At 32.5% G+C, this 89,943-nt stretch carries 81 protein-coding genes (1 of these 81 cut by a window edge); 40 read left to right on the top strand and 41 right to left on the bottom strand.

The genetic code is table 11. The features are described 5' to 3' along the window. Window positions 1-127 precede the first annotated feature (127 nt). From DFR66_RS09625 to DFR66_RS13970, 8 genes are all read right to left on the bottom strand, one after another. On the bottom strand, window positions 128-2,278 hold the full coding sequence (locus DFR66_RS09625) for a peptidase domain-containing ABC transporter (protein WP_114754622.1): 2,151 nt from the start codon (window positions 2,276-2,278) through the stop codon (window positions 128-130). Window positions 2,279-2,362: 84 nt separating this feature from the next. Next, window positions 2,363-3,499 carry an HlyD family secretion protein gene (locus tag DFR66_RS09620; protein ID WP_167400509.1) on the bottom strand — a complete coding sequence of 379 codons (1,137 nt, stop codon included), beginning with the start codon at window positions 3,497-3,499 and terminating at the stop codon, window positions 2,363-2,365. Between the two features lie 965 nt (window positions 3,500-4,464). Next, complete coding sequence (locus DFR66_RS09615) at window positions 4,465-4,644, bottom strand: bacteriocin (RefSeq protein WP_158634647.1); 180 nt, start codon at window positions 4,642-4,644, stop codon at window positions 4,465-4,467. Between the two features lie 28 nt (window positions 4,645-4,672). Beyond that, window positions 4,673-4,855 (bottom strand): bacteriocin, encoded by a 183-nt coding sequence (locus DFR66_RS09610; RefSeq protein WP_114754620.1) that lies wholly within the window; start codon window positions 4,853-4,855, stop codon window positions 4,673-4,675. Between the two features lie 650 nt (window positions 4,856-5,505). Next, window positions 5,506-5,922 (bottom strand): HlyD family secretion protein, encoded by a 417-nt coding sequence (locus tag DFR66_RS14030; RefSeq protein ID WP_242008658.1) that lies wholly within the window; start codon window positions 5,920-5,922, stop codon window positions 5,506-5,508. Between the two features lie 165 nt (window positions 5,923-6,087). Then, window positions 6,088-6,741, bottom strand: coding sequence for a CPBP family glutamic-type intramembrane protease (locus tag DFR66_RS09600; RefSeq protein ID WP_114754619.1), 654 nt, complete (start codon window positions 6,739-6,741; stop codon window positions 6,088-6,090). A gap of 118 nt (window positions 6,742-6,859) precedes the next feature. Further along, window positions 6,860-7,015 (bottom strand): hypothetical protein, encoded by a 156-nt coding sequence (locus tag DFR66_RS13915; RefSeq protein ID WP_158634646.1) that lies wholly within the window; start codon window positions 7,013-7,015, stop codon window positions 6,860-6,862. Window positions 7,016-7,034: 19 nt separating this feature from the next. Further along, window positions 7,035-7,211: a hypothetical protein gene (locus tag DFR66_RS13970; protein ID WP_199755507.1), complete on the bottom strand. Its 177-nt coding sequence runs from the start codon at window positions 7,209-7,211 to the stop codon at window positions 7,035-7,037. A gap of 495 nt (window positions 7,212-7,706) precedes the next feature. On the opposite strand from DFR66_RS13970, the gene DFR66_RS09590 reads away from it, so the two are divergent. The 5 genes from DFR66_RS09590 to DFR66_RS09570 all read left to right on the top strand — a co-directional run bounded on the left by DFR66_RS09590 (window position 7,707) and on the right by DFR66_RS09570 (window position 14,563). Beyond that, window positions 7,707-9,428: a helix-turn-helix domain-containing protein gene (locus DFR66_RS09590; RefSeq protein ID WP_114754618.1), complete on the top strand. Its 1,722-nt coding sequence runs from the start codon at window positions 7,707-7,709 to the stop codon at window positions 9,426-9,428. Between the two features lie 145 nt (window positions 9,429-9,573). Continuing rightward, window positions 9,574-9,756: a hypothetical protein gene (locus DFR66_RS09585; RefSeq protein WP_114754617.1), complete on the top strand. Its 183-nt coding sequence runs from the start codon at window positions 9,574-9,576 to the stop codon at window positions 9,754-9,756. A 42-nt stretch (window positions 9,757-9,798) separates the two neighbouring features. Continuing rightward, on the top strand, window positions 9,799-11,499 hold the full coding sequence (locus DFR66_RS09580) for a S8 family peptidase (protein WP_114754616.1): 1,701 nt from the start codon (window positions 9,799-9,801) through the stop codon (window positions 11,497-11,499). Continuing rightward, complete coding sequence (locus DFR66_RS09575; RefSeq protein ID WP_114754615.1) at window positions 11,499-13,712, top strand: lantibiotic dehydratase family protein; 2,214 nt, start codon at window positions 11,499-11,501, stop codon at window positions 13,710-13,712. Before DFR66_RS09580 ends, DFR66_RS09575 begins: the two co-directional genes overlap by 1 nt. Further along, window positions 13,709-14,563 (top strand): thiopeptide-type bacteriocin biosynthesis protein, encoded by an 855-nt coding sequence (locus DFR66_RS09570; RefSeq protein ID WP_114754614.1) that lies wholly within the window; start codon window positions 13,709-13,711, stop codon window positions 14,561-14,563. The genes DFR66_RS09575 and DFR66_RS09570 overlap by 4 nt, the downstream gene beginning before the upstream one ends. A gap of 66 nt (window positions 14,564-14,629) precedes the next feature. Here DFR66_RS09570 and DFR66_RS09565 read toward each other — a convergent pair whose 3' ends face one another. From DFR66_RS09565 to DFR66_RS09515, 11 genes are all read right to left on the bottom strand, one after another. Then, the gene (locus DFR66_RS09565; RefSeq protein WP_146841154.1) at window positions 14,630-15,607 is read right to left on the bottom strand and encodes a hypothetical protein; all 978 of its coding nucleotides are present in this window, start codon (window positions 15,605-15,607) and stop codon (window positions 14,630-14,632) included. Continuing rightward, entirely contained in the window at window positions 15,601-17,244 is a 1,644-nt protein-coding gene (locus tag DFR66_RS09560; protein ID WP_114754612.1) for a hypothetical protein, read from the bottom strand. The genes DFR66_RS09565 and DFR66_RS09560 overlap by 7 nt, the downstream gene beginning before the upstream one ends. Before the next feature lie 923 nt (window positions 17,245-18,167). Further along, window positions 18,168-19,592 carry an FAD-dependent oxidoreductase gene (locus DFR66_RS09555; RefSeq protein ID WP_114754634.1) on the bottom strand — a complete coding sequence of 475 codons (1,425 nt, stop codon included), beginning with the start codon at window positions 19,590-19,592 and terminating at the stop codon, window positions 18,168-18,170. A gap of 516 nt (window positions 19,593-20,108) precedes the next feature. Further along, on the bottom strand, window positions 20,109-21,296 hold the full coding sequence (locus tag DFR66_RS09550) for a PAS domain-containing sensor histidine kinase (protein ID WP_114754611.1): 1,188 nt from the start codon (window positions 21,294-21,296) through the stop codon (window positions 20,109-20,111). 429 nt (window positions 21,297-21,725) lie between these two features. Continuing rightward, window positions 21,726-22,016 (bottom strand): hypothetical protein, encoded by a 291-nt coding sequence (locus DFR66_RS09545; protein ID WP_114754610.1) that lies wholly within the window; start codon window positions 22,014-22,016, stop codon window positions 21,726-21,728. 328 nt (window positions 22,017-22,344) lie between these two features. Next, window positions 22,345-23,277, bottom strand: a complete 933-nt coding sequence (locus DFR66_RS09540; RefSeq protein ID WP_114754609.1) for a transglutaminase — start codon at window positions 23,275-23,277, stop codon at window positions 22,345-22,347. A gap of 21 nt (window positions 23,278-23,298) precedes the next feature. Further along, window positions 23,299-24,150 (bottom strand): substrate-binding domain-containing protein, encoded by an 852-nt coding sequence (locus tag DFR66_RS09535; protein ID WP_114754633.1) that lies wholly within the window; start codon window positions 24,148-24,150, stop codon window positions 23,299-23,301. Continuing rightward, on the bottom strand, window positions 24,150-24,677 hold the full coding sequence (locus tag DFR66_RS09530; RefSeq protein WP_114754608.1) for a GNAT family N-acetyltransferase: 528 nt from the start codon (window positions 24,675-24,677) through the stop codon (window positions 24,150-24,152). The genes DFR66_RS09535 and DFR66_RS09530 overlap by 1 nt, the downstream gene beginning before the upstream one ends. 127 nt (window positions 24,678-24,804) lie before the next feature. Then, on the bottom strand, window positions 24,805-25,674 hold the full coding sequence (locus DFR66_RS09525) for a nucleoside phosphorylase (RefSeq protein WP_114754607.1): 870 nt from the start codon (window positions 25,672-25,674) through the stop codon (window positions 24,805-24,807). 68 nt (window positions 25,675-25,742) lie between these two features. Further along, window positions 25,743-26,072 (bottom strand): translation initiation factor, encoded by a 330-nt coding sequence (locus DFR66_RS09520; protein WP_114754632.1) that lies wholly within the window; start codon window positions 26,070-26,072, stop codon window positions 25,743-25,745. Window positions 26,073-26,176: 104 nt separating this feature from the next. Continuing rightward, window positions 26,177-27,127, bottom strand: coding sequence for an isopenicillin N synthase family dioxygenase (locus tag DFR66_RS09515; RefSeq protein WP_114754606.1), 951 nt, complete (start codon window positions 27,125-27,127; stop codon window positions 26,177-26,179). Window positions 27,128-27,298: 171 nt separating this feature from the next. Between DFR66_RS09515 and DFR66_RS09510 the strand changes: the two genes are divergently transcribed. After that, window positions 27,299-29,275: an alpha-ketoacid dehydrogenase subunit alpha/beta gene (locus tag DFR66_RS09510; protein WP_114754605.1), complete on the top strand. Its 1,977-nt coding sequence runs from the start codon at window positions 27,299-27,301 to the stop codon at window positions 29,273-29,275. A 321-nt stretch (window positions 29,276-29,596) separates the two neighbouring features. Here the strand turns inward: DFR66_RS09510 and DFR66_RS09505 are convergent, their stop codons facing one another. Then, window positions 29,597-31,141, bottom strand: a complete 1,545-nt coding sequence (locus DFR66_RS09505; protein ID WP_114754604.1) for a hypothetical protein — start codon at window positions 31,139-31,141, stop codon at window positions 29,597-29,599. Between the two features lie 154 nt (window positions 31,142-31,295). On the opposite strand from DFR66_RS09505, the gene DFR66_RS09500 reads away from it, so the two are divergent. The 7 genes from DFR66_RS09500 to acs all read left to right on the top strand — a co-directional run bounded on the left by DFR66_RS09500 (window position 31,296) and on the right by acs (window position 41,705). Beyond that, window positions 31,296-32,471, top strand: coding sequence for a 2-isopropylmalate synthase (locus DFR66_RS09500; protein WP_114754631.1), 1,176 nt, complete (start codon window positions 31,296-31,298; stop codon window positions 32,469-32,471). 38 nt (window positions 32,472-32,509) lie between these two features. Beyond that, window positions 32,510-33,625, top strand: a complete 1,116-nt coding sequence (leuB, locus tag DFR66_RS09495; RefSeq protein ID WP_114754603.1) for a 3-isopropylmalate dehydrogenase — start codon at window positions 32,510-32,512, stop codon at window positions 33,623-33,625. A 61-nt stretch (window positions 33,626-33,686) separates the two neighbouring features. Continuing rightward, window positions 33,687-35,360 (top strand): dihydroxy-acid dehydratase, encoded by a 1,674-nt coding sequence (gene ilvD, locus DFR66_RS09490; protein ID WP_114754602.1) that lies wholly within the window; start codon window positions 33,687-33,689, stop codon window positions 35,358-35,360. A gap of 105 nt (window positions 35,361-35,465) precedes the next feature. Further along, window positions 35,466-37,151 (top strand): biosynthetic-type acetolactate synthase large subunit, encoded by a 1,686-nt coding sequence (gene ilvB / locus DFR66_RS09485; RefSeq protein ID WP_114754630.1) that lies wholly within the window; start codon window positions 35,466-35,468, stop codon window positions 37,149-37,151. A 4-nt stretch (window positions 37,152-37,155) separates the two neighbouring features. Beyond that, a complete protein-coding gene (gene ilvN, locus DFR66_RS09480; protein ID WP_114754601.1) occupies window positions 37,156-37,680 on the top strand; it encodes an acetolactate synthase small subunit in 525 nt (174 codons plus the stop codon). A 116-nt stretch (window positions 37,681-37,796) separates the two neighbouring features. Continuing rightward, entirely contained in the window at window positions 37,797-39,266 is a 1,470-nt protein-coding gene (ilvC, locus tag DFR66_RS09475) for a ketol-acid reductoisomerase (protein ID WP_114754600.1), read from the top strand. A 531-nt stretch (window positions 39,267-39,797) separates the two neighbouring features. Beyond that, window positions 39,798-41,705 (top strand): acetate--CoA ligase, encoded by a 1,908-nt coding sequence (acs, locus tag DFR66_RS09470; protein ID WP_114754599.1) that lies wholly within the window; start codon window positions 39,798-39,800, stop codon window positions 41,703-41,705. On the opposite strand, the gene DFR66_RS09465 is transcribed toward acs, so the two are convergent. Next, window positions 41,706-42,404 (bottom strand): hypothetical protein, encoded by a 699-nt coding sequence (locus tag DFR66_RS09465; RefSeq protein WP_146841152.1) that lies wholly within the window; start codon window positions 42,402-42,404, stop codon window positions 41,706-41,708. Window positions 42,405-42,534: 130 nt separating this feature from the next. On the opposite strand from DFR66_RS09465, the gene DFR66_RS09460 reads away from it, so the two are divergent. The 7 genes from DFR66_RS09460 (at window position 42,535) to DFR66_RS09430 (ending at window position 48,079) form a co-directional block, all read left to right on the top strand. Next, window positions 42,535-43,662: an NAD(P)/FAD-dependent oxidoreductase gene (locus DFR66_RS09460; protein WP_114754597.1), complete on the top strand. Its 1,128-nt coding sequence runs from the start codon at window positions 42,535-42,537 to the stop codon at window positions 43,660-43,662. Then, the gene (locus DFR66_RS09455; protein ID WP_114754596.1) at window positions 43,663-44,373 is read left to right on the top strand and encodes a methyltransferase domain-containing protein; all 711 of its coding nucleotides are present in this window, start codon (window positions 43,663-43,665) and stop codon (window positions 44,371-44,373) included. Next, window positions 44,370-45,422, top strand: a complete 1,053-nt coding sequence (locus DFR66_RS09450) for a type III polyketide synthase (RefSeq protein ID WP_114754629.1) — start codon at window positions 44,370-44,372, stop codon at window positions 45,420-45,422. The genes DFR66_RS09455 and DFR66_RS09450 overlap by 4 nt, the downstream gene beginning before the upstream one ends. A 16-nt stretch (window positions 45,423-45,438) precedes the next feature. Next, on the top strand, window positions 45,439-45,876 hold the full coding sequence (locus tag DFR66_RS09445; protein ID WP_114754595.1) for a 3-hydroxyacyl-ACP dehydratase FabZ family protein: 438 nt from the start codon (window positions 45,439-45,441) through the stop codon (window positions 45,874-45,876). Between the two features lie 48 nt (window positions 45,877-45,924). Next, the gene (locus DFR66_RS09440) at window positions 45,925-47,244 is read left to right on the top strand and encodes a beta-ketoacyl-[acyl-carrier-protein] synthase family protein (RefSeq protein ID WP_114754594.1); all 1,320 of its coding nucleotides are present in this window, start codon (window positions 45,925-45,927) and stop codon (window positions 47,242-47,244) included. A 69-nt stretch (window positions 47,245-47,313) separates the two neighbouring features. Beyond that, the gene (locus tag DFR66_RS09435) at window positions 47,314-47,571 is read left to right on the top strand and encodes an acyl carrier protein (protein WP_114754593.1); all 258 of its coding nucleotides are present in this window, start codon (window positions 47,314-47,316) and stop codon (window positions 47,569-47,571) included. Window positions 47,572-47,587: 16 nt separating this feature from the next. Further along, complete coding sequence (locus DFR66_RS09430) at window positions 47,588-48,079, top strand: 4'-phosphopantetheinyl transferase family protein (protein WP_114754592.1); 492 nt, start codon at window positions 47,588-47,590, stop codon at window positions 48,077-48,079. Window positions 48,080-48,087: 8 nt separating this feature from the next. Here DFR66_RS09430 and DFR66_RS09425 read toward each other — a convergent pair whose 3' ends face one another. Both DFR66_RS09425 and DFR66_RS09420 read right to left on the bottom strand, forming a co-directional pair. Next, window positions 48,088-48,684 carry a 3'-5' exonuclease gene (locus tag DFR66_RS09425; protein ID WP_114754591.1) on the bottom strand — a complete coding sequence of 199 codons (597 nt, stop codon included), beginning with the start codon at window positions 48,682-48,684 and terminating at the stop codon, window positions 48,088-48,090. A gap of 2 nt (window positions 48,685-48,686) precedes the next feature. Next, a complete protein-coding gene (locus tag DFR66_RS09420; RefSeq protein WP_114754590.1) occupies window positions 48,687-50,603 on the bottom strand; it encodes a DUF294 nucleotidyltransferase-like domain-containing protein in 1,917 nt (638 codons plus the stop codon). Window positions 50,604-50,787: 184 nt separating this feature from the next. Here DFR66_RS09420 and DFR66_RS09415 point away from each other — a divergent pair, with 184 nt between their 5' ends. Next, window positions 50,788-51,294: a DUF2911 domain-containing protein gene (locus DFR66_RS09415; RefSeq protein ID WP_114754589.1), complete on the top strand. Its 507-nt coding sequence runs from the start codon at window positions 50,788-50,790 to the stop codon at window positions 51,292-51,294. Between the two features lie 276 nt (window positions 51,295-51,570). Continuing rightward, window positions 51,571-52,800: a multidrug effflux MFS transporter gene (locus DFR66_RS09410; protein ID WP_114754628.1), complete on the top strand. Its 1,230-nt coding sequence runs from the start codon at window positions 51,571-51,573 to the stop codon at window positions 52,798-52,800. Window positions 52,801-52,814: 14 nt separating this feature from the next. On the opposite strand, the gene DFR66_RS09405 is transcribed toward DFR66_RS09410, so the two are convergent. From DFR66_RS09405 to DFR66_RS09390, 4 genes are all read right to left on the bottom strand, one after another. Then, the gene (locus tag DFR66_RS09405) at window positions 52,815-54,095 is read right to left on the bottom strand and encodes an NAD(P)/FAD-dependent oxidoreductase (protein ID WP_114754588.1); all 1,281 of its coding nucleotides are present in this window, start codon (window positions 54,093-54,095) and stop codon (window positions 52,815-52,817) included. Window positions 54,096-54,208: 113 nt separating this feature from the next. Continuing rightward, a complete protein-coding gene (locus DFR66_RS09400) occupies window positions 54,209-55,531 on the bottom strand; it encodes a DEAD/DEAH box helicase (protein WP_114754587.1) in 1,323 nt (440 codons plus the stop codon). Between the two features lie 145 nt (window positions 55,532-55,676). Next, the gene (locus tag DFR66_RS09395; RefSeq protein ID WP_114754586.1) at window positions 55,677-57,221 is read right to left on the bottom strand and encodes a DEAD/DEAH box helicase; all 1,545 of its coding nucleotides are present in this window, start codon (window positions 57,219-57,221) and stop codon (window positions 55,677-55,679) included. A gap of 106 nt (window positions 57,222-57,327) precedes the next feature. Next, on the bottom strand, window positions 57,328-57,855 hold the full coding sequence (locus DFR66_RS09390; protein WP_114754585.1) for a DUF6155 family protein: 528 nt from the start codon (window positions 57,853-57,855) through the stop codon (window positions 57,328-57,330). Between the two features lie 146 nt (window positions 57,856-58,001). On the opposite strand from DFR66_RS09390, the gene DFR66_RS09385 reads away from it, so the two are divergent. The 18 genes from DFR66_RS09385 (at window position 58,002) to DFR66_RS09300 (ending at window position 76,112) form a co-directional block, all read left to right on the top strand. Continuing rightward, a complete protein-coding gene (locus DFR66_RS09385) occupies window positions 58,002-58,286 on the top strand; it encodes a DUF3817 domain-containing protein (RefSeq protein ID WP_114754584.1) in 285 nt (94 codons plus the stop codon). Further along, window positions 58,279-59,535: a mechanosensitive ion channel family protein gene (locus DFR66_RS09380; protein WP_114754583.1), complete on the top strand. Its 1,257-nt coding sequence runs from the start codon at window positions 58,279-58,281 to the stop codon at window positions 59,533-59,535. Before DFR66_RS09385 ends, DFR66_RS09380 begins: the two co-directional genes overlap by 8 nt. Before the next feature lie 119 nt (window positions 59,536-59,654). Beyond that, complete coding sequence (locus DFR66_RS09375) at window positions 59,655-60,050, top strand: glyoxalase (RefSeq protein WP_114754582.1); 396 nt, start codon at window positions 59,655-59,657, stop codon at window positions 60,048-60,050. Between the two features lie 299 nt (window positions 60,051-60,349). Continuing rightward, window positions 60,350-61,063, top strand: a complete 714-nt coding sequence (locus DFR66_RS09370) for an esterase family protein (protein WP_114754627.1) — start codon at window positions 60,350-60,352, stop codon at window positions 61,061-61,063. A gap of 18 nt (window positions 61,064-61,081) precedes the next feature. Further along, window positions 61,082-62,023, top strand: a complete 942-nt coding sequence (locus DFR66_RS09365) for an ATP-grasp domain-containing protein (protein WP_114754581.1) — start codon at window positions 61,082-61,084, stop codon at window positions 62,021-62,023. Window positions 62,024-62,091: 68 nt separating this feature from the next. Beyond that, window positions 62,092-63,201: a carboxylate-amine ligase gene (locus DFR66_RS09360; protein WP_114754580.1), complete on the top strand. Its 1,110-nt coding sequence runs from the start codon at window positions 62,092-62,094 to the stop codon at window positions 63,199-63,201. 39 nt (window positions 63,202-63,240) lie between these two features. Then, window positions 63,241-64,071 (top strand): type 1 glutamine amidotransferase, encoded by an 831-nt coding sequence (locus tag DFR66_RS09355; protein WP_114754579.1) that lies wholly within the window; start codon window positions 63,241-63,243, stop codon window positions 64,069-64,071. Window positions 64,072-64,086: 15 nt separating this feature from the next. Then, window positions 64,087-65,292 carry an ATP-grasp domain-containing protein gene (locus DFR66_RS09350; protein ID WP_114754578.1) on the top strand — a complete coding sequence of 402 codons (1,206 nt, stop codon included), beginning with the start codon at window positions 64,087-64,089 and terminating at the stop codon, window positions 65,290-65,292. A 439-nt stretch (window positions 65,293-65,731) separates the two neighbouring features. Beyond that, window positions 65,732-66,295 carry a gluconate 2-dehydrogenase subunit 3 family protein gene (locus tag DFR66_RS09345; RefSeq protein WP_114754577.1) on the top strand — a complete coding sequence of 188 codons (564 nt, stop codon included), beginning with the start codon at window positions 65,732-65,734 and terminating at the stop codon, window positions 66,293-66,295. A 52-nt stretch (window positions 66,296-66,347) separates the two neighbouring features. Continuing rightward, window positions 66,348-68,051, top strand: a complete 1,704-nt coding sequence (locus DFR66_RS09340) for a GMC oxidoreductase (RefSeq protein WP_199755505.1) — start codon at window positions 66,348-66,350, stop codon at window positions 68,049-68,051. Between the two features lie 10 nt (window positions 68,052-68,061). Next, complete coding sequence (locus tag DFR66_RS09335; RefSeq protein ID WP_242008657.1) at window positions 68,062-69,222, top strand: Gfo/Idh/MocA family protein; 1,161 nt, start codon at window positions 68,062-68,064, stop codon at window positions 69,220-69,222. A 38-nt stretch (window positions 69,223-69,260) separates the two neighbouring features. Then, window positions 69,261-70,313: a sugar phosphate isomerase/epimerase family protein gene (locus DFR66_RS09330; protein ID WP_114754575.1), complete on the top strand. Its 1,053-nt coding sequence runs from the start codon at window positions 69,261-69,263 to the stop codon at window positions 70,311-70,313. 18 nt (window positions 70,314-70,331) lie between these two features. Next, window positions 70,332-70,706: a c-type cytochrome gene (locus tag DFR66_RS09325; RefSeq protein WP_114754574.1), complete on the top strand. Its 375-nt coding sequence runs from the start codon at window positions 70,332-70,334 to the stop codon at window positions 70,704-70,706. Between the two features lie 99 nt (window positions 70,707-70,805). Then, complete coding sequence (locus tag DFR66_RS09320; RefSeq protein WP_114754573.1) at window positions 70,806-72,263, top strand: Gfo/Idh/MocA family protein; 1,458 nt, start codon at window positions 70,806-70,808, stop codon at window positions 72,261-72,263. Between the two features lie 29 nt (window positions 72,264-72,292). Continuing rightward, the gene (locus tag DFR66_RS09315) at window positions 72,293-73,030 is read left to right on the top strand and encodes a 3-keto-disaccharide hydrolase (RefSeq protein WP_114754572.1); all 738 of its coding nucleotides are present in this window, start codon (window positions 72,293-72,295) and stop codon (window positions 73,028-73,030) included. A gap of 50 nt (window positions 73,031-73,080) precedes the next feature. After that, window positions 73,081-74,319 (top strand): nucleoside permease, encoded by a 1,239-nt coding sequence (locus DFR66_RS09310; RefSeq protein ID WP_114754571.1) that lies wholly within the window; start codon window positions 73,081-73,083, stop codon window positions 74,317-74,319. Window positions 74,320-74,321: 2 nt separating this feature from the next. Beyond that, window positions 74,322-75,215, top strand: coding sequence for a hydroxypyruvate isomerase family protein (locus DFR66_RS09305; RefSeq protein WP_114754570.1), 894 nt, complete (start codon window positions 74,322-74,324; stop codon window positions 75,213-75,215). Between the two features lie 21 nt (window positions 75,216-75,236). Further along, a complete protein-coding gene (locus DFR66_RS09300; RefSeq protein WP_114754569.1) occupies window positions 75,237-76,112 on the top strand; it encodes a sugar phosphate isomerase/epimerase family protein in 876 nt (291 codons plus the stop codon). A gap of 70 nt (window positions 76,113-76,182) precedes the next feature. Here the strand turns inward: DFR66_RS09300 and DFR66_RS09295 are convergent, their stop codons facing one another. The 14 genes from DFR66_RS09295 to hisG all read right to left on the bottom strand — a co-directional run. Continuing rightward, window positions 76,183-77,838 carry a M1 family metallopeptidase gene (locus DFR66_RS09295; protein WP_114754568.1) on the bottom strand — a complete coding sequence of 552 codons (1,656 nt, stop codon included), beginning with the start codon at window positions 77,836-77,838 and terminating at the stop codon, window positions 76,183-76,185. Window positions 77,839-77,897: 59 nt separating this feature from the next. Further along, window positions 77,898-78,374 (bottom strand): alkaline phosphatase D family protein, encoded by a 477-nt coding sequence (locus tag DFR66_RS14025; RefSeq protein ID WP_242008656.1) that lies wholly within the window; start codon window positions 78,372-78,374, stop codon window positions 77,898-77,900. Beyond that, a complete protein-coding gene (locus DFR66_RS14020; protein WP_242008655.1) occupies window positions 78,313-78,945 on the bottom strand; it encodes an alkaline phosphatase D family protein in 633 nt (210 codons plus the stop codon). Before DFR66_RS14020 ends, DFR66_RS14025 begins: the two co-directional genes overlap by 62 nt. A gap of 143 nt (window positions 78,946-79,088) precedes the next feature. Further along, window positions 79,089-80,303, bottom strand: coding sequence for an ATP-grasp domain-containing protein (locus DFR66_RS09285; RefSeq protein WP_114754567.1), 1,215 nt, complete (start codon window positions 80,301-80,303; stop codon window positions 79,089-79,091). Window positions 80,304-80,306: 3 nt separating this feature from the next. Beyond that, entirely contained in the window at window positions 80,307-81,740 is a 1,434-nt protein-coding gene (locus tag DFR66_RS09280; RefSeq protein ID WP_114754566.1) for a leucyl aminopeptidase family protein, read from the bottom strand. 88 nt (window positions 81,741-81,828) lie between these two features. Further along, window positions 81,829-82,965 carry an alpha/beta hydrolase gene (locus tag DFR66_RS09275; protein WP_114754565.1) on the bottom strand — a complete coding sequence of 379 codons (1,137 nt, stop codon included), beginning with the start codon at window positions 82,963-82,965 and terminating at the stop codon, window positions 81,829-81,831. Window positions 82,966-83,101: 136 nt separating this feature from the next. After that, window positions 83,102-83,701 carry a bifunctional phosphoribosyl-AMP cyclohydrolase/phosphoribosyl-ATP diphosphatase HisIE gene (gene hisIE / locus DFR66_RS09270; RefSeq protein ID WP_114754564.1) on the bottom strand — a complete coding sequence of 200 codons (600 nt, stop codon included), beginning with the start codon at window positions 83,699-83,701 and terminating at the stop codon, window positions 83,102-83,104. A 46-nt stretch (window positions 83,702-83,747) separates the two neighbouring features. Next, window positions 83,748-84,503, bottom strand: coding sequence for an imidazole glycerol phosphate synthase subunit HisF (gene hisF, locus DFR66_RS09265; RefSeq protein ID WP_114754563.1), 756 nt, complete (start codon window positions 84,501-84,503; stop codon window positions 83,748-83,750). A gap of 104 nt (window positions 84,504-84,607) precedes the next feature. Then, window positions 84,608-85,333 (bottom strand): 1-(5-phosphoribosyl)-5-[(5-phosphoribosylamino)methylideneamino]imidazole-4-carboxamide isomerase, encoded by a 726-nt coding sequence (hisA, locus tag DFR66_RS09260; RefSeq protein ID WP_114754562.1) that lies wholly within the window; start codon window positions 85,331-85,333, stop codon window positions 84,608-84,610. Window positions 85,334-85,380: 47 nt separating this feature from the next. Continuing rightward, complete coding sequence (gene hisH, locus DFR66_RS09255) at window positions 85,381-85,962, bottom strand: imidazole glycerol phosphate synthase subunit HisH (protein WP_114754561.1); 582 nt, start codon at window positions 85,960-85,962, stop codon at window positions 85,381-85,383. A 97-nt stretch (window positions 85,963-86,059) separates the two neighbouring features. Continuing rightward, on the bottom strand, window positions 86,060-87,196 hold the full coding sequence (gene hisB / locus DFR66_RS09250; RefSeq protein ID WP_114754560.1) for a bifunctional histidinol-phosphatase/imidazoleglycerol-phosphate dehydratase HisB: 1,137 nt from the start codon (window positions 87,194-87,196) through the stop codon (window positions 86,060-86,062). Between the two features lie 24 nt (window positions 87,197-87,220). Beyond that, window positions 87,221-88,270: a histidinol-phosphate transaminase gene (gene hisC / locus DFR66_RS09245; RefSeq protein WP_114754559.1), complete on the bottom strand. Its 1,050-nt coding sequence runs from the start codon at window positions 88,268-88,270 to the stop codon at window positions 87,221-87,223. Next, window positions 88,260-89,552, bottom strand: a complete 1,293-nt coding sequence (hisD, locus tag DFR66_RS09240; RefSeq protein WP_114754558.1) for a histidinol dehydrogenase — start codon at window positions 89,550-89,552, stop codon at window positions 88,260-88,262. The genes hisC and hisD overlap by 11 nt, the downstream gene beginning before the upstream one ends. 86 nt (window positions 89,553-89,638) lie before the next feature. Beyond that, window positions 89,639-89,943 carry the 3' end of an ATP phosphoribosyltransferase gene (gene hisG / locus DFR66_RS09235; RefSeq protein ID WP_114754557.1) on the bottom strand. The gene runs 553 nt beyond the window's last position, so only the last 305 of its 858 coding nucleotides appear in the window; its start codon lies beyond the right edge, outside the window — the gene reads right to left on this strand; its stop codon occupies window positions 89,639-89,641.

The following is an 89,943-nucleotide window of genomic DNA, read 5'->3' as shown; positions in this document are numbered from 1 at the left end:
TAAGTAGGTCGGCGAAAGAATCTTGCATTTGTATATAATTTGGAAATACAAATATCTAGATTTTAATATTTCCCCACAACTTTTAGACTTGATCCGGATATTCCCTCAATAAATAGAAAATCATTATTTAAACCAATCCTTGTTTATTCCATAAATCATAATACTTTCCTTTTTGTTCTAATAACGCATTATGATTTCCGGACTCTACTATAGTTCCATTTTCCATTACCAAAATAGTATTTGCGTTAGCTATAGTACTCAATCGATGGGCAATGACAATAACTGTTTTCCCCTGAGATTTAAAATTATCAATCACTTCTTTTACAATACGTTCCGAATTAGTGTCTAATGAAGAAGTGGCTTCATCCATTAATAAAACTTCCGGGTTTTTATACAAGGCTCTTGCTATAGCAATGCGTTGTTTCTGTCCTCCCGAGAGCATGGCACCATTTTCACCAATTTGGGTTTCAAAACCATTGGGTAATTTTTCAACAAATTCTATAATTCCCAATTGTTTGGATAAATCTAAAATACGTTGAATATTAGGAAAGGAATCTCCTAAAGCTATGTTTTCGATGATATTTCCCGAAAACAGATTGAGCTGTTGCGGAATGACACCAATACAATTTCGTAGACTCTGATAATGAATAAATTGAGAGTCGTACTCTCCAATATAAATTTTTCCTTCTTTTATGGGATATAAGTTTTGCAACAGTGAAATCAGTGTTGTTTTACCACTTCCGCTTTCGCCAACGATAGCCGTGGTTTCATTTTTCTTGAAAATGGCGTTAAAATTTTTAAAAACTTCTGTTCGAGAGCCATAACGGAAAGTTACATTTTCGAATTTTATATCTCCCATGTTTTCTCTTTGCAATTCGACTTTGTTTTCAGTTTCCTCCCGTTCTAAATCCATTATCTCAAAAAGCCTGTCGGCTGCGATCAATGCATTTTGTGCCGTTTTGTTCATCCCAATCAAGGAAGCAACTGGCGAAGTAAAATACCCAATCAAAGCATAAAATGAAAATAATTCTCCAGGAGTAATGGCTCTGTCAATAACATAACCCGAACCAATCCACATAAGAATAACGGTAAAAATAGAAGCCAAAAACTGTGTAGAAGTCCCTGCGAAAACACTATTTAAACCTGATTTGTAGGTAGTAAACAATAGTTTTACAAATTTGTTTTCCGTTTTTAGATTCGAAAATTCTTCAATGCCAAATTCTTTTACGGTTCTGATATGCGTGACACTTTCCACCAATTGCGTTTGCAATTCGGCAGCATTCTCCATGATTACGCGTTCAACTTTTTTATTAAACTTATTTAAAATAAAATAAATAGCTCCATAAAAAGGAATCACCAATAAAATTACCAGCGCTAATTTCCAATAATACGTAAACATCAGCGTGAAGGAAAAAATTACAATGAAAATATTGACAATCATATCAATTGCCACTTCATTGATAAAAGATCTAATTTTTACCGCATCGCCAATCCGCGATGTGATTTCTCCTACTTGCATTGTGTCGAAAAAACGTTGTGGTAGGTGTAGCAAATGTTTGTAGTATCCTAAAATTAATTTGGCATCAATTAATTGCCCCGTTTTCATAACAAAAACACTCTTTTTAGAACCGATGTAGGCTTGCAGTATGATAATTATAATCATGGAAACACTCAGCAGATTCAGTAAGTTTCTGTTGCCTTCCACCAAAACATAATCGGTAATTTTTTGAATGTAGATGGACATGGCCAATCCTAAAACGGTAAAAAGTATGGCACCCACCAAAGCCTGAATTAAAATGGTTTTATGTGGCTGTACCAAATCCCAAAAGCGTTTTAATGGAGTAACTTTTTCGTTGTATTCCTTGAAATCATCATTCGGTGCAAAAAGAATCAATACACCAGTCCAGATTTTTTGAAATTCTTCATACGTATAGGTTTCCATTTTGCCATAGGCAGGATCCATTGCTTCAATTTTGGTCTTGTTAACGGAATAGATAACAATATAATGATGCAATTGTTCTTTTACTATAACGTGAGCGATAGCAGGCAGCGGAATTTTATCAATAGCATCTATGCCTCCTTTTACACCCTTGGTAGAAAAACCCATTTTTTCGGCAGCTTCAATTATCCCCAGCACATTGGTACCTCGTTTATCTGTATTGGCAAATTGACGAATTCGGGCTATTGGCAGATTAACTTTGTAATGATTGCCAATAGAAGCGAGACAAGCAGCACCACAATCTTTGATATCATGTTGTTTTATTTTTATAGTGGCCATTAATAGAAAGTAGATAAGAGAGAATAGACAAAAGACTTTCTCTGAATTAAATTATTGTTTTTATATTCCATTTCCTTTTTGAGGTTATTGGGCTAGTTGTTTCGGGTTGAGCCAATCATCCACTTTATCAAACAATAAATCAAATAAACTTCTTCTCGTAATAATGTACCGCGTAGTGAGTGTCATTCCTTTTGTAATTTGGGTTTTGTAACCGGATTGCAATTGCATTGCGGTAGAATTCAGAGCGCATCGTACTTTAAAAAAAGCTTGTTCCCCTTGAATAGTAATATTACGGTCAATATCGATTACTTTTCCTTCAAGCAGTCCCCATTGATTGTAATTGAAAGCATCCAATTGGAATTTTACTTTTTGGTTTTTCTTTATCATTCCAATATCGTTAGGTGAAACGGTACTTTCTACAATCAATTGATCTACTGCCGAAATAGTGGCAATGGGTTGCGAAGCATTCAGGAAAGAACCGGTTTGAATCCCTGAGAAATTTTCTATCGTGCCTGACAGAGGTGCAGTTATAACGTAATTTTTGGATTCAACGGTTATTTTTTGGAGTGTTCCGTTTAGGTTTTTGAGTTGCTCTTCGAGTTCTCTCTTTTTGTTTTGCCACACACTGCGTTGGTTTTTCTCGAATACGGAAAGCGCTTGTTGGGCATACGTATAATCGAAGCTGTATTTTTCGAATTCGGCTCTGGCAATCACGCCTTTATCATACAATTGCTTGTTGCGATCATAGCCTATTTTGGCTTGGGTAATTTTGCTTAGCAATTCACTTTGTTTGCCCGCATAGCTGTACCATTCTTGTTGTATTGCAGGCGTTTTCAGCGTATTGCTTTTGCCTAAAACTACAAGCGACAAATCATAAACTTGATCTTGAACAGTTGAATAAACTTCTTGATTGGTGGCTTTCTCCGTATCCAAGGTTTCTTGTGTAAGTTGTACCAGTGTATCACCTTTCTGCACGGTACTATTGTTCTTGAGATTGACAAATGTCACTTTTCCATTGACCAAGCTGGTTACCGGAACATTATCTGTTGTACTGCGAACTATACCTCGACTCTGGCTGCTGATATCGATTTTGATAACAGGCAATAGTGCCAGAAAAATAAGTATAGCTAGAATCAACACCAAGTAAATAGAAATACTCTTGGTTTTGTTTTTGGCGATAAGATTTTCGAGGGTGTTTATTGGATCTGAACTGAAGTTCATCTTTTTTTAATGATAAATAGTTTAAAATTTATTTAGTTTATAGAAATATAATCCCGCGTTGTGGTAGCACATCAAAATATCAGAACAATCTGAATAACATTTATTGGCGACATAACTTACAAGGCAAAGCCTACTGGATTTATTCGAATACTTAGCATGGAACTATTATGCCGTTGGCATCCCCTTGTAATTGTGTAAAATTTATTAATTTCCCGTTAGACCATTAATAAAATCATTTCTATCTTTAATAATTTGAAATAGTATTATTAAAAATATAACGATTAAGAATATTTTTTTTCTTGTGAAAATATTTTTTTTCATTTTTTTCATTGATGTTTATTAAATAATCCACTATCAAAAAATTTTGATAGTGGATTGATTTTTTATTTTTAATGTGCATCGTATGCTGCCTGAGCAAGAATAATATTTACACTAGACATAAATTAATTACTTGCTATGATACCTCCCCAATATTATGCCCAACTAACATCATAGCTAGTAGGACCTCCTATAACTTCAATTGCCTCTTCTAGCTTAATCTCTCAAACACTAATAAATTTTTTTAAATTCCCCATGATTTTTATATTATTATTAATTCCTAGATCTTTCTTTATAAATCATCCCAATAAGTTTTAACTCTTGCAGCAACAAGACCAGTAACAATCCAAACGCAACCCTCTTAACTGCTTGAACTTCTCACATTTTGCTGTAACCAATATTTTTTGTTCTCAGTTATTTTAAAAGAAAAATTTAAAATACTTCCGTCCTACAAAATTGGACGGAAGTGAAATATTACAGAAATTAAAACGCTAAGTTTTTTTGAAAAATTTTAGAACTGATCTAAATCAAGCAACAAAATTTGTACAAGTACAATCACTATAATTACAATTATAATAAATTTAACTATCTTTTTTTTTTTCATATAATATTTAATTTAAACTAATTTGTAGTTCAACCTTTTTAAATTATTTACCTGAACCAGGTAACATTGCATTTGCAGGTCGACTACCAGCTGCATCAATCATTGCATCGCTAATGTTGGTTAAATGTCCATTCACATATCCAATACCCATTGCTAGGTATTCCATTACATTCCATCCACCATCAATTTCGATTAATTCTTTTTTGTTAAGTTCTTTGTACATTGTATCTAATATTAATAAGTTAATTTTTTTATTTTTTAGACATATTATATCCATGATTATATGCTTCTGCTAGTTTATCTAAATCTTGTGATAATGCCCATCCTATTAAAGCACCAACAATTAAACCACTTACTATGCCGAAGTCTCCCCCTTTGATTTCTTGTACTTCTTGAGCATTCAGCTCTACTAAATTCAAATTATCTAAATTCATTTTTTTAGGTTTTTTTAATTACACATTTCATTTTAATAAAAAGTTTCTCGAGAACTTTTGTGCTAGTTTTTTTAGAGATTATAGCTTTGAAACTCTTTACTCTGTTTTTTTTAAAGGGTTACAATACAGCTGAATCATTCCCTTATGCTTTGTCTATTGAGGAACAAATAGCTTTACACCTCATGCTCTGTATTTTTGAAATGGTTACAATGTAGCTGAATTACTCCCTTATGCTTTGTTTTTTGAGGAACAAATAGCTTTACCTAAACCTATTGCTCTAAATTTTTGAAAGGGTTACTGTACAGCTGAATTATTCCCTTATGCTTTGTTTTTTTGAGGATTACAAATTAGCTTAATCAAAAATCCCATGCTTTGTTTTTTATAGGGTTACAAACAGCTGTATTATTCCCTTACAATCGGCCCGATTATAATTTAGAAAATGATTCCGTTTTACAGTAACGTCTTACTAAGAAACTTTGTCGCATTTTCTAAAGCCAAAACTAGAGTATGGAAGAAGATTAAACAAACAGTTGTTATCGTAATTCCGTGAATTCAGATATTGTTTTCATGGATTTCTTATTTATTAATTTTTAATTAATTGAAAAACAATGGATTAATATTTTAGTGAAAAACGTATAAAAATTATTGATTTACGCTTGATTGTCATTATTCGCCACTTTCAGCGTATTGCTTTTGCTTAAAATGACAAGCGATAAATCATTAACCTGATCTTGAACAGTTGATGAAACCTCCTGATTGGTGGCTTTCTCAGTATCCAGGTTTTCCTGGGTCAGTTGCACCAATGTATCGCCTTTTTGCACGATACTATTGTTTTTGAGATTGACAAATGTCACTTTACCATTCACCAAGCTGGTTACCGGAACATTATCGGTTGTACTGCGAACTATACCTCGACTTTGGCTGCTGATATCAATTTTGATAACAGGCAATAGTGCCAGAAAAATAAGTATAGCTAAAATCAACACTAAGTAAATAGAAATATTCTTGGTTTTGTTTTTGGCGATAAGATTTTCCAGGGTATTTATGGGATCTTCGGAGAAGGTCATGAGTATCTATTTAAGGACTAATTATTCGATTATGTCAATCTCTTGGAGTAACTTTTTTTGTGAAAATAATATAATTTGATAAATACAATTGCGATTAAAAATCGATAACATCTATAAAACTAAATATTAACAATCCATATGAAAAATTCGTGCGCATAATGCTTGTCAAATAATTATTTTATTTACGAAATATTGGTAAAAAATTACCATTAAAAAAGGAAATATATTATTTACGCAATGCATTAGAATTGAATACTTAATGCCATACTTATTGGCAATATAGCCAAGGTAAAATCCCCCTAATATTCTAGGCAAAATTTTTAATACCGTATGCGTATCTAGTGTTTGATAATTTGATAAATGTAATAATCCAAAAACAACAGAAGTCAAAAATAAAAACAGTAAGAAATAATTTGATATGAAATGATTGAAAGCTTGCCTAAATTCAAAATTAAATAATAATAATAGACTTAAAGCAACTATACCTAATGTTATTGGTATTAAAACCCAAAGTTTTGAAATAAAGGTAAATAAAATTACAATTAAACAGACTGTCCATAAAATAATATTTAATTTATTATTTATAACAAACAAACCTCTCATCGAAAATTCTTCAATAATGGGAATTATTATAATAAATATGAGTAGTTTTTCAGGTGTTCTTAGAATTTTTAAATCACCTGTATCAAATACTGGTTTATTAAATATCAGATACGTTGAAATTAAAAAAGATATATTTAATATAATAACAATTAAAAAAAGGTATATAAAATCGAAAGCAAAGTCTTTTTCTTGAAATTTATTGCAAAATATTTGCATAATTAGGGATTATTATTAAAAAAAAATTAAATTGTTAATAGTGGTCAGTAAATTTCATTACAAAATAGACTGCGTTCAGCTTAATTGACGCAGCCATAATTTTAGTAATGCTTATTATTTAATCAAACCAACCAGATACTGTGTCTACAACCGTATTATATGCTTTTTTGACAGCACATCCAACAGCATGAGCAGCGTATCCAATATCTTCAACTAAACCGCCACCATTGATAGTGATCATTTCAATATGCGTTAACTCTATAAGATTTTTCATAGTTTTTATTTATTATTTTTTAACAACCACAGTTACCATAAGAATTGTATCCGTTCATAAATCTTTTTTTGAGATTATCCCAATTTTTATCTAAGTCTATTACAGCTTGTTCTAGATCAGCAATCCAGCCGCCGCCATCAACTTCTTGTACTTCCTGAGCATTCAGCTCTACTAAATTCAAATTTTGTAAATTCATAATTTCTAGTTTTTTAACCTGTCTCAGACAGGCAAGATTAAACATTTCTTTTTTTAACAAAAGGAGTTTCTCGAGAACTTTCTTTTTTATTTAAATTCTTTATTCCGTCAGCTGTATATTACGTTTGCTTTGTTTTTTAAGGATTACAAATTAGCTTTATCGAAAATCCTATGCTTTGTTTTTTATAGGGTTACAGAACAGCTGTATTATTCCCTTACAATCGGCCTGATTATAATTTAGAAAATGATTCTGTTTTTACAGCAACGTCTTACTAAGAAACTTTGTCATTTTTCTGAAGCCAAAACTAGGATAGGAAGGGGTTCTACGCAAACTGTAGTTATCGGAATTCCGTGAATTTCGTATCGAAATCCAGGAATTTCGATAACTTATTATTTTAAATCATTGATTAACAGAAATTTAAATACGTTTAGAAATAGCGGGTTTTTTGATATACTTTTGAATAAGTTACTGTATTTTTGTAAAAACCCTACTACAATGATTTACCTACAACCGATTAAAACGGTTTTTTTAGTACTATTTCCTCTTTTTTTATGGTCGCAATCTCCTATTACTAAACATTCTTCTTTATCTTACGATAGCATAGATAATAATTACTTTAAGGAAGAAGGTAATTATCAAAAGCAATTAGCTTGGGCAAATGTGTATATCAAGAAAGCTCAAAAGGATAAGAAATCGATCCGAAAAGCAAGAGGGTATTATTTACTTGCTATTCTTTATTATACAGATCAGCCACTCAAAGCAATTCAGTATTTAGATAGTGTTATTAAATACTCCAAAATAGAACCAAATAAATTTTTTCCAGCGGCTGCTTATTGCGAAAAAGCAGACTTATTGGTGAAACAAAGAAAGTTCGATCAAGCTTTACGTAATTTCAATTTAGCAGAACAAGCGGCTTTAAAAACAAACATTGATTATTATTATGTGGTGCGAAACGCTATTGGAACGACAAAATCTGAGGAATTGGGTGAGGTTAGCGAAGCTTTAAAACTGTACCAAGAATGTTTTAACTATTATCGCTCTAAAGATTATCGAGGGGATTATTATTCAGGGGATTATCAAAACATAATCTTTGGATTAGCGGATTGCTATAAGGCTTTAAAAAAATCAGATTCTACTACTTTTTATAACACTTTAGGGTATAAAGAAGCTTCAATTACAAAGAATAAAGAATACCAACTTTTGTTTACTTTGAATGAGGGTGCCAATCAGGTGGATAAAAGAAATTACTCTGTTGCTTTAGACAGCATTAACAAGGCTCTACCAGATTTAATTAAAATTAAAAATACAGGAAATGTTTTAGCTTCTTATTACTATTCAGGCAAAGCCCACGTCGGTTTAGGTAATAAATCAAAAGCTGTTCAAAATTTTATAAAAGTGGATTCAATATATAAAATTAGAAAAAGAATTACACCTGAGTTTGTCAGTGGGTATTCTTATTTGATTGATTATTATAAAAAGACAGGTGATAAAGAAAAACAACTACAATACATTACTAAGTTTATGAGTATTGATAGTGTGTTGCAAAGAAACTACAAACATTTAAATAAGGTTTTATTAAAAGAATATGATACTCCTCATTTATTTGCTGAGAAAGAAAATCTGATTCAGTCTTTGAAAAAAAAGCAAACTACTTCTTATGTTGGTATTTTGGTTTTGGTTCTATTAGTAATTGCCATCGGTAGTTTTGGATACTACCAGTATTATCTAAAAAAACAATACCGAAAACGATTTTATGCTATTCTGCGTCCTGCACCGATTGAGAGTATTAACAATCCAAAAAATGACGATATTAAAATAATCGCAAAAGAGATTATTGCGGAAGAACAATCACGGATTCCATCAGAAATTGTAAAGCAATTGCTTGAAAAGCTAGCTTTATTTGAAAAAGAAGATGCTTTTTTAGAAAAGACAATCACAATACAAAAGACAGCCGTGAAATTGAATACAAATACTAAATATTTGTCTAAAGTAATTAATGAAAACAAAGGAAAAACATTTGTTAGCTACATTAATGATCTTAGAGTCGAGTATGCCATCACTCAATTACAAGTACAACCAAAACTACGTAATTTTACTATGCAAGCTTTGGCCAATGAGTTTGGATTTAACAGTGCAGAGTCATTTTCATCTGCTTTTTATAAAAAGCACAAGATAAAGCCTACATATTTTATAAAAGAGTTAGAAAATTTGAAATAGAGTTAAGTTGTTTTATTACAGTAGCGTGTGTTTTTATACAGTATCGGAATTCACGGAATTTCGATAACTAAGTAATATTTTTTTTCTGAATAATCATTAAGACAATATAAATTTGGAAAAAATAATAATTATTAAATTTATAAAAATGAAAACAGACAAACCAAAAGCTAAATTATCGAAGTTTAATTTAGAAAAAATGAAAGTAGCAAAGTTGGATAATTTGCATTTAATCAATGGGGGAGATAATACTTTTGGAGATGATCCAGTCACTATCACAGATAAAGTTTTAAGTGGAGGATCATCTAGAGTATGCAAGTCCACCACCTAGATAATAAATGATAGACCTACTAATATTGAATTTAATAAAATTATGCGATTTATTTTTATATTTTTTATCCTAGTTTTTTTTACCAACTGTAAAACCAAGAAATTTGATCAGAAAGAACAACAACCTGTTTTATCAGTATTAAATCCGATTAATGAATTTAATCCTAAGATATGGTATGATAAAGATTTAAATGTTGATCAAATACCTGGGATATCCTTAAATAAGTGGTACAAAGAAAATAAAAAACCAAAAAAAAGAAGTGTTACAGTAGCAGTTATTGATACGCAAATCGATACCAATCATGAAGAACTACTGAATACATTTTGGATAAATAAGGGTGAAATTCCTAATAACAATATCGATGATGATAAAAACGGTTATATAGATGACATCAACGGTTGGAATTTTATTGGTACAAAAAAGGGTAGTACTGTTTGGGCAAATTTTGAGTTTGTTCGTATAGTCAGAGATTACGATAAATTATATAATGGTAAAAAAACTTCTAATATAAATAAAACTGAACTGCCTTATAATAATGAGTATCATAGATCGATAAAAAAGCTTGAACAAGAAAAAGGATTTTATGCGAATTGGCTGAAATCACTGAAGTATAATCTTGTAAAATTTCCAATAGCGAAAGATAGTCTAAAACAATATTTCCCCAAAGAGGATTATTCGTATCAGCAATTGGATAGTATGTATAAGAAATACAAGATTAATGATAAGACATACATGCAAAGGAGAGATGATGACGATAAGGATTTAGGGGCTTTAGTAGATTTTATGATGGCTCAGTTCGAAGTAAATCAAAAGAATTTGAGTGACATACAAGTTAAGGAAAAAGAAATAGATTCCATAGTTAGTAGAAATTTAAATGCAAGCTATGATGAAAGAACTTTTTTTGATTTGAATCCTTATGTTTTGGAAAAAGGATATGGAAACAATAACATCAGTTCTAATTTAGCCGGGAGAACAATTAATAATCATTGTACCATGGTCTCGGGTATACTTGCATCAAATAGAGCAAATTTAATTGGAATTAATGGAATTTCTAATAATATAAAACTGATGCCATTAAGTATTTCTCCTTCTGGAGATGAACATGATAAAGATATAGCTATGGCAATACGATACGCTGTTGATAATGGAGCAAAAGTTATTAATATGTCTTTCGGTAAAGAGTTCTCATTGCACAAACAATGGTTGGAGGAAGCTTTTAAATATGCTGAACAACATAATGTATTACTGGTGCACAGTGCAGGAAATAATAGTTTTAATGTTGATGTGAATCCCTATTATCCAACTGATATCTCTTATGAAAGTAGTTCTAAAGAAGTATGTGGTAATTTTATTAGCGTAGGAGCCACTACCGCTAAAATTGATAGTACTTTGGTAGCTTCATTTTCCAATTATGGCAAAAATAATGTAGACTTATTTGCGCCAGGAGATAGAATTTATACTACAATGGCAGGAAATAGTTATGGATATGATTCGGGAACCTCATTAGCCGCTCCAATGGTTTCGGGAACAGCCGCTTTGATTTGGTCGTATTATCCTAAACTTTCAGTTCAGGAGGTAAAACAAATTATTTTAGAATCGGGTACTGCCTATGATATTGAGGTTTTGGTTCCTGGTGGCGAAGGTAAAAAAATGAAATTTTCAGAGCTATCTAAATCAGGCAAAGTTTTGAATGTCTACGATGCGATGGAACTCGCTAAAAAAGTGAGTAAAAAGAAACGATAATGAACAACTATCAAGTTCGTCCTTTCTCACATTATGTTTTAAGAACCCCTTTATTTCCTTTGTCTTTCTATTGGGATGTGTTGAATAAGTATTCCGAAGAGGCCTTATTGTTACAGCTTGAAAATCCTTATTTTAGAGAAGCCATTCGTATGGCTTCACCAGAACTGTTAACGGCTTTAGACAAATGGAAAACTAACCCTTCCAGTCTATCAGATAAAAAAAGGGATAGTTTGAAGCTTAGCTTACTGAAATATATTGCTCGAATATCAGCTCGTTGTACTCCTTTTGGGTTATTTGCTGGTTGTACAGTCGGCAAAATAGCTCCTGAAACGAACATTGTACTTAATTCCCCTGAAAATTTCAGCCGTTTCACACAATTTGACATGCAATTCTGGGTGGCACTATTACAAGATTTTCCTAAACGAGAAGAAGTTTCATCCCATCTTAAATATTATCCAAATAATTCCATCTATGCTCTTGGGGATTTTTACCGATATATCGAATACAACTATGTGAAAACAAAAAGAGAGCACAGCATTTCAGCATTGCGAAAAACAGAACTTTTAAATAATTTAGTGCTCCGAGCAACATCAGGGTTGACGCTCGATGAAATGATTCTGCTTCTTGCAGATGATGCATCTGAAAGAGCAGAGGCTTTGAAATTTATAGATCAACTTATCAATTTTCAGTTTCTTATAAGTGAATTGGATGCAACTGTAACGGGTAGTGATGAATGGGGACGCGTTTTTTCAATCATCGATAAAATTCCAAATTTAAAAGAAGAAACTAGACTTTTACAAAGGATAAAAAAGCAACTTTTAGTTATAGACCAAACGCTTGCTCCTTATGAAAAAAACTATAAAGCTATAAAGGATTTAATTCAGAAAACAGGTGTGGATTATGATGAAAAATATCTTTTTCAAACTGATTTAAATACGACCACTTCCATAAATACTTTGAGTACTAGTTCTCAAAAAAAAGTCTTCCAAGCGGTTCGTTTTTTAAACGGAATTCAAAAGCAAAAAAAGTCTGAAAACCAAACAAGTTTTATAAAAGCATTCATACAAAGGTATGAATCCAGAGAAATGCCTATGGCAACTGTTTTGGATACTGAAACGGGAATTGGGTATCTTCAAAATTCTGAAATGAATGATACGCATGAGATTTTAGAGAAGTTTTCTTTTAAAAGTAAAGTTCAAGAATCAGTCATTCAATCGTGGTCCTTTTATGATTTTATAATGGAAAAAAAACTAAGGGAATGTATCCTGAAAAACAAAAATGCAGTATCTCTTTCTGAAAATGATTTTCCAGATTTTGATCCTACTTGGAATAAAGCACCAGCTACCTTTTCGGTAATGATTGAAATTGCATTGCATCAAGAAAAAGAAATTCTAACAATTGAATCTTCAGGAGATGTTAGCGCAGCAAAATTATTAGGGCGTTTTTGCAATGGAAACGATGCCATTTACAATTTGACCAATGAAATTGTAGCAAAAGAAGCGACCCATCATTCTGATAAAATCTTAGCTGAAATCGTTCATATTCCAGAATCAAGAACCGGTAATATATTAAGAAGACCTGTTTTAAGAGCATTTGAAATTGCCTACTTAGCTAATTCTGGAGTAAGTCAAGACTGCACAATTGATTTAAATGATTTAATGATTTCGATACGCAACAACAAAATTATTTTGCGATCTAAAAAACACAATAAAGAAGTTATTCCTTGTTTGTCCAATGCCCATAATTATGCTACTAAATCGCTTCCTATTTATCATTTTTTATGCGATTTACAATCGCAAGGTGTTAAGCCTATTTATAGTTTCAGTTGGGGGGTTTTAGAAACGCATTATGATTTTTTTCCAAGGGTTGATTATAACGGAATACTACTTTCTAAATCAAAATGGATGGTACATAAAAGTGAAATTATGTCTTTTTATAAAATGGATGGCAGTCAATTATTTGAAGCTTTTTCGATTTGGAGAAAACAACGAAGCATTCCTCGTCTTGTAAATTGGGCCTATTTTGATAACACATTATTACTTGATTTTGAAAAAGAAATCGGGATTCAATTATTTTTAAAATCAGTTACAAATCATGCTAAAATCACTTTAGAAGAATTTCTATTTACAGAAGAATCTGTCGTGAAAAATACGAATGGTGAAAATTTTGTCAATCAATTTATACTATCCTTTTATAAAGACCAATTAGTATGAAAAGGGATTTTTGCATAGGAAGTGAGTGGTTGTATTATAAAATATACACTGGAGTAAAAACAGCAGATCTTGTGTTGCTTGAAAAGTTATATCCTGTTATTTTAGATTTACAAGAAGAAAAAATAATTTGCAAATGGTTTTTTATTAGGTATAAAGATCCTGACGAACACCTAAGAATCCGTTTTTACTGTAAAACACCAGAAAATGTATCAACTGCTATAGCCAGAATGTATCCGGTTTTAAATCTGTTGCTTGAAAAAAATAGCATTTGGAAAGTGCAAACGGATACATATCAAAGAGAAATTGAACGATATGGTGAAAAAACAATGATTGATTCAGAAAAACTGTTTTGGTATGATAGCGAAATGATAATGCAGTATTTAACTTTAAAGCCCTCATTTGAAAGAAACGAAGCGCCACTTTTATTTAGTTTTACTGCCATAGACACATTTTTAAATTCATTTGGATTAAGTAATTTTGATAAATTATTTTTAATGGATAAATTACAACTGGCTTTCAAAAAGGAATTTGATGCGGATAAAAGCCTTAGAAAAGAATTGGATAAAGAGTATAGAGCATTATCGCAAGATATAGATGATTTTCTAACTGGAAAAGCACAAAATCAATTTCCTCAAATATTCAAGATAATTCAAGATAAAAAAAGTGAAGTTTCAGCAGTTATAGTAGGTATTCCGGTAAAATTACAGATGCCTCTTTTGGATTTTTTAAGCAGCCATATACATATGATGGTGAACAGACACTTTACATCCAGACAACGAAAATACGAATTGATCATCTACGATCATTTATACCGGTACTATAAAATACAGGTGTTTAAAAGAACATTATAAGATAAATGGATTGGGGGTTTAAAGCAAACCCCTTTACTATTGCAAAATGGTGAAGGGCTGCAAGGTTTATTTAAACCCAATCACCTCAAACTTTCCATTGTTAATGTTGTGCAGTAGTACCCCATTGTCATAAACTTGCAAATTCATTTCGCCTTTAGTGACTTTTTCTCCGTTGATGATTGTATGTTCTTTAATGGTATAACTGCCTGTTGTTTGAAATTTTTTCCAATCAATTGGTCGGACCCATAATAACTGAGTTGCTCTAAATATGCCTATGTATTGCTCTAAATCTATTCTGTTTTCGATACTGTTTTTGTTAAAGGTGTAGGTTCCAATGTCTAAATTCCATAAATTTTTATTTGATTTAAAAATGGTGCAATTTCCATTATCAGAGTAGAAATAAAACTGATAGGGGGCTTTTTTTAATACTGAATCAAAACTTGAATAAGATAAATTGGTTGAAAATTTTAGATTGTTTGTTTCAAAATTTAGGTCTGAAATAAAACTAGTGCATTCCGTGTTTCTGACGTCTTGAATGGTTATTGTACCTTCTATATGTTTTCTTTTTTTATCAACATCCAATTCGTCACTATAAGATTGCTCCAATAGTTCTCCTTTAAAATTAAAATGCAGATAATTTTTTGTTTGATCGTATTCAAAATTGGTAATTGTCATTAATCCTTTGGGATTAAAATCGGCTGTTTCAAAATGCATATTTTCATTGCGATAGTCATAAAGTGTGATGTTTTTTAAAGCTCCATTTTTAGTAAGTCGGAATTCAATTCTAAAACCCAAATTATTAGAGCTATCATATTTACAGCTAGCGAATACACCATTACAACTTTCATTAGAACTTATAGAACTATTTGTTAATTTTAAATTTTCATTATCTATTGTAATGTCAAGTGATTTGTTAATTGCCTCTGCTTTAATATCGTCTTTATCACACGAGTATAAGACTAAGAATAGAAGTATTGAAGCTACATTCATTAAAAATCTCTCGAAGTATTTACTTCGAGAGATTGTATTTATTATATTTACCATTGTACTTGTATTGGTCTTAGTTGAAATTCTACTTTACCAGTATTGTACTCTCTTGGTATAATTTGTCCTGTGTTTGGATTTTTGTTTACGACATTATCGTAAAAAGGGACTACTACATCAAATAAATTATTGCTTTTTGTCGTCTTTTTGATAGTATAGGTGTTTGATTGTGACTCTTCAAAAGAAATACCAAATTTCAGACCTACTTTAACAATTTCACCTAATGTTGTGTCTAAATTAAGATTTGTATTGAATTTTTGACTTATAACTTGTTGATCAGTAATTTCTAATGGATCATCCACTTCTTCGAATGAAAATTTCCATTCATTTGCAAATCTATTTAAGTCCCAAGTTTGAAATTGCAATAATGTACCAAAATTATTATTTAAAAAATTAATTGTTTTTGAGCTGATTATGGTAGTTTTTATATATGTTTTTTTGAAAGGCCAGTTAAATCTACTATATGTCTCATATTTTAATTCAAACAAATCTGATGGTTTTGCCGAGAATCCTTTTGTGTCTGAAGCTCCTAAATTAGAAGTTTTTGCTCCATAGTAGCAGTAAATTAAAAATTCAAAATTACCATCTGTCCATCCAGAAGAATCTCCCAATCTGTAATCTGTGACTTGTTTTGGATCTTCTATATTTGCGATACTATTAAATGACACTGCTGGATCGTTACCAGATAATTTAAAAGTAGTTATATGTTCTCTATACTTCCCTCCGCTTATAGCCCCTGACTGTTTACTTGGAGTCAAACCATAATAAATATTATCTCTCTGCCAACCACCTGGTCCGTATTCCTCCCACACGTTGTAGGAGTCTATTAAGAATTGGTCAATACCGTCATTATTTACAATTGGGGGATTATTGGTCGAAGTATTTGGATCAAAATTATCATCAATATATTCAAAGTCTTCAAAACCTACATAAGCTTGTTTTGAGTTCATAGCTACACTGCTGTTATTTTTTTTTACTCTCACTCTTTCATTTTCTTTGATTACAATAATAGGGAATCCAGGCGTTAATTCTGCTTCTATTACGTAATTATTTCCTTCTCGACCAATAACAGGAATGTCATTAGTAGTATTCAAACGAAATGCCACATCAGGTACTTGAGTTTCATCGTTAACATCCCAATTTTCAGCGGAAAAGTAGCCTAACGGTAATTCTGGAACAAATATGGTTAGTAGGGGTATTTTCTGTTCAATTTCAATCAGCTCTGCTTCATTTTTAAAAAAAGGAAGAATAGCATTTCTAAAAGTAGAAGCTTGTGATGATTTACTTAATATACTTTTATCTGTTTTTCCATTGTTTTTACCAGTGTAATCAGTAGGTGTTATCCTTTTATTTTTCACCAATTGATAAATTACATCATAATCTTTATCAAATTGTTTTAAAGCTTCTTCTTTAACCAATCGACGTAAATCTTTGTTCGCAAATAATGCTTTTGCTAACGATTCGGCGAATTTCATTTTTAACTGTCCATTTTCATCCATTTTTATGGAATTAAAAGGGATTTCTGCTTTTAGTGTATTTTGTGCTTGAGGAGTTGTAAAATCTTCACTGCTACAACTGGTAGCTAGGATAGTTATACATGTGAGCCATGCAAATGGTTTGAATAATTTTTTTTTCATGTTTTTAAATTAGTTTTTTAATACTTTAAAATGTTTTTTGAAAAATAATAGTATTTAATACTTCTAAAACAGTAGCTACTGCATTTTTATAAAGTCAAATTTACTTTCAGTAACGTCTTACTAAAAACCAATTTGTTTTTCTAATGCCAAAACTAGAGCGATAAAAATTCTTACACAAACAGTTGTTATTTGAATTCGCGGAATTCCGTGTCCGAATTACTTGAATTCAGTATCGAAATTCTTGAATTTCGATAAAAAAATAGTTTACTAAAAGAATAAAGTCATTATGTACTGTAAATTTATTATTAAAAAAAAATAAATTCGTTTTGAAGAAGGACTTTATACAGTAGGTTTGATTTAGGAAAATTAACGTAGAAAAATTGAAGTAGAAAAATTAAAAAAAGCTATGAACTGATTTATTAAAAGGAAAATTACAAAACCCACTATTAGATTTTTTAATGAGCACATTTATATGATGATAAATCGACAATATATCTCAAAGCAAAGAATGTATGATTTGGTAATTTACGACCATATGTGTAAGTACTACAAAATGATGGGATATCGACATAGATAATTAAAAAGAATTGTAATAAAATATTAAAAATAATAAACTACGACATATCATTTATATTTCAATAGTCACCATGCTGTATTTTCTCAAGTCAACTAAAAAATGGTTTGAAATTGTCCACTTAAGATTAAAAATTAATAAGCTTTTTAACAACTAGCATTGATGGGATTTAAATCAAATTAATTTAAGTACAATATTCTACTAAATCGACAACCTCAATTTCTTTAAATCCTGCATGAAATGGTTCGTAAATAGTTCCGTAATGCCCACAGAAAACTCCATTAGAAATAATGGAGTTTTTTTATGTCTTTTTTAAAATCTTGAGTGATAAAATAGTTGATTCACAGGATTATGCTCTATCATTACTCTTCAAGCATCTTCCCCTTGGCTCATCACCTTCATAAAGCACAATTTCAGAATGTAAAAACTGTGCTGCAGCAGCAGAGTCATTCACTTTAGTAGCACTGCGTTCTAACATTTCGGTTTCAAACTCAGTTAATACGCTTTCTCTTATTCCAGCTTTTCTCCATTGAGACAAAGGCCTACAACCTCTTGTGATTACGCGAGCCAATGATAGTGCATCTAGCAATGCTTGATTTGCACCTTGTCCTTTGAATGGACTCATAGGGTGTGCTGCATCTCCTATCAACGTTACTTGTTGTCCTTTTGCTAACAGTTTTGACTCGAGTAATTCCCGGTCATAGACTGGATAACCAGAAATCTGAGCTTCTAGGGTCGCTTCTAAAATCTGAGGGATTGGATTGTGCCACAAAGTTCTATTACGCGCTTCTTCCTTGAGTGCTTTAGGACCTTGCAAACTTAACGCCTTGGCATCATCTTCTAACATTGGGAAGCTCAATTGCCACATCACAGAGCCTGAATCATAAGGCATAATATAGATTCGTTCGTTACCATTAGCAGTTTGAAATACAGTTGCTGAATCCAGTAAAGGACTATTAAGTTTTTCGAGTGCTTTTAAAGGACAGATGCCCAATATCACAATGCAGCCAAGGTAACGTAACGGGGTTGTTTCTTCACCAATTAGTAATCTGCGCACTGAACTGCGAATTCCATCAGCTCCTACAATGAGATCCGCTTTTGTATTCTTGATTTCCCCATTCACTTTAAAACTTAGATTGACACCTTTGTCTTCACATTCTTTAAAACTTACTAATTGGTGTCCCCAATGTATCATTTCAGGTCCACCAAGTTGTTGCAGTAATGATAATCGCAGAGATTGTCGAGCGATATGGATATTAGTTCGTTTTTGAAAATTTTTCGATTCTGATTGAATCCACTTTCTAATTCCCCATTCGCCAATAACTTTTCCATCAGTAGTATGAACTAAATGTCTTGTTGAAATTATCCCTTCTTGTAATGATATTATACCCAATCCTTCAATAGCTTTACTGGCTTGTTGTAATGTAAGTCCGTATCCTTGTGATCTAGCTTCGAAATTATCATCTCGCTCATAAAGGGTAAAAGGAATTCCGCGATGCAAACAAGCTACAGCCAGAGCTACTCCGCCAATACCACCACCAATAATAGCAAGGTGTGGGTAGTTTTCTGTATCAGCTGCTGGAGGATTTATAGCTGGAATTAAACCTAATCCAGAACATTTCAAGCAGGAGTGAAGGTGTCCCTTAGGAGGAGTTGGAGCAGCTTCTTCGCTATTAGTTTTATTAAAGTTGTCTAATTTCAGCTGGTATTGGAGTCGTGCTTTTTTGGTTAGCCCCCGACTTTTCTTTCCTCGTCCTTGACACTCTAAGCACATGGTCCAACTTCCTTTTTTATTTTCCAATTTTTTACTTCTTGTTAATTATAATTCAACAAATAATATCCTTACTAAAAAACGGAGCAGGTAAAGTTGATGCCGTATTAAAAACTAAACTATTGATTATGTTCATAGGTAATTCAAGGAAATCGAACATAAGAAATATTCATTTTCAGCTTTTTATTGCTTATAAAATTTATCTGATTTTAAGACAATAGAATAACAACACAAAATTACTTTTTTCAAATTAGAATAAAAAGGATTGCTAAATGCTATTTTTTTTAATTTTCATGCAAATGTTAAAAAAATGGTTTGCAAAAAGCTTTGCATGGTTTATAAAAGCGAAAAAACATCAAAAGATCTTTGAATAAGATTTTTGATACGTTAAAATTCCCAGGAATGATATATGTTTACAACTCAGTGATTGATAAAGTTTATCAGTGTTTTGAATTATTTCCTTCAGTTGTGGAGGAACACAATGTAGTATTATTTTCTGGAATTAGAATTCATACTGTTTTACAATACAGTCGCTGTTTCTTCAAAAATATCTTTACTATTATCAGGTTCATTGATGGGTAAGGTAAAGTAAAAAGTAGATCCATTGCCTTCTTCACTTTCGACCCATATTTTACCATTATTTTTTTCTAAAAATCCTTTTACCAGCAATAATCCAATGCCGGCTCCTTTATTTTCTTCAACTGCTTTAGAAAGAGATTTAACTTGCGGAGCAAAAAGTTTATCCATTATTTCTTTTGACATCCCCTTTCCTGAATCTTTGATCACTATAATCATCATATCATCACTCTGCTTAGCTGAAAGGGTAATTTTGCCTCCGTTATGCGAATGTTTAATCGCATTCGAAACTATATTTTGCAAAATAGAAAGCAACATTTTCTCATCGGCAAACACATTGCAATTTTCTTCTATTTCACTGTGAAGATTTATGGTATTGATTGATGCGGTCTCTTTTAATGAATCAAAAACTTTTTGTACATAATGCACTAGTTCTATTTTAGTGGGAACAAATGCTTCTGCAGCATACTTTATCCTTGTCCATTCAACTAGATAATCTAACATATTGAGTTCGTTTATCGTAGCTAGATGAAATTCTTTCAACAATTCTTTTGCTAAAGCAGGTTTTATCGTGTCGAAATTAGCTTCTAAGTATTGAGCTCCCTGAATAATACCTGCAAGTGGACTTCTTAAATCATGAGACAAAATTGCGAGTACATTTTCCTTATGTGCATTGAGTTCTTCCAGCTCTTTTGCATATTTTTTTATTTCGTCTTCTGATTTTTTTTGGGCAGTGATATCGCGCAATATTTTAACAAATCCTATAATATCATCGTCCTCGTCTTTCAACGGAAATACTAATCCGTCTGCAAAAAATGTTTTTCCGTCCCTACATACATGCCATCTTATATCCGTTGATCTTCCTGTTTGTCTTGCAAGATCAATTTCGATTTGTGGAATTCCAGCTTTTTTATCTTCTTTTGTAAAAATGGTTTCAAAGGGCTTCCCTATAATTTCATCTGTTTCATATTGAAATATATTTGTGGCCCCGGAATTCCAACTGTTAATATTTAAATCTGTATCAACTGTAAAAATGGAATATTCCTCCAAACTATCAATTATTTGGCTATAAAATTCTGCTGTAGGAACGTATTGTTCTTTAAGAACTTTCTTAGTTTGTGATGTTGACATTTTTTGGATTTAAAAGATAAGGGATAAAAGTTTTAAACGCAAATATCTTTTTTTAACTGTAAAATTTGTTACACAATTCTATCTAAATGTTGCATAATTCATTTACTATTCCTGTTGGACTTAATATATTTTTCATAAAATAAACAACATAAATTGTAGTCATTGTTTATTTTTAAAAGCAAGAATAAGAATATTGCAGAACGAATTTCTGCTTGGTACAGCATTTCAAATAGTCCTATGAAAGTAATTAAAATTAAAATAATCTTTTAAACTTTTTTAAACCCAAAAAGTATAATTCAAAATTTAAATAAGCCAGTTATATATGTATTAATCACTAAAGAACAATTCCTTAAACATTGTTTATCAATCATATAAAGTCCATTACTGTTTATGGAGTTTTGTATTTCTCATATTTATGATTTTTGTAATTTATCCTAAATCTATCATCATTAATTTGATTTTATTGAATAATTCTCCAACACCTAACGCGGCCCAAATAATAAAAATAACCAACATAATTTTTAGTACAAGGTGAATTGAAAATCCTGTTATTTTCTTAAAAGTAAAATGTGATGGTGGGAAATAAACCAATGAAAGTAGAATGAGGAAAATACCAAAACCTAAATCATTTCCCCAAAAAGAATTTAGAAATCCAATTGCTAATACAACTATCCCAAATAGCCAACTCAACACATTCCAAATATTCGATTTAATATCCATATTTTTAAATTATCTGTTTCCTAATTTTTTTTTCATTTACTGGTTTAAAGACTTTATTAATAAAAGTAAGGTCTAGTTAAATTCAAAATATAGTTTCATTAAAAGTTATAAATATAAATATAATTGTCGTTTTTAAAATTGTGATTTGCTTATTGATATAAAATTGTAAAAATAATTAAAATAGTGCGTTTTTACTTGTTAAAATTAATTAATCATTATAAATCTATAACCATTTTGGCAATGTTCAATTACTTAAAATAGTTTGAACCTGAAACGTTTTGAATTTAGATAAGCATTCGTATTCTGAGGAGTATTTTTTTAAGTTTCATCAATCCAGTGTCAAAGCACCAAGAATTTCTTCAGACATAAAAGGCCCACCAGGGTATTTAGCTGTATAATCCAGATTCATCCAGATTTGTCCGCGCTCGTCTACGTGATAATGAAGTTTTTGTTTATTGCTTTCATTTACAAATAGTACATTCTTAATCAGAAAATTGACTTTTTCTAAATCAGTTAGAGTGCCTATCAGTATTTCGGGATAAATATGTCCAGTGGTATGAATTAATCGGGGAGTACCTCCAATAGACTTGATTGCAGCTGCCATGAGTATCGAATGATCATCACAATCTCCAGATAAATAAAGCAGTGATTCTGTCGCTGTAGCGATATAATCACGCGCTTTTGGGTCGCTTACATAGTTCCATCGATAATTTATTTCCTTAAAAACGGCAAAACATTGTATGATGGTTCTGTAATCAGAATATCCTTTAACATCCTTAAAATGTTTAGAAGTAGCCATAATAGCAAAATTTCTGATTTTAGGATTTTGATATTCTATAGCATTGATTATTTTTGATTTATTGGGAAACGGAAGCAGTTTTGCAATGATGATATCTTGTGGATATGGATTATCTGACATCGTATACAAAATTGAATTATAATCTTCAAAAACGCTGTTAAAACCATAGTTTCCTATAGTAGAACCGTAAATCAAAACCAATAAATAAAGAATAGTACAAAAGAGGATAATTGTTCTTAATAATCTAAGGATGATTTGAATAATTACAATCATCACTAAAAAAAGAACGACTCTGTCAATATTTAAAAACCAGTTTGGGTTAATTAAATTTTGATGAACTATAATAAATAATGGAATAGCAATTAATATATTCAGGATAAAAATAATAACGTCATCCCAAGGTTTTTTGACCTGGAATCGTTGTTTAATACCCTGAAAATTAATTTCTTTTATTTTTATCATAGTAAAAATAAAAACAGTACTCTAGACTATTTTTACAATATCCTCAAAAGTACCTTTTTTATCGATAATTTTAAGTTGAAAAAGTTGATTTTGAACTTTGTTTAACATTTTAGCGGATAATGGCTTTTGCGACCAATGCGTTAATGATAGCCATTCTTGAATATCTTCAACTTTTTGATGGAAGTTTAAAGCCAGCGTTTTGTCAATACTTGGAATATCTTTAAAATCCTCTGTAGTTTGATTAATGATTTTTAGAATTTTCGAAATTAGTACTGAATCATTTTTCAATACTTCCTCTCTAACTGCAATAACAAAGCAAGGCCATGGGGTTGGGCAATCTGCAATTCGTCTAAAAATTCCTTTATCGACTAAGGGTTTAGTCATAAAACGCTCCCACATAAAATAATCAGCGGTACCGTTTGTCAAGGCTTCAACTGCACCATCTATAGTATTTACAATCTCAAATTGAAGAGAATCAGTTTTCCATCCTTCATTATCCGCATTAACATATGCCATTAATTGCGAACCAGAACCCAATCTGGAAATAGCAACTTTTTTGTTTTCTAAATCAGCTAATGTCTTATAATTTGATTTTGCTGCTACATGAATCCCCCAAATTAAAGGACTTTCTACATATACTTGAACAATTTTGCTTGGGTTTCCTGCAACGATATCTTTTACGATACCTTCGGTTAGGATTACGGCAATATCAGCTTCTCCAGCACGAAGCATTTGGCACATTTTTCCGGTTCCTTCGGGAACGTCAGTCCATTGTAAATCTATATTTTCTTTTTCGAAATCACCATTTTCTATGGCTAAATGCCAAGGAAGGTTGAAATGTTCTGGTACTCCAGCTATTTTTATTGTAGTCATTATAAGTTGGGATTTTTTAATTCGTACCAATTCCATGATACATCGTTTTCTAAATATGTATCGGTCATTTTAAGTCCAATATTTTGTAATATTTTGTTTGAAGCGATATTTTCCGTGTGTGCTGCGGCTTCCATTATTTCAACTTTCATTACATTAAAACCATAATCCAGCCATGCAAAACTAGCTTCACTAGCATATCCTTTTCCCCAGAATTTCTCGTTCAACCGATAGCCAATATCGTAGAAATTAATTTTATTATTGACCATTTCGGTGTTGTATTTTAATCCAGCCCAACCAATTAATTCATTAGTTTCTTTCAAAATAACAACAAATCGTCCAATTTTATTTTGAACATACTGCTCTCTAACAGATTTGATATACGCATGTACTTCGCTAATATCCGTTAATGGTTTGTTCCAAAGATATTGATGAACTTTAGGATTGCTATCCATTTCAAATAAAGCTTCGGCATCAGAAATTTTCATTTCTCTTAAAATTAATCTGCCGGTTTCTAAAATAAGATTCATGTTTTACTAAAATTTAATGGTTCCCGATTTAGCCCTGATGGTAACGTAAATCCTATTGCGCCGGGGTTCGGCGGAATAGATTGCAGTGTACAGCAGGAAATAGCTCCAAAAAAAGATGAATTTTCTACTATTGATTCGCTAACTTATCTAATGTATACGCAATCAATTCATCAACGGCTTTGTACGGATCTTCACTAAAATTTCCCGAAGCACGATTGGCAATAATAGCGTTAAGTGATAATGCATTGTGTCCTAAAAGTGCTGAAAGTCCATAAATTGCTGCGGTTTCCATCTCTAAGTTTGTGATTTGGTTGTCGCCAAATTCAAAATCATCCATTTTAGCATTTAATGCTTCATCTTGAATATTCAAACGTAAAACACGACCTTGTGGTCCATAAAAACCACCTGCAGTTGCGGTAATTCCTTTATGCATTTTGTCGCTCTCAATTATTTTCTCTAATTTTTCTGAACAAGCTATAACGTATGGTTTTCCTTTTCTTGCATCCCAATTAGTGTGTTTTACAAAAGCATCTTCTATTTCCAAATTTGAAACTTCATCAATCAAATAGGAGCGAAGCATATTGTCTAGCCCTAACCCAAATTTTGACATTACAAAACTATCTACTGGTATATCCGCTTGCAAAGACCCCGAAGTTCCTATTCGGATGATATTTAATGAAGTCAATTGTTGTTTTGGTTGACGGGTTTTTAAATCAATATTAACTAAAGCATCTAGTTCGTTGATGACGATATCAATATTGTCAGGACCAATTCCTGTGGACATTACCGTAATACGTTTCCCTTTGAAAACTCCAGTTTGAGTCTTGAATTCTCTTTTTTGGGTAGAAAATTCGATGCTGTCAAAAAACTGAGTGATTTTCTCTACACGATTTTGATCTCCCACAAAGATGATATCGTGTGCAATATGTTCGGGTTTTAAATTTAAATGGTATACGCTACCGTCCGGATTTAATATTAATTCTGATGATTGTATCATTTATTTTTTGTTTAATGTTTAAGGTTTCAGGTTGCTTAACTGAATATTAAAACTGAGACTGTTCACCATCAGCCTCCAACACGTTTTACTTTAAAGCCTTTTTCTTTTAAAATAGTCATAATTTTATCACGATAATCCCCTTGAATAATGATAGAATCATCTTTGAAAGTACCGCCAACACTCAATTTGGTTTTGATTTCTTTGGCAAGAATTTTAAAATCCTCGTCACTTCCTTCATAGCCTTCTATTATTGTAGTCGCTTTTCCTTTTCGTTTTTCGAATTTACAAATCATTGGCTCTTTTTGAACGTATAATTTGTGTACCACTTCTTCAACCGGCTCTTCAGGTGATGGTTCGTGATCAGGAAAAAGATTTTTTAATTGGTCTTGTAAGTCCATAACTTTAAATATTTTGAACGCAGATAATACTGATTTAAATTGGTAAAAAACAAAAGACATTAAGCATAAACTTAATGTCTTTTAGTATTTGACGTAAATTAAGTTTACTTTTTAATAAGACCTAAATCCACTAAACGCTCGTATAAATAAGCTCCTGCAGTAATGTCTTCAAATTGTTTTGGATGGTCTGCATCAATACAATTTTCTAGACAATCTAATTTCATATCGCTCACAGGATGCATAAAAAACGGAATAGAATAACGGGAAGTTCCCCATAATTCTCTTGGTGGGTTTACCACTTGATGAATCGTAGATTTCAATTTGTTATTGGTATGACGCGACAACATATCGCCCACATTTATAACTAATTCATCCGGTTCAGCAATGGCATCAATCCAATCTCCGTTATGATTTTGCACTTGCAACCCTTTTCCTTGCGCACCCATCAATAAAGTAATCAAATTGATATCACCGTGAGCAGCAGCGCGAATTGCATTTGCTGGTTCTGAGGTAATTGGTGGGTAATGAATAGGTCTTAAAATTGAATTTCCGTCTTTCGCATATTGGTCAAAATAAAATTCATCCAAACCAAGGTGTAATGCCAAAGCTCTCAAAACATAAACTCCTGTTTTTTCCAGCATTTGGTAGGCTTCTTTACCTACAACATTAAAACGGGGAAGTTCTTTCACTTCAACATTTTCTGGATACTCTGAAGCGTATTTTGAATCTTCAGACACATATTGTCCAAAGTGCCAAAATTCCTTCAAATCACCTTCTTTTCGGCCTTTAGCATGTTCTGTCCCAAAAGAAACATACCCTCTTTGTCCGCCTATTCCAGGGATTTCATAACTGTGTTTAGTTTCTAAAGGTAAAGCGAAAAAATTTCTGATTTCACCATACAATTCATCAACCAACTGGTCGTTTAAAAAATGCCCTTTGAGTGCTACGAAGCCAATATCTTCAAATGCACTTCCGATTTCATTTACAAATTTTTGTTTACGTTTCGGGTCGTCCGAAAGGAAATCACGCAAGTCAACACTAGGAATGTTTTGCATACTTTTAAATATTTTTTAATAACTTGAAGGTTAAAAACCTTGCGGATACAAATGTAAAGAATAATTTTATATCAGAATTTTAAAATTTATAAACTATATAAAAAAATATAACAAAATAATACAAAACTGTTATATTTTTTTATCTTTGAACCATACAATAAAACAGAAAAAATGACCTTTGACAGAAAAAATCTTACGGACAATCAATTATTAGATTTATATAAAAGAATACTAAAACCAAGACTTATAGAAGAGAAAATGTTGATTCTTATCCGTCAAGGAAAAGTATCAAAATGGTTTTCTGGTATTGGTCAAGAGGCTATTTCTGTTGGTGTTACAGCAGTTTTAGATACTGATGAATACATCTTACCAATGCATAGAAACCTTGGTGTTTTCACCGGAAGAGACATTCCGTTGTACCGTCTTTTTTCGCAATGGCAAGGCAAAGCCAATGGTTTTACTAAAGGTCGTGATCGCAGTTTTCACTTTGGAACACAACAATACAAGATTATTGGAATGATATCGCATTTAGGTCCGCAACTAGGCGTTGCTGATGGAATCGCATTGGCCAATAAACTTAAGAAAAACGGAAAAGTTACCGCAGTTTTTACTGGAGAAGGAGCTACAAGCGAAGGTGATTTTCATGAAGCTTTAAATATTGCTTCGGTTTGGGAATTGCCGGTTATGTTTGTCATAGAGAATAACGGTTATGGACTTTCGACACCTACAAACGAGCAATATCGTTGTGAAAACCTTGCTGATAAAGGAAAAGGCTACGGAATGGAAAGTCATATTGTAGATGGGAATAATATTCTAGAAGTATTTAATTTATTATCTGAATTAAAGGCTTCGATGAAAGAAAATCCACGTCCGGTCTTATTGGAATTCAAAACCTTCAGAATGCGCGGGCATGAAGAGGCGAGTGGGACCAAATATGTTCCTCAGGAATTAATGGATATATGGGCAATTAAAGATCCAGTAGAAAATTATAAAAAATATTTAACTGAAAACGGAGTTCTTACAGCTGATTTTGACGCTGCTTTACATGCTGAAATAAAGAAGGATATTGATGAAAGTCTGGCTATTGCCAATGCCGAACCGGAGATTGAAGCTTCTTTAAGTGAAGAGCTAAATGATGTTTACAAACCACATGTATTTGAATACGTTAAACCTTCAGAAGAAAAAGAAAATATTCGTTTTATAGATGCGATTTCGGCCAGTTTGAGACAATCAATGGAACGTTATGAAAATTCAGTAATAATGGGTCAGGATATTGCTGAATATGGTGGTGCTTTTAAAATTACCGATGGTTTTGTTGCGCAGTTTGGCAAAGAGCGTGTCCTTAATACACCAATATGTGAAAGCGCAGTGGTTTCGGCAGGAATGGGATTGTCTATTAATGGCTATAAAGCGATTGTGGAAATGCAGTTTGCTGATTTTGTTTCGACAGGATTTAATCCAATTGTCAATTTATTAGCTAAATCACATTACCGTTGGTTAGAAAAAGCAGATGTTGTAGTTAGAATGCCTTGTGGTGGAGGAACACAAGCGGGACCTTTTCATTCGCAAACCAATGAAGCTTGGTTTACTAAAACTCCTGGACTAAAAGTAGTGTATCCAGCATTTCCTTATGATGCAAAAGGATTGTTGAATACGGCTATAAATGATCCAAATCCGGTACTATTTTTTGAGCACAAACAATTGTACAGAAGCGTTTACCAAGATGTACCTAAAGACTATTATACGATTCCATTAGGAAAAGCGGCTTTGTTAAAAGAAGGAAATGATGTTACTATTATTTCATTTGGAGCAGCTGTTCATTGGGCTTTGGATACTTTAGCAAAAAATCCAGATATTTCGGCTGATCTGTTGGATTTAAGAACTCTACAACCATTAGATACTGAAGCTATTTTTGCATCAGTTCAGAAAACGGGGAGAGTGATTATTTATCAGGAAGATTCAATGTTTGGTGGAATTGCAAGTGATATTTCGGCAATGATAATGGAAAACTGTTTTAAACACTTAGATGCTCCTGTAAAACGAGTAGCAAGTTTAGATACTCCAATTCCATTTACAAAAACTTTAGAAGATCAATATTTGCCAAAAGGTAGATTTGAAAATGATCTGAAAGAACTTTTGGCATATTAATTTATAAGTTTTTAATTGGGTTATTTTTAGGATTTTAATTCTAAAAATAACCTAATATCCAATAGATAATTATAAAAATTAGAATTGTACCAAAGCAGCCACCGCCTAGTTTTTTAGCACCGTAACCTGCTAATATAGTTTTGAAGAATCCATTCATGATTTTAAATTTTTAAGTATTCTCTAAATGTAATGAATATTTTATTAACGCAGTATTTTAGTTTAGTTTGAAAAGTATTTTCTTAATATGAGCTAGTTTTTAAGTAAAAAGTGTTTTAATGTCTAATTTAGTTTAAAGAATCATATTTTTTTTAAACTAAAATTTTATCGATTAATCAATTTGGCTTTTTCTTTAATAATATCACTGATTTTTCGGTTTTCAATTTTGCTTTCGAGCCAAGAAATAATATCAAGATAAAGAAAAGCTCTTTTTTCATAAGTATTTTTCTCTAATTCAATAAAACGCGCTCTCATTTTAACAAATTCCTTTTTGATATCTGTAGGATAAATGGAGTTTAAATTCTTCAAAAACTTAATGATTTCCTTTTGTACTTCATGTAAATCATTCATTTTGATTAGGAACTTGTAGGTATTCTTTAATTGATTTTCCAGATAATAATCTTTACCTAATTCGTAATGCGCAATCAAACAGAGTAATCTGGCAAAACACATTAAATCTTCTCGCATTGAAAGATTTTTATTGTTTATGATTTTTTCTAGATAAAAGATGCAATCCGCATATTTTTCATTCCCAAAATAAATGGACGCAAATTTATAATAGAACAACATTTCGTGATGTTCATCAAGATGGTCTGAGTGGATTTTTAATTTGTTTAATACTTCAGGAATTAAGTATTCACTTTCGGCAAAAGTACCTTCAAGAATATGGTAATTCAATTTATTATTATATACATATAGAAATGACAAAGACGCAATATTATCATTAACTGGGAAATTGGAATCTTTGATAGTTTTTTCCAGCAGCTCTAAATACTTTTTAAATTTAGATTTGTATTTCAACATGTATAAAGATTCTAATAAATAATGGTTTCCTTTTAAGAAAAACACTGGATTTAAATGAATCATGCTAGGATTATCATAAAACAATGTTACCCATTTTAAAGAATATTTATAGCAGGAAAGAAAATCTTGTACCAGAAAACTCCTCCAAAGATTGGCGTTATAAAACCAGTATTTTTCCCTAAATCCGAATTTTTTCTCATCAAATTTAGATATGTGTTTATGGAAGTAATTATCAATATATTTATATTCTTCGTCACTTTTTACATAACCGGTTTTAAGCATTATCCCATACAATTGAAGGGATAAGTTAGATAATTTACTGGAAATGGTATTACGGTAATTCAGCTCTTTGGCTTGCACCACCAGTTCATCAGCGCGTCCTTGAATACTACGTGTTATGTATTGTGATTCAATAAGTTTTTCGAATTCTACAATTTCATACGCCATTAGTTTTTCGTCATTCTCAAGTGCTAAAATTTTTGTTTTGTCCAAAATTTTTAAGCTCTGCTTGTATAAACCTTTATTGTATAATATGGTAGCAAAATCAATTTGTTCTCTAAGCTGATACCTAATGTTTTGGCTTGGAATATTCAATCTAATACTTACTAAAATTTGCTTGTACAAGTAGGATTTAAGATTGGATAATTGTACTTTTTTTATGATACCACTTTTAAGAATAAGTTTCTCATCATAGACTTCTGATTTGTCTAAAATATTGAATAATTCGATGAATTTTGTATTAGAACTGGTTTCTAATCGGCTGGCAAAAATCTTGAATTGTCTTTTTTCAGATTTTGAGAGGGATTTTATTAATACAAATAAGAAATCTTTTTGATGGTTAGCCATTGTAAAATATATTGATTCAATTCGCTATTAATCAATAAGTTATAAAGTTATTGGTCGCTTTATAAGCAGTATATTTAATTAAATTGAGTTTTATTATAAAGTATTGAAAGATATTTTTGTTTCCAAGATGTGAAATTACATTAAATAAATGAAAATGAATAGAGAGAAAGTTCAAATTTTTGATACCACTTTAAGAGATGGCGAACAGGTCCCAGGATGTAAGTTAGATACCAAACAAAAACTAGTTATAGCAAATCGACTGGACGAAATGGGTGTTGACATTATCGAAGCTGGTTTTCCTGTTTCTAGTCCAGGTGATTTTTTATCTGTTTCAGAAATTAGTAAAGTTGTAAAAAACGCAGTTGTTTGTGGATTAACAAGAGCAGTAAAAAATGATATTGATGTTGCTGCAGAAGCGTTAAAATATGCAAAAAGACCCCGTATACATACAGGAATTGGAACTTCAGAATCGCACATTATACATAAGCTAAATACAACAAGAGAGGATATTATTGCTAGAGCAAAATTTGCTGTTTCACATGCTAAATCATATGTTGAGGATGTTGAATTTTATGCAGAAGACGCCGGTAGAACGGATAATGAATTTTTGGCTCGAGTCTGTGAAGAAGTGATTAAATCAGGAGCTACTGTACTTAATATTCCAGATACAACTGGGTATTGTTTGCCAGAAGAATATGGTGCAAAGATTAAGTATTTAAAAGAAAATGTCAAAGGAATTGAAAACGTAATCTTGTCCTGCCATTGTCATAATGATTTAGGAATGGCTACTGCCAATTCTATTGCAGGTGCAATAAATGGAGCTAGACAAATAGAATGTACGATTAATGGAATTGGTGAAAGAGCCGGAAATACTGCTCTTGAAGAAGTGGTGATGATTTTCAAACAACATCCGTATTTGAATTTAGATACCAATATCAATACTCGTCAGCTGAATGAAATGAGCCGATTGGTTTCTGAAAGTATGGGAATGATGGTGCAACCCAATAAAGCAATTGTAGGAGCAAATGCTTTTGCACACAGCTCTGGAATTCATCAGGATGGTGTAATAAAAAATAGAGCGACTTATGAAATTATGGACCCTTTAGATGTAGGAGTCAATGAATCATCTATAGTTCTTACAGCTAGAAGTGGTAGAGCAGCATTAGCCTATAGAGCAAAAAAAGTAGGGTACGAACTTACAAAAGTACAATTGGATGTTGTTTATGTGGAGTTCTTAAAATTTGCCGATATTAAAAAAGAAGTTATTGATGATGATATTCATCAAATTATTGAAGTATGTATAATGAATAAGGAAATGCTCCTTAACTAAAATATTTTGATTTCAAATTAAATCTAAATCTTATTATTATGAACTTAAAAATAGCAGTTCTTTCTGGAGATGGTATAGGTCCGGAGGTAATATTACAAGCAAAAAAAGCATTAAATGCTATTGGTGTGGTTTTCGATCATGAGTTTGTTTTTGAAGATGCCCTAATTGGTGCTATTGCTATTGAAAAAACAGGAAATCCTTTACCGGAACAAACATTGAATCTATGTTTGAATACAGATGCAATTTTGTTTGGAGCTGTTGATGATTCAAAATATGATACTTATTCAGATTCTAAGTCACTCCCTATACAAGGATTATTACAATTGAGACAAGCACTAGGATTGTATGCTAATATAAGACCTATAAAACCATACAACGACTTATTAGATTTATCTCCTTTAAAAAGAAAAATAATTGAAGGCGCTGATTTTATAATATTCAGAGAAATTTCTGGTGGATCTTATTTTAGTGAGAAAAAAAGCAACGAACAAGGAACTTTAGCTTCTGATTTATGTGAATATTCCGAAGAAGAAATAATAAGAATCAGTCATTTGGCTTTTAGAACGGCTCAGAAAAGAAAGAAAAAGGTGACTTTGGTTGATAAAGCCAGCATCTTGGAAACGTCAAGATTGTGGAGAAAAGTAGTGACAGAAATTGCAGAGGGATATCCTGATGTAACCTTAGAATTTCTTTTAGTTGATAATGCTGCTATGCAAATCATAATTAATCCAAAACAATTTGATGTCATTTTGACCGAAAACCTTTTTGGGGATATATTATCAGATGAAGCTAGTGTTATTACGGGTTCAATAGGATTATTACCATCAGCTTCTTTAGGAAATTCAAATGCACTTTTTGAGCCTATTCATGGATCTTATCCAGAAGCTAAAAGAAAAAATATTGCTAACCCTATTGCTTCAATAGTTTCGGCGGCGATGCTTTTGGAACATTTTGGTCTTCATATTGAATCTCAAAAAGTATACGAAGCAGTTCATAAAGCAATAGAATTAAATGTCGTCACTGCTGATTTGAATCCTTATTCAAAATTTGGCACTAATGAAGTAGGTGATTTTATTTCAAATTATATTTTGAGTAAAGACGACTTGTACTTTAAGAGTGACAATGTTTATCTAGGACAATCCACCATTGTTTAAAAGTAGATAAATGACCTTTTAAACTTTTAGAAAAAACAAATTACCAACAAATTAATACATAATGGAATTAAATAAATACAGTAAAACCATAACACAGGACGAAACACAACCCGCAGCACAAGCCATGTTCTATGGTATCGGATTGACTGATGAAGATTTAAATAAAGCGCAAGTAGGTATTGTAAGTATGGGTTATGAAGGGAATACATGCAACATGCACTTAAATGATTTGGCCAAAGAAATTAAAAAAAGTGTTTGGGCAGCAGATTTAGTTGGTTTGATTTTTAATACCGTAGGCGTTAGTGACGGAATGTCAAATGGAACTGAAGGAATGCGTTTTTCTCTTGTTTCTCGGGATGTAATTGCTGATTCTATTGAAACTGTTATGGGAGCTCAATGGTACGATTCTATGATTGCAGTTGTTGGATGTGATAAAAATATGCCCGGATCTGTTATTGCCATGGGAAGAGTAAATCGTCCATCGATTATGGTTTATGGAGGTACAATTCATTCAGGAAAATGGAAAGGAGAATCCTTAAATATAGTTTCTGCCTTTGAAGCTTTGGGGAAAAAATTTAGTAACACGATTACTCCCGAAGATTTTAAAGGAGTTATAAAAAATTCTTGTCCAGGTGCAGGTGCTTGCGGTGGAATGTACACTGCAAATACGATGTCATCAGCAATTGAAGCGTTAGGAATGAGTTTGCCTTACAGCTCTTCAAACCCAGCATTAAGCCCAGAAAAGCAACAAGAATGTTTAGATGCTGGAAAAGCAATTAGAATTCTTTTAGAGAAAGATATCAAACCAAGAGACATTATGACTCGTAAAGCATTTGAAAATGCTATTACAATTATTGCTGTTTTAGCAGGTTCTACTAATGCCGTAATGCACATTATTGCGATGGCTCATTCTGTTGGAATTGAAATTACTTTAAATGATTTTCAACAAATAAGTGATAGAACACCAATTCTGGGAGATCTTAAACCTAGTGGTAAGTACATGATGGAGGATTTACATGCTGTGGGTGGAGTTCCAGCAGTTATGAAATATTTACTAAAAGTAGGTCTTTTACACGGAGATTGCTTAACGGTAACTGGTAAAACAGTGGCAGAAAATTTAGAAAACATAGCTGATTTAACAGCGGGTCAAGATGTAATCCATACAATTGATAACGCACTTAAATCTAGTGGTAATATTCAAATTTTGTACGGGAATTTAGCTTCCGAAGGTTGTGTAGCTAAAATTAGTGGAAATGAAGGAGAATATTTTGAAGGAACAGCAGTGGTTTTTGAAAGTGAATTTGATGTAATCCCTGGAATACAGAATGGATTAGTTCAGCCCGGAAATGTGGTTGTGATTCGCTATTGTGGTCCAAAAGGTGGTCCAGGAATGCCAGAAATGTTAAAACCAACTTCTGCAATTATGGGTGCTGGATTAGGTAACTCGGTTGCTTTAATTACTGATGGAAGATTTTCTGGAGGCTCTCATGGATTTGTTGTTGGGCATATTACCCCAGAAGCACACGATGGTGGAGGTATTGCACTCATTAAAAATGGAGATGTAATAACTATTGATGCTGTAAATAATACCATCAATTTAAAAATTTCAGATGAAGAATTCAACCAAAGAAAATTAAATTGGGTTCAACCTCCATTGAAAGTGAATCAAGGTGTTTTACTTAAATATGCACGATCGGTATCTAGCGCATCAACAGGATGTGTAACAGACAAATAATAAATAACAATATCAATTGCAATACCAGTGAAAATCGCAACAATCAGTTTAACAATAAAATTGATTTTTGACATTGATATTGATTTTTTTGAAAAAAAATACAACATGAAAATATCAGGAGCAGAGGCAGTTATAAGATGCTTATTAGCCGAAGGAGTTGACTTAATTTACGGATATCCAGGTGGGGCTATCATGCCTGTTTATGACGAATTGTATAAATTTAAAGATGATTTGCATCATGTACTTGTGCGCCACGAACAAGGTGCTACTCATGCAGCTCAAGGATATGCTAGAGCAACAGGAAAAGTGGGAGTGGCGATTGCAACTTCTGGTCCAGGTGCCACAAATTTAGTTACCGGAATTGCTGATGCGCAAATAGATTCAACTCCTATGGTTTGTATCACGGGTCAAGTAGGGAAACATTTATTGGGTTCTGATGCTTTTCAAGAAACGGATATCATCGGTATTTCAACTCCTGTGACCAAATGGAATTATCAAATTACAGAAGCAAGTGAGATTCCAGAAATTATTGCAAAAGCATTTTATATTGCTAAATCAGGTCGTCCCGGTCCGGTTTTAATAGATATTACTAAAAATGCTCAGTTTGATGAAATGGAGTTTAGCTACGCAAAATGTACTAGTATTAGAAGCTACAATCCGAAACCAGTTTTAAATATTGATAAGGTTAAGGAAGCAGCTGAAATAATTAATACTGCTAAAAAACCCTTTATCATTTTTGGACAAGGTGTAATTCTTAGTGAAGCGGAAGCAGAATTAAAAGCATTGGTAGAAAAATCAGGTATTCCAGCTGCTTGGACTATTTTAGGACTTTCGGCTATGCCAACAGATCATCCTTTAAACGTAGGAATGGTGGGAATGCACGGAAATTATGGCCCTAATGTTTTGACCAATGAATGTGATGTTTTAATAGCACTTGGAATGCGTTTTGACGATCGTGTTACGGGAAATTTAGCTACTTACGCCAAACAAGCCAAAGTAATTCATTTTGAAATTGATCCTGCCGAAGTAGATAAGAATGTAAAAACAGATGTAGCGGTATTAGCAGATTTAAAAGAGTCCTTAACGGCCTTACTTCCTCTTATTGAAAATAATACTCATGAATCTTGGCACAATACATTCAAAGAAAAATACGAACAAGAGCTTGAAGCAGTTATTAATGAGGAGCTGCAACCTATGAAAGATGGGATTTCAATGGGAGAAACTATCGAAATGATTAATAAACATTCTAAAGGTGATGCCATCATGGTTTCTGATGTGGGACAACACCAAATGTTTACTTGTCGTTATGCGAAGTTCAATTCGACTAAAAGTAATGTAACATCAGGTGGTTTAGGTACTATGGGATTTGCATTGCCTGCTGCAATTGGAGCTAAAATGGGAATGCCAAATCGTGAAGTAGTAGCCATCATTGGCGATGGAGGTTTCCAAATGACTATCCAAGAACTTGGAACTATTTTCCAAACTAAAGTTCCTGTGAAAATTGTGGTCTTGAACAATGAATTTTTAGGAATGGTGCGTCAATGGCAACAATTGTTTTTTGACAAAAGATACGCTTCTACAGAAATGATCAATCCTAATTTTATAGCCATTGCTGAAGGCTATTATATCAAAGCGAAAAAAGTAACCAAAAGAGAAGATCTTGATGCTGCCGTTGCCGAAATGATGGCTTCAAAAGAGTCTTATTTCCTAGAAGTTATGGTAGAAAAAGAAAATAACGTATTCCCAATGATTCCTACAGGAGCATCGGTTTCTGATATCCGATTAAGTTAATATTATGGAAAATAAAACATTCACCATTTCTGTTTATTCAGAAAACAACGTTGGCTTACTTAACAGAATATCAGGAATATTCTTGAAACGCCATATCAATATTTTGAGTTTAAATGTATCCGAATCTGAAATTGAAAATGTTTCTAGATTTATTATTGTAGTTAACACAACCGAAAAATGGGTACATAATATTGTAGGACAAATCGAAAAACAAATCGAAGTCATCAAAGCATTTTATCATATTGATGAAGAAACTATTTTCTTGGAAAATGCATTATTCAAAATTGAGTCAAGCTTACTTTTTGATGAAAAGCAAATTCAAAATATAATTAAAGAAAGTCATTCCGAAATAGTTACGGTTTCAAGAGACTTCTTTGTAATCTCAAAATCAGGACAACGTGCTGAAATAGAATCGTTATACGAAAAATTGAAACCTTTTGGCATCATGCAATTTGTACGCTCTGGAAGAATTTCAGTTTCCAAATCAAAAATGGAAATTTCATCATTATTAGAAGAACTTAAACAGTAATCAGCGTTCAGTCACAGTTTGCAATTATCATCTCGAACGCAGTCGAGAAACAGTTTTCTATTTTTAGAAAAATAAATTTTCAATAACAAAATTTTACAATCATTAAATAATAAAAAATGGCAAATTATTTCAATTCATTACCACTTAGATTACAATTAGAACAATTAGGCGTTTGCGAATTCATGGACCAATCAGAATTTGTAAATGGAATAAAAGCTTTAGAAGGAAAAAAAGTAGTCATTGTAGGATGTGGCGCACAGGGTTTGAACCAAGGTTTGAACATGAGAGATTCTGGATTGGATATCTCTTATGCTTTGCGTGCTGAAGCAATTGCACAGAAAAGAGCTTCTTTCATGAACGCCGCTGATAATGGATTCAAAGTGGGAACGTATGAAGAATTAATCCCAACAGCTGATTTGGTTTGTAACCTTACACCAGACAAGCAGCATACTGCAGTAGTTACCGCGATCATGCCTTTGATGAAAAACGGTTCAACATTAGCCTATTCTCACGGTTTTAATATTGTCGAGGAAGGAATGCAAATTCGTAAAGACATCACTGTAATTATGTGTGCACCAAAATGTCCAGGATCTGAAGTTCGTGAAGAATATAAAAGAGGTTTTGGTGTGCCAACTTTAATCGCGGTTCACCCAGAAAATAATCCAAACGGAGAAGGTTTTGAACAAGCAAAAGCCTATGCAGTTGCTACTGGTGGTCACAAAGCTGGAGTGTTGAACTCATCCTTTGTGGCCGAAGTAAAATCGGATTTGATGGGAGAACAAACCATTCTTTGTGGAATGTTACAAACAGGTTCTATTTTATGTTTTGATAAAATGGTTGAAAAAGGAATCGAACCAGCATATGCATCAAAATTGATTCAATACGGTTGGGAAACAGTAACTGAAGCCTTAAAACATGGTGGAATTACAAACATGATGGACCGTTTGTCAAATCCTGCAAAAATTGAAGCCTATGAATTAGCAGATGAATTAAAAGACATCATGCGTCCGTTGTTTCAAAAACACATGGATGATATTATTTCAGGTGAATTTTCAAGAAACATGATGATTGACTGGGCTAATGACGATATTAATTTATTGACTTGGAGAGCTGCAACTGCAGAAACTAACTTCGAAAAAACAGCACCAACAACTGCGCATATTTCAGAACAAGAGTATTTTGACAATGGAGTTTTGATGATTGCAATGGTAAAAGCAGGTGTAGAATTAGCTTTTGAAACTATGACACAAACAGGAATCATTGAAGAATCAGCGTATTATGAGTCTTTACATGAATTGCCTTTGATTGCCAATACTGTAGCTAGAAAAAAATTATATGAAATGAACCGTATCATCTCCGATACAGCAGAATATGGCTGTTATTTATTTGACCATGCATGTAAACCGTTATTAACTGATTTCATGAAAACGATAGATACTAATGTGATAGGAAAACCTTTTTCAACTTCAAATGGAGTAGATAATGCTGTTCTTATTGCTGTAAACAAAAGTATTCGTCAGCATCCTATTGAAGAAGTAGGCGAGTGGTTGAGAGAATCAATGACTGCTATGAAAAAAATTGGATAAATAATATTTTAAGAATTACACACATGAGGGTGTGCTGGGATTAGCACCATATTATTTGATTTCATAATATTTTGAATTAGTTATTGAAGTTATTATAAAAAAAATAAATAGATATGGTTGCTTGTACATTCACTTAACTTTAAAAGAGCTTAAAGTTGAGTGAAGTAGTCCCTTTTAAAATTAGAATAGTTAAATTATATAAGTTTATTTTTTTGATAAACTATGTTGATAAATTAGTATTTGAATTCCTTGGTTGGAACGTGATAGTTTTGGTTGATTATTGTTCATAATATCATCGTTTTTGGTACTATAATAATTGTTGTTAAATTTTGTTGATACAAGAGGTGAGGTAGATTTACATCTATCTCGCCTTTTTGTTTTTAACTTATTTTGTGAAAAACAGTAAAAATCAAACAAATTAGCATTAAAAGTGTTTTTATATTAGAGAATCTATTTTTTTTAGTAAGTATTTATAATTTAAATAATTTCAAGAATAGCGAGAGATTTAATACTTTTATAAAAAATTATAATATGAGCTACTACAAAATTGAAAATCTAGAACAATATTTTAAACACTACAATAAATCAGTTCGTGAACCTAGAAAATTTTGGGGTAAAATAGCAGAAGAAAATTTTACTTGGTACCAACAATGGGACAAAGTAGTTGATTTTAATATGGCTGATGCAGACATCAAATGGTTTACAGAAGCAAAGGTCAATATTGTAAAAAATTGTATTGATAGGCATTTAGCTAAAAGAGGAGAAAAAACAGCTATTATTTTTGAACCAAATGACCCTTCAGAAACGGCATTACACATTACTTATAATGAATTGTACCAACGCGTCTGTAAAATGGCAAACGTTTTGCGTGAACAAGGCATAAAAAAAGGAGATAGGGTTTGTATTTATTTACCTATGATTCCTGAATTAGCAGTTTCAGTGTTGGCTTGTGCCAGAATTGGAGCAATACATTCTGTTGTATTTGCAGGATTTTCAGCATCGGCGGTAGCGACTCGTATAAATGATAGTGAGTGTAAAATGGTTATCACCTCTGATGGTGGTTTTCGTGGAAACAAAACCATTGACTTAAAAGGAATAATTGATGAAGCTTTAGAAAAATGTCCTTGTGTCGAAAAAGTTTTAGTAGCCAAAAGAATTCATACTGATATTAATATGAAAGATGGTCGTGACTTATGGCTACAACCTCTTTTAGATCAAGCTTCTGATAATAATGTAGCCGAAATTATGGATGCCGAAGATCCATTATTTATTTTGTACACTTCTGGTTCAACTGGTAAGCCTAAAGGAATGGTCCATACTACCGCTGGTTACATGGTGTTCACCGCTTATACTTTTAAGAACGTTTTCAATTATGAAGAAAATGACGTTTTTTGGTGTACTGCTGATATTGGTTGGATTACAGGACATTCCTATATTCTTTATGGTCCATTATTGAATGGTGCTACTACAGTAATTTTTGAAGGAGTTCCTTCTTATCCTGATTTTAGCCGTTTTTGGGAAGTAATCGAAAAACATAAAATTACTCAGTTTTATACAGCACCAACTGCTATTCGTGCTTTGGCTAAAGAAAATATAGAGTTTGTTCAAAAATATCCATTGAAGTCGCTTAAAGTAATTGGGTCTGTAGGTGAGCCAATTAATGAAGAAGCTTGGCACTGGTATAATGATCACGTAGGTGATAAACGATGTCCCGTTGTTGATACGTGGTGGCAAACAGAAACAGGAGGAATTATGATTTCGCCAATTGCTTTTGTAACCCCAACAAAACCAACATACGCTTCATTACCGCTACCGGGTGTTCAACCTGTTTTGATGGACGAAAAGCGCAACGAAATTGAAGGCAATCAAGTCACTGGAAGTTTGTGCATTAAATTTCCTTGGCCGGGAATTGCTAGAACAATTTGGGGAGATCACCAGCGGTATAAGGATACTTATTTCTCTACGTTTCCTGGGAAATTTTTCACCGGAGACGGAGCTTTACGCGATGAAGTGGGTTATTATAGAATTACGGGTCGCGTAGATGATGTTATAATTGTTTCTGGTCATAATTTAGGAACGGCTCCTATAGAAGATGCTATTAATGAGCATCCTGCGGTGGCAGAATCAGCTATTGTAGGGTTTCCCCATGATATAAAAGGAAATGCTTTATATGGTTTTGTCATTCTTAAGGAAACGGGTGAAACTCGTAATAAAGAAAACCTTTCAAACGAAATCAACCAACATATTTCTGACCACATAGGACCTATTGCTAAACTTGATAAAATTCAGTTTGTTTCTGGTTTACCTAAAACACGATCAGGTAAAATCATGAGACGAATCCTTCGAAAGATTGCTGAAGGAGATTATTCTAATTTTGGGGATACATCAACCTTATTAAATCCTGAAATTGTTGAGGAAATCAAAAATAATAAAGTATAATTAAATTAAAGGTTGAGAATCAATTAAATGATTGTCAGCCTTTTTTTTCTCCGCAACAAAAAGATAAATTAAATAAAACGAACCAAAATGAAGCATTCGGTCCAAACTATTTAAAACTATATTGTTTAAAAAATAAGTTCCAATAGCGGCAAAAACATCATTAAAAATTAGGGCAAAGCTTCCAAAAAAGTAATAGTATGCTTTTTTATCTCCAAATTTACTTAAGTACATTACGGCCGTAGCGCCTAAAAAGAGAGTAATAATTCCGTTAAAAACTAAAATTATATTTAAATAATGATCTCCAATCGTTGAAATCAAGATATATAGAATTAGTAGTAAAAACAAGCAATTTAGTAGCAAGATAAAGAGTGTAAAACCACTAGGTATTGAGTATAACTTTCTGATTTTAATGGAACGATAGCCTAAATTAATCAAAGATAAGTAGCTAAAAAAAGACGCTACCATGGCTGCTCTAAATAAGTGTTGTGAATCTTCCCAAAACAAAATTAACAGCTGATAAATATAAAAAAAAGAGACAAATAAAATATAATTTAAAGTGAGTTTATTGACATTAGTCATTACTATATACGCAATAAAACTAGGTATTATAAATGGCTTAATAAAAATAACTAGACTGGGATCAAAAAGAATGCCTGCACAATAATAAACAGTCAATAAAATTACAGTAATTGAAAGCAATACTCTATTGATTATGTTTCTTTTCATAGTGTAACAAATCTAGTGCTTTAATTTTTTTGTTACAAAAATTTATCTAAAAATTTAGAGTATTTATAGCACTTTATAAATCTTAATTCTTAAGTTTACCAATATGATACAAAATTCAATAGTTATTGTTGGTGGTGGTTTAGCAGGACTTATTGCAGCAATCCATCTTAAAAATAATAATTATAAAGTTATATTAATCGAAAAAAATGAGTTTCCCAAACACAAGGTCTGCGGTGAATACATTTCCAACGAAGTTTTACCGTATTTAAAATCACTTGGTTTAGACATTAAATCGTTGCATCCTAAATATATTGACAAACTTTCCTTTTCATTAGTTTCTGGTAAATCAGTAAACACGGTTTTACCTATGGGCGGGTTTGGAATAAGTAGGTATCAATTAGACTACTATTTATACAACGAAGCAATAAATCGTGGTTGTGTAATTGTTCAAGAATCGGTAAATGATATTGAGTTTTTAGATGGAAGATTTACAATCATCACTAATTTGAATACTTATATAACACCTATTGTAATTGGAGCTTTTGGCAAACGTTCAAATCTAGACCAAAAAATGAATCGGGATTTTATTAATAAAAAATCATATTGGTTAGCAGTCAAAGCACATTATTTCGGTGATTTTCCAAATGATGTAGTTGGTCTTCATAATTTCAAAGGTGGATATTGTGGTGTTTCTAAAGTCGAAAATAATAGAATTAATGTCTGTTATTTAGCAGATTATGAAACTTTTAAACAGTTTAAAAACATAGAAGAATATCAAAATAATGTAGTTTGTGAAAACCCTCATTTAAAAGTAATTTTCGAAAAAAGTAGTTTGCTTTTTGAAAAACCCTTAACCATAAGCCAAATATCTTTCGAAAAAAAACAAACCGTTGAAAATCATATTCTAATGATTGGCGACACCGCAGGTTTGATTCATCCTTTGTGCGGAAACGGAATGGCAATGGCAATTCATAGTGCCAAAATTGCTTCAGAATTAGTTCATAAATTTTATACTAATGAAATTAAATCTAGAAAAGAACTGGAAGAAAAATACATTCACGAATGGAATTTAAACTTTAATGAACGACTAAAAATGGGACGATTTTTATCGAATCTTTTGCAAAAGCAAAAACTTTCAGACGTATTGATGCGTTTATTAATTATATTCCCTTCTCTTTTACCTAAAATTATTAAAAAGACGCACGGAAAACCAATCATTCTTGATTTATAAATGGGGATAAATACTAAATATAGAACTGATAAACCGGAGATCATGGATGATTTTGCCATGGAAGGTGAGATTTTACGTGATGCTTTGGATAAAATTGCCAAAATAAATCAACTTTTAGGTGGTAATCAGTTAACTTTAAAAGGGGTACAAGAACTGATTCAGAACTCCAAATCAAAAGAAATTGTAATTGTTGACGTAGGTTGTGGCAATGGTGATATGTTACGGACTTTAGCTGATTTTGGATTCAAAAACAATTTGAAATTCAATTTAATAGGTATCGATGCTAACAATTTTACAATTTCACATGCGAAAAAATTATCAGAAATATATGATAATATTAGTTATCGTTGTGAAGATATTTTTGCTGAATCATTCAAGGAATTAAAGTATGATATTGTACTGTGCACTCTAACCTTACATCATTTTAAAGACAATGAAATCGTACAATTATTGAAAGTTTTTTATAATAATGCATCCATCGGAATTGTAATCAATGATTTACACCGAAGCGCGGTTGCTTATCGTTTATTTCAAGCTTTATGTTTTGTGTTTCAATTGAATGATATGTCCAGAGAGGATGGATTAACTTCGATTTTAAGAGGTTTTAATAAAGAAGAATTGGTTGCTTTTTCTAAAAAATTAAATTTTAAAAAATATATAATTCATTGGAAATGGGCTTTTAGATACCAATGGATAATTTCAAAAATATGAGTGTAAAAATCAAAACAGTTACCAAACAGTTACCCAAATATTCTAAAAATACGGAAGATATTATTCCTTTTTTGGATGCATGGCTAGTAGGGCAAGACGAGCGTTTTATTAGGAAAGTAAAGAAAATTTTTGAAGGAGCTGCAGTTGATAAACGATATTCCATTATGGATCCAATTGAAGTGTTTACCAAAACTTCATTTGAAGAAAGAAACGATATTTATGTTCGTGAAGTCATCGATTTAGGCGAAAAAGTATTGGAAAAAGCCTTAGAAAAAGCCAAATGGAACCCAGAAGATTTAGATTACATCATTACAGTAAGTTGCACTGGAATTATGATTCCGTCACTGGATGCTTATTTAATCAACAAGTTAAAATTACGCCAAGATATAGTACGACTTCCCGTAACTGAGATGGGTTGTGCTGCAGGAATTTCGGGGATTATTTATGCTAAAAACTTTTTGCAGGCTAATCCGGGTAAACGCGCTGCAGTAATTGCAGTAGAAAGCCCCACGGCAACCTTTCAACTAGATGATTTTTCTATGGCCAATATTGTTAGTGCGGCCATTTTTGGTGATGGAGCAGCTTGTGTTCTTTTATCGTCGCATGAAGATGATGAAGGACCAGAAATTTTGGCAGAAGAAATGTATCATTTTTATGATAATATCCACATGATGGGTTTTAAACTCACCAATTCTGGATTGCAAATGGTATTAGATATTGAAGTTCCAGAAACGATTGCTTCACATTTTCCGGACATATTACATCCTTTTTTAGAAAAAAATAATTTAAAAATGGAAGATATTGATCATTTGATTTTTCATCCAGGAGGAAAGAAAATTGTCCAAACAGTTGAAAGTTTATTTTCGAGTTTAGGCAAAAATATAGACGATACTAAAGAAGTTTTGCGTTTGTATGGAAACATGTCTAGTGCAACGGTTTTATATGTTTTAGAACGAATAATGGACAATCAGCCTAAAAAAGGGGAGAGGGGTTTAATGTTGAGTTTTGGTCCAGGTTTTTCAGCCCAAAGAGTCTTGTTAGAATTTTAATTCACTTTTAAAAAAAATGACAAACCAAGATATTCTCAGTAAATTACCGTATTCTAAACCATTTTTATTTGTGGATGAGATTCTTCAAATTGATGAAAATGGAGTAGAAGGAACCTATACTTTTGATGAAAATCTTGATTTTTACAAAGGCCATTTTAAAGATAATCCCGTAACTCCAGGAGTTATTTTAACGGAAGTTATGGCGCAAATTGGTTTGGTTTGTTTAGGAATTTTTTTAGTAAATGATGTATTGAATAAAAACACTGCAATTGCCTTATCATCAACAGATATAGAGTTTTTAAAACCTGTTTTTCCTAATGAAAAAGTGACCGTTATTTCAAAAAAACTATACTTCAGATTCGGAAAATTAAAATGTAAAGTCATTATGAAAAATGAAAAAGGAGAAGAGGCTTGTACAGGAACAATTGCAGGAATGATAGTTTCAAGGAGTTAAATAACTTAATATTCTTAATGCCTTAATGGTTTAAAATTAATCTTTTGTATGGAAAAAAGAGTAGTTATAACGGGTCTTGGTGTTGTTGCTCCAAATGGTGTAGGACTTGATGCGTTTACACATGCCATCAAAAACGGAATTTCAGGAATTAAACATGATCCAGAGTTGGAACGATTGCAATTTTCATGTCAAATAGCTGGAAAACCGGAAATTTCTACCGAATTAGCTTTAAAATATTTTTCTGAGTTAGAGTTAAGAAACTTTAATTCTTCTGGGATTTTGTACGGCGTAATTGCAGGAATTGATGCTTGGAACGATGCGGGATTATCTTTAGAAATTAATGAAGAACCAGATTGGGACAGCGGAACTATTTTTGGAACAGGAACATCTGGAATTGATAAATTTCGGGAAAGCATTTATAAAATTGATGATTTTCAAACGCGTCGTTTGGGCAGTACAGCAGTTGCACAAACCATGAACAGTGGCGTGAGCGCGTATTTAGGAGGTAAATTAGGATTAGGAAATCAAGTTTCTACTAATTCATCAGCTTGTACAACAGGAACGGAGAGTATTTTGATGGCGTATGAAAGGATAAAATCTGGTCAGGCCAAACGCATTTTAGCAGGAAGTACAAGTGATTCTGGACCGTATATTTGGGGCGGATTTGATGCGATGAAAGTCTGTACTTTTAAATACAATGAAAACCCAGAACTTGGCTCAAGGCCAATGTCAGCAAGTGCTTCGGGTTTTGTACCCGGAAGTGGAGCAGGAGCTTTAATTTTGGAAGATCTAGAAACAGCACTTGCAAGAAAAGCAACCATTTACGCAGAAGTTTTGGGAGGAAATGTAAATTCTGGCGGGCAACGCGGTTTAGGAACGATGACTGCGCCAAATCCTGTTGCTGTGCAGAAATGTATTCAAAATGCCTTGGCAAATGCTGAAATTTCAGCCAATGAAATTGACGCAATCAATGGACATTTGACAGCCACTTCCAAAGACAGTTTAGAAATTCAGAATTGGAGTGAAGCTTTGGGCAGAAAAGGAAAAGATTTTCCATACATAAACTCTTTGAAATCAATGGTAGGTCATTGTTTATCAGGAGCTGGAAGTATTGAGAGTGTTGCTTCAGTTTTGCAATTGCATCAAGGATTTATTTTTCCGAATATCAATTGTGCCGATTTACACCCTGAAATTACAGCAATAATTGATGAATCGAGAATACCACAACAACTAATTGAAAAGGAATTAAATATAATTGCAAAAGCAAGTTTTGGTTTTGGAGATGTAAATGTATGTGTAATTTTTAAGAAATATATCCCATCTCCAGCCCTTCCAAAAGAGAAGGGAGTTAAATTCGATAATAAATAGGAACTAAAATGTCACCATTAAAATGTTGATTTTAGATTTTTTAAAATATAAACTATATAATTGAATACAATGAATAAAGAACAAACAATTGAAGAATTAAAGAACATAGTAAAGCCGTATATTCAAAATCAAGAAGCATTTGATGTATTGACTGAAGACACTGATTTCATCAATGATTTAAAGATAAATTCTGCTAATTTAGTAGATGTGATTTTAGATATCGAAGAGAAATATGACATTGTAATTGATAATGAAGCTATGGAACGAATGGTAAATGTTAAAGCAGCAATGTCCATTATTGAAGCTAAATTGTCAGAGAAAAATTAGTGAATTTGTAATAAATATGATAGGAAATGATATCGTAGATTTGGCTTTAGCCAGAAAAGAAAGCAATTGGAAACGAAACCGATTTTTAGATAAAATTTTTACTAAAAACGAGCAACAAATTATTTTGAATGATGTGAACCCAGAAATCATGGTTTGGAATTTATGGTCTAGAAAAGAGGCGGCCTATAAAATCTACAATCGTGAAACTGGTATTCGAGGTTTTTTTCCTCTACAACTGGAATGTTCTTTCGAAAATGTAACTATGGGAACCGTTTATATAAAAAAGAAAATATATTTCACTCAAAGTAAAATTAAAAACGATTCTATTTACACCATTTCAGTGGTCGAAAAAGAATATTTCAAAAAAATTATAAGGATTGATACTGCTGAGGAAATTTTAAAGAAAAATGGAATTCCCTTTATCATTGATTTTGAAACGAAAACGGACAAACCAGTTTCCATAACCCATCACGGAAGATTTTGGAAAGGAATAACGCTGATGGATTAAAGAAAATATTACTTTATACCCAATCTGGATTTCAATTTCAAAAACAACAACGCCGTTTTATAAGCATCTTCAGCAGATGAATTTCGGACGCTTTTAGGAATGTTATAAGCTGTGCAAAGTTCATCCAATGAAAATTGTTTATCATTGATATCATGTAATTTTCTATGCATTACATCAACATCTAAAGCTTCATTTTTTAATCTGCCACAATCCAATCGTTCTAAGGCTACATTAATCATTTCAACATCAAAGTCAATGTGATGGCCAACTAAAACGGAATTACCAATGAACTCTATAAATAATTTTATGGCATCAGATTCTCCCATTTTTTTCATTTTGCTTTCAACTAAAAACTCATTAGAAAGACCATTATCATGAAAAAATTTATATTGTAACAAAACTGCTTCAAAACTATCCCCAATAACAATGCTATTATCGATAATTGCAAAAGAACCAATTGATAAAATTACATCTTTATCAGGATTTAAACCTGACGTTTCAGTTGATAAAATCACAAAACGGGAGGATTTTTTATCAAATTTAGAAGTATAGGTTTTCCAAAATTCTGGATATTCTTTATTAATATTTTTTAACCAGTCTAACATAATTATGAAAATTGAGTAAGTTGAAATTTATTTTTAATTAATTCTTCCAATTCTCTCATAGGTGCTAAAGCATTTTTTAATTTTTCCTTATCAATTTTTGATAGTTCATTCAAATTTATAAATTGTCCTGAATCATCATTTTTCAAACCTTCTAATGTTCGAAATTTAGATAAAATCAAAAAAGCTTCCGCACAGCTAAGATAAATTTCAGCATGTTTTGGATCAGTGATTGATAATTGTTTGAATCTCTGGAACGTGTTATTGATTCCTCGAATATCAAAACTTAAAGTAAATAAACGAGCACCATCAATCAATGGCATCAAGGCGCGTGTTTTGATGTCAAACTTATCTTTGTTAGGTCCTTCTTCTTCCACTATGAAATTTTTGAAAAAAGTCAATGGTGAATTTTTTCTTAACGCATCATTTCCTAGGAAGTCAAAGAATAGAGTATTGTTTTTAGCATTTTTAAAAACAACATTTCCAATGGCATCTTCGATTCTTTGTTCTCCAAATGTGATTTCATAATCAAAGAAAATACTGCTTAAATCATTACTGTTTTCACCTGGAGTATTCATCCAGCTATCATATTGTTTTGTCCAGTCAGTCAGAGATTTACACCAAAGCATATTGCTACCCATATGTCCGTTTGGACAGAACTCATAACCAATTTTTTCTAGTGTAGCAGTTGTTCTTTTTCCTAATTTCAAGAAATAATCTTTTACCTCACGGTATTTATCAGCAGAAACATCTTCAAAAATTAAAATACTGTCTTGATCCGTCAGTAATAATTGCTCTTTTCTTCCCTGACTTCCAATACTTAGCCAAGCAAAACGGGCAGGAGGGGAACCTAAATCTAAAATAGATAATTCGACAGAACGTTTGATAATTGCCAAATTAATTTCGCTGGCAATATTAAAAACATGAGAAAGTGGTATGTTTTTAGAAATTGAAGTTTGAATTAAATCTGTTAAACGTTCGCGTATTTGTTTTAATTCTTTTGGATTTTGAGAACGCTTAATTTCCTTAATCAAAACACCAGGATTGTTAGCTTGGGCAACGATTAAATCATGTTCTGCAATGACACCTTTTAAATCCGATTTATCTGTACCATCTTGTGTTACGCACAAATGGGTTACATTATGTTTTAGCATTAATAATTGAGCTTCTGCTAAGGAAACATTTTCAACGACTGTAATAACCGGTGAAGACATAATTTTATCCACTGAAACAGTTACTGGATATCTGCCTGTGGCAATTTTAGAACGCATATCACTATCGGTTACAATTCCGATAGGTAGATTATTTTCACAAATGACAACATTGTTTTTTAATGCTTCCGTCATTAATTGAGCAACTTCTTGGACTATTGCTGTAATCGTTATTTTTAATGGTGAAACATTATAGGATAATGATTGAAAATATTGCATTTCCGATTGTTGATCCGAATAAAACACATTATCAGAAATCAATTTCCCAATTAAATTCTCTTTATCTTTTGGATTTCGAGTGTTTACAGCAAAACTTTCTAATAAGAAATTCAAAACCTCCGAATTATTAGCTACGAAAGGGCGAAATGTGGCAATAGGAATTGCATATACAATGCTTTCTTCTCTTGCTTTTGCCGTCATCATATAATTGTTTTTAGCAAAAAAGGGACGTAAACCAAAGATGTCTCCTTCAGTACATTTATTCAAAAGCGTTTCTTCGGCATCTGCAACAACGGATAAATTGATAACACCGGAGGCAACAACGTAAAAACTGTTATGTAACACATCATTAATTTGAAATAATGTTTTATGTTTTTCTAAATTTACTACGCGAATATTCATTGCTATTTCAGATAACTCTTCAAATGTCAAATGATTAAATGGTGAATATTCCTTTAAAAAATCAGCAATGTGTTCAGCAATTGTATTCATAGTAGGTCAAATAAATAATGTATTGTTTGTAAAAATAACAAAATAATAAATTATAATACGTTCATTGTAGGGGCAAAACAATTTAATTTTTGATTTCATAATTTTTTCATAAAATTTAAAGGAAATCTACTAAGTATATTCAACTTATTTTATTTTTATGAGCTAAACTAAATCATTTTAAATCATGAGATTACTTAAAAAAATACAACTTTTACTTGTAGCATTTTTGATAACAAATTCCATAAATGCTCAAGAGAAACCAACTAGTACAAAAGAAATGGTTTCAGGAAAAATTAATGATGCAACAATTACTATCAATTATGGCAGTCCAGCGGTAAGAGCTAGAGAAATTTGGGGCAAATTAGTTCCATTTAATCAAGTATGGCGTGCTGGTGCAAATGATGCAACTACTTTTGAAACAGATAAAGAGGTTATGATAGAAGGTGCTAAATTGCCGGCAGGTAAATATTCTTTTTTTATAATTCCAAATGAAAAAGAATGTGTTATTATTTTCAACAAAGAAGCGAAACAATGGGGCGCTTATAAGTATAAAGAAAAAGAAGATCAGCTAAGAGTTTCAGTTAAACAAAAAGTTGCTAAAACAATAGCTGAAAAATTAGTTTACACCATTGATGAAAATACGTTTGCTTTAAGTTGGGATAATTGGATTATACCAATTTCAGTAAAATAAGTTATAGTTATTTATAATTCCATAGACAGCATTACCAAAAGGTGATGCTGTTTTTTATTTTGTTAATTATGTAATCTTTAGCATTAAATTATAAGTTCTATTTTACATAATATAAATTATAGCGCAAAAAACAATAATATTATCTTACGTAAAAACATAATTCTGTTTAGTTGGTTCATATTGCATGAATTTAAATTTATTGTAAGCTAATAAGGATCTTAATTATTTACCTTTGCAAAAAATTAAAAAATCCCAATTTTCATGAGCGATTCCGAAATGACAAAAACAAAATACATCAAATTGATCCTGATTTTAGGCTCATTAACAGCTTTAGGTCCTTTTTCAATTGACATGTATTTACCTGGTTTTGCTGGGATTGCTAAAGATTTAAATACATCGGTTGCCAATGTTTCGATGACTTTGTCTAGTTATTTCATCGGAATTTCTGCAGGACAATTGCTTTACGGGCCATTATTAGACCGTTTTGGTCGAAAAAAACCTTTATTTATAGGATTGTTGGTTTACATAGTAGCATCATTAGGTTGTGTTTTTGTAACTGATATCGATACTTTTATTGGATTACGATTCATTCAGGCTGTGGGAAGTTGTGCGGCAACAGTTGCATCGGTTTCGATGGTTCGGGATTTATTTCCTGTAAAAGATATTCCAAAAGTATTTTCTTTATTAATGTTAGTTGTAGGGCTTTCGCCAATGTTGGCTCCAACTATTGGTGGTTACGTTACTGAAGATTATGGTTGGCATACCGTTTTTTTTATATTGATGTGCATGGGGATTTTGATTCTTATTGCTGCTCAAATTGGTTTGCCAAATACTTTTAAACCAGACACTTCTATTTCATTAAAACCAAAACCAATTATTACTAATTTTATCATTATACTAAAAGAACCACAATTCTATACCTATGCTTTTGCTGGAGCAATCGCTTTTTCTGGATTGTTTACTTATGTGGCGGCCTCTCCTATTTTATTTATGGATATTTTTGAAGTTGACGCTAAAACCTATGGATGGATATTTGCTTTTATGTCCTTGAGTTTTATAAGTGCCAGCCAATTAAATTCAATATTACTGAGAAAATTCAAGAGTGAACAAATGATTTTTGGTGCATTAATTTCACAATCATTAATAAGTGTATTATTTCTGATTTTGGCAATGAATAATCTTTTGGGTTTATACGAAACCATTGCTATGTTATTTTTATTCTTGGCTTGCTTAGGAATTTCAAACCCAAATACCGCTGGACTTACTCTTGCTCCTTTTGCAAGAAATGCGGGAAGCGCCTCTGCATTAATGGGAGCTATTCAGTTAGGCTTAGGTGCTTTAGCATCTTTTGCGGTGGGTGTTTTTGTAAAAAATTCTATGTTGCCAATGGTTTGGATTATGACCGTTTCTACAATACTAGCACTGATAATTCTAATTTTAGGAAAACGAAACATAAAAAAAACTATTACAAATTCTACTGATGAGGAAATTGTAATAGTTCATTAATTATAAATATGGATTTATAATTGTTTAGGTTCTATTTTTACTTTTTTATCAGGTCTGATAATCATACGTAAAGATTGATCTTTTGCAAAATATGCTATCATCCAATTGAAAAATGTTTTTACCCTATTGCGATAGGTTATCAAGGAAATAAGGTGAATAAATAACCATATTATCCAAGCAAAAAATCCTTTGAAATGCATTTTAGGTTTTGGCAAATCAACTACAGCCTTATTTTTTCCAATAATAGCCATAGATCCTTTATCATTATATTTAAAGGGTTTTAATGGCTTTTTTTGACTCAATAGTTTAAAGTTGTTTGCCAAATTTAGCCCTTGTTGAATCGCAACTTGTGCCACTTGTGGATGACCACTTGGGAAATCAGTATCAGTAAGTTGGATACAAGTATCGCCTATTGCATAGATATTTTCGGTTCCATTAACTTTATTAAAAGCGTCAACGGCCATTCTTTTTCCGCGACCATAACTTTCTGCTGGGATTCCTTCGAAAACTATTGCTGAAACTCCCGCAGCCCAGATTAAATTTTTGGTTTGAATGGTTTCTCCGTTCCCAAAATACACGGTGTCATCTACATAATCAACAACAGTTGTGTTCAATTTTACAACTACTCCTAATTTAGTTATCGCTTCTAAAGTGTCTTCTTGTGAAGCTTTACTCATTGGAGATAACAAAGCATTTGCACCGTCAACCAGATAAATATTGCTAGCTGTAGTGCTTAATTCTGGATATTCTTTTAGCAAAATATTTTTACGCATTTCGGCAAACATTCCCGAAACTTCAACACCTGTAGGACCACCTCCTGCAACTACTATGGTCAATAATTTTCTGCGTTCGCGAATGTCTTTGCAAATAGCTGCTTTTTCTAAATTCTTCAACAATGTATTTCGCATCACGATAGCGTCATTCAACGTTTTCATTGGAATGGCATTTTTCTTAACGTTTTCCATTCCAAAATAATTAGTCTCAGCACCAGTGGCAAAAACAAGGTAATCGTATTTTAATTCTCCATTATTGAGAATGATTTTATTTTCTGAAGGGTTTACTTTTAGTAATTTTCCTAAACGAAATTGTAGATTTTTTTTACCTGAAAAAAACTTTCTAAACGGATAACTAATGCTTGAAGGTTCTAAAAAAGCGGTAGCAACCTGATATATTAATGGGGCAAAGAAATTATAATTATTTTTATCAACAAGCGTTACGTTGATTCCTTTTTCGTTCAATAATTCTTTAGCAAGATTCAATCCTGCAAATCCACCACCTATTATTATAATTTCCATAAAAATTTATTTAAATGTTTTGTAAAAAAAAACATCCCTAAATATACGCTATTTAAGGATGCAATTTCATTGGACAAGTATAAAAAAACGAAAAAACTTTACTTCATTTTTTGTCATTTAACCGGTTTTTCTGTTGGTTCATTTTTATTTTGCAATATATAATTAGCCAATAATTTTTCAATTAATTCATCTTTAGTCAAATGATGAAAAACAGTTTTTATTTTTTCTTTTAATTCAGGAGCAACATCATGATTGGGTTTTGTCTTAAAAATTTGCTTTGCCCATAACAATGTGTTATTTTCTTCGATGTTGGCAACTGTTGGTTTCTTGAATTGGACAAATTTTATTCCTAATTCTTTTTCGAAATCAGCGATTTCAACTACTTCTTCAGGTTGTAACACCGTTAAAGAAAGCCCCTTTGCTCCTGCTCTTGCCGTTCTACCACTACGGTGTACGTATGCTTCGTAAACATCTGGTAGATGATAATTGACTACATAGGAAATTTCCTTTACGTCAATTCCTCTTGCAGCTAAATCGGTAGCAACTAATATATTGATGTGTCCCTCACGAAATTGCTCCATGATTCTATCTCTAATTCCTTGCGATAAACTTCCATGCAATGCACCAGATGAAAATCGATTTATTGCTAGATTTTTAGCTAATTTATTAACAGCGGCTTTTGTTTTGCAAAAGATAATTCCGCGTTCTCCTTCTTTTGAATTTAGGAAATGCATCAAAACATCCAGTTTTTCAATAGGATCTACCACAATATACTCATGGTCAATTCCTTGGTTTCCTATCGTTTCCATGTTAGCACTTACTTGTACCACATTTTTATTCAAATAGTTTTGAATTAATTGCTTTATGGTTCCAGGCATGGTTGCCGAGAATAAAAAAGTATTGTGAGTTACGGGTAACTCCGCTACAATTTCATCTAAACTTTCTTTTAGGATAGTCACCATTTCATCGGCTTCATCGAGCACAAGGAATTTGGTTTCTTTTAAGTTGATCGCTTTGCGCTGAATCAAATCGATTAGACGTCCCGGTGTAGCCACAACAATATGTGTAGGCTGTGAAAGTCTTTCTATTTGTGGTTTTATTGGAATTCCTCCGCAAGTTGCTGCAATAGAAACTTGAGGTAAATATTTAGCAAAATCTTCTAAGTTTCTGAAAATTTGATGTCCTAATTCCCGAGTTGGCACTAAAATAACAGCTTGTACAACTGCTTTTTCAGTATCTATTAATTGTAAAATAGGCAATCCAAAAGCTGCTGTTTTTCCTGTACCTGTTTTAGCAAGTCCAACCAAATCCGTAGTATTTGATAATAGTAATGGAATCGTTTTTTGTTGAATTTCTGTGGGTACATCAATTTTCAATTCGGTAATCGCTTTTACTATTGGTGCTGAAATTCCTAAATCAGAGAATTGTTTTGGCATTTTTTTAGATTTTATATTTTATAAAAAATAGTTGTTTTGTAAACGTAATTTTTAGCCCTGATAGCAGTGGAAATCCTTTTCCTTTTTTCTTTAAAAAGGAAAAGATTACAACGAATAGCAGGATTAGCTCCTTGAAAAAGAAATATTAATCTTCGTCCGGTTCGTTCATGATTTTTTCACGATATTTTTTACCTGTTAACAATACTAACTTTAATTTGTAATCGTCAACTAGCCATTCGCGGTAATTTTTACTACACTGACTCAAACATTTTGAATATCGCTTGATGCGACAATCGATATCATCATCCAGCAATTTCCCTAATGCTTTTGCTTCTTGCAAGGTTTCAGAATTATCAACACACATGGCAGCGTGTTGCTCTAATGATTTTTCCAAAACTTCTTTAGAGCGTAAATTTTGTTTGATAATGAGTTTGTGCTCTTCATCAACATCAAAAGTTACGACTTCAGTTTTACTGAATTTAACTCGCAATTCAGGTGGCATACTGTATTTAAAATACAATTCGATTTCTGTATCATCACGTAAATTTTCCAAGTAAAACTCGGGTGATTTGAAGATATGTTGCCAGTTTACAGGCTCACTCCATAGACCAAATCGAGCGGCATTATTACCTAAATCGATAACATTAAAAGTGTCTTTGCCAGGTAATTTTCTGGAACCACGACCAATCATTTGATAGTATAATGTTAGCGATTTTGTTGCTCTATTTAAAATAATTGTTTCTACGGTAGGCTCATCAAAACCAGTGGTAAGAATCCCAACAGAGGTAAGAATTGCATCCGGTGTGTGCTTAAACCAATGTAAAATATCTTTTCTTTCCTCGTTATTGCTTGTGTTATCTAAGTGACGAATGGCATAACCGGCTTCTCTAAAAGTTTCATATACATATAAAGATGTATTGATACCATTATTGAAAATTAGGGTTTTCTTACCCAAAGATTTCTCCGTGTAAGCATGCAACAATTTTTCTTGCATGGCCATATTTGTGTATAAATCATCAGAAGATTTTACGGTGTAATCCCCATTGATACCTACTTTCAAAGATGTCAAACCTACATCATAACTGTATGTGATTGCTTTTGCCAGAAATCCATTTTCAATCAATGAACTAATTGTATCTCCTACGATTAACTCATCGTAGCTTTCATGCATAGGCAATTTAATATTTGAACTTAAAGGTGTAGCAGTAACTCCTAAAATAAAAGCATTTTTGAAAGAGCTTAATAATTTTCGGAAGGAATTATAATGTGCTTCATCGATAATTACTAATCCTACATTATCTAAATGTAGTTTTTCATCATTGATACGGTTTTTCAAAGTTTCGACCATCGCCACAAAACAAGAATAATCATTCTGGTCTGGAAGTTCTTTTACTTTACTGTTGATAATTTTGTTTTTTACATCAAAACCTTTCAACATTTTGGATGTTTGTTTACACAACTCAATTCGGTGTGTTAAAACAACCACTTTCTTATCATGTTGTGATAAATAACGTCGCACTATTTCTGAAAAAACAACTGTTTTTCCGCCACCAGTAGGCAATTGATATAACAAATGATGTTGTGGAGGTGCATTATCTATACGTTCAAATATGGCGTCAATGTCGCCTTGTTGGTACGCATAAAGTTCTTTTTTGTCTTCTATTTCTATTTCTAAAGTGTTTTGGGACATTGCTTATTATTGGATTTTTGCAAAAATACGCCTAAAAAACAGTTTAATTGACAATTTTAAATAAAAAAAAAGCTTTTGATTAAATAAAAATCATTTATGAAACCATTCAATATTCAAATCGTTCAATTATAGCGTCGAATTCAGGTTCGTTGTACCACTTTTGGTTAATTGTTTCGTTATGAATGGCTAATAGTCTTGGTTTAAAGTCATTCAGAATTCCGTTTGCAATTAAATAGATAACGGCTTGCTCAAAAGAATTAAACATGCTTTTGAAAAACAAATCCTGTTTTATTACATTTTCTGATGAGAAGGTTTGAGCAATTTCGATATTGTAGAGCATTACATCAGCAATTACGAACGGATCTACGCCTAAAATTATAAAGTGCTTGATGTATTTTTGAGCAACGGAACGTCGCATTTTTGGTTTGCTTCTTCTTCCCACTTTTTTGAAAGGGAAATATTCATTTGATATTTTGAGTTTGCATTCTTGCAAAAGCGTATCTTCCTTTGGATTGAAAACAAAATTATAATAGACTTTTACGGGACTAAATTTTTCATACAATTCAAGAATTTGCTCTTCGAGTTGCTCTTTATTCAATTCAGCTAAGTATTTTTTTAAATCGCGTTTGCTCATTATCAAAGTTTAAGATTACAAAAGTAATTTACTTTCGGAATCCATGCTCCGAAAATCAATGATAATACTTAATTTTGACACAAATAAAAGTAGAAGTACTCCTTTCCTAACCTAATTTTTTACGTTTAACCTCAAATTTATTTTTTATGCTTAAAATTTTCAAAATTGTCGCACTACTCGAAGGAGTTTCTTATTTGGCTTTATTTACTAATATGTTAGCTGTAAAACCCACAAATCCAGTTCTCTATAAAACCTTACTTTTTCCTATAGGAATGGCTCACGGAGTATTATTTGTAAGTTATATTATCTTAGCGATAATGCTAAAATTTGAACAAAATTGGGATTGGAAAAAATTTGGAATCATTTGTCTAGGTTCCCTAATTCCTTTTGGAACTTTTTATGTAGATAAGAAATATTTGCAAAATGTATAAACTCATAGAAAAAATATTCAATTTTCTATATCCTGTATTCAGAAAATGGGGATTAGGAAGCAGTTCTGCTTCTTATTTAAGTCTTGTACTCAATATTATTTTATTGTGCGTTTTGGCGTATGCTATATATGTTGTTTTTAGGCTGATTTTGGTAACCATTATGGCAGTTATTGCCCAAAAAACCAAAACAAAATTTGATGATTTACTTGTAACCAACAAAACTGCTAAATACATCGCGCATTTAATTCCGTTGTTATTTATTTATAAATCAGTTCCAATAATTTTAGACCGATTTGAATATTGGGAAGGTTTTTTTGGGAAATTGGTTGGAATATATATTGTGATTTTAGTTTTGTGGATTATTAGGACTATTTTTAATGCATTAAGAGATTATTTAAAATTAAAACCACGCTATAGCGACAAACCTATTGATAGTTTTATTCAGGTAATTATGATAGTCCTTTGGACAGTTGGGATTACCGTAATTATCTCGAAGTTATTTGATATCAATCAAAAAGAACTGTTAACGATTTTGGGAGCGGTTTCTGCAGTTATTATCTTGATTTTTAGAGATACTATTCTAGGTTTTGTATCTAGTGTTCAGGTGTCTATAAATGATATGGTCCGCATTGGTGATTGGATTACCATGGATAGATTTGGTGCTGATGGAGATGTAATCGAAATTAATCTGGCTTCTGTAAAAGTTCGAAATTTTGACAATACTACTACTACAATTCCCACCTATAGTTTAAGTTCAGATTCGTTTCAAAACTGGCGTGGAATGCTAAATTCTGACGGACGACGCATCAAAAGACACATTCTTATTAAAACAAGCAGTATTCGGTTTTTAGAAGAAGCCGAATTAAGTGATTTGAAAAAAATCCATCTTATTTCGGATTACATTGACACTAGAAAATTAGAAATTGACGAATATAATGCAGTTAATAAAATAGATAAATCAATCGCTATCAATGGTCGAAATTTGACTAATCTTGGCTTGTTTCGAAAGTATATCACAGAATATTTATTTCAATATCCAGGGTTAAATCAAGAAATGCTGATGCTTTGTCGCCAATTGCAATCTACAGCACACGGTGTTCCACTTGAAGTGTATGCATTTGCGCATGACAAACGTTTTGAAAACTATGAATATATTATGTCGGACATATTTGACCATATTGTAGCAGCCGTGGGATATTTTGATTTGGAAATTTTTGAAACTTCCACAGAAAATGCTTTTAAAGTTTAATTGTTGTTTAAATTTCATTTTTTATATCCATTTTCTTCATTTTATTAGATGATGTGTCTTTTAAATAACTAAATTTTAAACTTTGTTTCGCTTATTTTTTCTAATTTTAAAGAAAAAAAATGAACAAGCGTAATACTTTTATTAGAGAATTTCGAGGACAAACTATTGGTTCTGTAACAACCCAATCTACAACAGAAGAATCATTTCAAAATGAAGTGCTTAGACCTATTTTAAAATTACAAAATGATTTATTCGTTGCGTCATTTTCTAATTATATTACTAAAAACAAAGTCGATTTTTACAGTCATTCTGCTGATAAAAAAACATCAATCATAGAAAAAACAATCCAGAAAGACATCAAATTTAGAAATGTTTTAAAAGGAATGATCATTGGATTATTCACTGCTGATGAGTACACCATTTACATACAAAACTCTTCTAATCTCAACAAAAGAATGATGAGTATGCTTGTAGAACGATTAAAGAGTCAAGTTCAACTTTTTGAAATTAAATAAATTCAGTAGATTATTTACTTCCCATTTTCATAAAATCATTCATACAGTAATAAATATTGATTTAAAGGAATAATTAATAGAAATTAAGAACTTGAATGACTTAAGTTTTTAAAGTTCCAATATGTTAAAACAACTTGATTTGTTGTTTATAATTTAAAAATTGACTCTTTATTAAACTAAAAATTACCATTTAATTCTAATTTAATAATTCTAATCTTTTTTATAATAAATATTAGTTAAGTTAGATTTTAACTGCCATTTGTATGACTTTTTTCATTATAATTGTTAAAAATAATTTTATGAAGGAAGAATATTTCAAATGGCATTCGACAAATTTAAATAGAGATATTGAAATGCTGGTTTTTGGACATGCTGGATATCCCGTAATCTTATTTCCGACTTCTATGGGGAGTTACCACGAAAACAAAGACATGGCATTAATTGATTCAGCAAGGTGGTTTATTGAACAGGGTTTAATTCAAATATTTTGTCCTGATAGTATAGATAAAGATAGTTTTTACAATAAAAATATTCATCCCATACATCGCATAGAAAATCATGTCAGATACGATAAAATGATTTGTCATGAAATTGTTGAAAAAGTAAAGAACAATACTTCATCAGGTAAAGTCGCTGTTGCTGGCTGCAGTTTTGGAGGATATCATGCGGCAAATTTTGCTTTTCGTCATCCCGGTTATGTAAGTCATATGTTTTCTATGAGCGGCGCTTTTAATATCAAAAGTTTTATGGACGGTTTTCACAACGATGATGTTTTTTATAACAGTCCTGAAGACTATTTGTACGGACTTGATGATTATGAATTGTGGAATATGGATATTGTTTTAGGAACTTCTAATTGGGATATTTGTTTTGACGCAAATCTAAAACTCAGCAAAGTTCTTAGTGACCGAAATATACATCATTGGTTAGATATTCGTCAAGAACGCAAGCACGACTGGCCTGTTTGGAAAGAAATGTTCCCGCATTATTTATCAAGAATTAAATTTTTTTAAAATTATAAAGTTATCAATATGAAAAAAATCGGAATTTTATTTGGAATGGAAGACACCTTTCCGCAGGCATTTATTGATCGTGTCAATTCAAAAAATGAAAAAGGAATTATTGCCGAAGCTGTTGCTATTGATAAAGTGGTTCAAAATCAAGACGGAGAATATGCAGTAATTATTGACCGAATTTCGCAAGATGTTCCTTTTTATCGTGCTTATTTAAAAAATGCCGCATTAACAGGAACAAACGTAATTAATAATCCTTTTTGGTGGAGTGCTGATGATAAATTTTTCAATAATTCTTTGGCAGATACACTTGGAGTTCCATTGCCTAATACGGTAATTCTTCCTTCGGCTGAACATCCTACTGATACAACCGGGAAATCATTCCGAAATTTAAAATACCCAATGGATTGGGAAGGGATTTTTAATTATATTGGTTTTCCTGCTTACATGAAACCGTATGCTGGAGGTGGTTGGAAAAATGTATACCGATTAGAAAATATTGAAGAATTCTGGGAAAAACATCAGGAAACCGGACAGCTGGTGATGATGTTACAAGAAGAAATAGTTTTTACGGAATATTTTAGAGTTTATTGTTTGGGTTGCAAAGCAGTCCGTATTATGCAATATGAACCTAGAAATCCGCATCATTTGCGTTACGTAATTGATGGGCCTCCTGTGGATAAAAAGTTACTAGCAACTATAAAAGATTATACTTTACGTCTCTGCAAAGGTTTAGGATATGATTTTAATACAGTAGAATTTGCCGTTCGTGACGGTATACCATACGCTATCGATTTTGGAAATCCTGCGCCTGATGCTGAATTAACTTCGGTAGGTGCTGAGAATTTTGAATGGGTAGTTGAAGAAGCTGCAAAAATGGCTATTGCTGCCGCAAAAAAACAAAAACCAGGCAAATTGAATTTGACTTGGGGAACTTTTATAAAAGATGCAGTAAAATAGTTTTCAGTCATGGTATTCAGTAAACAGACTGAAAACTGCGACTGCGACTGAACACTAATAAAATAATTATGTTAAAGAAATTACCAGTTTTTACACTTGGTGTAGAGGAAGAGTATCAAATTATTGATCCTGATACCAGAGATTTACGATCGCATTTGTCAAAAATTGTAGATGGTGCTAAAATAATATTAAACGAGCAGGTTAAGGCCGAAATGCATCAATCTGTGGTGGAAGTAGGAACAAATATCTGTCATAGCGTTAATGACACAAAAAATGAGATTCGGTTTTTGCGTTCTAAAATCGTGGAATTAGCGGATAAACAAAACCTTATTGTAGGTGGTGCGGGAACGCATCCTTTTTCAAAATGGCAAGACCAACCGATAACGGACGACCCAAGATACCACGATATTGTCAATGAATTACAAGATGCAGCGCGTTCTAATTTGATTTTTGGAATGCATTGTCACGTAGGGATTGAAAATCGGGAAATTGGTTTGCAATTGATGAATCAGGCTACCTATTTTTTACCTCACATCTTTGCGCTTTCGACAAATTCTCCTTTTTGGGAAGGAAGAAAAACCGGTTACAAATCATTTAGAACTAAAGTTTTTGACAAGTTTCCAAGAACTGGATTGCCTGAATATTTTGATTCTGTAAGTTCTTACGAAAACTATTTAGATACTTTGGTAAAAACAAATTGTATTGATAATCCAAAGAAAATTTGGTGGGATTTACGTTTGCATCCGTTTTATAATACAATAGAATTCAGGATTTGTGACATGTGCTTAACTGTTGATGAAACTATTTGTATAGTAGCTATTATTCAGGCAATAGTAGCTAAACTTTACAAATTGAACATGAATAATACGAGTTTTAATATCTATCGATTGGCTTTGATCAAGGAAAATAAATTTCGTGCAGCTCGATATGGTATTGATAATAATATGATTGATTTTGGGCTTCAAAAAGAAGTGGAAACAAAAATATTGATATTAGAATTATTAGATTTTATAGATGATGTCGTTGATGAATTGGGAAGTCGTGAGGATATAAACTATGTTCATCAGATTTTAAAAAATGGTACGGGAGCAGATAAACAATTGAATGTTTTTGAAGAAACAAATGATCTAAGTAAAGTCGTTGATTTTATAACTGGAGAATTTACAAGGGGATTGTAAAATATAAATTATCTTTGCGAATTGTTTTTAAAAATAGTTATGCCAAATAAAATTATAAAAATTGCGCTTTTAGATATGTACAACGGAGAACCTAATCAGGGAATGCGGTGTATAATTGATGTAATAAACAGGTTTAGTCCTGTGATTAGTTTTGAAATATTCGACGTACGAGTAAAATGCGAATTGCCTGAAATTAAAGAATTTGATATTTATATTTCAACAGGCGGTCCTGGAAATCCATTAATAGGTGACGGAAATTGGGATGTCAAGTATTATGCGTTTATTGATTTGTTGAATAAATGGAATAATGAAAATGAAATAAAAAAGCATGTACTTTTTATTTGCCATTCTTTTCAAATGGCTTGTTTGCATTTTGGTTTAGCTACAATAACTAAAAGGAATGATACTTCGTTTGGTGTTATGACAATTCATAAAACCAAAGAAGGAGTTACAGACCCTTTGTTTGAAGGTCTAGCTGATCCTTTTTACGCAATAGATTCGAGAGATTATCAAGTTGTTCAGCCCAAACTAAGTGTTTTTGCAAAAAAAGGAGCCAAAATTATTTCATTAGAAAAAATTAGGGATCATGTGCAATACGAACGCGCGATTATGGCTGTACGATTTACTGACTATTTTGTAGGCACTCAATTTCATCCCGAGGCGGATCCTATAAGCTTTGTTGCTCACATGAGAAATAAAGAAGTTAAGGAAAAAATAAAGGAAATGAAAGGGAAACGAAAGTTTAGAAATATGCTAGAAGATTTATTAGATGATGATAAAATTTATAGAACTAATGAAACTTTGATACCTAATTTTCTCCGAACAGCAATAAATGACTTGATGAAAACAAAAAAAATGCTTTCTAATTAATACAATCCTTTCCAAATGATTTCAAAATATCGGGAGTTATTTAATGCTCAATTTACAGAAAAAAAATATCAGGAATTCAAAGATGATATAGCTTCCGATTTTAATTACATGCCCACATTTAGGTTAGGCGAAACACCATTTTTTATTTCAAAAGAATTACAATCTCAATTGATTGAAGGATGTAACGAAGTTATAGCTTTTATTCAAAAGAAAGACTTTAAATCGCTTACAAACAAATCATTAGAATTAAATAGTAAAGTTCCAAATGAGGATGGACACACTACTTTTTTAGCGATTGATTTTGGCATTTGTGAAGAAGAAGGGGAAATTGTTCCTAATCTTATTGAAGTGCAAGGCTTTCCTTCTTTATACAATTATCAGTTGAATGTCTATGAAAAGTTCAAGAATCACTATCCTTTTCTCAAGGAGCTGACTCCTTTTATTAATGATATTACTCCAAAGGAATATTCTGATATTTTAGAACAAGCAATCTGCAATAATCATCCAAAAGAAAATGTTATACTCTTGGAAATTGAGCCAGAAAAACAAAACACCAAAATTGATTTTTATTATTGTAAAAGAGACATTGGAATCCCAATTGTTTGTGTTACGGAGTTGATAAAAAAAGACAAACGATTGTTTTATAAAAATTCAAATGGGGATGAAATTCTGGTAAAAAGAATTTATAATCGGGTTATTTTTGATGAATTGAATTTGCGAACCGATTTACAACTGAATTTTAGTTTCTCAGATGATTTAGAGGTAGAATGGGCGGGTCATCCCAATTGGTTTTTTAGAATCAGTAAATTTATTTTACCTTTCTTGAAGGGAAAATATTTTATTGAAACAACATTGTTAAGTGACTTAAAAGAAATACCACAGGATTTAGAAAACTATGTTCTAAAACCGCTTTTTTCATTTTCAGGAACAGGGGTTATTTTTCATGTAACCAAGGAAGATATAGAATCCGTTGTTGAAAAAGAGCTTTATATTCTTCAAAAGAAGGTTAACTACATTCCCATAGTACAATCTCCAGAAGGAAAAGTAAAAGCCGAAGTACGAGTTCTTTGTGTTTGGAATAAAGACGATGAAGCTCCTACTCTACTCTGTAACTTAGTTCGTTTGAGTCGAGGTGAAATGATTGGTGTAAAATTCAATAAAGACAAAGATTGGGTTGGCGGCACTATTGGATTATTTGAAAGACAAACAAAGTCTAATTAATTTCATTTTAAAAATTAACTAATCTACTAAGCTTTTTATTTTATAATTATAATAGAATTCTAATTTCTTCATTATTTCTCATATTTTTTTCTTTCCTATTTTTAGACTTATTTTTTTAATAATGTCATTTTAACGCATTGAAACTTGTTTTAACGAATATTCAATTATATTTTGTAGTAAAATACTTTCAATAATTTTATAAATTTCATTTTTTGGTACGTTTTTTCTTCCTTTTTTGCTTTGATAAAATATTTTTTTATTTAAAATTTTAGATTTGAATGACATTTTTATGAATTTTCTAAAGTGTTTTCCTTAATAATTTGAAAAATATGGAATTGTTCAATAATTTAACATAAAAAAAATTAAGCTGCTTTTTTTTTCTTTATTATTGTAAGGTTATAATAATTTAAGAATAATCAATAACTTTAATATTTAGCAAATGAATAGAAGAGAAGCACTTAAAAACGTTGCGTTTTTGATGGGAGGCGCAATCTCAGCAACTACTATGGGCGTATTGTTTCAAAGTTTTACTTTACCCGAAAAAGAGAAAAATTACGTTTCTTTTTCTGCTACGGATGAAGAGATTTTGGCTGAATTCGCAGATATCATTATTCCGACTACAGCATCTTCTCCGGGAGCAAAAACTGCAGGACTCGGTGCTTTTATTCCAATGATTATTAAAGATTGTTATCCTGCAAATTTGCAAGAAATTTTTGCCTCAGGGTTAAAAGCAATGCAATATAAATGTTCTAAAGAATTCAACAAAGATTTCTTGTCAATGTCTATTGAAGAACGTCAAAAACTAATGACTTCCTTAAAGGATGAGGCAATTGCTACAAATAAAGCACCTTCTTTCTTTTTGATAGCGAGGGATTTAACTATTTTGGGGTATTACTCTTCAGAAATAGGCTGTACTCAGGCGCGTGAATATTTGCCTGTTCCAGGTCGTTACGATGGAAATGCTGACTACATACCTGGACAAAAAGCTTGGGCAACTAACTAATTGTAATTGGAGCCTTTTGTTACACATATTTATTAAATAAAAAATACTACTCGTGAATATAAATACCAATTTAAAAGAGGAAAATACATACGATGCTATTGTAATAGGATCTGGAATTAGCGGTGGTTGGGCTGCAAAAGAACTTACTGAAAAAGGGATGAAGGTTTTGATGTTAGAACGCGGAATGAACATTGAGCATATCAAAGATTATGAATCCGCGATGAAAGCACCTTGGGAATTTGAACACGCTGGAAAACTGACACAAGAACAAATCGCTACACATCCAGTACAAACAAGAGATTATCCGTATAATGAAGCTACCGAAAAATGGTGGGTAAATGATATTGAATGTCCATATACAGAAGACAAACGTTTTGACTGGTATAGAGGTTTTCACGTGGGAGGAAAATCATTAATGTGGGGACGTCAAAGTTACCGTTTCAGTGACCATAATTTTGAAGATAATGCAAAAGATGGATACGGTAATGATTGGCCTATTCGCTATAAAGACCTAACTAAATGGTATGATTATGTAGAAAAATTTGCAGGAATCAGCGGGCAGGCAGAAAATTGGCCTCTTTTGCCAGATGGTAAATTTTTACCTCCAATGGATTTAAATTGTGTAGAAAAATCAGTAAAAGAAAGATTAGAAAAACATTATAATAAAACACGTATTCTTACAATTGGTAGAACTGCAAATTTAACAGTACCTCACAAAGGTCGCGGTAGTTGTCAATACAGAAACTTATGTAGCCGTGGTTGTCCGTTTGGAGCATATTTCAGTACACAATCTTCTACATTACCAGCAGCAATGGCAACCAATAGATTGACTGTGAGACCCTACTCTATTGTAAATCACATAATTTATGATAAAGACACAAAAAAAGCAAAAGGTGTAATGGTTATTGATGCAGAAACAAATGAAACTATGGAGTTTTATGCTAAAATTGTTTTTGTAAATGGTTCTACTTTAGGTTCAACATTTATCTTATTAAATTCTACTTCAGAAGCGCATCCGAATGGCTTGGGAAATGCCAGCGGACAATTAGGACATAACTTAATGGATCACCATTTCCGTTGCGGTGCGGAAGGAACTGCAGAAGGTTTTGAGGATAAATATACGTACGGAAGACGAGCCAACGGAATTTATATTCCAAGGTACCAAAATGTAGGGAATGATAAAAGAGACTATTTAAGAGGTTTTGGATATCAAGGTGGTGCCAGCAGAGGATTGTGGCATAAAGAAGTAGCTGAACTAGCTTTTGGTGAAAATTTCAAAGCTACTATGTCATTACCTGCTGATTCGTGGAGTATGGGACTAGGTGGTTTTGGGGAAATGCTGCCTTATTATGAAAATAAAGTGTACATCGACCACACTAAAAAAGACAAATGGGGACAACCTGTTTTGGCTATTGATTGTGAATATAAAGAGAATGAAGCAAAAATGCGGGAGGATATGATGAATGATGCTGCAGAAATGCTGGAAGCATCTGGAATCAAAAATGTAAGAACCTATGATAATGATTGTTATCCTGGTATGGCTATACACGAGATGGGTACAGCAAGAATGGGTAACGACCCTAAAGATTCGGTCTTAAATAAATGGAATCAAATGCACGAAGTGAGTAATGTATTTGTAACTGATGGATCTTGTATGCCATCTGTAGCTTGTCAAAATCCATCATTAACTTTCATGGCTTTAACAGCTCGTGCCTGTGATTATGCGGTAAAAGAATTGAAAAAAGGAAATATTTAGGTTCATCATTATGAGAAAATTAAGAATGGGAATGGTTGGTGGTGGCCAAGATGCCTTCATAGGCGCAATTCACCGCTTAGCCGCTAATATGGATGGATTAATTGAATTAAAGTGTGGTGCACTGAGTATTAGACCAGAAACAGCTTTAGCATCTGGTAAAGCGTTATTTCTGCCGGAATCAAGAACATATTTGACCTATGAGGAAATGATTAAAGCTGAAGCGGCTTTGCCAGTTGATGAGAGAATCGATTTTGTTACTATTGTAACGCCAAATTTTGCTCATTTTGCACCTGCAATGATGGCTTTAGATCATGGTTTTAATGTGGTAATTGAGAAACCTATGACTTTTTCATTGGAAGAAGCAAAATTATTGCAGCAAAAAGTGGAAGAAACAGGTTTAATCCTTTGTTTAACACATACCTACTCCGGCTATCCAATGGTAAAGCAAGCCAAAGCGATGGTCAGTGAAGGAAAATTAGGAAAAATTAGAAAAGTTTGGGTTGAATACCCTCAAGGATGGTTAAGTAAATTATCCGAAAGAGAAGGAAATACCCAAGCCGCATGGAGGACTGATCCCAAAAAATCAGGAAAAAGCTCCGTTATGGGAGATATTGGAACTCACGCTGCGCATTTAGCTGAATATATTACTGGAGCCAAAATTACAGATGTTTGTGCTGAATTAAACACTTTAGTCGAAGGTCGTGTTATGGATGATGATGGAGCTGTTTTGTTAAAGTTTGACAATGGTTCCAAAGGGGTTTTAATGGCCTCACAAGTTGCAGCAGGTGAAGAAAATGCTTTAAGAATAAGAGTTTACGGTGAAAAAGGTGGAGTCGAATGGTTTCAACATGATCCCAATACTCTAATGGTTAGATGGTTAGATGAACCAGCTCAAGTTTTAAGAGCAGGTTCAAATTATGCTAATTTATCCTCATTTGCAACACACAATTGTAGAACTCCTGGCGGACATCCTGAAGGTTATTTAGAAGCATTTGCTAACATTTATAGGAACTTTGCTTTAACTCTTAACTGCAAATTAGAAGGTACGACACCTACTCCTGAAATGTTAGATTTTCCTTCTGTTGAAGATGGAGTTAGAGGAATGGCTTTTATAGATAATGTAGTCGCATCTTCGCAATCAGATAAAAAATGGACTCCTTTCGTATTATAATAATATACCATTCGTAAAGGTTTAAGATACTATATACTATGACAACAATACAAGGACCTGCAGTATTTTTAGCTCAATTTATAAGTAATGAAGCTCCTTTTAATTCCTTAGATGGAATTTGTAAATGGGCCTCAGATTTAGGTTTTAAAGGCATTCAAATGCCAACATTAGATACTCGATTCATTGATTTGCAAAAAGCAGCAGAAAGTAAGACCTATGCTGAAGAGCTTAAGGGTACAATTGCTTCTTACGGACTGGAAATCACAGAATTGTCAACACATTTGCAAGGCCAGTTAGTAGCAGTTCACCCCGCTTATGATGATTTTTTTGATGCTTTTGCTCCGGCAAATGTACATGGAAACTCTAAGGCCAGACAGGAATGGGCGGTTCAGCAATTAAAATATGCTGCAAAAGCTTCTCAGAATTTAGGTTTAAATGCACATGCTACTTTTAGTGGTTCTCTGCTTTGGCAATATTTTCATCCTTGGCCACAAAGACCTCCTGGTTTAGTAGAAGACGGTTTTGCTGAATTGGCAAAACGTTGGCTACCTATTTTAAATGAGTTTGACCAAAATGGGATCGATCTTTGTTATGAAATACATCCGGGGGAAGATTTGTTTGATGGAGAAACTTACGAAATGTTTTTGAAAGCTGTAAATAATCATTCCAGAGCTTGTTTGCTCTATGATCCTTCGCACTTTGTTTTACAACAGTTAGACTACATTCAATACATTGATTTTTATCATGAAAGAATAAAAGCATTTCATGTAAAAGATGCCGAGTTTAACCCTACCGGAAAGCAAGGAACTTTTGGTGGATATCAAAGTTGGGTAAATCGTGCAGGACGTTATCGATCTCCTGGAGATGGCCAAATTGATTTTAAAACAATTTTCAGCAAATTAGCGCAATATGATTTTAAAGGTTGGGCAGTTATGGAATGGGAATGTTGCATCAAAAATCAAGAAGATGGAGCCCGAGAAGGTGCTGAATTTATAAAAAATCATATCATAAAAGTAACCGAAAAAGCATTTGATGATTTTGCTGCAGTGGAAACGAATCAGGCTTTTAACAGAAAAAACTTAGGGTTATAAAACTTAAATGGATAAAAAATGAAATTAAAATATTTGCTTTTTGGGTTGGCTTTAGTAAGTCTAACTTCATTTTCTAATGACAATGCCTATAAAAACTATACCAAGATTACAAAAAAATCTAATGTTATTTATCAAACATCTGAAGGCGAAAAATTAATTGCTAAATCAGACTGCATCGGATGTCATAAATTAGACAAGAAACTGATAGGTCCCTCCTATTTAGATATTGCAAAAAAATATCCATTAAACGATAAAAATGTAGCTTATCTATCTGGTAAAATTATTAAAGGTGGATCTGGTGTTTGGGGTTCTATTCCTATGTCAGCGCATTCATCATTGAAAAAGAATGATGCAACTTCGATGGCAAAGTATATTTTATCTCTTAAAAAATAAGATTACAAGTTGTGAATATTTTTTTTGCTTTATAATATTCATCAAATAAATCATTTACATAGCTATTTTATTACTATTAACTAAACGTATTAAAATTAAATGAAACAAAAAGAAGAAGATAATATAATCACAAATAACCGACGTGATTTTATAAAAACAACTGCTATAGCTGCTGCAGCGTTTATGATTGTTCCCCGTCATGTTTTAGGTAGAGGTTTTGTCGCACCAAGTGATCGTTTATCAATAGCTGGAATTGGAGTTGGTGGAAAAGGAAAATCGGATATTGCTATGTTTGCAAGCAGTGGAAAAGCTGATATTTCATTTTTGTGTGATGTTGACACCAGAAGAGCAGCCGCAAGCGTAAGCGCATTTCCTAAAGCTAAATTCTACAAAGATTGGCGTGAAATGTTAGATAAAGAGCATAAAAATATTGATGCCGTTTCAGTTTCTACACCCGACCATAATCATGCTATCCAAGCACTCGCTGCCATGCAATTGGGGAAACACGTATATGTACAAAAACCTATGGCTCATGATATATATGAAGCGCGTATTCTAACTCAAGCTGCTAAGAAATATAAAGTGGTAACCCAAATGGGAAATCAAGGAGCCTCAAATGATGGTACCCGTATCATGAAAGAATGGTATGAAGCAGGCTTGATAGGTGATGTCCATACAATACATGCTTGGACAGACCGTCCAGTTTGGCCTCAAGGTATTCCTTGGTCTGCTAATAAAGCTGATATTCCTCTTGAATTAGATTGGGATTTATGGTTGGGAACAGCCCCTTACAAAGATTATGTAAATAAATTAGTGCCCTTTAACTGGCGCGGTTGGTGGGATTATGGAACAGGTGCTTTAGGAGATATGGGTTGCCATTTACTGGAAGCCCCATTTAGTGTATTGAACTTGAAATATGCAAAAGATGTTCAATGCAGCGTTGGCTCCGTTTATGTCGATGAATTTCAAAGAGGCTATTTCCCTGAAAGTTGTCCTCCCTCAAGTCATGTAACTTTAACTTTTCCAAAAACCGAAAAGACTCAAGGAGATATAGCAGTTCACTGGATGGATGGAGGAATTCAACCGGAAAGACCTTCTGAACTAGGACCTAATGAAATCTTTGGTGATGGTGGAAATGGAACTTTATTTACTGGTACAAAAGGAAAAATGATGTGTGATACTTATGGTTTAAATCCTCGTTTATTACCTCTTAGTAAAAATGAAAATCTCAATGTCGCTCAAAAATACGCCAGAGTAAAAGATGGTGCCGAAGGTCATTATAGACAGTGGGTTGAAGCTGCCATTGCAGGTTATGGAAAAAAAGAATTAAGTTCACCTTTTGAAATTGCAGGTCCTTTAACAGAAGCTTTATTAATGGCAAATCTTGCTATCAGAGGTTATGATGTGATGAGAGATGAACTTGGAGAAGAAGTTTATCCTGGACGTTCTGCAAAATTATTATGGGACAATGACGCTATGAGAATTACTAATTTTGATGAAGTAAATCAATTTGTAAAACGCGATTATCGTCAAGGTTGGAAAGCTTTAACATTATAAAAAGTTAGTATTAATTCAAAAATTTAAAAATGATTAAAAATATTTGTACCTCATTATTTGTTATGATTTTGATTCAAACAGCAAATGCACAACAAGCACCATTACCTAAAGGATTTAAATCAATATTTGATGGAAAATCAACAACTGGTTGGCACAGCTATGGAAAAAATACAGCTGGTTCTGGTTGGAAAGTTGAAGATGGTGTCTTGCATTTTGACCCTTCTGCTGCCCAAAATGGTCAAGGAGGCGATCTTGTAACGGATGTTGAATACGAGAATTTTCACTTGAAATTAGAATGGAAAGTAGCAGCAAATGCAAACAGTGGTATTATTTTCTATGTGAATGAGGATTTGACAAAATTCAAAAACACTTACGAAACTGGTTTGGAAATGCAAGTATTAGACAATGATGGTCATCCTGACGGTAAAATTGAAAAACACAGAGCTGGTGATTTATACGATTTAATTAAAAGTACTTCAGAACCAGTAAAGCCTGTTGGAGAATGGAATTCGGTAGATTTAGTATGTAAATTTGGAAAACTTACAATGTTAGTTAATGGTGTAAAAGTTGTTGAAACAACACTTTGGGATGCCAATTTTAAAACTTTAGTTGCAGGCAGTAAATTTGCTACTTGGCCTGGATTTGCAGCCTTCAAGAAAGGTAAAATTGCTTTGCAAGATCACGGCGATAATGTATGGTTCAGAAACATTATGATTAAAGAATGGAATACTATGAAAATTACAACTGGATGTGAAGCTGGAATGTAATAAATATTAAAACTAAAACTAACCAAACCAAAATTAAAACCAACCAACCAATGAATAACACCATCCGAATAAAATTATCCATAATGATGTTCCTAGAATTTTTTATCTGGGGCGCATGGTTTGTAACACTTGGAACATTTCTTGGAAATAATTTAAAAGCATCTGGTTCAGAAACCGCTGCTATTTTTTCTACACAATCTTGGGGCGCCATTGTAGCTCCTTTCATCATAGGTCTAATCGCTGACCGATATTTTAATGCAGAAAAAATTCTAGGAATACTGCATCTTATTGGAGCTTTTCTGATGTATCAAATGTATCAATCAGAAGATGTTGGTATGTTCTACACCTACGTTTTGAGTTATATGATTCTATATATGCCAACATTAGCTTTAGTAAATTCTGTTTCATTCAACCAAATGAAAGATCCAGAGAAAGAGTTTGCTACTATTAGAGTCTGGGGAACTATTGGTTGGATTATTGCGGGACTTTCAATAAGTTATTTGTTTCATTGGGATTCTGCCGAAGGAATAAGTTCAGGTTTACTTAAAAACACCTTTTTACTAGCTGGTATTGCTGCATTTATATTAGGTCTGTTTAGTTTTTCATTACCAAAAACACCACCAAAAGTAAGTGATGAAAAAATAAAAATCGGAGATATTATAGGTCTTGATGCTTTGAAATTATTGAAAGATAAAAACTTCGCTATCTTTTTTGTTTCGTCTATTCTAATTTGTATTCCTCTTGCTTTTTATTATCAAAATGCGAATCTCTTTCTAACAGAAGCTGGTGTTGAAAATCCTACTGGAAAAATGGCTATTGGTCAAATATCCGAGGCCTTGTTCCTCTTATTGATTCCGGTGTTTTTTACTCGTTTTGGTTTCAAGAAAACCATCTTAGTAGGGATGTTAGCATGGGCAATTCGTTATGTTTTATTTGCTTATGGCAACGGAGATGATTTAAGTTTCATGTTAATTATAGGTATTGCATTGCACGGAATTTGTTATGATTTCTTTTTTGTTTCGGGTCAAATTTACACCAATTCTAAAGCGGGAGAAAAATATAAAAGTGCTGCTCAGGGTTTAATCACATTGGCAACTTATGGAGTTGGAATGTTAATTGGTTTTGCTGTTGCAGGTTGGATAACGGACAATTACAAAATGACTGATGGTGCTGTTAACTGGCAAATGGTATGGATTATTCCTGCTGGTATTGCTATAGTTGTATTTTTACTTTTCGCTCTTTTATTCAATGAGAAAAATAAAGTAGAAGAAATATCATCTGCTGTATAAATATGAGTACTAATCTAAATAGAAGATCTGCTATTAAGGGAATACTTGCCGGAACAGCTGTTATGGGAATTCCTTCTGGTTTTTCTGCTTTGGCTTTGCCAAAAAATGAAACAGAAACATCCTTAGGTAAATTAAATGGAAATATAAATCACTCCGTTTCTCGCTGGTGTTTTGATAATCTTGATTTGGATACACTTTGCATTGAAGCTAAGAAAATTGGAATTACCGGTATTGATTTAGTAGGACCTGCATCTTGGCCCACATTGAAAAAATATAATTTAGTTTCTACTATGTGTAATGGTGCTGAAATAAATTTAGTAGATGGTTTTAATGATCTTAAATTTCATGAAACACTCCTAAAAAATTATACCGAAATGATTCCGCTCGTTGCAAAAGCTGGTTATAAAAATCTGATTTGCTTTAGCGGAAGCCGAAGAGGAATAACAGATGAGGAAGGTTGGAATAATTGTGTTATTGGTTTACAAAAACTAATTCCTTTGGCTGAAAAGCACAATGTGATTTTAGTAATGGAATTGTTAAACAGCAAAATTGATCATAAGGATTACCAATGTGATCGAACATCATGGGGAGTAGAGTTAGCAAAACGTTTGAATTCTGAAAATTTTAAACTGCTGTATGATATCTACCACATGCAAATTGATGAGGGTGATGTAATTAGAAATATTAGAGAAAATCATCAATATATTGCACATTTTCACACCGCAGGTGTTCCAGGACGTAATGAAATTGATGACACACAAGAATTAAATTATGCTGCAATTATGAAAGCAATTGCACAAACTGGTTTTAAAGGATTTGTTGGTCAAGAATTCATTCCCAAAAATCCGGACAAATTGGCTTCACTGAAACAAGCTATTACAATTTGTGATATTTAATTAATCAAAAAAAACTAAATCATGATAAAAAGAAGAGAATTTTTAATTAATACTGGTTTAGCATTAGGCGCATTAGCCATTGCACCTTCATTTGCTTTTAACTCAAAAAGGAATGCTATCGGAATTCAGTTATGGACATTACGTGATACATTGCCAAAAGATGTCAAAGGTGTTTTGTCCCAAGTGGGTAAAGCAGGATTTTGCGAAGTAGAAACTTTTGGTTACTCCGCCGATAAAGGTTTTTTTGGAACCTCAGTTCGTGATTTTAAAATGATTCTGGATGATAATGATTTAAAAGCTACGAGTAATCACTTCGATTTTAATTCAATGATCAAAGATGGTTCTACGGATTTAGTTCAAAATTATATAGAAACTGCCAATTTACTAGGTAGCGAGTACGTAACAGTACCTTATATAGTTTCAGAATTGAGAGGAACTACTGGTGATGCCTATAAAAAATTAGCAGTACAAATAAATAAAGTAGGTGAACTTTGTAAAGCTGGTGGTTTAAAACTAGCGTATCATAATCATGACTTCGAATTTACAAAATTTGGTTCAACCAATGGATATGAGATTCTGTTAAATGAAACTGATAAAAATTTAGTTGATTTTGAATTGGATTTATATTGGGTAGTACGTTCTGGAAATGATCCATTACAATTATTCAAAAAATATCCAGGACGTTTCACAATGTGGCATGTAAAAGATATGGATAAAGTAAATCCAGATTGGAATGCTGAAATTGGAACGGGAGCTATAGATTTTAAATCGATTTTTGCAGAAGCTAAACTGTCTGGAATGAAACGCTTCTTTTTAGAACACGAATCTAACTACAAACCAAATCCAATAGAATCTGCAGCAACAAGTTTTAATTACATTAAGAAAAACTTGATCTAATTTTCTGAACAAATAATCAAAAAAGGGATACATCAAGTATCCCTTTTTTTTTTAAAATTATTTCTTAAACCTACTCTGATATGTTAAAACCAGCTACATAAAAATTTTTGTCTATTTCCAGTTTTGGATTCTCCATTTTAGCTTCAGTACGACTCCATTCTATTGTAGGATTTAATAGTTTTTCAACACCATTTAGAGTTACTTTCACGGGCATATTAAAACCTAAAACACAATTTGTCCAGCGATACCCCATTTGATTATCCTTGAAAAAATATTCCAAAGTCGGAATTCTAGTATCTCTTAAATATTGATTAAAAACAGTCGATAAATCGATTCCAACTTGCTTACTTAGATAGTCTTCAATTTGTTTAGTCGTTACTGTTTGGTGATAAAAAGTACTGTTTAAACCTCTCAAAATTCCTCTCCACGTTTCATCATCTTTTACCAGTTGACGAATGGTATGCAACATATTACCTCCTTTTGGGTACATATCGCCTGATCCTTCGTTGTTTACTCCGTAGTTTCCTATAATTGGTTTGTCATTGCTAATTCCTTTTCTAGTCCCTATCACATATTCAAATCCAGCTTCTTTTCCATAATAATATTCTACAAAAAGACTTTCAGAATAGTTCGTAAAACTCTCGTGAATCCACATATCTGCAATATCTTTATACGTAATATTATTTGCAAACCACTCGTGACCAGATTCATGTATTATTATAAAATCAAATTTTAATCCCCATCCCGTCCCACTTAAATCTCGTCCTAAATATCCGTTCTGAAATTTATTTCCATAGGTTACTGAACTTTGATGTTCCATTCCTAAATATGGCGCTTCAACAAGTTTATAACTGTCTTCATAAAATGGATAGGGTCCAAACCAGTGTTCAAAAGCTTTTAGCATTTTTGGGACATCCTGAAATTGTTTTTTGGCTTTCGCCAAATTGTCTCTTAAAACATAATAAGTACAATCTAAATCCCCCTTTTCTCCTTTATACTTTTCCGAAAACGAAACATAATCACCTATATTTATATTTACACCATAATTATTTATTGGATTTGAAACATACCAATTGTAGGTTTTGGTACCGTCTTTCAATTGTTTCACACTTAGCAGACGACCATTCGATACATTTGTTAAATTTTTTGGCACATTCACACTGATTAGCATATTTTCCACTTCATCGTACATGTGATCTTTATTTGGCCACCAAACACTCGCACCCAATCCTTGACAAGAAGAAGCAATAAATGGCTTACCATTAGTATCTTTTTTCCAAGTGATTCCACCATCCCACGGCGGATTTACGGCAACTTTTGGTTGTCCGCCATAAAACACAGTTAGTTCTTTTGTTGCACCTTTGGTTTGAGGAGAAATTAATTCTACAAAAAAAGCATTTCCCTCTCTACTGTATTTTAAAGATTTTCCGTCCTGAATGACTTTATAAATTTGCATTGGATTTTGTAAGTCAATTTGCATCCTATTGTATTCCTGAACTACTTGATATTTTATAGTATTAGTACCAGAAATAGTGCTATCAGAAGGATTTACTTTAATATCAAGATGATAGTTTTGTACGTCCCACCAAGCTCTTTCTTTGGTTATACTACCGCGTAAAGAATCTTGTCTGGTGAAAATCTCTTGCTTTTTTTCTAGAAGACCTTGCGCATTTAAACCATTAAAAATGATAAATGAGATAAAAATAAGACTGAATTGTTTTTTCATAGTGAATTCATTTTGGACAAAAATAACCTTTAAAATGGAAGAAATAAAATTGCATAAATTTATTTTCCAGGATAGATTTGGACATATTCTTGAAGTAATTTATTTTGTTTTCCCCTAATTTCCATGATTACTTTGTTGTTTTCAAAATCAAATTTTAATAAACCAAAATTGATATCTTTAATCACCTCTCCTTTTACATAAGGATTTTCTTCGCCAGAAAAAGAAGTATAAGTATGTGTCAATCCACTCGAGGTAAAATCTACTAATGGATACGCTAATCCAGTAACATTTTTAGAAGAAAATGTTGCAATATGGCGATCTCCAGAAATTATAAAAGTACCTTTAGCTTTAGTGGAAACTATTAATTGCTCTAACTTTTCTATTTCATGAGGAAAATTTCCCCAAGCTTCAAAACCATGTTTATTGGATAAAAACTGAATGCTACTTACTATCACATTAAACTGTGCATCAGAATTAATTAGTTCTTTTTCTAACCATTTCCATTGTGATTCTCCTAGATACCGTTCCTTCTCCATAGATATTGGGTTGGAAACGCTTTTTTGAATCGTTGGCTTTTGTAAGTGCAGTTCTAAAAAAACGAGAGTCCAAAACTATTATTTTGACTTTATTCCCATCAACAGCAATAGTTTTTGCCATGTAAATACCATCTCTTGTACGTTCTGGAGCCTTTTGAGAAGTTCCTAAAAAGTCCAATAATAATTGTTGACTTTCTCTTTTAAATGGATATTCTACTCCTCCGTCATTGGCACCAAAATCGTGATCATCCCATGTTCCAAGAACGATTTTGTCTTTTATAAATGTGAGATAATCAGCATCTTGTTTCTGAATTTCATAATTATTTTTAAGAAATTGCATATCCTCTGTATCTGAATACACATTATCGCCCCCCCAAATCCAAACGGACGGATGATTTTGTGCTATCGCTGGCCAAAGTTCATTCTTAATTTTTTGATTGTCACAGGAACCAAATGCAACAGTAAAATATTCATTTTGAACCGGTTTTTGAGAATCAATTACACTAACGTTATTGTATGTTTTACAACTAATGAATACTAAGAAGCTTAAAAGAAAAATTGTTTTTTTCATGTGACAAAAAATGGAAAGATTACTAAGTTTAAGATTTCTAACGAAGATATAAATATCTGCTTAGTTATAGTTTAACAGAACTTTAATTAAAAAAGCGATTATCTCTTTCGAAACAATCGCTTTATTTGATTCAGCTGTTGTATTTAATGCAAGTTGGTAACTTTGCTTTGTTCTATCACTGCTGTAAAATCATTGACTAAACGATTTCCATAATCATCTAAAAGTTCTAAAACTCGATGCTGATTATCTGATTTTACAATTAATCCTGCATGATATTCTAGCGGCACTATAAAGCAAACTTCAGGATCTGTAAAGGATGATAAGTTAGGATGCTGGAATTTAGACAATGTTAAAACAATTCCTGCATATTCTTTTTTGACTTTAGGTAAAATGTATTTTGTTCCTTTTACCAACCCATCTTCAATTGCAGCCCACTCTTTCCATAAATTGATATTCGATGCTTCGGCAACCATTTCTGCTAAATGTGCTCCCCCTACGCGTGAGGACGTTTCCAGAAAATAAATCTGTCCATCTTCATTGCTTTTTATAAACTCTGTATGAGCAGCTCCATGTTTCAAACCAAAGCCTTTCATTACTTTCTCATTTAATTTTTTTATAGCTTTATCATCATCAGAATTATATTCAATAACGGCAGAACGAAAAACACCGCCACCTTGAGAAATTTCCATTGGTGTTGCTAAATATTTTGAAGTCAAGCTAAAGATTACTTTACCTTCTAAAATCAAACTATCGCAGTGATATACATCGCCCGGTTTAAATTGTTCTAATAAATATTTGAATCTATTATTACCCATTTCGTTGATATGAATCCAGAGATTGTCTTTGTCATAAACTTTTATAATCCCTGATGCCGAAGCTTCTGAACGAGGTTTTAAAACCCATGGAGCTTCAATAGTATCAGCAAAAGTGTTGATGTCATGATCGTTAAATAAAGAACAAAAAGCTGGAATGGGTATTCCACAACTTTTGGCTCTCATACGCATGGCGAGTTTATCTCTAAAATAGCGTCCGGTGGTTTGTCCCATTCCGTCAATACGAAGATTTTCCCTCAAATAAGTAGCTTTTTCAACATCATAATCATCTAATGCGACAATAGCATCAATTTTAGTTGACTTCATAAAATTCCCAACACCTAACAACAGATGTTCTAAATTCCAATCTACGTCCTGACCTTCCATATAAAAAATCTCATCAATATGTTGATGCGGCCACGGTTTGTCCTTCAGTTTTTCACTCGTCACTAAATAAACTTTGTTGCCTAACTTTTTTAAATTAATTAAAAAATCGGCACCTTTGAAATAATTTGAAATACAAAGAAAGGTTTTAGCGTTTTTCATTGGTTATAAATTTTCTATGAATTTAGTTAATAAATGAACACCAAATGCTGTAGCATGTTTACTTTTTGCAAATTCATCATCTCCAAAAGCCACACCTGCCACATCAAGATGTGCCCAAGCTTTATGTTCATGTGTAAAATATTCTAAAAATTTGGCAGCACTGATAGCTCCTGCAACTGGTTTTCCACTATAATTTTTGACATCAGCAATATCACTTTCAATATCTGATTTATATGCGTCCCAAAGCGGTAATTGCCACAAACGCTCTCCTATTGAATCGCCGCTTTCTTGCAGTTTACTGCTCATTTCTTCATTATTCGTAAACAATGCTCCACATTCATAACCAAGAGTTGCCACACTGCTTCCGGTAAGTGTTGCGATATCAACGATATATTCTGGTTTGAAATTTTTAATTAAATACGATAATCCATCCGCTAAAACAAGTCTTCCTTCGGCATCCGTATCAATAATTTCTATAGAATGTCTGCTGTAACTGTGAATTACATCGCTGGGTAAAAATGATTTGGCATCCACGGCATTTTCAGCACAAGGAACAATTGCAGTTACTTTTACAGGTAATTGTAAATCGGCGATTAGTTGCATTGCACCAAATACAGCGCCACCACCAGCCATGTCACATTTCATGTGGACCATTCCTGCTGTTTTTATATTTAATCCTCCGGTATCGAAAGTGATTCCTTTTCCAACTAGACCAACGTGCTTCATCTGTTTACCTTCGGTAGTTGGAGTGTAATTCATGATAATAAACTGTGGTTCATTTTCGCTTCCTTTTCCAACGGCTAAAAATGCACCAAGACCAGCTATTTTTGAAGCTTCATAACCCAGTACTTCAACATCAAATCCGTATTTTTCACCTGTTTCCTTAGCCCAATTTGCCAAATATTTTGGGTTGATTATATTAGGAGGTAAATCGACTAAATTGTATGTGCTCAGTTGCGCTTTTGCAATTTTAATTCCTTTTTTTGCTGCGGCCAAATAATCATTTTCGGTTACTAGATTTAGCGTAAATTCAGGATTTAAAAAAGGGTGTTCTACTTTTACGGATTTAAAATGACCTAAATTATAGGTTCCCAAAAGCAAACCGGAAATCATTGCTTCAATTTGTTCTTCAAAACATTGTTCGGGTATAACTAAAGCTAGATTCGAACTGAAATTTTCTTTCTGTTTGGATGAAATACGTCTAAAAATAGTTTTTAAAGATTTGTAATCAATCGATTTACCCAAACCAATAAAAATATAAGTATTGTCATTTTTTTCGGCTAAATAGTGTGTGTCTTTTTTGCCAAAAAAAACCTTAGAAGCAATTTCCAGTTCATTAAATACAATGGGGACAATACTTTTTGAATAGGTTTCAAAAACTGGAATCAAGATTGTACCTGAAAAACTATCTAAATTTGTAATTGTTTTTGTTATCATTTTTCTTTAATTTTTATAGCTTTTTGATCGAATTTTAGGATAATATGTATGTTTTATTTTTTTATATTCATTTGTAATAATTGAGCTTCTACGAATCTTTTGTATTAAAAAATAACCACTCGATAGCTTTAGGAAATTCATCACTCCAATACGTTTCGCTGTGTTTCCCTTGTCTGTTGATACTTAAATTAATTTTGAATTTATCTTCTATAAATTGTTTCGAAAGTAAATCATTCTGAAACTTTTTTATGTGCTCAATCATCGTTTTACTTTCGTCACCACCAGCATATAAATATACTTTAGTGTCGGCTGTATTTTCTTTTTTCGCATCAATTTTTAATTCTGGAACTACCCAAAGTGATGGTGAAAAAATCATCAGTTTACCAAATGTTTCGGGGTTCCTAAGACCACTAAAAATACTGATTAATCCTCCCATTGAACTTCCTCCTATTCCTGTGAATTCACGTTCTTTTTTAGTTCTAAAATTAGTGTCAACATAAGGTTTTAGTGTATCCGTCACAAAACGGATGTATTTCTTGCCTTGTCCTTTTCCCAAAACAGTTTTTCCTACATTATATTCCTTTATGCGGTCTTCGTCAGCGTGTTCTATGGCAATAATAATTATTTTTCCAATTTTATACTCGGACATAACTGCCAGTTTTTTGTCAATTTCCCAATTTCCAAATTCAGCTTTTTCATTAAATAAATTTTGAGCATCCTGCAAATACATCACTGGATAGCTCTCACTCGAATTATCATAATCATGTGGTAAAAGCGCCCAAATTTTCCTTGTTTTGTTCAGTTGCGGAATTTTAAATTCATCTGATATCAACTGTACTTGTGGCAAGTAGGATTGTTTAAAAGGAAGCCAGTTTCTTCTCCATCGAGCTACATGCTCTTTCTGTACGCCAGTATGCGCCATAGTGGAGCGATTTTCAGTTCGATTTCCGTGGGAATCAATTTCGACTTCACTCCAATCCCCTTTTGTAAATTTATACAAAAGCTCAGTTGGGTAATCAAAATCATGCGGAAATTTATAATGATAAGAGCTATTTCCAATTTTCTCCATCAGAAAATCTTTGTCTTGCGTGCGCCAATTATTAAAATTTCCAGAAATGTAAACTGGTCGCAAATCATCTTCATCAGTAGTCAGGATAATGTGCAATCCAGTATTTATTGTGGAACTATTTAAATTAAGGTTAAATGTGGTATTATCTGTATTCATTATGTGCATGCGCTTCTTAAATTATAAATAATAGTAAATATAGTGGATTGCTTTTGGATATAAAAGAAAAAGAAAACCCAATAGCGAATCAATTTTGCTATTGGGTTTTCATAAATGAAATCTAATTAAATTAATTTTACTTCTGACGGCTTTTTAAAACTTCTACGACATCATCAAGTTTAAAACCTTTTGCTTGCAATAAAATTAAATAATGAAACAATAAATCAGCACTTTCACTCAAGAACAAATCATCATTATCATCCTTAGCTTCGATAACAACTTCTATTGCTTCTTCTCCAACTTTTTGTGCAATTTTGTTGATTCCTAATTGGAATAAAGAAGCAACATAACTTTTCTCAGAATCAGCATTTTCTCTACGGGTTTCAATAGTTTGTTCTAAGTGTGAAATAAATCCATAATCAGCTTTATTTTCTGTTTGCCAACAGGTATCTGCACCCGTATGACATGTTGGTCCAACTGGCTTTGCTTGTATCAATAATGTATCACCATCGCAGTCATTTTTTATATCAACCAAGTTTAAAAAGTTGCCGCTCTCCTCGCCTTTTGTCCAAAGTCTTTGTTTAGAACGGCTAAAAAATGTTACTTTTTGCGTGTCAACAGTTTTACGATATGCTTCTTCATTCATGTACCCTAACATTAAAACGGCTTTGGTCTCGCTGTCTTGTATAATGGCTGGAATTAATCCGTCTGTATTTTTTGAGAAATCTATGTTCATAATTTTAGTCTAAAGTTTTAAAGTCGAATGTCTTAAAGTAAAACTATTAAATTCGTACTTCAATATTGTTATTTTTAAGAGCTTCTTTTAATGTTTTGATTTCAATTTCTTTAAAATGAAATACACTTGCTGCTAAGGCTGCATCGGCTTTCCCTTCTAGAAATGAATCTACAAAATGCTGAATGTTTCCTGCACCTCCCGAAGCAATAATTGGAATATTAACCAGTTCCGAAAGTTTGGCCAAAGCCTCATTAGCAAATCCATTTTTTGTTCCGTCATTATCCATCGAGGTGAATAATATTTCACCTGCGCCACGTTGCTCCACTTCTTTTGCCCAATCAAATAAATTCAGTTCTGTAGGTACTTTTCCACCTACTAAATGTACAATCCAATGACCGTCAATTTGCTTGGCATCAATTGCAACTACAACACATTGGCTTCCAAATTTTTGTGCCAAATCATTGATCAACTGTGGATTTTTAACAGCTGATGAATTAATCGAAACCTTATCAGCTCCATTTTGCAATAAAACATCAACGTCCTTAACAGAGGAAATTCCGCCACCTACTGTAAATGGAATATTAATAGTTGCAGCTACTTTCCGAACCAAATCAATTAATGTTTTCCTTCTTTCTTCGGTTGCCGAAATGTCCAGAAAAACCAATTCATCAGCTCCTTCATCCGAATATATTTTGGCTAATTCAACCGGATCTCCGGCATCACGTAAGTCTACAAAGTTGACACCTTTTACGGTTCTTCCGTTTTTTATGTCAAGACAAGGAATTATTCTTTTTGTTAACATTTTTTTTAATTGTTACACAGAGATTCGCAAAGGTTTCGCAGAGATACACAAAAATCTTGGTGAATCTTTGCGTCTTCTTTGTGCTTCTTCGCGAAATAATCTATTTATTTATTTATTATGTAGTTTTCTAACTGTTTCAATGAAATTCTTCCTTCGTAAATAGCTTTACCGATGATCGTTCCTTCACAACCTAATTCGGCAAGTCTTGGTAATTCATCAAAAGTAGAAATTCCACCAGATGCGATCAATTTTAAACTTTTATTTTCATTCAAAATCTTCGCATACAAATCAAAACTTGGTCCTTCTAGCATGCCGTCTTTGGCAATATCAGTACAAATTACATATTGAATTCCTTTACTTTGATAGTCTTGAATAAACGGAATCAAATCTTCATTTGAATCTTCTAACCAGCCAGAAACAGCTACTTTTTCATTATTAGCATCTGCTCCCAAGATAATTTTATCAGAACCATATTCTGCAATCCATTTTCCGAATAACTCTCTATTTTTCACCGCAATACTACCTCCAGTTATTTGATTAGCACCACTTTCAAACGCAATTTTCAAATCGGAATCAGCTTTCAATCCACCTCCAAAATCAATTTTCAGACTAGTTTGAGTTGCAATTTGTTCTAATATTTTATAATTCACGATTTGGCTTGATTTTGCTCCATCTAAATCTACCAAATGTAAATATTCAATTCCGTGCGCTTCAAATTCCTTGGCAACTTCAAGCGGGTTTTCGTTGTAAATAATTTTGGTGTTGTAATCTCCTTTTGACAAACGGACACATTTCCCGTCGATGATGTCTATTGCTGGTATTATTCTCATTATAATTAGTCTTAAAGTTTGAAAGTCGAAAGTCAAAAAGACTCAACTTAAAGTTGTAAAAAATTTGCTAAAATTTGTTCGCCAACATCACCGCTTTTCTCGGGATGAAATTGTGTTCCGTAAAAATTATTTTTCTTCAATGCTGATGCGTATTCTACTTCATAATTTGTAGTAGCAATCGCATCAGGACAATTTGGCGCATAAAAACTATGTACCAAATACATGTACTCTTTTTCAGCAATTCCCTTGAACAGATTTGATTTCAAATTATAAATTTGATTCCAACCCATTTGTGGTACTTTTACTTTTGGAGTGAATTTGACCACATCTACATCAAAAATTTCCAAGCCAGCAGTGTTCCCTTCTTCTGATTTGTTGCACATCAATTGCATACCCAAACAAATCCCTAAAACAGGTTGTTTTAAAGTTGGAATTAATACATCAAGACCGCTGTCTATAAGCATTTTCATTGCAGAACTTGCTTCACCAACACCAGGAAAAATAACCTTATCTGCCGCTTTTATTTCCTTCCAATCGTTACTAAGTATTGCTGTAAAACCCAAGCGCTCTATGGCAAACATAATGCTTTGAATATTTCCGGCTCCGTAGTTTATAATTACTATTTTCATTTATTTAGTCTTAAAGTCGAAAGTCGAAAGTCCTAAAGTCATTTGCAAAACCCTTTTAAGGGACTTTTGACTTTAAGACCTTTGACATTATGACTTATTAAAGCATACCTTTTGTACTTGGTAAAATCATTTTTTCTGTATCACGCTTTACGGCTACTTTTATCGCTTTTGCAAAAGCTTTAAAGATCGCTTCAATTTTGTGGTGTTCATTGGTACCTTCAGCCTTGATGTTGATATTGGCTTTGGCCCCATCTGAAAACGATTTAAAAAAGTGAAAAAACATTTCTGTTGGCATTTTGCCTACCATTTCTCGTTTGAATTCGGTTTCCCAAACCAACCAATTTCTACCACCAAAATCAATTGCCACTTGAGCTAAACAGTCGTCCATTGGCAAGCAAAAACCATAACGTTCAATACCTAATTTATTACCCAATGCCTTTGCAAAAACTTCTCCAAGCGCAATAGCAGTATCTTCAATAGTATGGTGTTCATCTACTTCAAGATCACCTTTTACAAGGATTTCAAGGTCCATCTGCCCATGGCGCGCAATTTGATCTAGCATGTGATCAAAAAACGCAATTCCGGTTTCAATTTTACTTTTACCCGTTCCGTCTAGATTTAAATTGATGTAAATATCAGTTTCATTGGTCTTTCTTGAAATGGTTGCTGAACGTTCTTCTAATTTCAGAAATTCATAGATTTCTTTCCATGAAGTGGTTTGTAAAGCAATAAACGAATCCAATTCTTCTCTTTTTGAAGCTATTTCATTACCTCCTAAAGCTTCATCAGTGTTGATAAAAATCCCTTTCGCGCCTAAGTTTTTCGCTAATTCTACATCTGTAATTCGGTCTCCAATTACAAATGAATTTTGCAAATCATATGCTGGATTATCGATGTATTTAGTAAGTAATCCTGTTGCTGGCTTGCGTGTAGGAGCATTTTCGTGTGGGAACGTTTTATCGATCAAAACTTCACTAAAAACAACACCTTCATTTTCAAAAGCTTTCATAATCAGGTTATGTACAGGCCAAAAATTCTCTTCAGGATGCGAAGCTGTTCCTAAACCATCTTGATTGGTAACCATAACCAATTCAAAATCCAATTCTTTTGCAATTTTACCTAAAAACTGAAAAGCGTTTGGATAAAATTCTAATTTTTCAAAACTGTCCAGTTGGTAATCATTTGGCTCTAAAACCATTGTTCCATCACGGTCTATAAAAAGTATTTTTTTCATCAAAAAAAGTATAAAGTGTAAGGTTTAAAGTTGTCTTAAAACTTCAATTAATTTTTCGTTTTCTTGTTCTGTTCCTACAGTCAATCGCAATGTATTTTCGCAAAGTGCTTGTGTAGTTCTATTACGAATTACAATACCTTTTGCTATTAATTCAGCATATCTTTTGTTAGCGTCATCCACTTTTACTAAGATAAAGTTTGCCTCAGTAGGAAATATTTTTTCTATAAAATTTACTTGAAGTAATACATTAAATAAAGCTTCTCTTTGTTCAATAATAGAGTTAATTTCAGAATTGATTTTGTCTTTTTCTTGCAAACGATTTAAAGCTCTTTTCTGTGTAAGTTCATTTACATTATAAGGTGGTTTAATTTTGTTTAAAACAGAAATTACTTCTACAGAACTGTAGCAAATTCCCAGTCTTATTCCTGCTAAACCATAAGCTTTAGACAATGTTTGGGTGATCACTAAATTAGGATAGCCATCTAATTCATTGCTCCAACTGTCTTTCTTTGAAAAATCAATATAAGCCTCATCTATCACAACTAAACCTTTAAAGTTTTGCAAAAGATAAACCACACTTTCATCCGAAAAAGAATTTCCAGTAGGATTATTAGGTGAACACAAAAAGATGATTTTAGTGTTTTCATCTATTGCTTCCATTATCTTTTCAATTTGTGGCTGAAAATCATCTGAAAGTAACACTTCTCTATTTTGAACAGCATTAATATTGGCTAAAACACCATACATACCGTATGTGGGTGGCAGTGTGATTACATTATCCACTTTAGGTTCGCAAAAAGCTCTAAAAAGTAAATCTAATACTTCATCACTTCCGTTTCCTAGTAAAATTTGATTCGTTTTTAAATTTCTTTGCTTTGCTAAAACGTCTTTTACCTGAACTTGCTGCGGGTCTGGATATCTATTTACTCCATTTTCAAACGGATTTTCATTGGCATCTAGAAATATCATTTCGGCTGTGTCAAAATCCTCAAATTCATCTCTAGCAGATGAGTAAGGCTTCATAATTTTCACATTGTCTCGTACCAAAGTATTTATATCAAAACTATTTTCCATCTTCAATTGCTTTTAATCGTAATGTAACAGCATTTTTGTGCGCTTGCAAACCTTCGGCTTCTGCCATTATTTCAATAGCTTTACCAATGTTTTGTATTCCTTTTTGGGATATTTTTTGAAAAGTCATCGCTTTTGTAAAACTATCTAAATTTACACCACTGTAATTCTTGGCATAACCATTTGTTGGCAATGTATGATTTGTTCCTGATGCGTAATCACCTGCGCTTTCAGGAGTATAATTCCCAATGAATACAGATCCGGCATTTTGAACTCCATTGCTGTAAAAATCATCAAATTCTGAGTTTATTATAAAGTGTTCTGGTCCGTATTCGTTGATTAAATCCAAAGCGATTTTATCATTTTCTACAAAAATTAATTTGGAGTTAGCGATTGCTTTTTCGGCAATAGTTTTTCTGGGTAACGCCTCCAATTGAATTTGAATTTCAGTCTCTACAGAATCAATTAATTTTCGTGAAGTAGAAACTAAAATCACCTGACTGTCCGCTCCGTGTTCAGCTTGTGACAATAAATCAGAAGCTACAAAAGCCGGAACTGCGCTATCATCAGCAACAATAAGTAATTCCGATGGACCTGCCGGCATATCGATAGCCACGCCAAATTGTGTAGCTAACTGTTTAGCAACTGTCACAAATTGATTTCCAGGGCCAAAAATCTTATATACTTTAGGGATAGTTTCCGTTCCAAAAGTCATTCCAGCGATAGCCTGAATTCCTCCAACTTTTAATATTTTAGTTACACCGCATAAATTTGCAGCATATAAAATAGCAGGATTTATTGCTCCGTTTTTATCTGGAGGTGAACATAGTACAATTTCCTTACATCCTGCAATTTCTGCAGGTACAGCTAACATTAAAACAGTAGAAAATAATGGAGCAGTTCCCCCCGGAATATACAATCCTATTTTTTGAATAGGTCTTTTTTCCTGCCAGCAGCTAACTCCTTCAATTGTTTCTACAGTTACTCTATCTGTTTTTTGAGCAATGTGAAATTTTTTAATATTTGATTTTGCAAGTGCGATTGCATCTTTTAATTCAGCAGAAACAGTGGCTATAGCCAGATCAATTTCCTCTTTTGAAACTTCGATTGTGTCAACTGTAACTCCATCAAAAAGTGAAGTATATTTAGTCACAGCCTCATCCCCTTTTTTTTGTACTTCCTTAAATATTTCTTTAACAGTAGCTTCAATATCATCTACCGTTTTTGTAGGTCGTTCTAAAATACTAGACCACGTTTCTGGTTTTGGATTGTATATTTTGTTCATTGTATTGTTTTTAACCGCAAAGTTCACAAAGGTTTTCGCAAAGTTCGCAATGAATTTTTACTAAAATAAGTTATAATTTAAAGCTCTTACAAGACCATTTTTTCAATTGGACAAACTAAAATACCTTCGGCACCAGCTTCTTTTAACTGATCAATAACGTCCCAAAAAGTATCTTTGTCAATTACAGAGTGTACACTGCTCCATCCTTCTTGTGCCAATGGTAAAACGGTTAAACTTCTTAAAACAGGAAGAATTTCCCCTATAGCTTCAATCTTATCATTAGGAACGTTCATCAAAATGTATTTTGACTTTCTAGCTCTTAAAACCGACTCGATTCTGAATTTCAACGTGTCGATAATTTTTTGAGATTCTGGACTTACTTTTGGAGAAA

The organism is Flavobacterium glaciei (genome assembly GCF_003350545.1).
GTDB classification, from domain to species: Bacteria; Bacteroidota; Bacteroidia; order Flavobacteriales; family Flavobacteriaceae; genus Flavobacterium; species Flavobacterium glaciei.
The sequence above is the reverse complement of the archived record's forward strand: the minus strand, read 5'-3'. Positions and strand labels throughout refer to the sequence as shown.

Bases quoted from the DNA above. Each gene is read 5' to 3' on its own strand.
- hisC (WP_114754559.1), bottom strand. From the start codon at position 88,270: ATGGAAAATAGTTTTGATATAAATACTTTGGTACGAGACAATGTGAAA.
- DFR66_RS09405 (WP_114754588.1), bottom strand. From the start codon at position 54,095: ATGGAAATTATAATAATAGGTGGTGGATTTGCAGGATTGAATCTTGCT.
- DFR66_RS09435 (WP_114754593.1), top strand. From the start codon at position 47,314: ATGAATAAAGAACAAACAATTGAAGAATTAAAGAACATAGTAAAGCCG.
- DFR66_RS09320 (WP_114754573.1), top strand. From the start codon at position 70,806: ATGAAACAAAAAGAAGAAGATAATATAATCACAAATAACCGACGTGAT.
- hisIE (WP_114754564.1), bottom strand. From the start codon at position 83,701: ATGAACATAGATTTCTCAAAAAATACAGACGGATTAATTCCAGCCATT.
- DFR66_RS09345 (WP_114754577.1), top strand. From the start codon at position 65,732: ATGAATAGAAGAGAAGCACTTAAAAACGTTGCGTTTTTGATGGGAGGC.
- DFR66_RS09575 (WP_114754615.1), top strand. From the start codon at position 11,499: ATGAACAACTATCAAGTTCGTCCTTTCTCACATTATGTTTTAAGAACC.
- DFR66_RS09525 (WP_114754607.1), bottom strand. From the start codon at position 25,674: ATGATACAATCATCAGAATTAATATTAAATCCGGACGGTAGCGTATAC.
- DFR66_RS09410 (WP_114754628.1), top strand. From the start codon at position 51,571: ATGACAAAAACAAAATACATCAAATTGATCCTGATTTTAGGCTCATTA.
- DFR66_RS09315 (WP_114754572.1), top strand. From the start codon at position 72,293: ATGATTAAAAATATTTGTACCTCATTATTTGTTATGATTTTGATTCAA.
- DFR66_RS09280 (WP_114754566.1), bottom strand. From the start codon at position 81,740: ATGATAACAAAAACAATTACAAATTTAGATAGTTTTTCAGGTACAATC.
- DFR66_RS09550 (WP_114754611.1), bottom strand. From the start codon at position 21,296: ATGTCAACATCACAAACTAAGAAAGTTCTTAAAGAACAATACGTTCCT.
- DFR66_RS09600 (WP_114754619.1), bottom strand. From the start codon at position 6,741: ATGCAAATATTTTGCAATAAATTTCAAGAAAAAGACTTTGCTTTCGAT.
- DFR66_RS09450 (WP_114754629.1), top strand. From the start codon at position 44,370: ATGAGTGTAAAAATCAAAACAGTTACCAAACAGTTACCCAAATATTCT.
- DFR66_RS09430 (WP_114754592.1), top strand. From the start codon at position 47,588: ATGATAGGAAATGATATCGTAGATTTGGCTTTAGCCAGAAAAGAAAGC.
- DFR66_RS09540 (WP_114754609.1), bottom strand. From the start codon at position 23,277: ATGATAAAAATAAAAGAAATTAATTTTCAGGGTATTAAACAACGATTC.
- DFR66_RS09580 (WP_114754616.1), top strand. From the start codon at position 9,799: ATGCGATTTATTTTTATATTTTTTATCCTAGTTTTTTTTACCAACTGT.
- DFR66_RS09610 (WP_114754620.1), bottom strand. From the start codon at position 4,855: ATGAATTTAGATAATTTGAATTTAGTAGAGCTGAATGCTCAAGAAGTA.
- DFR66_RS09390 (WP_114754585.1), bottom strand. From the start codon at position 57,855: ATGAGCAAACGCGATTTAAAAAAATACTTAGCTGAATTGAATAAAGAG.
- DFR66_RS09400 (WP_114754587.1), bottom strand. From the start codon at position 55,531: ATGCCAAAACAATTCTCTGATTTAGGAATTTCAGCACCAATAGTAAAA.
- DFR66_RS09625 (WP_114754622.1), bottom strand. From the start codon at position 2,278: ATGGCCACTATAAAAATAAAACAACATGATATCAAAGATTGTGGTGCT.
- DFR66_RS14020 (WP_242008655.1), bottom strand. From the start codon at position 78,945: ATGAAAAAAACAATTTTTCTTTTAAGCTTCTTAGTATTCATTAGTTGT.
- acs (WP_114754599.1), top strand. From the start codon at position 39,798: ATGAGCTACTACAAAATTGAAAATCTAGAACAATATTTTAAACACTAC.
- DFR66_RS09505 (WP_114754604.1), bottom strand. From the start codon at position 31,141: ATGGCTAACCATCAAAAAGATTTCTTATTTGTATTAATAAAATCCCTC.
- DFR66_RS09395 (WP_114754586.1), bottom strand. From the start codon at position 57,221: ATGTCCCAAAACACTTTAGAAATAGAAATAGAAGACAAAAAAGAACTT.
- DFR66_RS09530 (WP_114754608.1), bottom strand. From the start codon at position 24,677: ATGAATCTTATTTTAGAAACCGGCAGATTAATTTTAAGAGAAATGAAA.
- ilvN (WP_114754601.1), top strand. From the start codon at position 37,156: ATGGAAAATAAAACATTCACCATTTCTGTTTATTCAGAAAACAACGTT.
- hisB (WP_114754560.1), bottom strand. From the start codon at position 87,196: ATGAAAAAAATACTTTTTATAGACCGTGATGGAACAATGGTTTTAGAG.
- DFR66_RS09365 (WP_114754581.1), top strand. From the start codon at position 61,082: ATGAAAAAAATCGGAATTTTATTTGGAATGGAAGACACCTTTCCGCAG.
- DFR66_RS09440 (WP_114754594.1), top strand. From the start codon at position 45,925: ATGGAAAAAAGAGTAGTTATAACGGGTCTTGGTGTTGTTGCTCCAAAT.
- DFR66_RS09300 (WP_114754569.1), top strand. From the start codon at position 75,237: ATGATAAAAAGAAGAGAATTTTTAATTAATACTGGTTTAGCATTAGGC.
- DFR66_RS09545 (WP_114754610.1), bottom strand. From the start codon at position 22,016: ATGGATATTAAATCGAATATTTGGAATGTGTTGAGTTGGCTATTTGGG.
- DFR66_RS09420 (WP_114754590.1), bottom strand. From the start codon at position 50,603: ATGAATACAATTGCTGAACACATTGCTGATTTTTTAAAGGAATATTCA.
- DFR66_RS09460 (WP_114754597.1), top strand. From the start codon at position 42,535: ATGATACAAAATTCAATAGTTATTGTTGGTGGTGGTTTAGCAGGACTT.
- DFR66_RS09520 (WP_114754632.1), bottom strand. From the start codon at position 26,072: ATGGACTTACAAGACCAATTAAAAAATCTTTTTCCTGATCACGAACCA.
- DFR66_RS09305 (WP_114754570.1), top strand. From the start codon at position 74,322: ATGAGTACTAATCTAAATAGAAGATCTGCTATTAAGGGAATACTTGCC.
- DFR66_RS13915 (WP_158634646.1), bottom strand. From the start codon at position 7,015: ATGAAAAATCTTATAGAGTTAACGCATATTGAAATGATCACTATCAAT.
- DFR66_RS09355 (WP_114754579.1), top strand. From the start codon at position 63,241: ATGCCAAATAAAATTATAAAAATTGCGCTTTTAGATATGTACAACGGA.
- DFR66_RS09535 (WP_114754633.1), bottom strand. From the start codon at position 24,150: ATGACTACAATAAAAATAGCTGGAGTACCAGAACATTTCAACCTTCCT.
- DFR66_RS09615 (WP_158634647.1), bottom strand. From the start codon at position 4,644: ATGTACAAAGAACTTAACAAAAAAGAATTAATCGAAATTGATGGTGGA.
- DFR66_RS09335 (WP_242008657.1), top strand. From the start codon at position 68,062: ATGAGAAAATTAAGAATGGGAATGGTTGGTGGTGGCCAAGATGCCTTC.
- DFR66_RS09585 (WP_114754617.1), top strand. From the start codon at position 9,574: ATGAAAACAGACAAACCAAAAGCTAAATTATCGAAGTTTAATTTAGAA.
- hisD (WP_114754558.1), bottom strand. From the start codon at position 89,552: ATGAACAAAATATACAATCCAAAACCAGAAACGTGGTCTAGTATTTTA.
- DFR66_RS09555 (WP_114754634.1), bottom strand. From the start codon at position 19,592: ATGTGCTTAGAGTGTCAAGGACGAGGAAAGAAAAGTCGGGGGCTAACC.
- DFR66_RS09515 (WP_114754606.1), bottom strand. From the start codon at position 27,127: ATGCAAAACATTCCTAGTGTTGACTTGCGTGATTTCCTTTCGGACGAC.
- DFR66_RS09570 (WP_114754614.1), top strand. From the start codon at position 13,709: ATGAAAAGGGATTTTTGCATAGGAAGTGAGTGGTTGTATTATAAAATA.
- DFR66_RS09510 (WP_114754605.1), top strand. From the start codon at position 27,299: ATGACCTTTGACAGAAAAAATCTTACGGACAATCAATTATTAGATTTA.
- DFR66_RS09425 (WP_114754591.1), bottom strand. From the start codon at position 48,684: ATGTTAGACTGGTTAAAAAATATTAATAAAGAATATCCAGAATTTTGG.
- DFR66_RS09275 (WP_114754565.1), bottom strand. From the start codon at position 82,965: ATGAATACAGATAATACCACATTTAACCTTAATTTAAATAGTTCCACA.
- leuB (WP_114754603.1), top strand. From the start codon at position 32,510: ATGAACTTAAAAATAGCAGTTCTTTCTGGAGATGGTATAGGTCCGGAG.
- hisA (WP_114754562.1), bottom strand. From the start codon at position 85,333: ATGAGAATAATACCAGCAATAGACATCATCGACGGGAAATGTGTCCGT.
- DFR66_RS09310 (WP_114754571.1), top strand. From the start codon at position 73,081: ATGAATAACACCATCCGAATAAAATTATCCATAATGATGTTCCTAGAA.
- DFR66_RS09380 (WP_114754583.1), top strand. From the start codon at position 58,279: ATGTATAAACTCATAGAAAAAATATTCAATTTTCTATATCCTGTATTC.
- ilvB (WP_114754630.1), top strand. From the start codon at position 35,466: ATGAAAATATCAGGAGCAGAGGCAGTTATAAGATGCTTATTAGCCGAA.
- DFR66_RS09385 (WP_114754584.1), top strand. From the start codon at position 58,002: ATGCTTAAAATTTTCAAAATTGTCGCACTACTCGAAGGAGTTTCTTAT.
- DFR66_RS09415 (WP_114754589.1), top strand. From the start codon at position 50,788: ATGAGATTACTTAAAAAAATACAACTTTTACTTGTAGCATTTTTGATA.
- DFR66_RS09285 (WP_114754567.1), bottom strand. From the start codon at position 80,303: ATGAAAAACGCTAAAACCTTTCTTTGTATTTCAAATTATTTCAAAGGT.
- ilvC (WP_114754600.1), top strand. From the start codon at position 37,797: ATGGCAAATTATTTCAATTCATTACCACTTAGATTACAATTAGAACAA.
- hisH (WP_114754561.1), bottom strand. From the start codon at position 85,962: ATGAAAATAGTAATTATAAACTACGGAGCCGGAAATATTCAAAGCATT.
- DFR66_RS09620 (WP_167400509.1), bottom strand. From the start codon at position 3,499: ATGAACTTCAGTTCAGATCCAATAAACACCCTCGAAAATCTTATCGCC.
- DFR66_RS09445 (WP_114754595.1), top strand. From the start codon at position 45,439: ATGACAAACCAAGATATTCTCAGTAAATTACCGTATTCTAAACCATTT.
- DFR66_RS13970 (WP_199755507.1), bottom strand. From the start codon at position 7,211: ATGAATTTACAAAATTTGAATTTAGTAGAGCTGAATGCTCAGGAAGTA.
- DFR66_RS09590 (WP_114754618.1), top strand. From the start codon at position 7,707: ATGATTTACCTACAACCGATTAAAACGGTTTTTTTAGTACTATTTCCT.
- DFR66_RS09455 (WP_114754596.1), top strand. From the start codon at position 43,663: ATGGGGATAAATACTAAATATAGAACTGATAAACCGGAGATCATGGAT.
- DFR66_RS09500 (WP_114754631.1), top strand. From the start codon at position 31,296: ATGAATAGAGAGAAAGTTCAAATTTTTGATACCACTTTAAGAGATGGC.
- DFR66_RS09295 (WP_114754568.1), bottom strand. From the start codon at position 77,838: ATGAAAAAACAATTCAGTCTTATTTTTATCTCATTTATCATTTTTAAT.
- DFR66_RS09560 (WP_114754612.1), bottom strand. From the start codon at position 17,244: ATGAAAAAAAAATTATTCAAACCATTTGCATGGCTCACATGTATAACT.
- DFR66_RS09370 (WP_114754627.1), top strand. From the start codon at position 60,350: ATGAAGGAAGAATATTTCAAATGGCATTCGACAAATTTAAATAGAGAT.
- DFR66_RS14025 (WP_242008656.1), bottom strand. From the start codon at position 78,374: ATGGAGAAGGAACGGTATCTAGGAGAATCACAATGGAAATGGTTAGAA.
- DFR66_RS09325 (WP_114754574.1), top strand. From the start codon at position 70,332: ATGAAATTAAAATATTTGCTTTTTGGGTTGGCTTTAGTAAGTCTAACT.
- ilvD (WP_114754602.1), top strand. From the start codon at position 33,687: ATGGAATTAAATAAATACAGTAAAACCATAACACAGGACGAAACACAA.
- DFR66_RS09375 (WP_114754582.1), top strand. From the start codon at position 59,655: ATGAACAAGCGTAATACTTTTATTAGAGAATTTCGAGGACAAACTATT.
- DFR66_RS09350 (WP_114754578.1), top strand. From the start codon at position 64,087: ATGATTTCAAAATATCGGGAGTTATTTAATGCTCAATTTACAGAAAAA.
- DFR66_RS09565 (WP_146841154.1), bottom strand. From the start codon at position 15,607: ATGGTAAATATAATAAATACAATCTCTCGAAGTAAATACTTCGAGAGA.
- DFR66_RS09360 (WP_114754580.1), top strand. From the start codon at position 62,092: ATGTTAAAGAAATTACCAGTTTTTACACTTGGTGTAGAGGAAGAGTAT.
- DFR66_RS14030 (WP_242008658.1), bottom strand. From the start codon at position 5,922: ATGACCTTCTCCGAAGATCCCATAAATACCCTGGAAAATCTTATCGCC.
- DFR66_RS09330 (WP_114754575.1), top strand. From the start codon at position 69,261: ATGACAACAATACAAGGACCTGCAGTATTTTTAGCTCAATTTATAAGT.
- hisF (WP_114754563.1), bottom strand. From the start codon at position 84,503: ATGTTAACAAAAAGAATAATTCCTTGTCTTGACATAAAAAACGGAAGA.